This is a genomic window from Streptomyces sp. 3211.6 (assembly GCF_003634815.1).
GTDB lineage: Bacteria > Actinomycetota > Actinomycetes > Streptomycetales > Streptomycetaceae > Streptomyces > Streptomyces katrae_A.
In genome coordinates, this window is the sequence record NZ_RBXC01000001.1 from 6,693,943 (window position 1) to 6,808,287 (window position 114,345).

The following is a 114,345-nucleotide window of genomic DNA, read 5'->3' on the forward strand; positions in this document are numbered from 1 at the left end:
CCCGACGCCAGGGTGAAGTGGGAGGACGTGCCCGGCGACGGCTACAACGAGAAGCTCGTCGCCGACGCCCAGGCCGGGGCCCTCCCCGACGTCGTCAACCTCTCCACCGACTCCTTCCAGCTCCTCGCCGGCCGCGGCATGCTCGCCGACGTGGCCGCGCTCGACGCAGGGGTGGCCAAGGAGTACGTCCCGGGCGCCTGGGAGCAGTTCAAACTCCCCGGCAAGGGCGACGGGGTGTACGCCTACCCCTGGTACGTCACCCCCGAGATCCTCACCTACAACCAGGACCTGTTCACCAGATCCGGACTCGACCCCGCCCGCCCGCCCACCACCGTCGAGCAGTTCTTCGACTACGCCGACCAGATCGCCGCCCGCTCCGGCGGCCGGTACGCGGCCTTCATGGCCGACCCCAAGGGACGGCTGCCCGGGGACTGGCAGAAGATGGGCGTGCCCCTCCTGAACCAGGCCGGGGACCGCTTCACCTTCGCCACCGACCAGGCCGTCGCCTGGGCCGACCGGATGAAGGACCTGTACGCCAAGGGCGCCATGCCCAAGGAGTCCCTCCTGAAGGCCGACGACATCAACCAGCTCTACGGCAGCGGCCGGCTCGTCTTCGGCCCCGGCTCGCCCGGCTTCGTCAAGGACATCAAGGCCAACGCCCCGCAGGTCTACGCCCAGACCCGGGTCGCGGGCGCCGTCACCGGAACCCTCGGCCACATCGGCATCTACGCCCAGTCCCTCGGCATCCGCAAGGACACCGCCCACCCGGACGCGGCGGCCGAGTTCGCCAAATGGGTCACCAACGGCCCCAACCAGGTCGAGTTCTCGCGGCGGGCCACCATCTACCCCTCCAACGCCCAGGGCCTGGCGGACCCGCGCTTCGCCGACCGCGGCGACGGCAAGGACGCCGAGACGCTGGCCCGCGCGATCGGCGCCGAACAGCTGAAGACCGCCGCCCTCGACGCCAACACCCCCGTCCAGTGGACCAGTCAGGTCGGCGACGCGGTGGCGCGCGAGATGCAGAAGGCCATCAAGGGCGAGGAGGACTCCCGCACGGCCGTGCGCAAGGCCGAGGAGGAGGCCAACCGGCTGCTGGCGGCGGCGGGCCGCAGGTGACGGCGGCGCAGGGCGGGGGAGGGCTGCCGCACCGCAGGTGGTGGAGCCCGTACCTGTTCCTCGCACCCGGCCTGGCCGCCGTCCTGCTGTTCAGCCTCTGGCCGTTCGTCAACACCGTCGTGCTGTCGTTCACCGACGCCCGGGTGCTGGAGGGCGGGAGCTTCGTGGGCCTGGCCAACTACCGGCGGGCCCTGGCCGACCCCGACTTCTGGGCGGCGGCCGCCAACAGCGTGCTGTACCTGCTGGTCGTCGTGCCCTGCCTGGTCGTGCTGCCGCTGGGACTGGCCGTCCTGGTCCGGCGGGAGCTCCCCGGCATCGGCCTCTTCCGGTCCGCCTTCTACACCCCGGTGATCGCCTCCGCCGTGGTCGTCGGCCTGGTCTGGCAGTGGCTGCTGCGCAGCGACGGCGCGGTCAACGCGGTCCTGGTCCGGCTGCGGGTGGTCGCGGAGCCCGTGCCGTTCCTGACGGACAGCACGCTGCTGCTCCTGTCCGCGATGATCGTCACGGTCTGGAAGGGCCTGGGCTACTACATGGTGTTCTACCTGGCCGCCCTCGGGAACGTACCGGGCGCGCTCTACGAGGCCGCCGCGCTCGACGGGGCGGGCGCGCTGCGCCGGTTCACCAGCATCACCGTCCCCTCCGTCAAACCGATGATGCTGCTGGTCGGGACGCTGTCGGCGATCTCCGCCCTGCGGGTGTTCACCGAGATCTACATCCTGGGCGGGGAGAGCGGCGGTCCCGGCGGCGGCGCCCGCACCCTGCCGTTCCTGATCCGGCAGGTCGGCCTCGGCTTCGCCGGCGAGACCGGCTACGCCTCCGCCCTCTCCCTGCTGCTGTTCCTGCTGACCCTGGCCTTCAGCCTGCTGGGGCGCCGGCTGTCGAAGGGGGACGAGGCGTGAGCGCGCCCCGGGCCGCCGACGGGCGTGCGGGCACGGGCAGGCGCCGGGCCGGTCTCCTGGCCCGCTACCTGACGCTGTGCGTGGCCCTGGTGGTGACGACCGGTCCCCTCGTCTGGCAGTTCCTGACCTCCCTGCGCGGGCGCGGCGAGAACGTCTACGAGGGGGTGCTGCCGGCCCGCCCCACCCTCGGCAACTACGTCCGGGTCGCCGAGTCCTTCCCGCTGCTCCCGTACACGGCGAACACCCTCGTCGTGGCGGCCCTCGCCGTCACCTCGAACCTGCTGTTCGCCGCGATGGGCGGCTACGCCCTGTCCCGGGAGGGCTGGAAGGGCCGCAGGGCGGTCTTCACCGTGCTGACGGCCACCCTGATGTTCCCGTTCGAGTCCGTGATGATCTCGATGTTCCTCACCGTCCGCGGGATGGGCCTGGTCGACACCCTCGTCGGCGTGTGGCTGCCCGGAGCGGTCTCCGTCCTCAACATCATGATCATGCGGGCGGCGTTCCTCGCCGTCCCCCGGGAACTGGAGGAGGCCGCGGTGCTCGACGGGGCTGACGAGTGGACCCGCTTCACCCGCGTCTTCGTCCCCTCGGCCCGCGGCGCCCTGGCCGTGGTGTGCATCACCAGCTTCATGGGGGCCTGGGACGACTTCCTGTGGCCCCTGATCGTCCTGACCGACAGCGGGCACTACACCCTCCAGCTCGGCCTGAAGAGCCTGGCCGGCGCCACCACCGTCAACGACCAGCGGCTCATCGCGGCCGGGGCGATGGCCGCCCTGCTGCCGATGCTGCTGCTCTTCCTCGCCCTCCAGCGGTTCTTCTTCCGCGGTGTGGGCGAGGGAGCCGTCAAGGTCTGACCCGCTCCGACCCCGCCGTGCCCCCGCACCGACCCTCCCCTTGGAGCCGCCGTCATGCACGACGACCGCAGCATCACCGAGCAACGCCTCCGCCGGGTCCTGGGCGAACGCATCAGGCCCGCCGTCCGCTCCCGTCCCCTCGCGCTCACCGTCGAACGCTGGGACGCCCCCGGGGAGCCCGTCCCCGTCGCCGAGGCACTGGCCGCCCGTTACGAGCCGTGCGCCCCCGGCGACGCCTGGGGGCCGGCCTGGGGCACCACCTGGTTCCGGGTCACCGGCACCGTCCCCGCCGACTGGGCGGGACGCACGGTCGAGGCCGTCCTCGACCTCGGCTTCGACCGGATGATGCCCGGGTTCCAGTGCGAGGGCCTGGTCCACCGGGCCGACGGCTCCGAGGTCAAGGCCCTCAACCCGTACAACGACTGGGTGCGGGTCGCCGACCGGGCGGCCGGCGGGGAGCGGATCGAGTGGTACGTCGAGGCCGCCGCCAACCCCGTCCTGGTCGAACACCGCCCCACCACCGAGGGGGACCGGCTCACCAGCGGCGACCGGCCCCTGTACCGGCTCGCCCGGATGGACCTGGCCCTCTTCGAGACGGAGGTCTGGGAACTCGTCCAGGACCTCGACGTCCTCGAAGGGCTGATGGGCCAGCTCGCCGAGGACGACGCCCGCCGCCACACGGTGCTGCGCGCCGTCGCCTCCGCCCTCGACGAGATCGACCTCGACGACGTCCCCGGCACGGCCGCCGCCGCCCGCGCCCGGCTCGCCGGGGTGCTCGCCGCCCCCGCCCACGCCACCGCGCACCGCATCAGCGCCGTCGGGCACGCCCACATCGACTCGGCCTGGCTGTGGCCGCTGCGCGAGACGGTCCGCAAGGTGTCCAGGACCGCCTCCAACATGGTCGCCCTGATGGACGAGCACCCCGAGTTCGTCTTCGCCATGTCCCAGGCGCAGCAGCTCGACTGGATCAAGACCCACCGGCCCGAGCTCTTCGAACGGGTCAAGAAGAAGATCGCGGACGGGCAGTTCGTCCCCGTCGGCGGCATGTGGGTGGAGTCGGACACCAACATGGTCGGCGGCGAGGCCATGGTCCGCCAGTTCCTCTACGGCAAGAGGTTCTTCCTGGAGGAGTTCGGCATCGACACCAAGGGGGTCTGGCTGCCCGACTCCTTCGGCTACACCGCCGCGCTGCCGCAGATCGTCCGGCTGGCCGGCAACCAGTGGTTCCTCACCCAGAAGATCTGCTGGTCCCAGACCAACCGGTTCCCCCACCACACCTTCTGGTGGGAGGGCATCGACGGCTCCCGCGTCTTCACCCACTTCCCGCCCGTCGACACCTACAACAGCGACCTCGGCGGCGCCCAGCTGGCGCACGCCGCCCGCAACTACCGTGAGAAGGGCCGTGGTTCGCGCTCGCTGGTGCCCTTCGGCTGGGGCGACGGCGGCGGCGGCCCCACCCGCGAGCAGCTGGCCCGGGCCCGCCGCCAGCGGGACCTCGAAGGCTCCCCGCGCGTGGAGATCGAGCGCCCGGACGCCTTCTTCGACAAGGCCCGCGCCGAGTACGCGGACGCCCCCGTCTGGGCCGGCGAGCTCTACCTGGAACTGCACCGCGGCACCTACACCTCCCAGGCCGGCACCAAGCAGGGCAACCGCCGGGGCGAGTCCCTGCTGCGGGAGGCCGAGCTGTGGGCGGCGACGGCCGCCGTGCGGGTCCCCGGGTTCGCCTACCCGTACGAGGACCTGGAACGGCTCTGGAAGACCGTCCTGCTCCACCAGTTCCACGACATCCTCCCCGGCTCCTCCATCGCCTGGGTGCACCGGGAGGCCCGTGAGACCTACGCCCGCGTGGCGCGGGAGCTGAGCGCCCTCACCCTGGCCGCGCAGACCGCCCTCGCCGGCGAGGGCACGCGGGAGCTCGTCTTCAACTGCGCCCCGCACACCCGCCGCGGGATCCCGGCCGGCGGCGCGGGCCTCCCCGCCCCGGCCCCGCAGCCCGCCACCGTGGAGGAGCGGCACGGCGGCGGCCACGTCCTGGCCAACGGGCGGCTGCTGGTGGAGGTCGACGGCCGCGGCCTGATCGTCTCCGCGTACGACCTGGAACACGGCCGGGAGGCCCTTGCCCCGGGCGCCGCCGCCAACCTGCTCCAGATCCACCCGGACTTCCCGAACATGTGGGACGCCTGGGACGTCGAGGCCTTCTACCGCAACAAGGTCACCGACCTCGACATGCTCGACGCCCTGGAGGTCACCGAGCACGGCCCCGGCGCCTGCACCGTCACCGCCACCCGCTCCTTCGGCTCCTCCACCGTCACCCAGACGATCACCCTGCGCGCCGGGGCCAAGACCGTGGACCTGGTCACCGAAGTGGACTGGCACGAGACGGAGAAGTTCCTCAAGGCCGCCTTCCCCCTGGACGTGAAGGCCGAACGGACCTCCTCCGAGACCCAGTTCGGCCACGTCCAGCGCGCCACGCACACCAACACCTCCTGGGAGGCCGCCCGGTTCGAGATCTGCGCCCACCGCTGGATCCACGCGGAGGAGCCCGGCTGGGGCACGGCCCTGCTCAACGACTCCACCTACGGCCACGACGTCACCCGCGACGTCCGCCCCGACGGCGGCCAGACCACCACCGTCCGCCTCTCCCTGCTGCGCGCGCCGCGCTACCCCGACCCGGAGACCGACCAGGGCCGCCACACCCTGCGCTTCGCCCTCGCGCCGGGCGCGGACATCGGGGACGCGGTCCGCGAGGGCCACGCCCTCAACCTGCCCGAGCGGGTCCTGCGCGGCGCGGGCCCGGTCGCACCGCTGCTGTCCGTCGACAACGACGCGGTGGTGGTGGAGGCGGTCAAGCTCGCCGAGGACCGCGGCGGCGACGTGATCGTCCGGCTCTACGAATCCCGGGGCGGCCGCGCCCGGGCCATCCTCACCCCGGGCTTCCCCGTCGGCGCGGCGACCGAGACCGACCTCCTGGAGCGCCCCCTGCCGCCCACGGCCGTCGGAGCTCCCACCCCGTCGGGGGTGGTCCCGCTGAACCTGCGCCCGTTCCAGATCGTCACGGTCCGCCTCCGCCCCGCCTGACGGCCCGCGGCCGGGGCCGGGCCCGGCCCCGGCCCGCCGCCCTCCCTCCAGCCGGCCCTCCGGGCGCCGGCCGGAGGGGAGGGCGGGCCGTGAGAGTCGCCACAGCTGTTTTGCACCTAGTTGCAAAACCGTCTCCCGCTCCCTTACAACAGGGTCAGGACACCGCGCGAGGAGACACACACCCATGAGCCCGTACCCGCACCTGCTGAGCCCCCTGGACCTCGGCTTCACCACCCTGCCGAACCGCGTGATCATGGGCTCCATGCACACCGGCCTGGAGGAGCACCAGGGCGGCTTCGAGCGGCTCGCCGCCTTCTACGCCGAGCGCGCCAAGGGCGGCGCCGGGCTGATCGTCACCGGCGGCATCGCCCCCAACGACGCCGGGCGCCCCTTCGAGGGCGGCTCCCGCCTCACCACCGAGGAGGAGGCCGCCGAGCACCGCGTGATCACCGACGCGGTGCACGCCGAGGGCGGGAAGATCGCGATGCAGATCCTCCACTTCGGCCGCTACGCCTACCACAAGGACCTCGTCGCCCCCAGCGCGGTCCAGGCCCCCATCAGCCCCTTCGTCCCCAACGAGCTCAGCGACGCCGAGGTCGAGCGCACCGTCGAGGACTTCGTCCGCGCCGCCCGCCTCGCCAAGCTCGCCGGCTACGACGGCGTCGAGATCATGGGCTCCGAGGGCTACCTGATCAACGAGTTCATCGCCGCCGCCACCAACCGGCGCACCGACCGCTGGGGCGGCGCCTACGAGAACCGCGTGCGCTTCCCGCTGGAGATCGTCCGCCGCACCCGCGCCGCCGTCGGCGAGGACTTCATCCTGATCTACCGCCTGTCCATGCTGGACCTGGTCCCCGGCGGCTCCACCCTCGACGAGGTCGTCCACCTCGCCAAGGAGATCGAGGCCGCGGGCGCGACCATCATCAACACCGGCATCGGCTGGCACGAGGCCCGCATCCCCACCATCGCCACCTCTGTCCCGCGCGGCGCCTACACCTGGGTCACGCAGAAGCTGATGGGCGCGGTCTCGGTCCCGCTCGTCACCAGCAACCGCATCAACACCCCCGAGAAGGCCGAGGAGATCCTCGCCGACGGCCGCGCCGACCTGGTCTCCCTCGCCCGGCCCTTCCTCGCGGACGCCGAGTTCGTCGCCAAGGCCGCCGCCGGCCGGCCGGAGACCGTCAACACCTGCATCGGGTGCAACCAGGCCTGCCTCGACCACACCTTCAGCGGCAAGATCACCAGCTGCCTGGTCAACCCGCGTGCCTGCCACGAGACCGAGCTCGTCCTGTCCCCGACCCGGACGAAGAAGACGGTCGCCGTCGTCGGCGCCGGCCCCGCCGGACTCGCCTGCGCCGTCTCCGCCGCCGAACGCGGCCACGCCGTCACCCTCTTCGAGGCCTCCGGCCACATCGGCGGCCAGCTCGACATCGCCCGCCGCATCCCCGGCAAGGAGGAGTTCGAGGAGACCATCCGCTACTTCGGCACCCAGCTGGAGGCCCGCGGCGTCGACGTCCGCCTGAACACCCCCGCCGACGTCGCCGCCCTGCGCGGCTACGACGAGGTCGTCGTCGCCACCGGCGTCACCCCCCGCACCCCCGCCATCGAGGGCGTGGACCGCGAGAACGTCGTCAGCTACCTCGACGTGCTGCGCGACGGCGCCCCCGTCGGCGAGCGCGTCGCCGTCGTCGGCGCCGGCGGCATCGGCTTCGACGTCGCCGAGTTCCTCACCGACAGCGGCGAAGGCGCCTCCCAGGACCCCGCCGTCTACTTCCGGCACTGGGGCGTCGACACCGCCTACGCCGGCCCCGGCGGCCTCACCGCCCCCGAGCGCCCCGCCACCCCGCGCCGGGTCACCCTGCTCCAGCGCAAGACCACCAAGGTCGGCGCCGGCCTCGGCACCACCACCGGCTGGATCCACCGCGCCGAGCTCAAGCACCGCGGGGTCGTCTCCGTCGCCGGCGCCACCTACGAACGGATCGACGACGAGGGCCTGCACATCACCGTCGACGGCGAACCGCGCCTGGTCCCCGCCGACACGGTCGTCCTGTGCACCGGCCAGGAACCGCGCCGCGACCTGTACGAGGCGCTGCGCGCCGAGGGCATCGCGGCGCACCTGATCGGCGGCGCCGACGTGGCCGCCGAACTCGACGCCAAGCGCGCCATCCGCCAGGGCACCGAGCTGGCCGCGGCCCTCTGATCCCGTCGGCGCAAAGGGAGTTGTGGCGGCCCGGCCGGGCCGCCACAATCTCCGGGTGACGCTGACACCCGCAGACGCCGACAAGATCCTCGCCGACCACTTCGCCCCCTGGGTGCTCGCCCTCGGCCTCACCGTCGAGGAGACCGGGGAGCGGCACGCCGTCCTGCGGCTGCCCTGGTCCGACTCCCTGGCCCGCGACGGCGGCGGCCTGTCCGGCCAGGCCCTGATGGCCGCCGCCGACACCGCCACCGTCATCGCGGTCTCCGCAGCGCGCGGGGCCTACGGCCCGATGACCACCGTCCAGCAGTCCACGAGCTTCCAGCGGCCGGTCGTCGGCGCCGACGTACTGATCACCGTCCGGGTCACCAAGCTCGGCAAGCGCATGGCCTTCGCCGACGCCACCCTGACCCCCGACGGCGCCCAGGACCCCGCCGCCACCGCCTCCACCGTGTACGCCCTCCTCGGCTGACGGGGTGCCGGCCCCCGCCTCGCTCTGGCGCAACCGCGACTTCACCGTCTTCTGGCTCGGCCAGGCCCTGTCCGTCCTCGGCGGCTCGCTCTCGCTGGTGGCGCTGCCCATGCTGGTCCTCGCCGCCACCGGGTCCCTCGTCCAGATGGGCCTGATCACCGTCGTCACCGGGGTGAGCGGGATCCTCACCGGGCTCTTCGCCGGCCATGTGGCCGACCGCTGCGACCGCCGCCGCCTGATGGTCGCCTGCGACCTGCTGCGGGCCGTCCTGCTCGGCGCGGTGCCCCTGCTCTGGCTGACGGCCGGGCCGCTGATGTGGCCCTTGTACGTGCTGACCGCGCTGGTCACCGCCCTCAAGACGGTGTTCGACGTGGCGTACGTGAGCGCCGTTCCCCAGCTGGTGGGCGCCGGGGAGCTCACCGCCGCCAACTCCCGGCTCATGGGCACCTTCGCCCTCGGAACGCTGGCAGGCCCGGTCGTCGCGGGGTTCATCACCGCCGGGGCGGGTGGTGAATGGGCCCTGGGGATCGACGGGGCGACCTTCCTGGTCTCGGCGGTGAGCCTGCGCTGGGTGACCTTCGGACGCCACGCGCCGCCCGCCGGCGAGACCGCGGCACGGGCGGCCGCCGCCCCGGCCGGAGGGCTGCGCGAGGTCTTCACCGTGGGCTTCCGCTTCCTGTGGGGGCACGTGCTGCTGCGCCCCCTGACCGTTCTGCTCACCCTGCTGACCTTCGTCACCATGGGCACCACCGACCTGCTGGTCTACCGGGTCCGGGAGGACCTCGGGCGGGACGCCGCCACCCTCGGCTACGTGATCGCCCTGAGCGGGCTCGGCGTCGTCGCCGCGGCCCTGGCGGCCGGGCGGCTGCGGCGGGTCCTCGGGTTCGGGCCGTGCTGGCTGGGTACCGTCGGGCTGATCGCGGTGTCGGTCGCGGGCATCGGCCTCAGCCGCAGCGTGCCCGTGATCGCCGTGCTGGCCGCCGTGTTCATGTTCGGCATGACCCTCGGCGGGATCACCTCGATGACCCTGCGGCAGGAGGTCACCCCGGACGAGCTGCTCGGCCGGGTCACCTCCGCCTTCTGGACGGTGCACAACGCCGCGGGCCCCGTGGGCGCCGCCGTCCTGACGGGACTGGGCGCCCGGTACGGGGTTCCGGCGGTCAGCGTCGCGGGCGGCGTGCTGTGCCTGCTGATCCTCGGGGCGGGACTGGCCACCCCGCTGCGGGGCGCCCGCCGCGGGCCCGCGCCGCGGGGGCAGGCGGCGGATGCGCGGATCCCGGGCGGCCGCCGGGGCCGGCGGGCCGGGAAGACGGCGCCGGGGGCGTGACGGGCGCCCCCGGCGGCGGGCTCAGAACCGCTGGGGTCCGGCCGGGAAGGGCAGCGGCGACTGACCCGGCACGGCCTCGCGCCGCTGGGCCGGGGCCGGGACGGTCGTGCAGGTCACGTCGCGGCCGGGCAGCCGGCCGGTGGCCAGATAGGTGTTCACCGGGCCGTTCACACAGGAGCCGGGCTCGGACAGGTACACCGTGTGCCCCTCACCGCCCAGGGCCGTGACCATCCGCGAACCCCGCAGGACGGCGTGCATCCCCTGCCCGCTGACGAGCGGGGTCTGCGAGTCCCACTCGTTCTGCACGAGCAGCACGTCCGCCGGGATCCGCATCGGCGTGGCCGGCTCGGCCGGCCGCTGCCAGAACGCGCACGGCTTGATGTTCGAGGCCATGTCTCCGTACAGCGGGTAACGGGCCTTGTCCCGCTCCGCGTCACGCCGGTACTGCTCCGGGTCGCGCGGCCAGGAGTCGGTGTCCCCGCACAGCACCGAGAAGGCCACGGCCATGCCGTTGTCCGAGGCGGGCTCGGCCGCGTCCCGCAGGGTCCCGCGCAGCTCCTCCGGCACGGCCACGCCACGGGGCGGCGGCGTGCCCTCGGCCGCCGCCTTGAGGGCGCCGACGAACGGGGCCGCCTGGGCGGGGGAGAAGAACAGGGGCCGGGCCCTGCGGATGTCGTCCCCGGTGAGCTTCCGGCCCTCGAGCTCGATCGGGTCGCGGTCCGCCCGCGCCACCAGGCTCCAGAAGGCGGTCGACACCGCCTCGGGGGTGGCCCCGAGGTGGTACTCGGCGTCGCGCTCCGCCGTCCACCGCGTCCAGCGCGCGAACGCCGGCTCGGCCTCCGTGGCCCACACCTGGATCATGCCGCGCCAGATCCGCTGCGGGTCGATCGAGCTGTCCAGGACGAAACGGTCGGTCCGGGACGGGAACAGCTGGGTGTACACCGCGCCGAGGTAGGTGCCGTACGAGTAGCCCAGGTACGAGATCTTCCGTTCGCCCAGGGCCACGCGGATCGCGTCCATGTCACGGGCCGTGTTGCGCGTGGTGATGTACGGGAGCACCGCATCGGCCTTCTCCCGGCACTTGTCCGCGACCGTGCGCGCCCATGCCACGTCCGCGGCGAAGGTCTCGGGCCGGTAGGCCCGCTGGAACTGCTGCTCCGCGTCGGTCAGTCCGCAGCTGACCGGGCTGCTCGCGCCGACACCGCGCGGGTCGAAGCCGATCAGGTCGTACTTCTCGCGGACCTCGGCGGGCAGCGCCCCGTCCGCCATCAGCGGCAGGTCGAGCCCCGGTCCGCCCGGTCCGCCGGGGTTCATCAGCAGGACGCCGCGTCGCTTGGCGGGGTCCGGGCTCTTCATCCGGGATATCGCGAGGTCGAGGGTGCGCCCCCGCGGCTGCCGGTAGTCGAGCGGCACCTTGAGCGTGGCACATTCGTACGCGGCCGGCTGCTCGGCGGCGCACCGGTGCCAGGCGGGCTTTGGCGGGGCGTACTCCTGGGCGGGGTCGGCTGCGGCCTGAGTGGCCGTCAGGAGGGGCAGGGAGGTGGCCAGTAGCCCGGCGGCGGCGAGCAGGGGTGCGAAGCGTTTCATCTGCGGCACGGAAGGCCGTTCCTTTCGGAGAGGGGCGGTCCCATTCCCTGCCCACCTTGGAGTACCGGGCGGCGGGGCGAATCATCCCTCATGACGGCTCTCGTCCTCTTCGCGGACGAGGTGATTTCGGACAACGAGCCACATTCCCTTAGGGGTTGGGCTCAGTGGCCGGTGTGTGCGGCGCCGTTCTCCACCCTTCCGCCGAATCGCTCGCGCAGCTCTGCCAGGGCGTCCTCGGTCGGGGCGGTGACCACCCAGCGGTCACCGACGAGATAGACGCCGCCGTAGGGTTCGGCCTCGGCCAGCCAGGAGCGCAGGCCCTGCGCGGCGGCGAAGGTGGTCATGCGGTAGGCGCCCTGCCCGGTCTCGCAGGAGCCCTGGCGCAACTCATCGGCCTGGATGCCCAGTTCGGCGGTGCAGCCGAGGGCGGAGGCGAGCTGTTCGACCGTCGCCGCGGCGGCGGGGGCGGTGCTCGCCGCATGGGCGGCGTGGGCCGCGTGCGCGGACCCCGGGCGGGCCGGCGCGGTGGCGCAGGCACCGGCCGCCAGTGCGGCGCACAGGACGGCGCCCAGCGCGCACGCGCGGCGGATCCGGCGCTTGTCGGACGGGGGCATGGCAACCTCACGGGCTGGTCGGGGAAGGGCCGTGGTGCCCGGCGGGGAGGGGGGCCGGGCACCACGGGGTCTGGGGGTGGGGGCGGGGCGGCCTAGCCGGCGGCCTTCGCCTTCTTGCCCTTGTCGGTGACGGCGAACCAGAGGCCCTGCTTGCCCTGCCCGTTGACGTCGCCCGGCTGCTTGTCACCGGTGAAGGTGTAGACGGGCCAGCAGTCGATCGTCAGCTGCTCCGAGCCGTCCGGCCGTTTCACCGAGCCGACCAGTTCCGAGGGAATTCCGGAGACCTCCGTCTTGTCCACCGGTTTGGCCGGCTTCCAGGTGTCCAGGCAGGCGTCGAGGCAGCCGAATTTCATCGGCCAGGCGCTGTCCTTGTCGAAGCGGTAGAGGGTCCAGCCCTCCGCGTTCTGCAGGATTCCGCCCAGTTGTGCGTTCTGCCGGACCGAGAGCGAGACCTTCTTCCCGTCCGCCGGGGAATTCGCCCCGGCCCCCATGTTCATTCCCATTCCCATTCCCGATGCCATTCCCGAGCCCGAGCCGGAGCCGGAGCCCGTTCCCGCGCCGGCGGCCTTGGCTGCGGCGGCCGGCTTCCCGTCGGGGCCCACGGCGTGCCAGGTGCCGCCGACGCCCTCGCCGAGCGCGTCCCCGGCCTTGGTGTCCTTCGCGTAGCGGTACACCGGCCAGCCGCCGAGCGTCAGCTGCTTCGTCCCGTCGGCCCGGGTGACCGAACCCAGCATCGCGGCGTCGACACCCGCCCCGGCCTGTGCGTCGTCCGCCAGGACCACCGGCCAGGCCTGGGCGCAGTCGCCCTCGCAGTTGGACTTCGGGGGCTTGGCGGTGTCCTTGTCGAACCGGTAGAGGGTGAAGCCCTCCCCGTCGGTGACCGCCGAGCCCACCCCCGCCACCTCCTGCGCCTTCAGCTGCCCGGCCGGACCGCTCTTCGCGCCCCCGCCCGCCGGGGCGTCGCCCGAACCGGATCCGTAGCCCGACCCGTAGAGGTCGAGCTGCTTGCTGTCGCCCACCGGCTTCACCGAATCCTGCTTCGCGGCGGAATTCCCGCCGGAACCGCACCCGGCCGTCAGCAGAAGTACCGCGACCGCCGCCGACCCGGCGAATATCTCACGGCGCATTGTCCTGGTCTTCACGATCTCTCCTCGAGGTTCTGGTCCGATCCCGCGGGCTCACTGCCTTCGCCCATTGATACGGGGCCCGGGCCGGTCGGAGCCGTATTCCCCGGGAATTTGTCAGATCGCGACAGGAATGAACTCGGGTACCCGTCGGGACCGTGCGCGGCTCATTCCCGGAAGCGCAGCGCGAGCGCCGGACAACGCCGCACCGCGCGCAGTGCCTTGGGCCGCAGCCGCGCCGGGACCGGCATGGAGGCCTGGGCCGGGTAGCCGTCCGCGTCCAGCCGCACGACGTCGGGCAGGACGTCCACGCACAGCCCGTGCCCCTTGCACAGCGTCCAGTCCACGACCAGCCGCTCCGCGCCCCCGGCCGGCTCCTCGTCCGGCGGCAGGGGCAGCGCCCCGGTCACCGGGCGGCCGCAGCCGCTGCCGAGGGCGTGGTCGCGGAACTCCTCGGGGAACGAGGCGAGCGCCGAGGCCACGAAGTACGAGGTGCCGTCCGGATGGCTGCACGCACCCCGGCGCCGGACCCCTCTCAGCCGGGCCTCCACCGCCTCCAGCGCGGCGCGGCCCCCGCCCCGTACGGCGTCCTCCAGGACGTCGGCCAGCGCGGGCAGCCCCCGTACGCAGGGCCCGCACTGGCCCGCGGACTCCTTGGCCATCCAGCGCGTCACCGCCGCCACCTCCCCGGCCGGGCAGGTCTCCTCCGGCAGCGGCAGCACCGCCCCGGCGCCCAGCACCGCGCCGAAGGCGGACAGGGACTGCCGTGACAGGTCGGCGGAGCGGGCCGCCCCGGGATCCAGCCAGCGGCCGTGGTAGCCGCCGACCAGCACCCCTTGGCCGACGCCGCTCCCGCACAGGTCCAGGACGTACGCCAGGGAGGTCCCGGACGGGGTCTCCACGACCGTGGACCCGGCGACGGTCAGCAGGACCGTCCCCGGCTCGGAGGGCAGGCCGACCGAGCGGTAGGCCGGGGCCCCGAGCCGGGCGGCCACGGCGAGCTGCGCGTAGGTCTCGGTGTTCGACAGCAGGGTCGGAACCCCGCCCAGGCCCCGTTCGCTGGTCCGCACCCGCTGCCCGGACGGCAGCGCCGGCCCGCCGTTGAGCCCGTTGACGAGGGCGGTGCCCTCGCCGGTGACGAAGCGTTCGGGCAGCCGGGCCACGCGCACCCGCCTGCCGCCGGGGCCGCGTTCGTCGACGGCGTCCCGTACGGAACGCTCCACGTCCGCCCGGGTGACGGCCACGACCACCTCCTCGGCGGACACGGCGGCCGCGGCCAGCAGGGCTCCGTCCAGCACCAGGTGCGGGGCGTGCAGCAGCAGCGCCGTGTCCTTGAGGCAACTCGGCTCGCCCTCGCTGCCGTTGACCACGACGGCGGTGGCGGACTGCTTCTCCCGGGCCGAACGCATGACGGCCTGGAGCTTGCGGGCGAAGGGGAACCCCGCGCCGCCGCGGCCCCGCAGGCCGATGTCCGAGGCCAGGTCGGTGAGTTCGTCGGGGTGGAGCCGGGGGAGGGGGCCGTGCGCCGCCAGATGGGCCTCGCGGTCGAGCCACCCGGTGCGGTCCAGCCCGGTCAGCAGCCGGGGGGCTCCCACGCAGCCGAGCCCCGGGCGTTCCGCCGGGCCGCTCACAGCCACCCCTCTCGGCCGGCGGACCGCCCGCCGCCCTCGCCGCCGCCCGGGCCCGCCGGGGCCGTGGCGGCGGCCGCGTACGGCTGGGCCCCCGGCCCGGGCGGCGGCCCGGCCGGGCGGGCGGCGGCGGACGTACCGGCGGCGGTGCGCTGCCCGGGAACCGAGGGCATCCCGGTGAGGGGGACGTCCTGCACGAAACCGGGCCGCCCGCGCGAGGGCCGGGAGCCCTGCGGGGGGGCGGGGGCGGGGCCGGGCTGCGGGGCTGCGGCGGGCCGCGGGGGTGCGCCGAGTCTCCTGGAGCGCAGGCGCAGCACGATGACAGCGGCGACCCCGGCCAGGCACAGGGCGTACGAGGCCGTCACCCAGGGGTCCGCGGCGCGGCCGGCCTTCAGCCCGTGCACGAGGGAAGCCCCCCACGCCGGGTAGGCGCCGATGTGCAGCGCCCGCCACCACACGGAGCGGTTCTTGACCGCGAACACACTACGCACGGCTCCGGAGACCGCGACGGCGACGAAGAGATATCCGGCCAGGGTCCCGAGGCCGATCAGGACGGGCCGGTCCGCGTCGGCGAACGGCAGGAACGCGCCCGCCGCGGTGGTGTGCCCCTGGGCCACCTTGACCCAGACGTGCAGGGCCAGGAATCCCAGTCCGGCCACGGCCAGCCCGCGGTGCACGCCCTGGGCCAGCAGCCGGTGCCCGGAGCCGAGAACGGCCCGGTCGGTGGCGGCCAGGCCCCACAGGACGGTGGCGGTGAGGCTGACGAGCGAGAGCACGCCCACGCCGAAGTCGAGGAACTCCCACAGGCGGGACAGGGCGCCCGCGCGGACCGCCACGAGGAGCGAGACGAGTGCGGCACCGGCGCCGCAGAGCGCGCTCGGGCGCAGCCGGCCGGAGGCGGGCAGGAGCGGGGGCCGCCGGACGGCCCGCCGTCCCGCGGCCGGAGCCGCCGCCGCGTGGCGGCTCCTGCGTCGCGACCGGTGGGAGCGGGGTATGTGCGGCTGGGGCAGGGGCATCCAGTTCTCCTGTGCACCGGGGCTCCGAGCACAGTCCACCTGGCGCTCGGCACCCGGGATCGTGGTGGTGGCGGCCGGCAGCGCTGTGGAATTCCCGCGCCGGCCGAAGGGGCTCGGGGCCGGAGTGCAGCAGCATCGTGGAGCTGCGCAGCATCTCCACAGGATTTATCGAAACGTGATAATTTCTCGCACCGCGTCTCCGGCGCATCGAACAACGCCGGAAGATTCCCCTCCAGTGGAGGTCGTGACAGGCCGCCGCGTCGCGCGCCATCCATGCGTCCCCGGGGGCAAAAACAAGGCAAACCCGCAGGGCGCAAAAGTGGCCGGATCCCTCCAGAAGGGCGCGTGGGGGCTGCAACTCTCTTGACAGGCAGGGTCGTTGGCGAGGCAGACAACCCTGACGGGCTTGTCGCTCCTCCACCGGACAGGCCTCACCCCGGCAAGAACGAGGAAACGATGTGCGAACTTCTGAACCGCATCTGGTCCCGCCCGCGAGGAGAGTGGACGCGTGTCGTGCGCAGGGAACTCCCCGCACTGGCCGCGGAGATAGTGGAGGAGCTTCTGCAGGGAATTCCCGGATTCTCCACACTTGTCGACGGTAATGACGCCATCGGCGACGAACTGATCCGGCAGCGGGTGGAAGAGGCCCTCCTCACCGCCCTCGGCTACCGCGACGAACCGGCCCGCGACGAACCGGCCCGCGACGAACCGGCCCGCGACGAACCGGCCCGCGACGAACCCGCCCGGGACGAACCGGCCCGCGACGAGACCGCCCACGACCCGGCCGGGGACGACGCCGGACACGAGGTCCGGCACGACGGCCGCCGGGAGGACCCCCGCGGGGGCGCCCCCGAAACGGTGCGCGGGGCCGGCCACGACCACGGCAACGGCCATGGCCACGGGATCCGGCACGAGACCCCCACCGCCGCTCCCGACCGGCTGCGCCAGGAACTCTTCAAGGCCCTCACCGACGACCGGGCCGCCTCCCAGGACTCCCTCGACGACCTCGCCCGGGCGGCCGGCTGGCCGCTGCCCGCCGCCGTCCGGGCCATCGCGCTCGCCACCCCCGGCGAGGCCCAGCAACTGGCGGCCGTCCTCGACGACGCCCTCGCCGGCATGTTCGCCGGCCGCCCCTGCCTGCTGCTCCCGAGCCCCGACGCCGACGCCCGCGCGGCCCTCGAACCCCCGCTGCGCGGCCGGGTCGCCGCCGTCGGACACGCCGTACCCCTGCGCGACACCGCCTCCTCCCTGCGCTGGGCCCTGCGCCTGCTCACCCTCACCCCCGCCCGCGGCGGCCTCGACGCCCGGGCCGTCTTCGTGGACGACCACCTCTCCACCCTCCTGCTCCTCCAGGACGAGCCCCTGGCCCACGCCCTGGCCGCCCGCTGGCTGCGCCCGCTGGCCGACCTCACCCCGCGCCAGAGCGAACGCCTGGAGGTGACCCTGCTCGCCTGGCTGGAGGGCGGCGGCGCCCCCGAGGCCGCCAAGGCCCTCAACGTGCACCCGCAGACCGTCCGTTACCGGATGCGCCAGCTGGAGAAGCTCTTCGGCCCCGGACTGCGCGACCCCCGCACCCGCTTCGAACTGGAGATGGCCCTGCGCAGCCGCCGCCTGATGGCGCAGGTGCGCCGCCAGCACTCCCGGGTGGCCCGCCGCGCCGCCCGCGTGGTCGGCGCCGAGTTCCCGCCCCTGGTCGTCGGACGGATGGCCCGCGTCAACGGCCTGTGACCGCGGGCCGCACGGCCCGCGCCAAGCGGCCGGCCCGGAGCCGAGGGGCTCCGGGCCGGCCGCACACGCGTTCCGGGCGGGTCAGCGGCAGGACCGCCCGCCGTTGATGCAGCCCACCGCCCGGGCCATCAGACCGTCCGACATCACGTTGATGAAGTCGCCGTGGTCGGTCACCGGCTTGTGCAGCTGCTCGGGGAAGCTGTCCACCGCGAACCGCGCCCCGGGCGCCACCCCGTACGTGACCCGCTCCACCAGCTGCGGGATGGCGGTGAAGCCCTTCTTGCAGCGCCCGCTCCGGTCGGGGAAGTCCACGTGCGTCCGGTGGTTGGCACTGTCGGTGTTGCGGCCGTCCCAGCAGCTCTGGAAGGTGAAGGTGCGCACCACGTCACTGCCCTTGGGGCAGACCGGGTACTTGTCCTTCAGCTGCCGGTCCTCGAAGCCGGTGCAGCTCCAGGAGGCGTTGGCATTGGCGGTGCCGTTGCTGAAGGCCTTCGCGTCGCCCGTGATGATCCGCAGGAACCGGGGCATAGCCTTCACCGGGCCGGCCGGGCTGCCCTTGAAGCTGATGCTCGCCTGCTTGGGCCGCAGGATCGTCCCCACGTTGGCGTCCTGCCCGCCGCCCGGGGCCTTCGCGTCGCGCTCGGCCCTGCCGTCGCGCAGCCGCAGCACCGGCCAGTAGTAGGTGGACTGGTCGCCGTTGGCGCAGGTGGTACCCGAAGCGGCCAGGCTGTTGTTGGTGGAGAAGGCACTGGTCGTCTTGTTGCCCACGTAGTCGTGCATGTGGTGCGCACCGTTGGAGACGCCCGGCGCGACGATCACGTTGTCCGGGTTGAAGTGCCCGTTCTCGTTGCGCCCGCACTCCGAGGTGAAGGTGCCCTTCGAGGCGGCGGCCGAGGGCGACGGGGCCTTCGCGTTGGGCCGGACCCTGGTGATGTCCACGAAGTCGCTCTTCGCCGGACCGGCCTTCTGCCCGATGCTCCGGGCCCCGTCGGCGGCCGCGTCGTCCTGCGCCGGAGCCTCCTTCATCGAGCACCCGCTCAGCGCTCCCAGCCCCTCCGGGCGGCTTCCCGAGCGGCCTATCGCGTCGGACATCCGGGAGATGGCCGTCCCGCGCTGGTCGCGCAGCCGGCCCAGCAGCGCGTCCTGCTGCGCCTTGCCCTTGACCTGTCCCCCGGCGAGCTGCCGGTAGGCGTCGGCCACCTGGACGTCCAGCCGGGCCAGGTTCTCGTCCACCTCCGCCCTGGCGCCGTCGGGGACGGCCGTGAGCTTGTCACCCACGTCCGGGCAGTCGATCGTGGCCGTCACCTGTCCGGTGCGGGAGGCGTCCTGGCCGGCGTTCGCGTTCCCGGCGACGATCGCCACCCCGCCGCCGCCCAGCACCAGGGCGCTGACCACGGCCAGGAGCTTCTTCGACAACCGGGGGCGCCTGTGGCCCTGTTGACTCATGCGATCACTTCACTTCGTATCGTCGGTCGGACATCGGAGGGGCCGAGGCCCCCTGGGGGCGTGCCGGACCGGGCGAGGAGGGCGCGGGGGCCGCGTCGGAGAGGGAGTCGAAGTCGACGAGCCCGGTCTCCTCCAGCACCGTGATGTGGTCCAGGACGGTGGTGTTGGCCGAGGTCGCGAGGGCGCGCACCATGGAGTTGCGGGTCTGCGCCCGTACCTGCGCCAGCAGGGCGAACACCTTCCCGTGCGCCCGGCGCAGCAGCTGGACGAACAGGCGCTCGTACTCCGGACCCTGAGCGGCCGTCAGCTGGTCCAGCCAGCCCTGCTGCTGCGCGGAGGGCCGGTCGGGCAGGTCCACGCCGAGGGCCTGGCCGACCTGGATCACCTGCCGGTCCAGCTCGGTGTGGCCCTCCACCAGGTGCGCTCCGGCGGTGCGGACCGCCGGGCGGGTGCCGCGCTGCTGGGCCTGCCGCCCGGCGGGCAGCTCCCACAGGCCGGCGAGCCGCACCTTGCGCACGAAGTCCCGGTCCACGGGGCTGAGCGGCCCGTACGCCGTGCTCATGGTCCCGGCGCCGTCGTCCTGGACCCCGGCGGGCAGGCCCGAGGCCCCCGCGGGCGCCGCGGCGGCCCGGTCGCCGAACTTCGACACCGGGACCAGCAGCGCGACCAGCGTGGCCACCAGCGCGGTGATGACCAGGCCGCTCCCGATCGTGTGTCTCGTGGCCACGGACAGGCCGCCGGTGGATCGCCGCCGCAATGACAGCACGCTGCCTCCTCGCTCGGTGGGCTGGGGGTGGCACGGGACGCTAGTGCCCGCCGCGCCGTCGCCGGGGAGGACCCTCACCATCGGACAAACATCGGCGCGGCCCCGCAGAAGGCTGCTACCTTGCCCGCGTCCCGGAAGCGGACCCGAGTCCCCCGCCGCACGGCGAAGGGGCCCGGTCCGTGCTGCGGACCGGGCCCCTGGGGCGGTGGAGGGACGAAGAGGAGCGGAGCGGGAGGTCAGGAGGCGGCGGGCGCGCCGTCCCCGGGCTCCTCCAGCCCTTCCAGGCTGTCCATGAACGAGCTGACGGAGAACACCGCGCGCCCCGGACCGGCCGGCCCGTACCCGGGCGGGGAGCTCAGGCCGAACTCCTCCAGCGTCGCCCGGTAGGTCTCCAGCAGCCGGATGTGGTACTCCAGCGGGGCGCCGAGCGGGTTGGCCTTGCCCAGCGGGGTCGTCGGCTCCGGGCACCAGGTGGTGAAGCGCGGCACGACGCCGTGCGACATGAAGAAGCGCAGGCCCTCGGCGGTCGAGTCGATGGCCTCGCCCACCTTGGTGAACCCGAAGGGCTCGGCCATCTCGATGCCCGCCACGAAGTTGGGGATCACGTGGCGCGGGCCGAACACCTCGGTGGAGTCCAGGATCCTGCGGTGCCACTCGTCACGGCCCACGTACCGCTCCTTGCCCGGGCAGTGGAGCTGGAACAGCCGGCGGTCCCACACCTCGAAGTTGGGGTGGTAGATCCGGATGCCGTGGTCGTGGAAGCGCTGGACCGCGTCGCGCGGCAGGGCCTGGGCGACGACCTTGCCGATCCAGCGGCCGGGGAAGCGCTCCTCGATGGCCTGTGCGTAGTGGCCGTAGAAGTCGGCCTCGTCCCGGCCGCCGACCTGCGAGGTGATGGAGCCGCCGGTGAGGGTGTAGGCGCGCGAGGTCCCGGCCGTGTCGTACCGGTCGATGATCTCCAGGGCCTCCAGCACCTCTTCCACCGGCTTCACCCCGGTGTACGGGCGGCCCGCCGCCTTGTGCTGGCGCCAGTTGTGGTTGATGTCGCAGAACTGGCACTCCTCCTTGGCGCCGAAGTACTGGCACACCCGGAAGACGGTCAGGTAGATCAGGTAGCCCCACTGGATGGTCGGCGCGACCTCCATCACCGACTTGCCGTTCGAGAGCTTGTGCCGGTAGTACTCCGGCATCGGCGGCAGCCCCACGTCGGAGATCCGCGCCCCGTCCAGGTACAGGCCCAGCGTGCCGTCCTCGCCGCCGCGCACCACGTACGGGGAGTCCGGGTTGACCCGTACCGACACCACGGTGCGGCGCAGCCCGTACGGGCCGCCGGTGAGCACGATCTCCTCCGGCGGGCGGTTGAGCGCGGCGGCGCCCAGCTCCGGCAGGGTGCGGTGGTCGAAGGAGAAGATGAAGTAGGACTTCGGCTTGACGTCCCCGCCGCCCGGCCCGTCGGCGCCGCCGCCGCTGAGCGCGGACTCGTGGAAGGCCATGCCGCCCCGCAGCAGGTCCTCCTTGATCACGGCCTCCCGGGGCACGTGGGGGAAGCGCTCCATCAGGTCCTCGACCAGCGCGGTACGGGTCTGGCTTGCCATGCGAACTCCTCGGACAGACGGATGCCCGGGGGCTGCGCACTCCGGGCACATCCAGGGGACCCACGGTATCCGCTCGTTTGAACAGGTTCAGCCCGGGGTGGCGGTGATCGTGGTCCGGTAGCGGCCCGGCGTGGTGCCGAACTCCCGCACGAAGGCGTGGGACAGGGCGTACGGACTGCCGTAGCCGACCCGGGCCGCGATGGCGGCCAGCGAGTCCGGAGTGTCGCGCAGGCGGGTGGCGGCCAGCGTCAGCCGCCACCAGGTCAGGTACGCCATCGGGGGACGGCCCACCAGCGGGGTGAACCGGCGCACCAGGGTCGGCCGGGAGACGCCCGCCTCGGCGGCCAGGCGGTCGGCGCTCCAGGGGGCGGCCGGATCGGCGTGGATCGCCTGGAGGGCGGCGGCCGTCACCGGGTCGCCGAGGGCGGCCGACCAGGACCCCGGCGCCGCCCCGGCCACCGAGGCGCGGACCATGTACACCAGGAGCAGGTCCAGCAGGCTCGGCAGGGCGATCGAGGAGCCCGGCTGCCGTTCGTCCACCTCCACGCCCAACAGGGTGATGGCCGACTGGAGTTCGGTGTGTGCGCCAGCCGACAGGCGCACCACGCCGGGCAGTTCCGCCAGCAGCGGGTGCACCCGGCTGCGGTCGAGCCGATACTTGCCGCACAGCATCTCCACCGCCGCGCCGCCCGGCTGCGGGGAGCGGGCGCCCCGCGCCTCGCGGTACCGCTCCAGCGGCAGGGCCCGCGCCGCGGCCGCCGCGTCGACGGGGGAGTCGGCGAGCACGTGGCCCGCCCCGTGCGGCAGCAGTACCGCGTCCCCCGCGGCCAGGGGCACCGGCTCGCCGCCGTCGGCCAGCAGCCAGCAGCTGCCCGTCAGGACGACGTGGAAGCCCGCCCCCTCGTACGGGTCCAGCCGTACGCGCCACGTACCGCCGACCCGCACCCGGTCCGAGGAGGGCCGCCCCAGGCGGACGGCGGAGATCGCGTCGCTCACCACGTCCATGCGCGCAGGGTACCGCCGACGCCGGACGCCCGTGAGCGGGACGCGTATCCGCTTGAGCAGAACGCGCATTGGGCGGCTCACTCCCGCTTCCTAGGGTGGTGTACATGACCAACGAGAACACGCAGACCCTCCTCCTGGGGGACGTCGAGATCACCCGCGTCGTCGAGGCGCGGGCCCCCTTCGCGGCCGCCCGGGACCTCGTCCCGGACTCCGGCACCGACGTGTGGAAGGAGAACGGGGACTGGCTGGCACCGGACCACTGGCAGCCCGACGCCGACCTGGCCGTGCTCGCCCTGCAGACCTGGGTGCTGCGCAGCGGCGGCCGCACCGTCCTGGTGGACACCGGGGTGGGCAACGGGCGCGAGCGCCCCGGCTCGCCCCTCTTCCACCGGCGGCAGGGCACCTTCATGGCGGACCTCGAGGCGGCCGGGGTCCGTCCCGAGGAGGTGGACGTCGTCGTCAACACCCACCTGCACGCCGACCACGTCGGCTGGAACACCCTGGACGCCGGCGGGGAGTGGGTCCCGGCCTTTCCCAACGCCCAGTACCTCATTCCGGCTGCCGACGACGCGTACTTCGGGCCGCGCGGCGGATACGGCGGGGGCGTGCGGGAGGTCGACCGGCTGGTCTACGAGGACAGCGTCGCCCCCGTGCACCGGACGGGGCAGGCAATCCTCTGGGAGGGCTCCCACCGCATCGACGGCCACCTCACCCTGGAGGCGGCCCCCGGCCACACCCCCGGCTCGTCGGTGCTGCGCCTGGCCTCCGGAACCGACCGGGCGGTCTTCGTCGGGGACATGCTGCACAGCCCGGTGCAGGTCCTGCGGCCCTCCTGCAACAGCTGCTTCTGCATGGACGCCGCCCAGGCGGCGGACACCCGCCGCCGGACCCTGGCGCGGGCGGCGGAGCTCGGGGAGCTGGTGGTTCCCGCCCACTTCGGGGGGACGGGTGCTTTTGAAGTCCGCGAGGAAAAAGGCCGGTTCGTTATCGGGGCGTGGGCGTCCGGCATCTGACCACCCTGGCCCATTGGTTCAACTCTGTTCCGAATATGCCTGTTTCTGATGTGGCTATGCTCAAGTCCTGTGTGATCAAAACCCCCTGTCGATCACTCAGGACCCCGTGGGGTGGCCGACCATCTCCCCACGCCAGAGCAGGACCGGAGAACAGATGGACAGCAACCTCGTCATGCACACCCCCGCCGGAAGACACCGGGCATTCGACGAGACCCAAATCCCGCTTTACTACAGCCGCAAGACGGCAGACATCCTGCACAAATACGGGCCCGGGCCCCGGGTCCACTTCCACATGGGTATCTTCGACCCGGGTGCGGCGCCGAACACCACGGTCCCGCAGCGGGTCCTCAAGAGCCGCATCGTGGAATCCCAGGAGGCGATAGTCGACCACGCCGCCCGGACCTGGGGTGCCTATGCCAGCCCGCCCGCCAGCCTCCTCGACATCGGCTGCGGAGTGGGGGGCGGGTCCCTCTACTGGGCGCAGCAGCACGGTTCGCAGGTCACCGGACTCACCGTGACCCCCGAACACGTGCCGATCATCGCGGAGTTCGCCCGTCAGGGCGGGGTGGCCGACCGGGTCGCCCCGCTCCTCGCGGACGTCCACGACTTCGTCCCGAGCCGCGAGTACGACGCCGCCTACGCCAACGAGAGCTCCGGCTACATGGACCGCGAGCGGCTCTTCCAGGTCGTGGCCCGAGCGCTGAAGCCGGGCGGCTGGTTCGGCATCCAGGAGCACTTCATCTGCCGGCCCGAGTGGACCGACTTCATCGACGGCTACTACAAGACCCGCCTCGGCACGCTCACCGAGTACATCACCGCCGCCGCGGCCGCCGGCTTCGAGCTGGAGCAGTGCGAGGACGTGACCGACCGGGTCGCCGAGTTCTGGGTCCAGTCGATGGCCTGGAACACCGCCGAACTGGACCGGATCGAAGCCGCCGGCCGGCCCTCCGCCTGGACGCGGGAGCGGCTCCTGGAGTCCACGATCACCCACGGCAAGCTCTTCCGGATCTGGCGCGACCACGCGATGGAGACCCGGCTGCTGCTGTTCCGTCTGGGCGGGGGGAACTGACCGTGGCACCCGTCCACGCCGAGCTGGACCGGCCCTCCCGGATCGGCTGGGAACTCCCACCGTTCTACTGCCCCTTCGAGCGGGAGCTGATCCACCCGAAGACGGCCGCGATCGAGGAGCGCTGCGTCGAGTGGATCGACGCCTTCGGCGTCTACCCCGACGCCACCGAGCGCGCCTGGGGCCTGGCCACGCGCTCGGCCGAACTCGCGGGCCGCACGATCCCGTCCGGCGACGTCGAGGCGATGGTCCTGTACGCCGAATGGCTCTACTGGGCGTTCGCGGCCGACGACTGGCACGACTCGGGTTCCGCCACGGCCGGCGCCACGGCGGTGGCGGAACAGGGTGCCCGGCTGGCCCGCACCGTCGAGGCGCCCGGCTCGGGCCTGCTGCCGCCGGGACCGCACACCGCGGCCCTGGAGGACCTTGCGGCCCGTACCCGTGCCCTCCTCAGGCCGGGCCAGCTGCGCCGCTTCACCCACGGCATCCGCGAATGGATGTCCGGCGCGACCTGGCAGACGGCCAACGCCGAACGCGGCGTCATGCCGTCCCTGGAGGAGTTCACCGCCGCACGGATCTGCAGCAGCGGCACCCGGTTCCTGCTCTCCTGGTGTGACGTGGCGAACGGGATCGACGTACCGGCCGACGTGATGTACTCCGCCCCCGTCCAGGCGCTGACCGAGGCCGCGGGGTTCGTCGTCAGCTGCGACAACGACGTCTTCTCGTACAACAAGGAAGACCACCACGTGCCGTGGGAGCAGAACGTGGTCAACGTGCTGGCCCAGCAGCACGGCTGTACCCCCGCCGAGGCGCTGCCCGCGGCGTTCGCCCTGCGGGACCGGACGATGAGCCTCTTCGTCGGGCTGCGCGAACGGCTGGCCGGGCACGCCGACGAGGAGCTCGGGCGCTACCTCGTCTCCGTGGAGCACTGGATCGCGGGCAACATCGCCTACCAGAGCCGGGCACCCCGCTACGCCAGCCCGCGCAACCGCAACGCCCTGCCCGTGGACGGCGCCGCGTACGACATCACGTACGCGGACGCGCCCTGTGACCCCAGCGCCGAGCCGCTGCCCTTCCCCGCTCTCGCGTGGTGGTGGCAGCAGCTCGACGGCTGACGGGCCGGACCCTCAGGCCCGGCGGCCGAGCAGGCGCTGCCACCAGGCCGGCCGGGCCTCGGGCCCGGCCGCGCCGGCCGGCCGCGTCTGAACGGCCGGCCGGCTGAGCGGCAGGGCCGTGGACCCCGTCACGGTCGCGCCCCGCGGCGTGAACCGTACGGGCAGGGCCGTCACGTGGCGGAGCATGAGGGAGGACGTCCACTCCAGCTCCTCCTCGGGGACCGCCAGCTCCAGGTCGGGGAGCCGCGACAGCAGCGTGTCGATGCCGGTGTCGGCGATCGCCCGGCCGATGTCCTGGCCGGGGCACTCGTGGGGCCCGCTGCTGAACGCCAGGTGGGAACGGTTGCCGTGGATGGCCTGTGCGGCGTCGGGGCGCACCTCCGGGTCACGGTTCCCCGCGCCCGGGCTGATCAGCAGCATGTCACCGGCCTTGATCCGGGCCCCGGCCAGCTCGGTGTCACCGGTGGCCCAGCGGCCGATGACCGTGTTGAGCGGCGGCTCGTCCCAGAGGACCTGCTCCAGGGCGTCGGGCAGGGTCATGTGGCCGCCCGAGAGGTTCGCCCGGAAGCGCTGGTCCGTGAACACCAGGCGCAGGGTGCTCGTGATCAGGTTGGCGGTGGTCTCGAACCCCGCGATCAGTACGAGCCTGAGGTGCTCCAGGGTCTCGTCGTCACTGAGTCCCGAGTGGTGCTCCAACAGCCAGCTGGTGAAGTCGCGGCCGGGCTGCCGGCGCTTGCGGGCCACGAGTTCCCGCAGCGTCTCCGTCATGAAGTCGTTGCTGGCGAGGGCCGTCTCGGTACCGCGGAGCACGTCGCGGGCGGCCTCGACCAGGCGCGGGCCGTAGGACTCCGGGGCGCCGACGAGCTGCGTCATCACCAGCATGGGCAGCGGCTCCGCGAAGTCCGCGACGAGGTCCCCCGTCCCGGACTCGACGAAGGCGTCGATCAGCTGGTCGGCGAAGCGCTTGACGTAACGCCGGATGCCGCGCCGGTCGAACCGCTCCACCGAGTCGGTGATGGCGCCGCGCAGCCGCTCGTGGTCGGCGCCGTCCACCATGTGGCACACCGGCTGCCAGGCGGTCATCGGGGAGAGCGGGTGGTCCGGGGGAACATTGCCCTCCTGCCGCTCCCGCCACCGTCGCGGGTCCCGGGAGAACCGGGACGGCGTGCGCGCCACGTCCAGGTTCTCCCGGTGCCCCAGCACCAGCCAGGCCGGCAGGTCGCCGTGGACCAGGACCGGGGCCACGGCCCCGTGCTCGGCGCGCAGCTTCTCGTACAGGGCCATCGGGTCGGCCTCCGCCTCCGGCCCGTAGAGCCGGTGCGCGGGGCAGCCCGGCGGCGGGGCGGAAGGGGGCTGGGGGGTGCTCACGAGGCCTCCGGGGTCACGGCGAGGGAGTGCAGGTAGTGCATCAGCGTCATCAGGACGTCGCGGCTGGAGTCGCGCCGGCGGGCGTCGCAGGCGACGAGGGGGACGGACGGCGGCAGGTCGAGGGCGCTCCGCAGCTCGTCGAGGGGGTACACGGGCGCATCGGGGAAGCTGTTCACGGCGACGACGAACGGCACCCCGCGCTCCTCCAGCCGGCCGATCACGTCGAAGCTGACCTCCAGCCGGCGGGTGTCGACGAGGACCACCGCACCCAGGGCGCCCTCGAACAGGCCGTTCCAGAGGAACCAGAACCGCTGCTGGCCCGGGGTCCCGAACAGGTACAGCACCAGCTCCTCGTTGATGCTGATCCGGCCGAAGTCCATGGCCACGGTGGTCGAGCTCTTGCGTTCGATCCCCGCCGTGTCGTCGACCCCGACCCCGGCCTGGGTCATGGTCTCCTCGGTGGTCAGTGGCCGGATCTCGCTCACGGCGCCGACCAGGGTCGTCTTGCCGACCCCGAAGCCGCCCACGATCACCACCTTGACCGCGGCCGCCGCCGTCGCCGGCAGGATGTCCTCGCGCCGCGGCCCCGCGGGGTGCTCAGAGCTTTCGAAGTCCATCGATCACTGCCTCAATCAATGCCAGGTCGGGGAGTCGGGCGGGGGCCACGGGCGCGCGCGAGATCACGTGCTTCGCGGTGAGGAGATCGGCCAGGAGCACGGTGACCACGCTCACCGGCAGGCCGAGGTAGGCCGAGATCTCGGCCACCGAGAGCGGCGACTGGCACAACCGCACGATGGCCGAGTGTTCCGGCTGCATGCCGGGCCGGGGCCCCGCCGTGGCGACGATCAGCGTCACCAGGTCGAGGCCGGTGGGGCCCAGCGGTTCGGTGCGGCCGCCCGTGATGACGTAGAGACGTTCCGGGCTGCCGTCTTCCCAGCTCTTGCCGGGGTCGCTCACGCGGTCAGCCTGGCGTCGCTGCGCGGCGGGCTGCTGAGGTGCTCTCCGATCCGCGCCACGAGGTCCCGCATCCGCTGGCCCATCAGCCCGGCGTCGACGCCCTCGTCGGCCAGCACCGCGAGGTACGCCCCGGCGCCGGCGGCCATCAGGTAGAAGAACCCGCCGTCCATCTCGATGACGACCAGCCGCATCCGCCCGCTGCCGTGCGGGAGTTCGGAGGCGACCGCGCCGGCCAGGCTCTGCAGTCCGGCGCAGGCGGCGGCCAGCCGGTCGGCGGTGTCGGTCTCCGCCCCGTGCTGGGCCATCCGCAGGCCGTCGGCCGACAGCACGATCACGTGCCGGGTCTGCGGGACGCTCTCGGCCAGGTCCTTGAGCATCCAGTCCATGTTGCTCTGCTGCTGACTCACGGCTGTTCCCCCTTGCTCGCCGAGGCCGGCGAGGTGTGCGTGTGCTGGTCGTCCGCCGAGTGGCTCTCGGCGGGCCGGGTGTCCCCGGAGAGGCCGCTCTGGAAGGCGGCGAGCCACATCCCGGGCTGGGCCTCGGCCCGCTCCGGTGCCGCGGCGGCGGTGCTCGTCCGCTCCGCGGCGGCCGGTGCGGCCGCAGCGGAGACCCGGCTCCTGCGCCGGCGCTGCGGCAGGCCGTTCGGGGTCCGCTCGGTCACGACGGGCCCCTCGTCGTCCGCCGGGGGCGCCTGCGGCCCCGTGATCCGGCGCTGCTGCTCCAGCGGGGCGGACCCGCCGGCCTTCGCCGGGAGGGCCGCGCGCGGGCCGGAGGACGTACCGATGCCGTGCGCGACGCCGGTCGCCGTCGAGACGGTGGTGATCAGGTCCTGCGGGACGACGAGGACGGCGCGCACGCCGCCGTACGCCGAGGAGCGCAGCGAGACCCGGAAGCCGTACGCCTGCGCCAGCCGGCCGACCACGGCCAGGCCCAGTCGCGGGGTCTCGCCCAGGTCGGTGAGGTCGATGCCCTCCTGTGCCTGGCGCAGCATCCGCTCGGCCCGCTTGCGGGCCTCCTCGCTCATGCTCAGGCCGCCGTCCTCGATCTCGATGGCGATGCCCGAGTTCACCTCGACCGCGGTCAGGTGGACCCGGGTCTGCGGCGGGGAGTAGCGGGTGGCGTTGTCCAGCAGCTCGGCCAGTGCGTGGATGAGCGGCTCGACGGCGGGCCCGACGACGGCCACCTGGGTCACCGAGTGCAGTTCGACGCGCTGGTAGTCGATGATCCGGGACATGGCGCCGCGCAGCACGCTGTACAGCGGGACGGCCTTGCCCCACTGGCGGCCGGGCCGCGCGCCGCCGAGCACGGCGATGGAGTCGGCGAGCCGGCCGATCAGCGCGGTGCCGTGGTCGAGGCGCAGCAGGTCTCCGAAGACGGCCGGGTCCTGCCCGTGCCGGTCCTCCATCTCGCGCAGCTCCTGGGCCTGCTGGTGCACGATCGCCTGGACGCGGCGGGCGATGTTCACGAAGGCCCGCTGGGCGGAGTCGCGCAGGTCCTCCTCGGCGACCACGGCGTCGAGCACCGAGCGCAGCACCGCCTGGTGCGCCGCTCTGAACTCCTGGGTCAGGCCCGGCCGGTGGACGTCGTCGTCCTCCAGGGAGGTGAGCACGTCCTCGGGGAACTCGCCCTTGCGCAGCCGCCCCACGATGTCGGGCAGCAGCACCTCGGCCAGCCAGACGGTCTCCGCCTGCTGGACCGCCAGGGCCTCCTCGCGCGCCGCCACCACGGCCCGCATCGAGGCCACCGCCCGGCCGCGCCGGGCGGCCTCGGCGCAGGACAGCGCGACGGCCACGCAGGCCGCGGCGCCGATCCAGGCGACGGAGGCGCGGGCGGACGCGGGTACCAGTGCCGCGGCCGCCGCGGATATCGCGGCGGTCACCAGGGCGGGCAGCGCCCATGCGACGGGTGAGGCGGGCCCTGGACTGCCGGGCGATCCCTCTCGAACCATCAGAACCCTCAAACGATCGGTTGTGGAAGATCTTGGACAACAGCCCGGGATCCTAGCGGCTCCGTGCACGGGTATTGACAGGAGGTCATGATGTGGACGTGCCAATGGAGTTGGCTTGGCCGAAACTCGTCGGACGACACCGCTGCACTGCCGCCGGACCCACCGGCCGGGTGATGGTGCCGCCCACCGCGCTCCGCGCGACAATGGGGGAATGCCGTACGTAGCGGTGACCGCACTCAGCCACGCCGGTCTGGTCCGCGAGCACAACGAGGACAGCCTCGTCGTCGGACCGTGGACCCTGTGCGCCACCGTGACCGACAGCCCCCAGACCCTCGTCTTCCCGCTCGGCCGCCCCCTGGTCGTCGCCGTCGCGGACGGACTCGGCGGACACCCGGCCGGGGAGGTGGCCAGCGCTCTCGTCGCCCGCCGGCTCTCCGCCCTCGGCCCCACCCTGAACGGACCGGACCCCCTCCGTCACGCTCTGGAGGTGTGCGACTACGAGGTGAACGCGGCCGCCGAGGGCCACCCGGAGATGTTCACCATGGCCACCACCGTCGCCGGCGTCCTCGTGCTCGGCCAGTCACTGCTCGTGTTCAACGTGGGCGACAGCCGGGTCTACTCCGCCGGACCCGACGGCCTGCGCCGGGTCAGCGTCGACGACAGCCCGCTCCCGCCACCCGGACGGCGCACCACCTCCGCCGTCACCCAGACCCTCGGCGGCAGCCGCGCCTCCGGCACCCCCGTGCCCCACGTGACGTCCCTGGCGCTCGCCCCGGGCGACCGCTACCTGGTGTGCAGCGACGGACTCACCGACCCGCTGCCCGACGAGGAGATCGACGCCGTCCTGCGGGTCCACGACGACGGCCGGGCCGCCTTCGAACTGTGGAAGGCCGCCATCGAGGCCGGCGGCCCCGACAACATCACGCTCGCACTGGTCCGCGTCGGAGCGTAGGACCGGAGGGGAGCCGGGCATGCCCCTGCACGTGGGAACCTCGGGCTGGCAGTACAAGGACTGGCGCGGCCCCCTCTATCCGGACGGCCTGCCCCAGCGGCTCTGGCTGGAGGAGTACGCCCGGGGCTTCGCCACCGTGGAGAACAACAACGCCTTCTACCGGCTCCCGGAGACCGGGACCTTCGCCTCCTGGCGCGAGCGCACCCCCGAGGACTTCGTGATGGCGGTCAAGGCCAGCCGCTACCTGACCCACGTCAAACGCCTGCGCGACCCGGAGGAGCCGGTGCACCGGCTGCTGGAGCACGCCGCCGGCCTCGGCCCCCGCCTCGGCCCCGTCCTGCTCCAGCTCCCGCCGACCCTCCGGGCCGACCCCGCCGCGCTCGACGCCTGCCTCGACTGCTTCCCCGGGACCGTACGGGTGGCCGTCGAACCGCGCCACCCGTCCTGGTGGGCCCCCGAAGCCCGGCTGAGGGCCGTCCTCGAAGCCCACGGCAGCGCCCTGTGCTGGGCCGACCGGTGGTCGCGGCCGGTGACCCCGCTGTGGCGCACCGCGTCCTGGGGGTACGTACGCCTCCACGCGGGCGCCGCGAACCCGCCGCCCCGCTACGGCCGGCAGGCGCTGCACTCCTGGGCCCGGCGGATCGCCGACGGCTGGCCCGACCGGGACGACGTCTACGTGTACTTCAACAACGACCCGGGCGGCGCGGCCGTCGCCGACGCCTCCCGCTTCGCCCGGGCCGCCGCCGCGGACGGCCGCACCGTCACCCGTACCCCGCCACCCCTTAAGGACTCCGGGTAGCGCGGCACCGCTCGCGCGGGGTCAGCCGGGCCGGCTGGTCCCCGTGCGCCGGCCGGGTGGGCGCCGGAGCGCCGCCCGCTAACCCGCCGCCGACTCCTCGGCCACCCACCGCAGGTACGCCTCGGCCCCGCCCGTCACCGGCAGGGTGATCCACTCGTGCACCTCGTACGGATGCTCCCGCCCGACCCAGGCGGCGAGCTCCGGCAGCCGGCCGGCGGTCGTCTTGTACGAGATCCGCCACTCCCGGGCCGTCTCGACGCTCCCCCTCCACCGGTAGACGGAGGTGAACGGCGGGTCGACCTGCGCGCAGGCCGCCAGCCGGGCCTCCACCGCCCCCCGCGCCAGCGCCTGCGCCCGCCCCTCGTCGTCGACGGTGGTCTGCGCGATCACGATCCCGGTGCTCTCCACGGCCCCGACCCTACCCAGCCGCCGCGGCCTAGGATCGGCGCACGCCGCCGGGGCGGGTCCGAGCCAGGGTCAGGAGAACGCCGTGCTGAAGGAATTCGCCGAACTGTCCACACCGCTGATCGCCGACGCCTGCGTCCGCACCGGCGTACCGCTGCGCACCGCACCGCCCGGCATCGCCTCCGTCCCGGCCGCGGGCCGCCTCGCGGGCCGCGCCCTGCCCGTGCGGCACTACGGCAGCGTGGACGTCTTCCTCGAGGCCTTCGCCGCGGCCGAGCCGGGCGACGTCCTCGTGATCGACAACGGCGGCCGCACCGACGAGGCCTGCGTCGGCGACCTGGCCGTCCTGGAGGCACGGGCGGCGGGCATCTCGGGGCTGGTGGTGTGGGGCCTGCACCGGGACACCCCCGAACTGGCAGAGATCGGCCTCCCGGTCTTCAGCTACGGCAGCTGCCCGGCCGGCCCCGTACGGCTGGACGGGCGCGGGCCCGAAGCCCTGACCAGCGCACGTTGCGGGGAGCACCTGGTGCGGGGCGGGGACCTGGTCTTCGGCGACGAGGACGGCGTGCTGTTCGTCCCCTCCGCCCGCGCCGGGGAGGTCCTGGCGACGGCGCACCGCATCCACGACACCGAACGCGAACAGGCCCGCAGGATCCGGGCCGGTGAGACCCTGCGCGAACAGACCGCGTTCGCCGACTACCTCACCCGCCGCGCCGCCGACCCCTCCTACACCTTCCGGGCGCACCTGCGCCGCATCGGCGGGGCGATCGAGGAATGACCCGCCCCGCCCCGCCCCGCCCCGCGCCGGGTCCGCGGTCAGTCGAGGACGTCGGGGACCGGCTCGGCGCTGCTGCGCCGCAGTGCCGTCCTCGACCCGGTGGCCGGGCCGAGTGCCCAGTCCGAGAGGGCCATGGAGTCCATGTAGCGCTCCTCGTCGCCCAGCAGGACGCCGATGACGGTCTTGCCGTTGCGGGTCACGGAGAAGACCAGGCACTTGCCCGCGGCCGTGGTGGTGCCGGTCTTGACCCCGATGGCGCCGGGGTAGCCGTAGCCGGCGGGCCGCGGCTGGACCAGCAGGTTGGTGTTGGACCAGGTGGCCAGGGACGACGTGCCGCCGGTGCTGTACGCGGCGGTCTTCACGAGCGCCTGCAGCAGCGGGACGGTCATCGCGTGCCGGGTGAGCTTGGCGAGGTCGCGCGGGGTGGTGAGGTTCCTGCCGGTCGGGGAGATGCCGTCGAAGCTGTCGTAGACGGTCCCGGTCAGGCCCAGCGCCTTCGCCGTGGCGTTCATCCTCGCGATGAAGTCCGCGGTGCGCCCGGCGGTGGTCGAGCCGGCCCCGAAGGTGTCCGCGAGCGCGTACGCGGCGTCGCAGCCCGAGGGCAGCAGCATGGCGTAGAGCAGCTGACGGACCGTCGGGGTGGCCCCGGCCTTCAGCTGGGCGGAGCTCGCACCCTTGCGGTAGACGTAGTCGAGGTACTCCTGCTTGACCGTGACCCTCCGGTCGAGGTCCAGGCCGGGCTGGGACGCGACCACGAGAGCCGTCATGATCTTGGTCGTACTGGCCATCTGGCGTGGGGTGTCGGGGGCCTTGGAGGTGAGCACGGCCCCCGTGGCTCCGTCGACGAGCACCGCGCCGGCCGCGCTCAGAGCGGGCGCGGCGGCGGCACGGGCGGGGACTGCGGCGGTGAACAGGGCACCGGCGGCGAGGGCGACGGCGAGCGCGCCCTGGGCGCGCCGCATCAGACTGGCGATCATGCGACCTCACATGAGAGGGGGGAAGAAAGCCCGGAGGAGACAGGTGTTGGTCTCCCCGCCCTCGCGCCCTCCGACACCGTGCCGCGCCTCCGCCTCGTGCGCGCGCCGCAAGAGCCGGCCGACCCTGCCCTGGGAGAACTCCTGGAAGAACTGGGGAGGGCTGACCGGGCAGCGAATCGTTGTAGTCTCCGGAGACCGGGGAGCAGACACACCGGGAGCATTCGCATGCTTCGCACCATGTTCAGGTCCTACATCTGACATTCGGACGTTTCCGCAGGTCAGCGGCGCGGCGACGGGGCTTTGGTCAGTAAACGGTCAGTATCAGCCCCTTGGGTTGCTCACGCAGGCGCACCCGTCGGCGGTCGCGCATGCTGCTGGCGCAGGGGGCGTGTCGGTGCGCCGTGACGGCCTCTGTCACGTGGAGCCCGACGTCGTTGAGGCCGCGCCGGCCGTCCTCGCCAGCGACACGGGTGCAGTCATCCACCGGATGACGAGGGTGCAGAGTGGGGCGGCGGTAGCTGCGTCTCCCTCGTTCAGGCGAAGCGATCGCTATTTCGGCAGCAGTTCGATCTCAGGGTTCCTAAGCCACGGGAAGCCATGGGCGGTTTCGTGTTCGGGCCGTTCTCGCACGTCGCTGCTGACCCAAGCTCGCTCGGTCGATCCACCTCTCGCGCAGCGCGAACGGGCCACCCATGGGTGTCCGGCCACCTCACGACAGCTCACCGATAGGGACGCACGATCGCCCTGCGTCCAACTCAGCTGGCCTGCCTCCTCTTGCAGTCAGCAGCTGTCTTGCCAGTCGGCTCTGGCAACCTCTCGACCAGAGGCACATACAGAAATTTTTGGTAGGTGGTTAAGAATCCGGCCCCGCTGGACGTTAGCTCTCCGACGGACCTTTCTGTGTCTGTTGCTCGGTCTGGCTGCTGGTCACCCGGCGCAAACGGTTGAAGTCCCAGCAGCCAGGCCAACTCCTTCGGTGCACCGCTCAGGCAGGGGGACGCCTACCAGGCTTAGCCGGTAGGCGTGATCGGAATGCCCAAAATCGCTCGCATGAGTGATCCCCCACTTGACCGCCACTCTACGCATCCATTGAAATGCATCTCGTAACCAAAGGTGACTCATTGCGCCGGGTGACCGACGGTTGCGCTTCAGAGCAACAGGCACACAAATGATGAGAAAGGTTCCATTTGCGACATGTATCTACCCAAGTACCACATCGCTGGCGTCATCGCGCTGATCGCCTGCAAGACGGTGGAAGCCTTCAGTAACACCTGGGACCCGGCCGCTGAAGCGGTCGAACTTGGGGTGATCGCCGCTGCTGGCGTAAACCTGGCTCACCGGGCCATCGACTACTGCCGGCGCGTGAACCGAGCGGTGATGATCACAGAAGGCGAGGCCCGGTCCCACAGCGAGTGGCGTCGCCCGTGACGCCTACTGGCGACACGGAATGGGAGGCTGGCTGCGGTGAAGACACCGCATCAGCCTCCCAGGCGCGCTTGCAGCAGCTCTACCAAGAGATGCATCCCCGCCTGACCCGCTACGTCCAGCTCCAGTTCCCGTCGCTCGGCCAGGCCGCTGCTGAGGACGTAGTCGCCGAAGTGTTCGTCAGGGCGTTCAGCGACTGGGACCGCATCGGCTCAATGGAAGACCCTGTCCGCTACCTGCGCGTGGCAGCGCGAAATCGAGCCATCGATACCTGCCGCCGCCTCCAGCGGGCATCGCCGACAGAAGACGGTGCGATCGGCCGCCTGGCAGAGCGTGCCAATCGCCTCAACGTGACCCAGGCACTTAGCCACGACTACTCACAATCCGACCCTGGAGATGTCGCCGCAGAGCTACTGCAGCAGGGGCTCCAGGCCATGCGGCCCACACAACGACACAAGGTCGCCAGCCTCCAAGCCAGCGGTTTGACGGATGTCGAGATCTCTGCCGCTTTGGCCATTCCTCTCGCCCAGGTGCATGTTCAGCGACACCGCGCAGTACGGGAGCTAAGGCAAGCCCTGAAGAGGTACATCAGGAGCCCCTCTATCGACCCACCTGGGGAGACAACAGCCGAGGGCCACCGGAACGCTTCCAATGCCGGGCGAGAGCAACGTTCATGGTCGACGGGATGAGGACCGAGGCGCTCTCGCGGCTTCCCCAGGTAGGGCGGCTGGCGTCGGCAAGCGAGGGACGGACCGTGCCAGCATCGGCTCCAGCGGCGGGGACAAAGTCACACCGGGCCCATACCCGCACAGATTTGCCACAACGCGAACGGGTCGACTCGACTTGCACACGAAATCGAACAGATGACCTAATGTCGGTATGGCGCGACCGACCTTCCCATCCGATCTTGTACAGGCCCAGGTCCGGGTGATCCTGGCCTACGAGGCCCTCGCGCAGCAGCCTCCGGCCGCTCCTACCGCCTTGTTGCGGCGCGAGCTCGTGGAGGCCCTCCGCTGTCTTTACGGCCACCCGTTTTGGATCACGCCCGGTGCATCCCCGACAGGCATAGTGGAACTTCGCCGCCAGGCCCGCACCCGCCTGTGGGTGCCGGCCGCGTAAGGAGGCGCGCCCCGTGGCAGCCCCACGCCCGGGAACCGCGACGCCAGCCCCGCGAAACGACCACCCGGCTGACTTCGTCCCGCCCCCGGTGCAGATCCTGCTCCCCCAGGGCGAGGTCACAGGGCTGCTGTGGGAACGGCGGCAGTTGCCGGGCGGATGGTTCTACCTCGTCTCCTTCGACCTGTGGGTCTGCGACGAGGACGGCGTCATGAGTACGGCGTCCGCCCGCATGTGGGTGGACGCCCCCGGCCGCGCACGGCCTATCGAGGGCGTGGACCCGGCCGCGTACGCGGCCGTCCCCGTCTACCCCCTGCCGCTGCCGGACTCCAAAGAGCGGCAGCTGGGTCCCCGGCGGCCTCCCGGCTGGGTCGTGGAACCACTGCGTGGTCGCGGCCCCGACCATGCCGTCATCCACACAGTCGACTGCCCCGATGCCCCGACCGGCCGACCGGCTCTAACTTGGCGGCAGGCACTCGATCACGCCGAGCGGGCAGGCACACGTCTGTGCGCACTGTGTGGTGCCGCCCACGAGCTGGAGCCGCTGCTCCGTGGCTTCGACAGCATCGGCGAGGCGTAAGTCCTGGCCGGCGCGGAGGGGCGGACCGCCACCCTGATCACGCACCACCCCGGCTCCATCCCGGCCCCGGCCGCCGAGCGGATTCTCGTCCTTGGCTGCGGCAGCCGCCCGGCTGATAGGGGGTCAGGGGCAAACGTGTCGCTGATCGTCGCAACCTCTCGTGTTGCGATGTTGATACTCTGCGTGCGACCGTCAGTACAGGGGATCTTGGCAAATATCTGCGCCACGAGAGGTAAGCCGGTCACGCAAGGAGCAGAATATGGCGAACTTTGCGAACGACCCCACCATTAGCGTTGAACCGAGCGGGAGTAACTTTCTGTTCACCGTTAAATACACGGCGAACTTCACCCCGGATGACCTGGCCTTCCCGGATGGATTCGCCGAAAGCATGGCCCTCTTCGAATCCGATAAAGACGAGCCGTTCGGCGGCGATGACGACCGCCTCCTCAATATGCCAATAAGAACCTACAGGCCAACAAGCAGTACGCAAACACGAACGTTCGTCTTCGAGCTTGGGAGCAAGGTGCTCGATACGGAGCTGGGCGGCGAGGAGCTGTACGCACAGGTCCACTTTCGCCGGAACATAAGCGGGATTCCGAGCATGATCAGGAACAGCGCCGTGCTACCGCTCGCGGTCTGAGCAGTTGTCCAGGATAGCTGTACGACACCACATCAGGGCCCCAGTCTCCCAACGCTTCGGGGAAGTGGGGCCCGGGCGCGCCAGCATCGGCTCCCCGGCACCCAACGGGCCGTCGTCGTATCCCTTAATCAACACCCCGTAAGCCTGTCACCAGCCACTGGCATGGCTCGCCCGGGGACCAGCACGGAGGTCCTGGCAGTTACGGGACGACCCTTAGCCTTGCGCTTTCATGAAGCGGGCTGTCCGACCGGTGGAGGCAAGCGAAAAGTGCCTCTGACTAGCAGGAATGAGGATTTTCGAAGTCCTTGGTCCTGCCACTTTCGGAGGCACTTCCCGGGTGCGGTCGCTTTTGATCTGGCCACCATCACCGGCATCAGCGATGCGAAGGTCTGGACCCCGACCGGCTACAAGGCTGAGACCGAACCGGCCAACGCCTAATGAGACGCCGGGCCGCACACCTCAACGGGCGGACCATGCGGCATCCAGCGGATGTCGATCAACTGCGCTGCCACATGGTCGCAGTGAACTCGACCTGCGTCGGAGGATCGGTAACTGAGTTCCGATTTCCCCCAACGAAGCGAGTGATCTCGGCGCTGACGATGTTCCCCTTGTCTGTGGCGAAGCAGAACTTTTGATGGAGCTTGATCGGCCACTCCGACATCCTCGCTTCGGTGAACCCACCAAGGTTGGCGCTACGAGCACAACCTTCGGCATCCTTCGGTGTCTCGTCGATCTGCGCCGCGTTCCGCCCCTCCCGAACCATCAGATAGCCCCAGAGGTCGTTGCTGTAGATCAAATCCTGCTCAAGCGGCTGCCCTTGCGACTCTGCATCCTTCTTCAGCTGTTTCCACTGGCCCTCGGACAACGTCCGAGAGGCTGGCTCATCGAAGTCAAGCACCCCAACACTCGGGAAGTTAGGCAGTCCGAGCTGCATCTTCTGATCTGTGTAGACGGCCGTGTACGTCGCCTTCGGCCGTGACGCGGATGGAGAAGGCAATGCCGCGCCAGACGGCTTGGCCTCAACCCCGGCGCCACTGTCGCCGGATGGAGCACGTGATTGTGACGCTGAAGGTGTGCCATTCCCGTCACCCTCTGACTTCCCGCCGTCAGAGGTGGCGATGGTCGTTACTGAGGTGATGATGACGCCAATCAGGGCGCCAACTGCCGGAATTAACGCCACAACGACGCCAACCTTCCCGACCTCACTCAAGCCCCCAAACCAGTCACGCATCCGCCTCCAGGCCGACTTCCCGCCCGAAGGTCCTGGTGGAGGTCCTGGTGGAGGTGCTGGCGGAGTTCCGGCGTTCGGACTCCCGGATGCTGTGGTCATTCTGAGTCTTCCTCCTGCACCACTGAACAGGCCACCCCCTACGTGGCCTGATGGGCCGACAGCCTAGTGGACGGCCAACTCTCCGCAGTGACAGTCGACTTGATGGGCGCACGACAGGAGAGGAGCGGCTTTGCCCTACGTAACCCTCGACGAGCTGAAGGGCCCTCGACGGCCGTCGGCTCACCGCGTTCGCCGCCAACACCACCGGCATCCCTATCGGCGCGCGACGACCGAGGAGGCATCCGTGCCGCCCGCGCCACCGGCCTGCACCACCCGACCGGAGCCGTGGAACCCGGCGTCCACCGGACGCAACAGTCGGGCCATCAGCCTGACCATCCCGAGCCCGAACAAGCGAAACGGCCCGCCGAGGAATCCGACGGACCGTCACGAAATATCGAAGCTAGCGGGCGAGGGTCCAGTTCGTGAGGCGGTCCACGATGTCGAGGACTGACCTGCGTGCGCTGGCCGAGATGAATGCGAATATGACGAACGAGGGGATGAGCGCCACGATCACAACCAGCGCGGGCAGCAGGCGGACCACGATGGTGCAGAAGTCAAGCAGGGCGTGGAGGGTCCGGGTCTGAGACAGGAGGTCGATCAAACGGTCCAGCAAGGTGTACTCCTCGGATGCGCGAGCGGGGTCACCTGGTTTCCGCCTGAGGGCATACGTCTCCTCGGACGGTGCCCTGGTAGGGCAGCCAAGCGAATGAAGAACCCCGCTGGCCCGCGTTTCGCGAGTCAGCGGCAGGCTCGGGACCTGCTGCGCATCTGTCTTCCCTTGCATATCGACCTGCGGCACCGGACGGAAGTCCAGCGGCTACGTGAATTTACCGGCCGCCGGACTGCCGTTCAAGGGTGAATTTTGGTCACTGTCTAAGGGCTGTCCCGTAATCCCCGGCGGGCGCACGACGCCAGCTACGGCACCTCGCTGCGTTGTCGGGACGCCCGAATACGCCCAGTATGCGGGCGCCCCTCCGCCTTGCGATGCACCGCATCTGACGCCGTGCGCTGATCCACCGGGGATTACGGGACAGCCCTTAGCGTCGGCAGGAGTGTTTCGCTGGGGGAGAGGACTCGAACGTGGACGATCCTGCCGCAGCTGTGCGCCCACCAGCTGTGGCGCGTCGGCTTCCCGGCCGGGCAAAGCCGCGCACGGCCGTCCTGCGCGAGTACGACTCCGGTGCTGTGGCCGTTCTTCGCGCCGGACCCGGACCGTTACTACCGATGGCGGGTTCAGCTGGATTGCGCATGCATCAAGGAGCTGCTGACACCGGACGACTGCACCCCGCCGAGCGAGAGGCAGTGGCGTGGCCTCGGGGATGGTGAAGCATTGCCGCCGGGACAGGTGTACTGCCGGCACGATGATTCCTCTGATGCCCCCTACCGCGACATCGTTGAGTGGGGAGACCGGCGAGAGGTGAGCTTTCCTGCGGACCCGGTGGAGCCACCCGAATGGGCTGATGACGACGTGTGGGCCGTGATGCGCCACGATGAAGCACACACGTCGGCCTTCTGGATGGTGACGCTGGCCTGCGGACACGTCGAAGAGGTCGTAGCGCCAGCCCTCGACTGGAAACCCGATGATGGGCCTCGCTTGGCCGAGGCCACGAGGGTGAAACAGATGATCGAGGAATTCGAGCAGGTCTGGGATTCAGACCCGATGCTTCAATCTGAACACCAATGTGAGCACACCCGCCGGATGCTGGAGGCAGGCTGGCCGCGTCCGAGGCCGGAACGGTCTTGCCATACGTGTCCCCACGCTCGCGCGATTGTCGCGTATCAGCGCGTGGGCTGGCTCATTCCCCGGAATGAGGCGCCGAAGCCCGAAACTCCGCCGCCGACTCGCGCTGTCTTGGAGCGCCGACTGCGCCGGGCCGAGGCCGAGGCGGAACGGCTACGAGTGCAGCTCGCCGGGCACGAGGAGCGACAGGACGACTGACAGCCGGGCCTCATAAGCTCCAGCACTGTTACGGATCGGAGCCCTTCCGCTCCCACTCACACGGGCGGCGTTGGATGGTCGGGCGAGAGGCAGGGCGAAGCCGGTGCCGAGTTCGCCGGACTGGATCGCCTTGTAGTAGTCCGCGGTCTCCCGGCCCTCTGCCGAGGGCGTCATGAAGGACTCGGCGACGCAGGTCAGAGCCTGGCTGTACTTCAGGCATCCCCAGCGTTCCGCGAGCCCGCGGCCGGCTCCTCGCCGGGACAGGGCGATGGCTTGGCCGAGGGTGTGCAAGACATCCCAGGGCGTGAGCTGGACGGTCCGGTCCAGCTCCTTCGCGGGTATGGGGCGCAGGCCCGACTTGCGCCGGAGCTCGTCGAGCTCCTCCTCCTCGCGGGCCTTGTCGTCCTCGGCAGCGGCTTCATCGACCTTGCCGACCAGCCCGGTGCTGGAATGAGCGGAGATGTTGGAGGGCTGGACGAGCTCCTTCAGTACGTCAGCGGCTGGCTTCAACCTGTTTCCCTTACGGCTCGCTCGGGTGTGACAGACCAACATCGCAAGCTATGCAGTGGGACAGGGGCATGCACAGGGCGTACGCGGGCACGTCGCTGCCTCGGGGCCCTGCTGAGAGAACGAGCCATGACCCAACAGGCGCTTTTACGCCTGCGGCGTTCCTCACCCACACTGACGGTCAGGGACAAGGGGAGGGAACGGGTGGCAGCCCGCAAGGCGAAGTGCCAGTCGTCCTGACGTATGCGCCGGGACAACCGGCTCGCCGTGGGAGCCGTCGACGGTATCGTCGTCCTGGGCGTTTTCAAGTCGTTATGGGCCGAAATCTGGCCCCACCTCGTCGGGAGTCTGGTCATCGGGGCTCTAGTTGGTGGAAGTGCTGACTGTGGAAACTGCTTGTCACGGCTTTCTGGAGTCCAGTGTCCGGACGTCGTAGGAGCCGAAGAAGTCCTGGCAGTCACGGGCGAGTCGGTCGTAAAGGGCTGCTGCTCCTCGGGTGTCGCCTGACTCTGCGCCTCACCTGCGCCGACGAACTGCACGGACCTCGTCGGCGGTCTCGGTCGGCTTCAGCGCCCCGACCCCGATGCCCTGAGGCAGACGACCCGGGAAGCCGTACGGCACTTCGCCCCTTCGCCCCCCAGACCCTGTTCCGCTGCCGGAACTGGCCGACTGCCAGGAGAGACCTTCCCGCACGCCTCGAGCGCAGGGTGACGGCTCACAGGACGGCTGGGACGCCATCCTCGTCATCGCGCCCGGGCTCGGCGAGGTTGTGGCGGGGGTGACCGTGGCGTGCCAGTGACGTTCTCCGACCCCGATGTCGCCTGACCGCGATCGGCGCCCGTCACACGCCCAACTCCCTTATTCAGGCACGAACATGCGCAGCGAGAGACAGAATTGCGAGCATGTTGAATCAAGGTGATCTGGAACAGGGCATCCGCACCCTCGCCGACGACGAGGCCGTCCGCGCGCTCACGGCGCTGGCGGAGGAGCGCGGGCTGCTCCCCGCCGCGCGGCAGCTGTCCGAGGGCGGCGATGAGCTGCGGGCGGAGGTGGCCGCCGTGGAGCTGGAGCGGTACGTGGGGGCGGACCAACCTGAGTTTTCCGACGGTGAGTTGGCGCGCCGCTTACTGGAGTATGCGGCGGCGCTGCGCGAGGACCTGGCGGACACGGTCGGCGAGGCCGTCGCCTACGCATGCTCGCCCATGGAACGGCTCGACCCCGTCACGCTGCCGGTCGCGGCGCTCGCCGTCACGCTCCTGCAGACCGAGGTGGTCCTGAAGCGGGATCCGCGCGGGAGGTGGAGCCTGACCATCCACAAGCGGGCCCTGCGGGACTCCTCCCTCGGCCGGGTCCTGACGGCCCTGCTCTCGCAGATCACCAGCGGCAAGTAGCCGGCGGACCGGGAGGGGGTTCGCGATGACGGTCTCGGTGAGGGCGCCCTACGCGTGGCACTGCGAGCAATGTGTCCAGGAGCGGGGGGCTCCTGTCTGGCGCGTCATCGACGCGCGGGAGCGGGCCGACGTGCTGGCGGCACCCGTCCCCGGCGTCCCGGGTGTCTCCTGGGTGGACTGCCCCGTCTGCGGGACCAGGACGCACATCGAGGCGCCGCTGCTGGTCCTGCGCCCGGGCGCGGCAGCGCCCCTGCTGCTGGCGGTCTCCGTCGCGGAGCTCGGGGGCGGTCCGCCGCCCTCCGGGGAGCCCCTGCTGGCGGAGGCCGCGCTGGCCGGGGCCTTCCTCGGCGGCGTCTTCCCCGGGGAGGCGATCCCGCTGCCGCGCAGGCTGCTCCCCCACGTCCTGGCCCGCGACCTCGAACGGGACCTGGCGGACCCCGAGTCGGCATGCCGGGAGCTGGAGCCCGAGGGGGCGCCGACGGTCGCGAACTACCGGATCTTCCTGGAGTACCTGGGGGAGGCACGCGCCGACTCCCTGGTCGGGGAGCTGCTGACCGCGGTGCTGCTCGGCCTGCCGGACGCCCTCGCGGAACTCGTCCGTACGCACCCGGAGCTGACGGACGGCACCCGGGTGCGCGACGCGGGCCGCGAGGAGCTGCGCAGGGCGGCCGAGACCCCCCTCAAAGAGGTGCTGCGCATACGGCAGCGGCTCCTGGACGAACTGTGCGACGGCCGGACCACTCCGGACACCGCCATGCGCCGCTACTTCGAGTCCCTGGGGCGCTTCGACGCCGGTCTGCGGACCCGGCTGCACGCGATGTACCTGGAGGCCCGCGACACCGACGGGCCCGAAGGCATCCCGCTCGCCCGCGAGGCGCTGGAGCTCGCCGCCGGCCTGGGCGAGGAGGGCATGGAGACCGAGCTGGCCGCGCGGCTCGGCGAACGCCTGGTGCTCGCTGTGCACGCCGGGCTCGACGCCGATCCGTCCGAGGCCGTCCGGGTCCTCGAACGCGCCCTGAGCCGACTGCGCGAGGGGACTCTCCAGTGGGTGGAGGTGGCGAACAACCTGGCCAGCGCCCACCACCTGCGGGACGACGGCGACCGGTTGGAGATCTGGGAAGCCGCCCGCGACCTGCTGGCGCGCGCGACCGCGCTGGACCGGGGCGAGTATCCCGAGTACTGGGCGCGGGTCCAGACCAACTACGGCCTGCTCCTCTCGGAGCGGCCCGGCGGGGGCCCCGAGGACCTCACCCTCGGCATCGAGCACATCAGGGCGGGACTGGAGGAGCGGGCCCCCGAGCGGGACAGGGTCGCCTGGGCCTACTCGATGGTCAACCTCGGCCTGCTGCTGTATCGGCGCGCCGGGGTGGAGGACCTCAGGGAGGCGGAGCAGTGCTACCGGGACGCCCTGAGCCACCTCGGCGCCGGTGACGACCCGGCTCTGTGGTCCCGGATCCAGTGCAATCTGGGCGACCTGCTGCTGTCCCGGGATCCCGTCGACGCGCGCGGCGCCCGGGAGGCGGCGACGGCAGCGCTCGCCCTGTCCACCGCGCGCCCCGGCCTCCTGGACACGGGCCGCATCGCCTGGCTGCTGGCCCGGGCCATGGACCACATCGACGGCCCGGGCAGCGCAGACGGCCTCCGGCTGCGCCACGCGGCCCTGGGGGCCACACCGGCCACGGTGTCGCCATCCCTGCACCTCACCATCGGCCGGGAACTCCTCAGCGCGCACGCCTCGGCGGAACGCTGGAGCGAGGCGGCCGATGTCGCGTCCGGCATGCTGACCGCTGTGACCGCGCTCTACGACGCCCAGGTCACCGGGACCGGCCGCCAGAGCGTCCTCGCCCAGGTGAACCGGATCGCCCGCTGGGCCGCCTTCCTGCTGGCCCGGGCGGGGCGTCCGGAGCGTGCAGTCGAGGCGATCGAGGGCGGAGTGGCCTGTGAGCTCTCGGTGGTGGCCGGGCGAGGGGCGGCCGACCTGGAGGCCCTGGGACGGATCGACCCCGCCGCCGCCCACCGCTACCGGCTGGCACAGGCCCGGTACCGGTCCTCGGTCGGCGAGGCGTTCGCGGCGGCGTCCGGCGGCCCCACCGTCGCCGGCTCCACGGCGAGCAGGGAGGCCGCCGCCGAACGCGGCGTGCGTGCGGCGATCGCGGAGATCCGTGCCATCCCGGGCTTCGAGCGCTTCCTGCGCACCGACGGGCTGGCGGACATCGTCCGCGCGGCGGGCGGGCGTCCGCTCGTCTACCTGGTGAACGCGCCCTGGGGCAGCTACGCCCTCGTGCTCCCCCGCAGCTCGGGTGAGTCGCCCGTGGTACGGGCCGTTCCCGTTCCGGGGGTGAGCAGCGAGACCGTCACAGGCCTCTTGGTGCTGGACCCGGCCGACGGCACCCTGGGCCTGCTCCTCGCCCAGGAGGCCGGAGCGCTCCGGCGCAGGCGTCTGCTCCCGCAGGCCCTGGACCGGCTCGCCGCCCTTGGACCGCTCCTGCACCCGGTCGCGAGAGTCCTCGCGGAGGACCCGGAGCAGGAGGCCGTCGTCGTCCCGACCGGTCTGCTGGGCCTGGTCCCCCTGCACGCCGTGCCGCTCGGGCCGGGGGCGGGAGAAGTGCTCGACGACATCGGCACCGTGATCGTCTCCCCCTCCGCGGCCGTGTACGCGGCCTCCCGCGTCGCGGCCGCCCGGCCGCCGGAGCCGGTGCCACGCCTGGTGGGGGTCACCGACCCTGACGGTTCGCTCCCCGGTGGACGCGGTGAACTCGCCCATATCCGCGAGCTGTTCGAGCCGCACGGCGAGGCCCGCTGCGCGGTGGGGCCCGAAGCCACCGTGGACTGGCTGCTCGGCCAGCTCGCCGACACCTCGTACCTCCACATCATCTGCCACGGCAGCGGCGAGTTCGACGGTCGGGGCGGCTCCCTGGCCCTGGCCGACGGCCGCCTCGACATGGACACCCTGGTCCAACACCGGCTCCCCGCCTGCCGGCTCGCGGTGGCCAGCGCCTGCCAGTCCGGCCACTACGAGGTCGTCCGGGCTCCGGACGAGTTCCGCGGGCTCGCGGCGGGATTCCTCCAGGCCGGGGCGGCGTGCGCGGTGGCCGGGCTGTGGCTGGTGGACGACATGGCGACCGCGGTGCTGATGGCGCGGTTCTACGAGCTGCTCGCTCCCGCTCACGGGTCCGGCGGGCTGCCCCCGGTGGCCGCCCTGCGCCGGGCCCGCATCTGGTTGCGCCGGCTCACCTGGGAGGAGCTCGCCCGGTATACCGCCTCCAGGCCCCACGTGGCGGCCCTGACCGAGCGATACACCTCCCGGGCGATGACCGGCGAGCGTCCCTTCGCCTCGCCGGTCCACTGGGCCGCGTTCACCGCATGGGGAGTGTGAGCGCCCGCCCGGCTCCGGGCCCCGTCAGTCCGTCTGCGTCGGCCCGTTCGAGTCGAGCCTGTAGCGGGAGACGGGGCCGTAGGGCGATTGCGGGGTTCTGATCTGCATCGTCGTGTAACGCCCGCCGACCAGACCCGTGAGGGTCACGGTGGCCGGGTAGTGGACCTCGCTGCCATTCGCGCAGTTGGGGCGGCAGATCACCATCCACTCCTGCTCGCTGGCGTGGGCGGTGGACAGACCCCAGTCCGACCAGGTCAGGCCCCTGAGCATGCCGTTCCCGTCTCCGCAGTGGAGCAGGACCGATTCGGGTTCCTCCAGGTAGTCCCCGAAGCAGCTCACGATCGAGGCGGGCCGCGTGCTCGACCGTGTGGTGACCGTCGTCGGAGCCTGCTCCGAGGGTTCTGGTGCCGCTGAGGGCTCGGGCGCGGGCGGGGTCGGCTCCACGGTCGGCGTGCGGGGTGCCTCGGTGCCGGGGTCGCGGGTCGGCTGCGCGGACCCCAGAGCGGTCGGGTCTCCGGCCGGCTGTCCGGACGCCGTCACGGTCGCCTCGGGGACGGCGACGGTGCCGGTGCCTCCGTCGCGGCCGGGCACCAGGGCGAGCACGGTCGCGGCGATCGCGAGGCCGGCGGCGATGCCCGCGCCGACGGCGAAGCCGCGCCGGGCCGAAGCGGGCGGGGGCGCTGGGTACGGCGGTGCGGGCTTGTCGAGGACCGGCGCCACGGACTCCGGGACGGCAGGCCGCTTCCCCAGCTCGACCCGGAGCCGCTCGATCTCGGCCTGCTGCTCCGCGATCAACTCGTGAATCTCCTGCGGCCAGGGACGCGGCGAGGGCGCCAGGCTCCCGAGGGACTCTCGCAGTTGGGCCGCGCTGGGCCGGGCGGCGGGGTCCTTGGCGAGGCAGCGGGCCACAATCGGGCGGATCCTCGCCGGCAGCCCGCTGAGGTCGGGTTCGGTGTGCACGACGTTGTACAGGGTCTGCGGCAGGGAGGGCCCGGTGAACGGGCACGCGCCGGTGCACGCCATGACCAGCACCGTCCCGAGGGAGAAGATGTCACTGGCCGAGTCGAGCGGCGCGCCCTGGGCCTGCTCCGGGGACATGAACCCGGGTGAGCCGACCAGCCAGCCCGTGGTCGTCAGCTCGCTGCCCTCCTCGCTGTCGGCGGCCCGGGCGATGCCGAAGTCGATCACGCGGGGCCCGTCGTCGGTGAGGAGCACGTTGGACGGTTTGAGGTCCCGGTGCACCAGGCCGACCCGGTGGATGTCGCTCAGGGCCGAGGCCAGGCCCGCGGTCATGCGCAGTACCGACTCCTCGGGCAGCGCCCCGACGGTCGCCACGGCGTGCTGGAGCGACGGTCCGGGGACGAACTCCGAAGTCAGCCATGGTTCGGGGGCATCGGCGTCCGCGTCGATGATCGCGGACGTATACGCTCCGGAGACCTTGCGGGAGGCTTCCACCTCCCGGCGGAACCGGGCCCGGAACCCGTCGTCCTCGACGAACTGCGAGCGCACCTGCTTCAGTGCGACCAACCGGCCGTCCGGGGCGCTGCTCAGCAGGACTCGGCCCATCCCACCCCGGCCAAGTTCCGCGATGGTCCGGTACTTGCCGACCGCCACCGGGTCGGCGCCTTCTAACTGTTTCATCCTGTCCCCCTACAGCGGACGATCCGTCAGGGACCGAGTCTCCGCGCCCGACTGGCCCCGGACAAGACGATCGGGCCTCCTGCACGGATCGCCCGCCGCGGAGTCCGGGGTTCGCCCAACGGGCCTGCCCGCATACCGGATACTCCCGCCGGGCGGAAAGTTGGCCACAAGCGTTTCCGCAGCGCTCGTGCGTCATACCGGTAGTGGCCATGAACGGACTGCGCCGGCGTGCTTTCCTGACTGCGACGGGGGCCGTCGGCGTGCGCGCCGTCAACGGCACCGCGGCCATGCAGGCGGCGCGCAGGGCCGCCCGTACGACGGGGAGCGGCGCACCAACTCCTCCTCCGACCCGCGGGGACTGCGCTTCCGCGGTGCCGACTTCCGCTGCTACCGCGCCAGGGTCACGCCCAGATCAATGGCCAACCCAAAGAAGTCCATTGCTCCCCAGGCTGCTCCCATCCTGCAGCCGACACCCGGGCCGGCCGGCATCGCGCCAGTTTGCATCGGTGGAGCCTCCTGCTGTCCCGTGCCTCCGGATATGACCAGGCCCTTTCTTCACCTTGGAGGGGAACCACGAGTCCGGCAGGGAGTCAGAGGACGCGAAATAGCCGGCGCAGCGGCCTGGCGGTGCGTCGGAAAAGTCAGCAGTCGGTCAGCATGAGTCCTGGAAAATCCTGGGGAAGCTGACCGAACACGCGAATCGTTGTAGGGTGCCGAGACCGCCCTTGACCTGCGCGAAGCAGGCAGGGAGCAGACACACCGGGAGTATTCGCATGCTTCGCACCATGTTCAAGTCCAAGATCCACCGGGCCACCGTCACCCAGGCCGACCTGCACTACGTCGGGTCCGTGACCGTCGACGCCGACCTGCTCGACGCCGCCGATCTGCTGCCGGGGGAGCTCGTCCACATCGTGGACATCACCAACGGCGCGCGGCTGGAGACGTACGTCATCGAGGGGGAGCGGGGGTCCGGGGTCATCGGGATCAACGGGGCCGCGGCGCACCTCGTGCACCCGGGGGACCTGGTCATCCTGATCAGCTACGCGCAGGTCGAGGACGCCGAGGCGCGGGCGCTCAAGCCGCGCGTCGTGCACGTGGACGGGGACAACAGGATCATCGAGCTGGGGGCGGACCCGTCCGCCCCCGTGCCGGGAACGGACCAGGAGCGCAGCCCCCACGCGGTGGCTGGCTGAGGGGAGTCGGGGACCATGGCGATCGAGTTGCTGGACGAGCGCAAGGCGGGGCGGCTGCTGGCCGTCGAGGACGACGCGGTGGTGGGCTTCATCGCCTACTTCGTGCTGGAGGCGCAGCCGCACGCGCTGGTGGCCGTGCACACGGTCGTCGAGCCGGGGCACGAGGGGCGGGGGATCGCCGGGGACCTGGTGAGCCGGTTCTACGAGATCGCCGCGGAGGAGGGGGTGGCTGTCGTGCCGCTCTGCCCCTACGCCGCCCGGTGGGCCGCCAAGCACCCCGAGCGGGCGCCCGTGGCGCCGGGCGAGGTCGTCGACGCCGCCATCGCGCAGCTGGACCGGGACTCGGCCCTCTGGTGACCGGGCTGACCCTCCTGCACACCTCGCCGGTGCACGTCCCCGTCTTCGACGCGTTGCGGGACCAGACGCATCCGGGGGCCGTGCTGCGGCACCTGGTGGTTCCCGAGCTGCTCGACCGCGCCCGGGAGCTCGGGCCGGAGGCGGTGGCGGGGCAGGCGCGCGAGGTGCTGGAGGGGGTCCGCGGGCCCGTGCTCGTCACCTGTTCGACGGTGGGGGCGGTCGCGGAGTCGCTGGGGCCCCTGCTCGGCGTGCCCGTGTCGCGCGTGGACCGGCCCATGGCGGCCGAGGCCGTACGGCTCGGCCCGCGGATCGTCGTGCTGGCCGCGGTGGAGTCGACGCTCGGACCGACCGGGGAGCTGATCGCGCAGGAGGCCGCCGGGCGGCCGGTGAGGGTGCGCGGCCGGCTGGTGGACGGGGCCTGGGAGCGGTTCGAGGCCGGAGACGGCGACGGCTACCTGGAGGTGGTGGCGCGGGCGGCGGAGGCGGTCGAGGACGCCGACGTCATCGTGCTGGCGCAGGCTTCCATGGCCGGGGCCGCCCGCCTCGCGCGGACGCGGGTACCCGTGCTGTCCAGCCCGGCCGCCGGGCTGGCGGCCGCGCTGCTCGGCGGGCATACGGGCTGAGATCGGGGGAAGGTGGGGGCTATGGTGCGAAACGCAGAGCAGACACAGCCCCCGGTCCCCGAGCCGGAGCCCGTCCCCTCGCCGGACCCGCCGCTTCCGGGACCCGGGCCGGTGCCGCGGCCGGTGCCGCCCGTACCGCCGCCGTTCCCCGAGCCCGACCCCGTACCCCCGCCGCCGGGACCCGCTCCGATCCCGCAGCCGGGTCCGTTGAGCTGAGCCCGGCGCGCGGTCAACTGCGGTGGCACAACGGCTGGTTGTGGCCCTTGTCAGGACATCGGGGCGCCGTTAGGTTGTGCGGTTCCTGATGTCTTCCAGGGGGGCTCTCCCATGGGTGTACGGGGCCGGCACCGCCGGTATCAGCCGAGCAGCATCAACCGGGCCTCGCTCGTCGTCACCGCAGGTGGCGCCGGTATCGCCCTCCCCCTCATCGGCGCCGGGGACGCCCAGGCGGCCGCCGTCGACACCTGGAACAAGGTCGCCGCCTGCGAGTCGACCAACAACTGGCAGACCAACACCGGCAACGGCTACTACGGCGGGCTCCAGTTCAGTCAGAGCACCTGGCGCGAGTTCGGCGGCACCGCCTACGCCCCGCGTGCCGACCTGGCCACCAAGGACCAGCAGATCGCCGTCGCGGAGAAGGTGCTCAAGGGGCAGGGGCCCAGGGCCTGGCCCGCCTGCGGGCCCCAGGCCGGGCTCAGCCGCAGCGCGGCCGCCCCGGGCGGGCAGACCGGGCCCGCCGCCAAGCCGGCCGCCAAACCCGCCGCGCAGCCGCAGCAGCAGGCGCCCAAGGACCGGATCCAGCCGACGAAGGCCACCACCGGCACCCCCGTCAGCATGCCCCACCCGACCGGCACCACCGTGCTGCCGAACCCGTACGTGGTCGCCCCCGGGGACTCGCTGTCGAGCATCGCCTCCCAGCAGCACGTCGAGGGCGGCTGGCAGGCCCTGTACGAGACCAACCGGCAGACTGTCGGCGGCAACCCGGACATGATCTTCCCGGGCCAGCGGCTCACCCTCCGGATCACCGCCGCGCCCCCCGCGCAGAACCCCGAGAAGCCGCCGCGCACCGCCGAGCCGGTCAAGCCCGTGGAGCCGGCCGGGCAGCAGGACAAGCCCGAGACCAAGCCCGAGACCAAGCCCGAGACCAAGCCCGACGGCAAGCCCCAGGCCAAACCCGAGGCCAAACCCGGGCCCGAGCAGGCCGCCAAGCCCGCGCAGCCGCCCGCCGAGCCCGCCGAGAAGCCCGCCTCAACGGAGCAGAAGCCCGCCTCGGGAGGGTTCACCGCCCCCGTCGACGCCGGCCTCGGCACCGCCTACCACGTCGCGGGCTCCTCCTGGTCGAGCGGCTACCACACGGGCGTCGACTTCCCCGTGCCGACCGGGACCGCCATCAAGGCCGTCGGCCCCGGCACCGTCGAGTCGGCCGGCTGGGCCGGTGCCTACGGCTACCAGGTCGTCATCAAGCACGCCGACGGCCGCTACTCCCAGTACGCCCACCTCTCCGCGCTCGGCGTCAAGGCCGGCCAGCAGGTCTCCGGAGGCCAGCGGATCGGCCGCTCCGGCTCGACGGGCAACACCACCGGACCCCACCTGCACTTCGAGATGCGCACCAGCCCCGCCTACGGCTCCGACATCGACCCGCTGAAGTACCTCCGCGGCAAGGGCGTCGGCATCTGAGGCGTACGCGGGATCTGACCCCCGCACGTGCGGCGGCACGGCCGTGAGCAGGATCAGGCCGGCCGCCGCCAGCACGCCGCTCGCCAGCGCCGCCACCGCCCCGGCGGTCCCGTACCGGAAGCCCTCCTCGAACAGGGTGACCCCCACGGCCGCCGCCACCACCGGGTTCACCACCGTCACCGTGGCCAGCGGCGCCGTCAGCCCCGCGCCCCGGTAGGCGGCCTGCGACAGCAGCAGCCCGAACGCCGCCAGCACGGCGATCGCCGCCAGGTCCGGCCACGTCCCCAGCAGCCCGCCGGGCGCGAGGCTCTCCGCCACCGACTTCGTGAACACCGAGGCCATCCCGAAGGCCGTCCCGGCCGCCGCCGCCAGCAGCACGCTGCGCAGCACCGCCCGCCGCATCCGCCCCGAGGCGAGCACCAGCACGGACACCGCCACCGCCGTCACCGTCAGCAGCAGGCCCCGCTCCCCGCCGGCCAGGGCCTGACGCCCCCGGCCCTCCCCGCCCGTCAGGGCCAGCAGCCCGGCCAGCCCCACCGTCGCGAGCACCGCCCCGCGCCAGGCCGCCGCACCCGCCCGGCGCCCCACGAACGCGGCCGCCATCGGCAGCGCGAAGACGATGGTCAGCGCACCGAGCGGCTGGACCAGGCTCAGCGGCCCGTACGCCAGCGCCACCACGTGCAGCAGGGCGCCCAGGCAGTTCAGGGTGACCGCCGCCCACCAGCCCGGGCGGCGCAGCGCGGCCACGGCGCGGCGCTGCGCGGAGCTCGCCGCGACGTGTTCCTGGAGGATCGCGCCGCCCGCGTACGCGACGGCCGACACCAGGCAGAGCAGAACCGACAGGGCCAGGGCACTCATGGGATCCACCATGCCGCAACCGGGCCCCTGGTTCATCCGTCCACGGGCCCCTTGATCGAAGCCCGAGTCATCCTCCTGGCATACACCAGAGGGAGTACGCGCAAGCCGCGCCCGCGGGGACGAAGGACCTGATCCCCTTCCATACCGTGACAGGACGCTCGCGGTCGGTGAGGGTACCGCGAACGGGTTTGGTCCCGGGCGTGTCGGATCCGTACAGTTTCCGTTTCGGGACTTCCGCAGCAGGCGGACGCGGACGAGCGAGCAAGGAACGGCAGCGGCCATGACGGTGACCGATACCGAAACCGACACCGGAGACAACCAGGCATACGGGCCGGGCATCGACCCCGAGCGCCTCGCCGTCTGCCTCAGCGTGCTCGACGAGCTCGACAAGATCGACGTCGACCACCCCGACGCCATCACCGTACGCCGCGCCACCGCCGGCATCTACCGTACGGTCAAGCAGCGCCGCCGCCAGGAGCGCCGCGCCGCCAAGACCGCCAACGACAAGGCCGTCACGGAGGCCACCGCCACGGGCTCCGCCGAGCGCATCGACGACGAGACCGAGGGTCTCCTGCCCACCTCGGTCACCGAGTCCGGCCGGATCGCCGGGATACTCCAGCGCCCGCGCTCCTGCTACGTCTGCAAGACGCGCTACGTCGAGGTCGACTACTTCTACCACCAGCTCTGCCCGGACTGCGCCGCCCAGAACCGGGCCAAGCGCGAGGCCCGCGCCGACCTCTCCGGCAAGCGCGCGCTCCTCACCGGCGGCCGGGCCAAGATCGGCATGTACATCGCGCTGCGGCTGCTGCGTGACGGCGCCCACACCACGATCACCACCCGCTTCCCCAAGGACGCCATCCGCCGCTTCAAGGCGATGGAGGACTCGGCGGACTGGATGCACCGCCTGGAGGTCGTCGGCATCGACCTGCGCGACCCCGCCCAGGCCGTCGCCCTCGCCGAGCAGGTCGCCGAGGCCGGCCCGCTGGACATCCTGATCAACAACGCGACGCAGACCGTGCGCCGCCTGCCCACCGCCTACGCCGCGCTGGTCGAGGGCGAGAGCGCCCCGCTGCCGGCCGGCGAGCTCCCCGCCCACCACGTCATCGGCGCCTTCAACTCGGGTGCGGTCGACGGCCTGGCGGCGCTGCCCGTCGGGGTCAGCGGGCTGGAGGCGCAGAAGGTCGCCGACCTCGCCCTCGTCGCGGGCAACGCCAGCCTGGAGCGCCACCTCGCCGGCACCGCCATCGACGCGGGCGGCCTGCTGCCCGACGTCGTGGAGAGCAACACCTGGGTGCAGACCATCGACCAGATCTCCCCGGTGGAGCTGCTCGAGACCCAGCTGTGCAACTACACCTCCCCCTTCATCCTGATCAGCGCGCTGCGCGCGTCGATGGCCGACGCCGCCCGCAAGGCCTCCAGCGGCCGGGCCTACGTGGTCAACGTCTCCGCGATGGAGGGCGTGTTCAGCCGCGGCTACAAGGGCGCGGGGCACCCGAACACCAACGCCGCCAAGGCCGCGATGAACATGGTGACGCGGACCAGCGGCCAGGAGATGTTCCAGACCGACCGCATCCTGATGACCTCGGTCGACACCGGCTGGATCACCGACGAGCGCCCGCACTTCGACAAGCTGCGCCTGGCCGAGGAGGGCTTCCACGCGCCCCTCGACCTGGTCGACGGCGCGGCCAGGGTCTACGACCCGGTCGTCCGGGGCGAGGCCGGCGAGGACCTGTACGGCGTCTTCCTCAAGGACTACGCGCCCGCCAACTGGTAGCCGTACCACGGGCCGGCCCCTTCCCCGCCTCCGCGCGGGACGGGGCCGGCCCGTCATCCGTTCGGGTCAATCCCGGCGTCAGAGTTGGTAGGCCCCCGCCGCGACGAGTTCGAGCACCGGACGCCAGTCATCGACGACCCCGGCGTCCAGCCCCGCCGCCCGCCCCGCCTCCGCGGCCCGGTGCAGGGCCTCCGCGTCCTCGCCCGCGGCCGTGGGCCCTCGCAGCAGCCGGGCCACCCGGTCGCCCAGCAGCGGGCGGACCGCCTCGGCCGCCTCCGCCCCGGGGAGCCCGCCCAGGCCGTGGACCAGCCCGGCCACCTGGAGCTCCTTGTCGTACGGGTGCGAGCGGCGCAGCAGGGCCGCGGTCCGCAGCCCCAGGTCCCGGTCGGGCGCGTCCGGCCCGCCGTGGCGGGCGTGCAGCAGTTCCATAAGCTCGTCGACACTGCCGATCGCGGGCACCCCTGACCTGGCCATCGCCGCTTCCCTCCGTCGTCCGCGCTCGCACGCCGCCGCCCCCGCCGAGCAGATCAGCCCTGGTGGACACGCCGGAGGGCGACTTCCTGAACTCGCGGCGAAAACAAGCGGTCCAGCGTGGATTTTACCGTTCCATCGAGCGGCACCCCGCTCATATGTGTACTCTGAGGCGCAAGGATCCCCACCCGGGATCCGCTCCACCAAGGCGCCACCGCGTCCGGAAGACCTTTTAATTTCCCTATCCGGCATGCGGTCGAGCCTGCCGGGTTACGCGACACAAGGGAGTTCGCGGTGACTGAGACGACGAAGCCGAACCCGACCATGGAGCTGACGGGACGGGCGCCCACCCGCTCCGACGAACTCGGCAGCCTCGAGGTCTGGGCCCGATCCGCCCCCATCCGGCTGGCGGGCTACGAGGACGACCTCGCCGAGCCGCACATCCTGCCCGGCATCGACTAGGGCCCGCACGCGCCCGGGCCGGACCCCGCCAGAGCCACCGGCCCACGGCGCGCCCCACGCCCCCGCCCCGCCCCCCATGGTGGCGGGGCGCGGCGCGACCGGCCGGACCCGGCCGGAGGTTCCCGTTCCCGATCAGCCCTCAGCGTCATCGCTGACGGCGATCACGGCTTTTCCCGCCCCGCCCGCCCGGGCAGGCTGACCGGCATGAAGAAGCTGCTGATGCTGGGCGGAACCGAGTTCGTCGGCCGCGCGATCACCGAGGACGCCCTGGACCGGGGCTGGGAGGTCACCGCCTTCCACCGGGGCCACCACGCCCCGCCCGCCGGCGTCCGCGCCGTCCACGGCGACCGCACCGCCCCCGGGGGCCTGGACGCCCTCGCCGACGGCGCCGGCTGGGACCTCGTCGTCGACACCTGGAGCGGCGCCCCCACCGCCGTGCGCGACACCGCCCGCCTGCTCGCCGGCCGCGCCGGACACTACACCTACGTCTCCACCCGCTCCGTCTACACCTACCCGGCACCGGCCGGCCTGACGGAGGACGGCCCCGTGGTGGAGGGCTCGCCCGACGCCGGAGCCACCGCCTACCCCGAGGACAAGCGCGGCGGCGAGCTCGCCGCCACCGCCGCCTTCGGCGACCGCGCCCTCCTGGTGCGCGCCGGCCTGATCCTCGGCCCCTACGAGAACGTCGGCCGGCTGCCGTGGTGGCTGGGCCGCACCGCGCGCGGCGGCCCCACCCTCGCCCCCGGCCCCCGCGACCTGCCGATGCAGTACATCGACGTACGCGACCTCGCGCACTGGACCCTCGACGCCGCGGAAGCCGGCCTCGGCGGCCCGTACGACACGGTCTCCGCCCCCGGGCACACCACCATGGGCGCTTTCCTCGAAGCGTGCGCCGCCGTCACGGGAGGCACCGCCGAGCTCCGCTGGACCGACCCGGAACGCATCGCCGAGGCGGGCATCGAGCCCTGGACCGAGCTGCCCTGCTGGCTTCCCCCGGGCGAACTCCACGACCACATGTTCCGCAGCGACGTCACCAAGGCCCTCGCCGCCGGCCTGAAGTGCCGCCCGGTCGAGGAGACCGTCGCCGACACCTGGGCCTGGCTCCGGTCGATCGGCGGTACCGCACCCATGCGGCCCGACCGCTCGGCCAAGGGCATCGATCCCGAGCGGGAGGCGGCGCTACTCGGGCTCGGCCGATGAGGCCTCCGCGAGCCGGGTCGGCGGCATGTACTCCCGCAGCAGCCTGCGGTGCCACCAGGCGCCCGTCTCGCGGAGCTCCCGCCAGGTGGTGAACCGGTAGCGGTACAGCCTGGCCCGCACGAAGCGCGGCGGGGCGTCCGGGAAGGGGTTGTGGCGCAGCAGCCGCAGCGTGTCCCGGTCGCCCGCCAGCAGCCGCTCCACGAACGGCCCGAACCAGTCCCGCGCGTAGCCGGGGGAGAGGGCCGCGAACCACATCAGCCAGTCGAGCCGCAGATGGTAAGGGGCGAACTGGCGCGGGATCCGGTGCAGTTCACCGGGCTTGCCCTTGAAGCCGTACTCCCGCCAGTCGCCGTCCTCGCGGGGGATGCGGTCAGCGGTCCCCTCGACCACCACCTCGTCGCGGATCCGGCCCACCGTGCCGAAGGCCCCGTAGGTGTTGACCAGGTGCAGGGAGTCGAAGGAGCGGTTCATCACCTGCCGCCGGGAGACCATGTTCAGCACCGGGTGCCGGCTCAGCACCAGCACCAGCACGGTCACGGCGCACACCAGGACCACGTACCAGAGGGGCGCCCCGCGCGAGGCCGCCGCGGGGGGCGGGCCGGCGAGCCCGGTGAAGTCCACGGCCGACAGGGCCACCGTGATCGTCAGCCAGTTCAGCCAGGCGAAGTTCCCCGAGAGCACCAGCCACAGCTGGGTGGCGATCATGATCCCGGCCGCGTACGAGGCCACCGGCTGCGGGGTGAACAGCAGCACCGGGACCGCCAGTTGCGTGACGTGGTTCGCGGCGCACTCCACCCGGTGCAGCGGCTTGGGCAGATGGTGGAAGAACCAGCTCAGCGGCCCCGGCATCGGCTGGGTCTCGTGGTGGTGGTAGAGGCAGGTCAGCTGCCGCCAGCAGACGTCCCCGCGCATCTTGATCAGCCCGGCGCCGAACTCCACCCGGAACAGCACCCACCGCAGCAGCCACAGCACCAGCACCGGCGGCCCCGCCCGGGCGTTCCCCAGGAACACCGCGAGGAAGCCCACCTCCAGCAGGAGCGACTCCCAGCCGAAGGAGTACCAGGTCTGGCCCACGTTGACGATCGACAGGTAGAGCAGCCACAGCACCGCCCACATCCCCATCGCCGCGCCCAGCGGCACCAGGTCCCCGGCCCCCGCCGCGAGGGCCGCCGACAGGGCCGCGCCGGTCCAGGCGCAGCCGGCGAAGAGCCCGTCGGAGTAGCGCAGTTGGAACAGGCTCGGAGCGTGCCGGAACGGCACGTACCGCACGTAGCGCGGGACGGGCAGCATGCCGTGCGCGCCGATCAGGGCCCGGAACTGCAGGGCGGCCCCGGCGAAGGCGAAGAGGTACACCCCGGCCAGGGCCCGCTGGAAGACCAGCCGGCCCAGCCAGTACCCGGGGGCGGTGAACCAGTCCATCGACTCCAGTATCAGACGGCGGCGGCCAGCGCGCGCAGGCGGCGGCCGAGGAGGCGGGCGTAGGCCCGCTGGAGGACGGGGACGAGCGGTCCCGCCAGGCGCGTGTACCAGACGGCGGGGCGGCTGAAGGCGGTCACCTCGAACCACACGGTGCCGTCGGCGGCCAGCTCCACGAGGAAGGACTCCTCCCCGCTCTCCGGATGCCCGGCCAGGGTCCCGTAGGCGAAGCCGGCCAGGCGGCCGGGGGAGTCCGGGGTCCAGATCACCTCGCAGGGCACGGTGATCCGCAGCGGGCCGACGCCGAGGCCGATCTCCACCCGGGCCCCCGGGACGGCCGGGCCGTCGGCCCGGACGCTCGCGCCGGTCGCCCGGTGCATCCGGAAGGAGGAGACGGCCGCGCCGGCCGCCTCGAAGGCCGCCCGGCCGTGCCCGACGCGGGCGCGGTAGTGCAGGTGGTGGTAGCCCTCGGGCAGCGGCCGGAAGCGGGTGGCGCCCCGGTCGGGGTAACTGAGGACGCTGCGGCCGGTGCTGGTGAGGCGGGTCACGGGGGTCTCCGTTCGGGGTGCGGTCGGGGTCAGGCGGGGACGGGCGCCGGGCGGCTGCCGGAGTCCCGGTCGGCGGCCAGCCGCCGCCACGCCAGCAGCGAGCACAGGGCGAAGCCCAGCGCGTTGCCGAGGCCGTGGGTGGCGGCCATCCAGGTCAGGGTCGGGTGGACGACGCCGGTGGCCTCGCCGGCGGCCCACCACAGGGCGAGCAGCATCGTCGCCGCCAGTACCGAGGACGAGACCGTGAGCAGCGCGCCCGTCACCCGGTCCCGGGCGGCGGGCCGCAGCTCGCGCCAGGTCACCAGCGCCACCGTCCACATGCCCCCCGTCAGCACGACCGCACCCAGCAGCTCGGCCCAGTCGTCCACGAAGTACCCGAGCAGCACGAGCAGCGTCCCCGCCGGCACGCTGTACGCCGCCCAGCGCGCCCGGTGTGCCGCAGCCGCCGACCGGCACACCAGCCCGGCGACGAGGGCGGCCGTGAACCCGGCGAAGTGGAAGTGCGGGACGGTCAGGGCCAGGACGCCCAGGTCGAAGCCGAAGAGCCGGTACCCCGCCCGCTCGGCGACCAGGGCGGTCGCGGCGACCGAGGGCGAGGCCAGGGCGGTCAGCACCGCCACCTCGGCCGGGGCGGGGAAGCGGGCGCCCCCGGACCGCGCCCGGGCGGCCCCGCGGCGCAGCCGGGCCCCGGCCGCGCACAGGAGGGCCAGGGCGGCGGCCGCGTACAGGGCGGCGAGCGCGGTGGCGGCGCCCCCGCGCGGCAGCCACAGCGACAGCGCACCCGGGGCGGCCGCCCACGGCCACAGCCGGACGGCCCGGCGCAGCCCGGCCGGATCGATCAGCCGCAGGCCGACGGGGACGGCGTAGAGCATCCCCAGGGCGACGATCAGGTTCACGAGTACGGTCACGACCACTCCTTTGAACGTGTTCAAGGATGCTGAGCGCCACCCTAGGGCTTTTCTTGAACGCGTTCAATGCGCGGGAGGCGTGCATCTGCCGGAACTCCGGTTGCGGCCCCGGGGCTGATGCGGCAGACAAGAGAGGAGCAACCGGGGCGAAAAGGGAGATCCAGCGTGAACGACGAGAACGACGTGCCCGCACCGACATCCCGTCAGGCGCCGCGCCGTCATGTACCGGCCGGCGCCGCCGTCTTGGCGCTCCTCGGCCTGATCGCCGCCGGGTGCGGCGCGCAGGAGCCGGAGCAGACCAAGGGCGCCGCGGCCGAGAGCCAGGAGCTCACCCTCCAGCCGGTGGGCGCCGCCGGACCCGACCCCTTCACCGCCTCCACCTCAACGGCCGAGTCGGCCCCCGTACAGCCCCCCGTGCCGAACAAGTCCGGCCAGGGCATCCGCACGGTCGGGGCCGCCACCCCCGGCCTGTACGGCGGAACGAACCGGCTCGGCAGCTGCGACGTCGAACGCCAGGCGGCCTACCTCACCGCCGACGACGCCAAGGCCCGGGCCTTCGCCCAGGCCACCGGCATCGAACAGGAGAAGATCCCCGAGTTCCTGCGCGGCCTCACCCCCGTGGTGCTGCGCGCCGACACCCGCATCACCAACCACGGCTTCCGCGACGGCCACGCCGACGGCTACCAGTCCGTCCTCCAGGCCGGCACGGCCGTCCTCGTGGACGACCACGGCATGCCGAGGGTCCGCTGCGGCTGCGGCAACCCGCTGGCCGCCCCCCGCTCCGCCAAGGGGAACCCGGTGCTCAAGGGGGAGCAGTGGAACGGCTACCGGCCCAACCAGGTCGTCGTCATCGAACCCACCATCCAGCCGATCAAGAGGCTGGTCATCGTCAACCTCGCCGACAACACCTGGATCGAGCGGAAGGCCGGTGACGACGGCGCCCAGGACAAGGCGCCGAAGGTACCGCCCCCCTACGACCCGGCCGAGGGCATCCCCAACAGCCCCCCGACCCCGCCGGACGACCCCTCCGACCCCTGCGCCACGGCAGGCACCTCCGGCCCGCCCCGGACCGCCCCGCCGACGGCACCTCCCGCCCCGCCGTCCGGCCCGCCCTCGGACCAGCCCCCACCGACCGGCCCGCAGCCCCTGCCGGAGACGGCCCCGCCGCTGGACGCCCCCTCCACCGGCGGGCAGCACCTGCCGGAGACGGCCCCGCCCCTGGACGCCCCCTCCGCCGGCGCGCAGCACCTTCCCGAGACCGCCCCGCCGCTGGACGTCCCCTCCGCCGGCGCGCAGCACCTTCCCGAGACCGCCCCGCCGCTGGACCTGCCCGGGCAGGCCGGACCCCTGGGCGCGCCCGCCGAGACCGCACCCCTGGACGCCCCGCCCGCCGCCGGCCCGCCGGGAGCCCCGGCCCAGGCCGGGCCCCTGGACGAGCAGCTGCCCGTCCCCGCCGAACCCGGCGTCCCGGGCGAGGCCGGCGTGCCCGGACCGCCCTCCGCCACCGGCCCCACGCCCACCACCCCCTGCCCGTCCGACTCCGCCCCCACCGCCCCCGGCGGGCAGACCCCTCCGCAGGCGCCCGCCACCCCGCCCCCCGGCGACCTCCCCAGCGGCACCACCACCCCCGCCGACCCCTTCTCGGACGTTCCCACCGCCCCCACCGCCCCCCTCGCCCCCGTCCCCGCCGAACCCGGCCTGACCCCGGACCCCCAGGACGTACCGACCACCGGGCCGGCCGCGCCCGCCGACCCGTTCGGCTTCCCTGACCAGCAGCCTGGCACCGACCAGGGCGCCGACCAGAGCCCCAACCTGGAGAGCGCCTGACCCCGCGCTGTGTCATGGTGGACCGGTGCCGAGCACCGTATCGCTGCCGGAGGACTGGCCCGCACACCCGGACCGGTCCCTGTCACTGAACCGGATGGGCAGTTTCGACTGGGACCTGGTCACCGGGCTCATGCACCTGGACACGGCCGCGCTCGACGTCTTCGACACGCCGCCCGACGACTACGACGGGCGGCCGGAGACGCTGAACCGGCGCGTCCCGCCCGCCGAGGCGGCCCGGCTGGACGCGCTGGTCTCCAGCGCGCTCAAGAACGGTTCCGACAGCTACGGCGCCTACTTCCGCATCCGCTGCCGTGACGGCCGGCTCCGCTGGACCCACACCCAGGGCCGCGTCATGCGCGACCGCGACGGCCGCCCGTTCCGCATCATCGGCATCGTCCGCGACGCCACCGAGGAGCTGAGCCATTCTGCCGAACGCCTCGGCCTGGACGAGGAACGCCGCCGCCAGACCTCCGTCGTGGAATCCACCACCGCGGCGCTCGCGCACGCCCGTACCGTCAAGGACGTCATCGACGTCATCGGCGACGCCCACGGGCTGGAGCGGCTCGGCTCGATGGGCATGGTGATGGGCCTGGTCGAGGCGGGCCGGATCCACCTCGTGGCGGAAGGCCCGGAGGGAAGCTTCGTCCCCGGCACGCGCTACACGCGCATCGACGAGGAGTACCCGATGAGCGAGGTGGTCCGCTCGCTCCAGCCGAGGTTCCTGGAGTCCGCCGAGGAGTTCGCCGAGGGGTACCCCGCTCTCTGGGAGAAGATCTCGTACATGCGGATCTCGGCCGCCGCCTACCTGCCGCTGATCGCCCAGGCCCGCCCGATCGGCGCCCTCGGCCTGCTGTACGAGGACAAGGAGGGCTTCACCCAGGAGGAACGCAACCTGCTGGTCGCCCTGGGCAGCAGCATCGCCCAGAGCCTCCAGCGGGCCATGCTCCTGGAGCAGGAGCACGACCTGGCCGAAGGGCTCCAGCAGGCCATGCTGCCCCGCCGTATACCGGACGTCCCGGGCGCCCGGATCGCGGTCCGCTACCGGTCCGCGAGGATGGGCCAGGACATCGGCGGCGACTGGTACGACGTCATCCCGCTGCCGGGCGGCCGCGTCGGGGCCGTCATCGGCGACGTCCAGGGCCACGACACGCACGCGGCCGCGGTCATGGGGCAGCTGCGCATCGTGCTGCGCGCCTACGCCGCCGAGGGGCACTCGCCGGGCACGGTGATGGCCCGCGCCTCGGTCTTCCTGCACGAACTGGACACCGACCGCTTCGCCACCTGCACCTACGCCGAGGCCGACCTCTCCACCGGGGTGCTCCAGGTGGTCCGCGCCGGCCATATCGACCCGCTGCTGCGGACCCGGGACGGGGAGTGCCGGCGGCTGCCGGTGGAGGGAGGGATGCCGCTGGGGCTGTCGGCGGAGTTCGGCCGGCTCGAGTACCCGGTGACGACGGTCGAACTGGACTACGGGGAAACGCTCCTGCTGTGCACCGACGGCCTGGTGGAACAGCCCGGAGCCGACCTGGACGACGGCATCCGGCTGCTGACCGGCATGGTCCGCGAGGGACCGGACGACCTCCAGCTCCTCGCCGACCGGCTGTGCGAGGTGGCCGACGAGCGGGGCGGGGACGACGACATGGCCCTCCTGCTGCTGCGCCGCGAGGGCGACGACACGGGACGCGCCGGCGGCGGCCGGCTCCAGCAGCACGTCGCCCAGGGGGACCCCGAGGCCCTTGTGGCGGCCCGCCACATGATCGGGACGGCGGTACGGGCGTGGGGTGCGCGCAGCCGGGCCGACGAGATCGAACTGGTCGCGGACGAACTGATCGTCAACGCCCTGATGCACACCGACGGCCCGGCGATCGTGACCCTCCGCGTCCTGAGCGGACCGCAGCGGCGGCTGCGGGTGGAGGTGGAGGACCGCTCCAGCGCCCTTCCGCGCCGACGGGAGGCGGGCGAGGCGGGGGTGTCGGGGCGGGGCCTGATGCTGGTGGACCGGCTGGCGGACGTGTGGGGGGTGGAGCCGAGGGGGAGCGGCAAGTGCGTGTGGTGCGAGTTCACGGTGTAGCCGCCCCGGCCCCGCGCGGCGCCGCCCGCCGTCCCCGGCCCGGGTCGCGCGGTCCCCGCGGGGGCGGCACCCTGGGAGGATGCCGGAGCTACCGGAGGTCGAGGCGCTCAGGGAGTTCCTCGACGCACACCTCGCCGGGCGGGTGGTCGAACGCGTCCTCCCGCTCGCCGTCAGCGTGCTCAAGACCTACGACCCCCCGCTCACCGCCCTGGAGGGGCAGCCCGCCGGCCCCGTGGCCCGCCACGGCAAGTTCCTCGACCTCCGCATCGGCGCCCTCCACCTCGTCACCCACCTCGCCCGCGCCGGCTGGCTCCGCTGGCAGGACTCCCTCCCCGCGCAGCCCCCCCGCCCCGGCAAGGGCCCGCTGGCCCTGCGCGTGGTCCTGGACGGCGGCTCCGGCTTCGACCTCACCGAGGCGGGCACGCAAAAACGCCTCGCGGTGTACGTGGTCCGCGACCCCCAGGAGGTCCCCGGCATCGCCCGCCTCGGCCCCGACCCCCTCGCCGACGGCTTCGACCGGGACGCCTTCGCCGCCCTCCTCACCGGTGAGCGCCGCCAGATCAAGGGGATCCTGCGGGACCAGTCCGTGATCGCCGGCATCGGCAACGCCTACAGCGACGAGATCCTGCACGCCGCCCGCGTCTCCCCCTTCAAGCAGGCCGCCTCCTTCGACGAGGAGCAGGTCACCCAGCTCTACGGGGCGGTGCGCGAGACCCTGCGGGCCGCCGTCGAACGGGCCCACGGCCTGGCCGCCGGGCAGCTGAAGGCCGAGAAGAAGAGCGGGCTGCGCGTGCACGGCCGGGACGGGGAGCGCTGCCCGGTCTGCGGGGACACCGTCCGCTCGGTCTCGTTCGCGGACTCCTCGCTCCAGTACTGCCCCACCTGCCAGACGGGCGGCAAGCCGCTCGCCGACCGCAGGCTCTCCCGCCTCCTCAAGTAGCGGGCCCGCTGCGTAGACTCCGGCACCATGGCCGAGCAGCAGCAGCCACCGCCCCGGCGGGAGGTCGTCACCGGAGTCCCGCGCGCCGCCCGCCGCAGGCCGCCCGCCCACGCCCCGGCCCGCTCGGAGATCTCCGAGCAGACCACCCTCGGCGCCACCTACGTACGCGCCCTGATGCGCAGCCAGCTGCGGGCGGCGCTGGGCGCGGTGGCGGTTCTGGTCCTGGTGCTCGGGCTGCTCCCGCTGGGCTCCCTGCTGCCCCGGGCGGCCGCGGGCCCGCTGGTGTGGGTGGCGCTCGGGCTGGTCGCGTACCCGGTGATGTGGCTGATCGCCCGCTGGTACGTGGCCCGGGCCGAGCGCAACGAGGCGGACTTCACCGGTCTGGTGACCGACCCCGCCGACCCCACCGGTTAGCCCACGCGGAGGCCGGGCCGCCCCGCCCCTCAGAACAGGTGCATCGCCAGGTGGCCCAGCGGCAGCCCCAGCTGCCAGGCGGGGGTCCAGACGCGGGCGTTCTCGTCCAGCCCGGGCGGGGGGCCGGCCTGCGCGGGGTGGTCCGGGTCGAGGTGGGTGGCGAACAGCTCGGTGTGCTCCAGCCAGCGCCAGGCCGCCCGGGCCAGTTCCAGGTCGGGGTCCTCGGCGCCGCCGCGCTCGCGGGCCTCCTCGCCCAGGGTGAGGAACCGGGTCTGGACCCAGTCGCGCCAGGGGTGCCCGTACGCCGTCAGGGACAGCCACTCGTCGAGCTGTGAGACGACCCGGATCCCGGAGAGCTCGCCGGCCGCGTCCGAGAGGTAGATCGTCAGCGCGAGCGTGTCCCGTCCGGCACGGAACTCCAGGGTGCTGACCGGGATCAGCCGGCCCGTGCGCAGCAGCTCGCCCGCGATGTACTCCGCGTAGAGCCAGGCCATGGGCACTGCCAGCCCGCCGTCACTGGTGCCGTTCGAACCCTCGGGCTGCACCGTTCCACCTTCTCCCGCGCGTCGAGCCTGCCGCCGTCATCCCCGAGCCTTCACCGGCGGGCTCGCGCAACGGGGGATGTTTACTCAACTTGAACGGACTGATGCCGATTTCGGCGTGGTTTGTGTCCGGTTCGTGCGCGTGGAGGGCGTTCCTTGAGTGTTCCTCCACCGGTGCGGGGGCGGACCGCGCGCCCGCGCGCCCGGTTCAGGCCCCCAGCCCGTACCCCTGGAGCCCCTTGCGCAACGCGCGCAGGGCGTAGTGCGTACGGGATTTGACGGTGCCGGCCGGGATGCCCAGCTCCGCCGCGGCCTCGGCCACGGAGCGGTCCTGGAAGTAGACCTGCACCAGTACGTCGCGGTGCTCCTGCCCCAGGCTGCCGACCGCCCGCCGCACGTCGATGGCGGTGACCGAGCCGGCCACCGCGTCCTCCGGCGCGGGCGCCTGCTCCAGGCCGTCGGGCTCGACCTCCTGGGGCCGTGACAGCCGGGCGCGCCGGGCGTCGATCGCGAGGCGCCGGGCCACGGTGAACAGCCAGGGGCGCAGGGACTCGTGCCCGGTCGCCAGCACCTCGGGGTGCTGCCAGACCCGGACGAGGGTTTCCTGCACCAGGTCCTCGGCGCGCTGCGCGTCCCCCGCCGTGAGCCCGAGCAGGAAGTAGAACAGGGCCCGCCCGTGCTCGCGCTGCAGTGCCGCGAGCGCCTCGGGTTCCGTGCGCTGGAGAGTGGGGGAGGGCGGCACGTCGGTGGCTCCTTCCGGATCCGCGGGGCGGGCGAGGGGGCGGGGAGGTCTGCGGGGACCGGCCGGCGGGTCCTGGTCGTCCGGCTCCACCCACCCTCACCTGCGCGGAGCCGCCCGGGAACCGTCCGGCGCCGCCGTTGCGCCCAAGCACCCGGGTGGTCCGGTGGGCGGCCGCGCCGGACGACGAACGGTTGAACGGCACGGCGAACGGCCGCGGCCGCCGTCGGAGTGAGGCCGGGACGGGCGGACGGCGCCGTTCCTTGACTTGGGGCACCCCCTCCTATGGATTCATAGGGATTGCAGACAATCTGATAATCCCTTCAAGGAGAGCCGGGGCAGATGACCAAGCGCACCCGTCGGACCCTCGCCCTGCTGTCGGCCGGCCTGCTGTCCGCCGCGGCCGCCGGCTGCTCCACCGGCGGCCACCCCGCACCCGCGCGCCTCGGCTCCAGCGCCGCCGGCGCCCCCGCCGCGGCGGCCGGATCCGCCTCCCCCGCCGCCCCCGCCGGCGCCCGCGGCTTCACCCTGGTCGCGAGCGGCGACGTCCTCCCGCACACCTCGGTCATCCAGCGGGCGAACGCCGACGCGGGCGGGGACGGGTACGACTTCCGGCCCATGTTCTCCGCGGTCAAACCGGTGGTCTCGGCCGCCGGCCTGGCCCTGTGCCACATGGAGACCATCTACGGGGACGAGGACGGCCCCTTCAGCGGCTACCCCGCCTTCGTCTCCCCGCCCGCCGTCGCCGACGCCCTCAAGGACGCCGGGTACGACGGCTGCTCCACCGCCTCCAACCACACCCTGGACGACGGCGCCGAAGGCGTGAAACGCACCCTCGACCGCTTCGACAAGGTCGGACTCGGCCACGCCGGCTCCGCCCGCACCGCGGCGGAGGCGGCCCGCACCACCCTCTACACGGCCGGCACCGCCAAGGTCGCCCACCTCGCCTACACCTACGACACCAACGGCTACCCCATGCCCGAAGGCCAGCCGTGGGCGGTCAACCTGATGCTCCAGGACAAGATCCTCGCGGACGCGCGGGCGGCCCGGAAGGCGGGCGCGGACGTGGTCCTCGTCAGCCTCCACTGGGGCACCGAATGGCAGACCGAACCCGACGAGACCCAGCTCTCGCTCGGCAAGGCCCTCACCGCCTCGCAGACCGGCGGCCGCCCCGACATCGACATGATCCTGGGCACCCACGCCCACATCCCGCAGGCCTACGAGAAGGTCAACGGGACCTGGATCGTCTACGGCATGGGCGACCAGGTCGCGGGCGAGATGTTCAACTACACCGGCGCCCGCGACATGCGGGGCAACTACGGCTCCATCGCCCGCTTCACCTTCGCCCCGCCCGCCGCCCCCGGACAGCGCTGGCAGGTCACCAAGGCCGAGTTCGTCCCGCAGATGATGGACCTGTCCACCGGCCGCGTCGTCAACCTCCCCGCCGCCCTCGCCCAGGACCCCGGCAACTCCGCGTACGAGAGCGCCCAGGACGAGATCACCGAGGCCGTCCTCAGCCACGGCGCCGCCAAGGACGGCCTCCGCCGCGCCGGATAGGGCCCCCGGCTGCGCCCCCCGCGCCCCCTCCGACGCGCTCGGCCCCGCCGGCGGCGCCCACCGGACCCGCCGCCACCCCGCCGCGACCCTCCCCGTTCGGCGCGCGCCGCGGCGCGGCCCTCCCTACAGTGCATGGCATGAGTGCCACGCCGGAGCAGACCCGCGGTACCCGCAACAGGTTCCTCAACCGCGTCCCGGACGCCTTCGGGGCGTTCTTCGGAACGCTCGGCCTGCTGTGCGCGCTGCTGGCGCTCTCCCCGGTGCTGCGGGGGCTGCTGCGGCCCGTGGTGCGCTTCCTCGACGACTTCGTGGTGCCGGTCAGCGCGAACCTCGCGTACGCCGTCTTCCTCTTCCTGCTCGCCGCCGCGCTCGGCATCCGCAAGAAGATCGCCTGGTGGATCGTCGTCACCTATCTGGCCCTGCTGATCCTCGTCGACGTACTGATCATCGCGGACGGGGACCTCTGGGTCGGCGGCCTGTCCCTGGCCCTCGCGGTGGCCGCCCTCGTCGTGCTGACCGCCGCCCGCAAGGAGTTCTACGCCGCCTCCCGCCCCGGCGCCGTCTGGCGCGCCCTTCTCGTCCTGGGGCTCGGGCTGCTCGCCGCCGTCTTCCTCGGCTGGGCCCTCGTCGCCCTGTTCCCCGGCACCCTGCCCAGGGGGCAGTGGCTGGACTGGGCCGCCAAGCAGGTCTTCGGCGGCCTCTTCTCCGCCCGCCAGTTCGACGGCCGCCCGCCCAGGGTGCTCTACTTCCTGCTCGGCCTCTTCGGCGCCCTCGCCCTGCTGAACGCCGCCTCCACCCTCTTCCGCTCCCAGCGGCTGACCGCCGCCCTGCACGGGGACGAGGAGCTCCGCATCCGCGCCCTGCTCGGCGCCTACGGCCGCGCCGACTCCCTCGGCTACTTCGCCACCCGGCGCGACAAGGCCGTGGTCTTCGCCCCCAACGGCAAGGCGGGCGTCACCTACCGGGTCGAGGCCGGCGTCTGCCTGGCCAGCGGCGACCCGGTGGGCGACCCGGCCGCCTGGACCCCCGCCATCGACGCCTGGCTGGCCGTCGCCCGCCGCTACGGCTGGCAGCCCGCCGTCATGGGCGCCTCCGAGAACGGCGCGACCGCGTACGCCCGCTCCGGGCTCAGCGCCCTCCAGCTCGGCGACGAGGCCATCCTGCACGTCGCCCACTTCGACCTCGACGGCCGCGACATGCGCGTCACCCGGCAGGCCGTCAACCGCGTCAAACGGGCCGGCGCCACCACCCTGATCCGCCGCCACTCGGCCCTGACCGAGGAGGAGATGCGCACGATCGTCGACCGGGCCGACCGCTGGCGCGACACCGAGACCGAACGCGGCTTCTCCATGGCCCTCGACCGGCTCGGCGACCCCGCCGACGGGGACTGCCTGCTCGTGGAGGCCTTCGACGCCCAGGGCGAGCTGATCGCCCTGCTCTCCTTCGTCCCCTGGGGCAAGGACGGCATCTCCCTCGACCTGATGCGCCGCGACCGCACCGCCCCCAACGGGGTCATGGAGTTCATGGTCGCCCAGCTGTGCGCGGCCGCCCCGGGCCTCGGCGTGCGCCGGATCTCCCTCAACTTCGCCGTGTTCCGCTCCGCCTTCGAGGAGGGCGGCCGGATCGGCGCGGGCCCCGTGCTCAAGCTGTGGCGCAGGCTGCTGCTGTTCTTCTCCCGCTGGTGGCAGCTGGAAGCCCTCTACCGGTCCAACGTCAAGTACGGGCCCGAGTGGTACCCCCGGTTCCTCTGCTACCAGGACGCCGGCTCGCTCGCCCGGGTCAGCCTCGCCTCCGGGATCGCCGAGGGCTTCGTCTCCGTGCCCAGCCTGCGCAAACTGTGGGGCAAGGGCCACCAGCCCAGGGGACTCACCGCCCCCGTCAACACCGCCGGCCTGCCCCCCCTCGAGTCCCTGGGCCTGGACCTCGTGGGGGAGGAGGGGGAACGGGCGCCCGCCGAGCGGCTGCCCGAGCAGGTCCGCGTCCGCCACGCCAAACTGGAACGCATCCGCGCCTCCGGAACCGACCCCTACCCGGTCGGGATCCGCCAGCGCACCCACACCGCCGCCCAGCTCAAGGCCGCCCACCCCGGCCGGCTCCCCGCCGGCGCCCGCACCGGAGAGCCGGTCGTCCTCGCCGGCCGGGTGATGGTCGTCCGCGACCTCGGCGGCGTGGTCTTCGCCGTCCTGCGCGACTGGACCGGCGACATCCAGCTGATGTTCACCCGCGACGAGTCCGGACCCGGAGCGCTGGACTCCTTCACCTCCCAGGTCGACTTCGGCGACCACGTGGTCGCCGGCGGAACCGCCGCCGCCGGCCGCAGCGGCGACCTGTCCGTCCTGGTCGACTCCTGGCAGCTCACCGGAAAGTGCCTGCGCCCCCTGCCCGACAAGCGCAAGGGCCTGGCCGACCCCGAGGCCCGGGTACGGCGCCGCTACCTCGACCTCGTCGCCAGCCCCGACGCCCGGGAGGTCGTACGGGCCCGCTCCAGCGCCGTGCAGGCCCTGCGCCAGGGCCTCCTGGACCGCGGCTACCTGGAGGTCGAGACCCCGATGCTCCAGCAGATCCACGGCGGCGCCAACGCCCGTCCCTTCCGCACCCACATCAACGCCTACGACCTCGACCTGTACCTGCGCATCGCACCCGAGCTCTACCTCAAGCGGCTGTGCGTCGGCGGCCTGGAGAAGGTCTTCGAGATGGGCCGCACCTTCCGCAACGAGGGCGTCTCCTACAAGCACAACCCCGAGTTCACGATGCTGGAGGCCTACCAGGCCTTCGCCGACTACGACGTGATGCTCGACCTCACCCGCGAGCTCATCCAGGGCGCCGCCACCGCCGCCTTCGGCTCGCCCATCGCCCACAAGGCGGGCCCCGACGGCAAGCTCGTCGTCCACGACATCTCCGGGCCGTGGCCCGTCAAGACGATGTACGGGGCGATCAGCGAGGCCCTGGGCGAGGAGGTCGACGCCGACACCGAGGAGCACGTCCTGCGCGTGCACTGCGACCGGGCGGGCGTCCCCCACGGGCCCGAGGACACCCGCGGCGACGTGGTCCTGGAGATGTACGAAAGGCTGGTGGAGGAGCGCACGCAACTCCCCACCTTCTACAAGGACTTCCCCACCGACGTCTCCCCGCTCACCCGCCAGCACCGAGTGGACCCCCGGCTCGCCGAACGCTGGGACCTCGTGGCCTTCGGCACCGAACTGGGCACCGCCTACTCCGAGCTCACCGACCCCGTGGAGCAGCGCCGCAGGCTCACCGCGCAATCCCTGCTCGCGGCGGGCGGGGACCCGGAGGCGATGGAACTTGACAACGACTTCCTCGACGCCCTGGAGTACGCCATGCCGCCCACCGGCGGACTGGGCATCGGCGTCGACCGGCTGGTCATGTTCCTCACCGGTCTGACGATCCGCGAGACGCTTCCGTTCCCGCTGGTACGCCAGAACTGACCGGACCGGCCGCCGCCCGCCCCCGCGGGGCGGCTGGTCCGAGCGGGTGAGGCGGACGCGGTGCCTCCGCGCCCCTCGACCTCTGCGGCGATGTCGTTGATACGTAGTAATAATGACAAATGACGAGCCGACAGTAGGGCGAAGGGTGCTCCTGCGCACCGCCGTCTTCCTCGGAATCGCGGCCGCCGCCTCCTCCGGACTGCTCAGGGTGGGAGAGGACGGATCCCCGGCCGGTCCGCCCGGGACGTCCCCGGGCGCCACCCCCGAGCCCGCCCGCGGCCCCGGGGCCGGCGGAGCCCCCGGCGGCCACCCGGAAGGGCTCCCCGACGCCTCCCACCGGCTGCAGCCCATGACCGCCGAGGCCCCCGCCAAGCCGCCCGCCGTGAAGCCCGCCGTCCGCACCCGGCCCATCCTGGAACTGCCCCAGGGCCCGGCCGCGGGCGGCAAGGCCATGCTGCTCACCTTCGACGACGGCCCCGACCCCCGCTACACCCCGGCCATCCTCGACACCCTCCGCCGGTACGGGGTCCGCGCGATGTTCTTCGTCTGCGGGGAGATGGCCACCGACAACCGCGACCTGCTGCGCCGGATGGCCGCCGAGGGGCACGTCATCGGCAACCACACCTGGACGCACCCGCAGATCCCCCAGCTCAGCCGGTCCGCACTGGAATCGGAGATCGGGCGCACCAGCGAGGTGGTCGAGCAGGCGGTCGGGCAGCCCCCGCTGTGGTTCCGGGCCCCGTACGGGGCGTGGAACCGGGCCGCCTTCGAGATCGGGGCGGACCTGGGCATGGAACCCCTCGCCTGGACCGTGGACAGCCTCGACTGGACCGAACCCGGCACCACCACCATCGTTTCCCGGGTCCTGGACGGGGCCGCGCCGGGCGTGATCGTGCTGGGCCACGACGCCGGCGGCGACCGCTCGCAGAGCGTCCGGGCGCTGGAGACCTACCTTCCCCAGCTGCTGGGGCGCGGCTACCGCATGACCCTTCCGGTGCTGCCGCCCCGTTGAGGGCGCCCGCTGCCGCGCCGGGCCGCCGCGGGGGAGCGGCGGCCCGGCGCGATGAAACGTTTGCTCAGCGGGCCTCGACCATCCGCGCGAAGACCACCACGTTGCCGTCGTAGCCCTTGGCCTTCGAGTAGCCGCCTCCGCAGGTGATCACCCGCAGCTCCGGGTGCCCGGTGTCCCCGTACACCCGCGCGCCGGGGAAGGAGTCCTTCGCGAACACCTCGACCCCGTACACCTCGAAGACCGCCGTGCGGCCGTCGTAGCGCTGCACCTCGATGTGGTTGCCCGGCTTGAGCGAGCCCAGCCCGTAGAAGACGGCCGGGCCCTGCGCGTTGTCCACGTGGCCCACGATCACCGCCGACCCCTGCTGGCCCGGCGAGATGCCGTTGAGGTACCAGCCCGCCAGGTTGCGGTCCTGCGGCGGCGGGGCGTCGATCCAGCCCTGCGCGTCCAGGCCGACCGTCATCACCGGCGCGTCCACGTTGATCGTCGGAATCCGGATGCGCTGCACCGACGAGTGGTCCAGCACCTCCATGTCCGCGGGCGGTGTGGGTGCGTTGGCCGGCTGCTGGTCGGCCCGGGTGGCGACGGCCGCCGCCGCGGTGGGCTGCGGCGGCCCGTCCGCCACGTTCGCCCCGTTCCGCATCATGGCGAGGCCGCTGAGCAGTGCCAGTGCGAGCACGCCCCATGGGGAACGTCTCCTCGGCCGCTGCCCGGTCTCGTCCTCGAGCATGGCTCTCCCTTCCCGACGCGGGGGTCCCGACCCGCGTTCCAGTCCCTCCCCTGTACGCCCTTCTTCCCGCACGCTAAGGCTGGAAGGGCGGGACGGCGATCGGGGAGCGGCGAACGGGTGGTGCGTCCGGTCGGGGTGCGGCCATCCAGGTAATCATCACATAAATGCCTGACGGCTCGTGACCTGCGGATCCGTCAGATGCCCCGGGCGCGCCTCGGCGTGTCGCTCAACCGGGCGGCCCAAGGGCGGAAATGCGCTGGTTGCGCCCCGCCGGGAGGGTTCGTGATGGGAGGCGTTCTCGTCGATCTGCCCGGGCCACCGCTCCGGGGCGCTCTCCCGCTGGAGGTTCCACCATGCGTGCTTTCCGCGCTCTCACCGTGACCGCGGCCGCCTGCGCCGCGCTCGGGATCAGTGCCCCGTTCGCCGCCGCGAACAACCCGAACGGCAGCGGCAACGGGCCGAGCAACGTCACGGTCAACCCGTACTCCGTGCACCAGGGCGCCTCGATGCAGGTCAGCGCGGCCGGCTGCGGCCACGGTGGCACGGTCTGGTCGCACGGCAACTTTCCGCAGACCAATCTGTCGGCCGGCTCCATCGGCTTCGCCACCGTCCGGATCTTCAACCACGCCTCGCCCGGCCACCACACCCTGTCGGTCAAGTGCCACGACAACAGCCTGGTCGCCACGCACCGCTTCACGATCCTGGCCGGCAACGGGGCCCAGGGCGGTCTCGGCGGCTCCTTCGGCCCGTCCACCGCCGAGACGGCCATCGGGGCGGGCCTGGTCGGCGCCGCGGCGCTCGGTGCGGGCGTGCACGTGGTGCGCCGCCGCCGTCCGGCCGCCGCCGCCCGCTCCTGACGCCCCTCCCCGGAGGTCGCCCCGGGCCGCCCGCGTGCGCGGGGGCCCGGGGCGGGGTCAGTGGCCGCGGGCCGCGCGGCGCCGGCGCAGGGCGTACGCCGAACCGCCCGCGGCGGCGGCGAAGAGGACGGCTCCCGCGGCGAGTTCGAGCGGGTCGGCTCCGGCCACGCTGCCGCCGAGCCCGCCGCGGACGCCCAGCGCGGCGGTGGTCGCGCTGGCCCGGGGGACCGGGTTCGTGCGGGCCGGCGGTGTGGTCCGGGCGGGCGCGGCGGTGCGCGCCGGGGGTGTGATGCGCGCCGGAGGTGTGGTGCGGGCCGGCGGTGTGGTGAGCGGCGGCGGCCGCAGGCCCGTGCCGGAGGTGGCGGCCGGGGAGGGGGTGCGCCGGGTGGCGGCGGTGGAGCTGGTGGTGGGCTGGCTCGTCCCGCCGGTGATGGTGAGATCGGTGGACCCGTTCTCCCCGTCGCAGGTGAAGGTGACCGAGTACAGGGCGCCGGGCCGGGCGTCGCGGTCGACCGTGACCTTGACGGCCTTGTCCCGCTCGATGGTGACGGTGTCGAAGACCCCGGACGAGGCGGTGGCGTAGGCGGCGCCGCAGTTGCTGACGGAGAGGGTGACCGTACCGCCGGGCGCCACCGTCGACGGGGTGACGGCGAAGGCGAAGGAGGTGGCGGGCGCCGCCTCGGCCGCGAGGACGACGGGCGCGCCAAAGGCGCCGAGCGCGAGGGCGAGGCCCGTTGCGCCGGCGCTCAGCAGAGCGGTGGCGGAGCTGCGTATCGCACCCATGATCGGGTTCCTCCGGATCTCCGGGGCGCAGTCGCGCGGCGATTACCGCACGTGGGGGGTCGTGCGCCTCGATGCCCGCCACGCTAGGTCCCGGCCCGCGGGCCCGCGATCAGGAACGGGCGAATGGGGCACGGCCCTGGGCCGAACCGGGGACGGACCCCCCGTCCGCGGTTTACCGGGCCCGGCCGTGCCCCGGCCGCTCAGCTCTTCAGGCCGAGGTGGGGGAACTGCGCGAGGAAGGGTTCGGCGGTGGCCGCGATCCCGCGTCCGAAGGGCGCGTCGAAGTCCCAGATCAGGAACAGCAGGAAGGCGATCAGCGCGCTGAACAGGCCGGCGAGCAGCAGTTCGCGGAAGGACCGGCGGATCTGCAGCATGAAGATCATCCCGACCGTCACCAGGGCTCCGGCGATCAGTCCGAACCACACCACCCCGGGCATGGTGGCCCCGGCGCTCTGGCCGCGGGCGTTGCGGGCGTCGTCCACCAGCGCGACCTGGTCGACGAGGGGCTGGTAGGCCTGCCCCTCGTGGTCGGTCTGCGGCGCGTAGTCGGTCACGTCGCGGCGGATCTTCTCCAGCAGCTGCCCGCTCTCGTCGGTCAGCTCGTTCTTCTCCGACATGTGCTTCCACTCCGTGTCGACCACGTAGGTCACGTACGCGTCGACGTCGGAGCGGATCTTCGCCCGCACCTCGGCCGGGTAGACCTGGGAGCGGACGCTGATCTCGTGCAGGGCCTGGGACTCCTGGCGCACGTACTCCTGGGCGGCCCCGCGGCCCTCCCAGACGCCCGCGATCGCCAGGCCCAGCACGATCGCGTAGATCACCCCGATCATCATCGTCATGTACTCGATGACGTCCGGGGTCTCGTCCGGATCGTCGTCCTCGGTGATCCTGCGGTGGTTGAAGAAGGCGATGGACAGCACCACGGCACAGGCCGCGGCCATCGCGAGGGTCAGGACGAGCCATTCCGACAAGACGGGCTCCCAATCGGTGGGCGTGGGACGTTCGGTGGGCGGTGCGTGGCGGTGCGTGGCGGTCGTGGGCCGGCGCGGGTCTAGCGCGGGCGCAGCGCGACGATCGCGAGCACGGCGGGGGCGGCGGTCATGAGGGTGAACGTGACCGGCGAGATGTGGTGTTCGACCGGTTTGCGCGCGGCCGTGTGATACGCGGGCCGCGGCACCTTGGGCTTGGGCGCGGGCGGCTTGGGTGCCGGGGTGGGCGGCGCGGGCGCGGGCTGCGGAGGAGGCGGCGCGGGCGCCCGGTACACCTGGGGCGCGGGCGGCTTGGGCGCGGGGGGCTCCGGCGCGGGGGGAGCGGGCCTCGGCGGCGCGGGGGCCGGCGGCGGAGGAGGCGGCGGAGGCGGCGGGGTGGGCTTGGGCGGCGGGGTCGGTTTGGGTGGCGGAGGGGTGGGCGTCGGCGTGGGTGTGGGCGTGGGTTTCGGCGGGCACGGCGGGGGAGGGGGCGGCGGGCAGTGGTGCTCGTGCCCGTGGCCGCGGCCCTTGTCGTGGCCACGGCCCTTGCCGGGCCGGCCATCGTGATGTCCGCCACCCCCGGCGGCCGCGCCGGCGCCGCTGCCGGCGTACGCGTAGACCTCGACGGAGGCTCCGCCCTCCCCGCTGCCGACCGTCGCGTAGGCACAGCTATCGGCCACCGCCGGAGTGGTCGACAGGGTCGCCCACAGCAGGACCGGGACCGCCAGCAGACGTCTGGCTAAAGCTCTGTTCACCCGGGGAGCATGGGCTCGCGCGCGCCCGCGCACGCGGGACCCGGGAGGGGTTCGCCCGAACGGGCGGATCCTGGACCGGTGAGGTTTGAGACAGGTTCTGATCGCTTGTGATTGAACGTTGGTCAATTCCCAAAAGGTATTTGTCGGTTTCCGTGACGCCCGGGCCGGCCCCCGGAGCCTTTGGTGTGTGACCAAGAACGGATCGGCAATTTCCGCTTTTGCTCGCCCTGTTGGGCAATGATCAGTACATTCGGCTCGGACAAGAGTCCGGCCCCCGCCCGATCCCCGGACGGACCAGGTACGACCACGACACTGACGACGGCTTGGAGACCCCGATGGAACGCCCCGCCTGGGCCCCGCCAGGCATCGACATATCGGTGCCGAGCGTGTCCCGAATCTACGATTACTACCTGGGCGGCTCCCACAATTTCGAGGTCGACCGCCAGGCCGCCCGCCGGGCCATGGAATTCATGCCGGGCCTGCCCAAGATCATGCAGGCCAACCGGGCCTTCATGCGCCGCGCCGTCCGCCACGCCGTCGCCGAGGGCATCACCCAGTTCCTCGACATCGGCTCCGGCATCCCCACCTTCGGCAACGTCCACGAGATAGCCCGCGCCGCCACCCCCGAGGCCCACGTCGTCTACGTCGATCACGACCCGGTCGCCGTCGCGCACAGCCGGGCCGTCCTCGCCGGCGACGACCAGACCGGCATCATCGCCGCCGACCTGCGCAAACCCCAGGACATCCTGGCCGCCCCCGAGACCGGCCGGCTGCTCGACCTCGACCGGCCCGTCGCCCTGATGCTCGTCGCAGTCCTGCACTTCCTGGAGGACACCGACCAGCCCTACGCCGCCGTCGCGCAGCTGCGCGACGCCCTGGCCCCGGGCAGCATGCTCATCCTCACCCACGCCTCCTACGAGGGCATCCCGCTCAGCGAGGAGGTCGCGGCCGGCACCGTCGGCGTCTACCGCGACATCCGCAACCCGCTCGTCATGCGCGGCCACGAGGAGATCGCCGGCTTCTTCGACGGGTTCGAGCTGCTGGAGCCGGGCCTGGTCTCCATGCCCGACTGGCGCCCCGACCGCACCGGGCCGCTCGCGGAGGGGGAGACCCCGGAAGACCCGTACGCCTTCTCGGGCTTCGGCGGCGTGGGACGCAAGGCGTGAGACTCCCCGCACCGACGCCCCCGCCCGCGACCCCCGGCCAGGACCGCCCGGCCGGGGGCGGCCCCGCCATGTCCGCCCCCGCCCCCGCACCCGCGGCCGGCGCAGAACCCCCCGCCCCGCATCCCGTGCGGGCGCCGCTGCACGACCCGCACAGCGACCTCGAGGACCGGATCGCCCGCTTCGCGACCATCTGGGGACGGGCCATCTTCCCCGTCACGGCCACCTCCCTGACCCGCCCCGAGTTCGAACAGCACCTCGTCCCGCTCGCCCGGACCCTCACCGAGGCCCTGCACGCCCGCCCCTTCGACGCGAGCGCCGCCCAGGGCGTGGGCGCCGAACTCGTCGCCGTGCACTGCACCGACCCCGAGGCGCTCGCCGGCACCCTCGGCGTCGTCGAGTCCTACCTGGTCCTCTACTGCGGCCCGGACAGCACCGCCGCCGACGGCAGTGACGGCACCGAGGAGTACCGCTCCCGCTGCGCCCGGCTCCAGCACGGCATCGCCGCCGGGTTCGCCCGTGCGCTGCGCGAGCGGACCCTCAGGGAACAGGAGGCCATCGCCCGCTCCGCCCTCACCGCCCGCATCGACGCCCAGCAGGCCCTGCACGCCAGCGAGGAACGCTTCCGGGCCGTCTTCGAGGGCGCGGCCGTCGGCATCGGCATCGCCGACCTCGACGGCAACATCCTGGAGGTCAACGACACCCTCCTCAAGATGTTCGGCGGCCTGGAAGGACACGTCCGCAGCCGCAACGTCAGCGAGTGGGGACACCCCGACGACACCCCGCACGTCTGGAAGATGTACGGGGAACTCGTACGCGGCGAGCGCGAGCACTACCGCGTCGAGAAGCCCTACTACCGGCACGACGGCACCGTCCTGTGGACCAACCTCACGGTCTCCCTCCTGCGCGACGCCGACGGGCTCCCCCAGTACCAGCTCGCCCTGATGGAGGACACCACCGAACGCCGGCTGCTCAACCTGCGCCTGCGCTACGAGGCCACCCACGACGCACTGACCGGGCTGCCCAACCGCACGCTGTTCTTCGAACGGCTGGAGAAGGCCCTGAACGCCGCCCCCGGCAGCCGCTTCGGCCTGTGCTACCTCGACCTCGACGGGTTCAAGGCCGTCAACGACAGCCTCGGCCACTCGGCGGGCGACCGGCTCCTCGTGGAGGTGGCCGACCGGCTCCAGAGCTGCGCCACCGGGCCCGGCGAGGTCGTCGCACGGCTCGGCGGCGACGAGTTCGTCGCCCTCACCACCGGCCCCGGTGCCCAGACCGAGGAGCAGGTCACCGACCTCGCCGTCCGCATCCTGACCGCCCTGTCCACGCCCATCCGGCTGGAGGGCAGGGAGCTGTCCGTGCGCGGCAGCATCGGCATCGTCGAGGGCGCGTCGGGCGAGCGCACCCCCGCCGAAGTGCTGCGCAGCGCCGACATCACCATGTACCGGGCCAAGGCGGCCGGCGGCAACCGCTTCGAGTTCGCCGACGCCGAGGCCGACGCCCGCGCCATCACCCGGCACGGCCTGACCAACGCCCTGCCGGCGGCGCTGGAACGCGGCGAGTTCTTCATCGAGTACCAGCCCCTGGTACACCTGCACGACGGCAGCGTGCACGGCGCGGAGGCCCTGGTGCGCTGGTCGCACCCCCAGTACGGAGTGCTCGGCCCGGACCGCTTCATCCCGCTCGCCGAACGCACCGGCCTGATCGTGCCGCTCGGCCGCTGGGTCCTGGAGGAGTCCGTCCGCCAGGCCCGCACCTGGCAGCGCGAGCACGGCGGTGCGCCCCTGCGCGTCAACGTCAACCTCTCGCCCACCCAGCTGACCCATCCCGGGCTGGTCGCCGACACCCTGCGCGTCCTGGAGTCCTCCGGCCTGGCCCCCGGCGCGCTGTGCCTGGAGGTCACCGAGTCGGCGCTGATCGGAGCCGACGACGAACTCCTCGAACCGCTGCGCCGCCTCGCCGCCCTCGGCGTGGACATCGCCCTCGACGACTTCGGCACCGGCTACTCGAACCTCGCCAACCTGCGCCGGCTGCCGGTCAGCGTCCTGAAACTGGACCGCTCCTTCACCCAGGGCATGCAGCAGGAGCCGGCCGACCCCGTCGACGTCAAGATCGTGGAGGGCATCGTCGCCCTGGCCCACAGCCTGGAGCTGGCGGTGACGGTCGAAGGAGTGGAGACCGGGGCCCAGGCGGCCCAGCTCCGCGCCCTCGGCTGCGACACGGCCCAGGGCTGGTACTACGCCCGCCCGGGCGCCCCGGACCGCATCCACACCCTCTCCCTCTGCGACGCCGTACCCACCCGGTGAGGCGGCGGCCGGGACCCCGGCCGGGGCGGCCCCCTGCGCGAAGTCAGCGCATCCCGGCCTCCGTTCCCCGGCCGGGCTCGCGGACCGCGGCGAGGACCCGCCGGTGCCGTGCGGCGGTGTCGGCCAGCAGCCGCTCGGCCACCGGGAGCCGCTCGGCCTCGTAGCCGTCGAGGGCGTCGGCCGGGGCCGGGCCCGGGAGAGCGGCGGCCAGGGTCCGGGCGAGGGCGGCCGCGTCCTGGGTACCGGTGTTCATGCCCAGTCCGCCGGCGATCGGGTGGACGTGCGCGGCGTCCCCGGCGAGCAGGATCCGGCCCTCGCGCATCCGGGCGGCCCGGCGGACGTTGACCCGCCAGCTGGAGAGCCAGCCCGCATCGGTCAGCCGTATCCCCGGTATCCCGGCGTACCGGTCGAAGAGCCGTTGGAAGCCCTCGATCGTGGGCGGCAGCGGCTCGCCGTCCGCGTCGGTCTCCGGCGCCGCCTGGAGCTGGAAGGTGTCCGTCCCCGGCATCGGACAGAGCAGGATCCCGCCGCCTTCCGAGGTGAACCACTGGTGCCAGTGGTCCCGGCTCAGCCCGGGCGCCCGCACGTCCCCGACGACCATCGTCGGCTTCTCCTCCGTGTACCCCTCGAAGGGGATGCCGAGGAGCTCGCGGGTCGTGCTCCGGCCGCCGTCGCACCCGGCCGCGTACTCCGCCCGGACCGCACGTCCGTCCGCCAGACGAGCGGTGACCCCGGCCGGATCCTGGGCGAGCCCGGTGACCCGGGCCCCGTACTCGACGCGGACGCCGAGACCGGCCAGCCGCTCGCGCAGGACCTCCTCGACCTGCCACTGGCCGATCAGGAGGCCGCCGCCGTCCGCCGGGGTGTCCGCGACGTGGGCGCCGTCGAAGTACTTGCGCAGCACCAGGCCGCGGGACCCCACGGCGGCCAGCCGCTCCCCGACCCCGAGCCGGGCCAGCACCTCCAGGCCGTCCGGAGTGAGCCCCTTGGCCCGGGACTCGCGGTGGGGGCCGGAGCGCTGCTCCAGGACGCGGACGGACACGCCGCGCAGGGCCAGGTCGCAGGCCAGGGTGAGCCCGGTGGGCCCGGAGCCCGCGATCAGCACCTGGGTCGTCGGTCCGGTCGTCGTGCCCGCCGCTGCCGTCTCGGCCGTTGCCGCCTCGGCCGTCGTCGTGCCGACCGTCGTCGTGTCGCTCATCGGAGGTCCTCTCTCGTCGTCGCCGATCCCTCGTCGCTGAACCAAGGAAAGCGCGCCGCGAGAAAAAATGCAACCCGGTCACGAAATTGACTTGGTTGTATTTCGGCCGTACGGTGGTGCCATGGAGAACACGACGGGTCTGCGCGAGAGCAAGAAGCTGCGTACGCGTCGCCAGCTGGCGGCCACGGCGCTGGAACTCTTCCTGGAACGGGGCTTCGACGCCGTGTCCGTGGCCGATGTGGCCGCGGCGGCCGAGGTGTCGAAACCCACCCTGTTCCGGTACTTCCCCAGCAAGGAGGACCTGGTCCTCGACCGTTTCGCCGACCATCAGGACGAAGCGGCGCGGATCGTGCGCGGCCGGCCTGCGGGACTCGGCCCGGTGGGCGCGCTGCACGAGCACTTCCGTACGGCCCTCGCCGAGCGCGATCCCATCACCGGGCTCTGCGACCACCCCGGCGTGCTGGCGTTCCAGCGCCTGCTGTACTCCACGCCCAGCCTGGAGAGCCGGATCGCCCACTACACGGCCCGCGAGGTGGAGCTGCTCGCCGCCGCCCTGGAAGCCGAGCGGGTCGAGCCCCTGACCGCCCGCCTCGCCGCGACGCACCTGGTGGCGGTCCGTCATGAACTGGGCCGGGAGAACTGGCGCCGCATCGACGCGGGCAGCACGGCGGAGGAGGCCTACCCGGCGGCCGTCACCGACGCCGACGGGGCCTTCGGCATGCTGGCCGACGGACTCGACCGGACGCTGGGCCCCCTGATATCCCGGCCCTGAGGCGGGTGGGACCGCCGGGCCGGGCATGATGCCCGGTGCGGGCCCGCCGGGCGGCGGGCCGGAGAGGCGGGTGTGCGGATGGCCGCGCGGTACGTGACCGAGCTGGTCGGGGCGTTGGAGCAGTACGGGGAACAGCCCGCGATCGGAGCCGGACCCCGGGTCCTGGGCTTCACCGAGGTGCTGGACGCCGCCCACCGGCTGGCCGGGGCCCTCGCGGATGCGGGGGTCGGGCGGGGGACGGGCCTGGCGTGCGTGACGGGCGGCAACCGGCCGGAAGCGCTGCTGGTACGGATCGCCGCGCATCTGCTGGGGGCCCGGCTGACCCAGGTGGTGACCGGACCCGCGGTCCACGGCCTGGAGTTCATCCTCCGGGACTGCCTTCCGGGCCTGGTGGTGCACGACGTTCAGGTGCCGGCCACGGGCGTGCGGCTGCTCGGCCTGGACGACCTGATCGCGCGGGCCGCGGGGCGGGAGCCCGCCGAAGTGCCGGTGCGGGCGCGGGAGGAGGACGTGGCCCGGGTGACGTACACCGGCGGGACCACGGGCCGGCCCAAGGGCGTGGCCTCCACCTTCGGGGCGATGGCCGCGCGGGACGTCCGGCGCGGGGCCGAGTGGACCGGGGCGGTGCACCTCTCGGTCACCAGCCTCGCCCAGCGGGCCGGCGGCCGGTGCCTGGAGCAGCTGCGGGCCGGGGGCAGGGTGGAGATCCTGGACCCCTTCACGCCGGGGGAGTTCGCGGCGGCCTGCCGGCGGCTCGGGCCGGTGTCCACGTACCTGACGCCCCCGATGGTGTACCGGCTGCTGGACGATCCCGCGACCGCAGGGGGCATCCCGGGCCTGGAGGCGGTCTCCTACGGGGCCTCACCGATCCTTCCCGACCGGCTGCGCGAGGCGGTGACCCGCTGGGGCGGACGCTGGCGGCAGGGCTACGGGATGAACGAAGCAGCCGTGATCTCCCGCCTCACCCCGGCCGACCACGACGCGGCGGTGTCCGGCCGGCCCGGACTACTGGCTTCGGCGGGGCGCCCGGCCGCGGGCGTCGAGGTCCAGGTGCGCGACGAGCGGGACGCGGTACTGGCCGCCGGGCGCACCGGGGAGCTGTGGATCCGGTCGGCGGCGATGATGACCGGCTACTGGAACCAGCCCGAACTGACCGCCGAGGTACTGCGGGACGGATGGCTGCGGACCGGCGACCTCGGCCACACCGATGCCGACGGGTACCTCTACCTGGACGACCGGAGCAAGGACGTCGTGATCGTCGACGGCGTCAACATCTACAGCCTGCCGGTCGAGGCGGCACTGGCCCGCCACCCGGCCGTGGCCCGGGCCGTCGTCGTCGGACGGCCCGGCGCGGCCACCGGCGAGGAGGTCTGCGCCTTCCTCGTGCCGGCCCCGGGCCACACTCCGAGCGCGGCGGCCGCCGCCGAGGCGTGCGAGCTGGTGGCCCGTGAACTGGCCCCGGCGCACCGCCCGACGGCGGTCTTCTGGGAACGGGACATCCCCCTCACGGACCGCGGCAAGCCCGACAAGCGCCTCCTCCGCTCCCGCGCACAAACCAAGCCACTCCGCCCCGCCCCGCGCCCCCACCCCGACCACTAACCGGACCCGGCTACCGGCCCCGGCCCCGGACGGGCCCCGGCCCCGGTCCCCACCCCGGCCCCGGTTCCGGTCCCGGCCCGGGTCCCCACCCCGGCCCCGGTTCCGGTCCCGGCCCGGGTCCCCACCCCGGCCCCGGACGGGCCCCGGCCCGGGTCCTGGCCCGGCCCGGGCCGCGGACAAGGACGGGGTTGGGGGGTCGCGTAGGCCGGTTGTGCGGGTTCTCGTCGGGGCCCGGGGTTGCCCGGGGGCAGGGGCGGCCGTCGGCCGGTGGCGGGCGCCGCCTCGGCCCCATGCCGGGGGCTCGGGGCGTCTCAGCCGGTCAGGATGCGTTTCAGTTCGCGGGCCGCGCGGGGTGGGGCCACGTCCGTGCGGTGGGCCAGGGCGATCGTGCGGCGCAGGGGCGAGCCCGCGAGAGGGGTGGCGCGCAGGCCGGGGCCGCCGTGTTCCACGACCATCTCCGGGACCACCGCCACGCCCAGCCCCGCCCGGACGAAACCCAGGACGGCGTCCATCTCGCCGCCCTCCACCGTGAACACCGGCTCGAACCCCGCCGCCCGGCAGGCGCCGACCGTCAGGTCCCGCAGGTCGTAGCCGTGCCGGAACATCACCATGGGCTCCTCGCGCAGGTCCGCGACGCTCAGCTCACCGCCCCCGCCCGGCGGTGGCAGATCGCGGGACGAGACCACCACCAGGTCCTCCGTCAGCAGCTCCACGGTGGTCAGTGCGGGCGCCGACGGCGGCAGCGGCAGGACGATCAGCGCCAGGTCCAGGACCCCGCGTGCCAGTTCCCGTACCAGGTCCAGCGACCCGCCCTCCTCGATCAGCAGCTCGATGCCCGGGTGCGCCGCGTGGAAGGTGCGCAGCACCTCCGGCAGCATCCCCGTGCACACGCTCGGCGTGGCTCCCAGCCGCACCCGGCCGCGCCGCAGCTGGAGCAGCTCCTGCACCTCCAGCCGCGCCGTGTCCGCGTCGGCCAGGATCCGCCGGGCCAGCGGCAGCAGCGCCTCCCCCGCGTCGGTCAACGCGATGTTCCCCCGCGCCCGGCTGAACAGCTCGGCGCCCAGCTCCCGTTCGAGCGCCTTGATCTGCTGCGACAGCGATGGCTGGGCCACGTGCTCCCGCTCGGCGGCACGCGTGAAGTGCCGGGTCTCGGCCACGGCCACGAAGTACACGAGCTGCTGGAACTGCATCACCCCAGGCTAGCGGTAATCGGGCACCTCCATAGGGGATGCCTATCGCGATCAGCTCCACCATGTCTTGGACCTTTCGGGACCTTGGTCCCTACGGTCTCCTTATGGCTCTGGCAACGCGGACGGATCGACGGCCGTCCACCACGCGCACGCTCTGGGACTCCACCGTCGGCAAGAAGTCCGTGATGGCCGTTTCCGGCCTGATCATGCTCGGCTACCTCGTCGCGCACATGTTCGGCAACCTGAAGATCTTCTTCGGCGCCGGCGAGTTCAACGGCTACGCCCACGCCCTGCGCACCCTCGGCGAACCGTTCCTGCACTACGAGTGGGCCCTGTGGACCGTCCGCGTGGTCCTGGTCGCCGCCGTCGTCGCGCACGCCGTCTGCGCCTACCAGCTCAGCCGCCGCGACCTGAAGGCCCGCCCGGTGCGGTACGCCCACAAGCGGCGCCGCGCGAGCTACGCCACCCGCACCATGCGCTGGGGCGGGATCATCCTCGCCCTCTTCATCATCTGGCACCTCCTCGACCTCACCACGCTCACCGTCAACCAGCGCGCCTGGGCCGGCCACCCGTACGAGAACGTCCTCGCGACCTTCTCCACCTGGTACGGCAACACCATCTACATCGTGGCCATGGCGGCCCTCGGCCTCCACGTCCGCCACGGCTTCTGGAGCGCCGCCCAGACCCTCGGCGCGGGCAACGCCCGCCGCGAGCGCGCCCTGAAGTTCCTGGCCAACGCCCTGGCCCTCGTCCTCTTCGCGGGCTTCGTGTCCGTCCCCGTCGCCGTCATGACCGGAGTGGTGAGCTGACCATGAGCACCGAGTACGCCGCCTACACCACCGGCGACCCCATCGCCGACACCAAGGCCCCCGCCGGCCCCATCGCCGAGCGCTGGGACCGCCGCCGCTTCGAGGCGAAGCTGGTCAACCCGGCCAACCGCCGCAAGCACACCGTGATCGTCGTCGGCACCGGCCTGGCGGGCGGTGCCGCCGGCGCGACCCTCGCCGAGCAGGGCTACCACGTGGTCCAGTTCTGCTACAGCGACTCCCCGCGCCGCGCCCACTCCATCGCCGCCCAGGGCGGCATCAACGCCGCCAAGAACTACCGCAACGACGGGGACTCCGTACACCGGCTCTTCTACGACACCGTCAAGGGCGGCGACTTCCGGGCCCGCGAGTCCAACGTCCACCGCCTCGCCCAGATCTCCGTCGAGATCATCGACCAGTGCGTGGCCCAGGGCGTCCCCTTCGCCCGCGAGTACGGCGGCCTCCTCGACACCCGCTCCTTCGGCGGCGTCCAGGTCTCCCGCACCTTCTACGCCCGCGGCCAGACCGGGCAGCAGCTGCTCCTCGGCGCCTACCAGGCGCTGTCCCGCCAGATAGCGGCCGGCAACGTCGAACTGCACGCCCGCACCGAGATGCTGGACCTGATCACCGTCGACGGGGTCGCCCGCGGCATCGTCGCCCGCGACCTCGTCACCGGCCGCATCGACACCTACTACGCCGACGCCGTGGTCCTGGCCAGCGGCGGCTACGGCAACGTCTTCTACCTCTCCACCAACGCCATGAACTCCAACGCGACCGCCGTCTGGCGGGCGCACCGGCGCGGCGCGTACTTCGCCAACCCCTGCTTCACCCAGATCCACCCCACCTGCATCCCGCGCACCGGCGACCACCAGTCCAAGCTCACCCTGATGAGCGAGTCCCTGCGCAACGACGGCCGCATCTGGGTCCCCAAGGCCAAGGGCGACACCCGCCCCGCCGCCGAGATCCCCGAGGACGAGCGCGACTACTACCTGGAGCGGATCTACCCCTCCTTCGGCAACCTCGTCCCCCGCGACATCGCCTCCCGCGCCGCCAAGAACGTCTGCGACGAGGGCCGCGGCGTCGGCCCCGGCGGCCAGGGCGTCTACCTGGACTTCGCCGACGCCATCCGCCGCATGGGCCGCGACAAGGTCGCCGAGAAGTACGGCAACCTCTTCGAGATGTACGAACGGATCACGGCGGAGAACCCGTACGAGGTCCCCATGCGGATCTACCCGGCCGTCCACTACACGATGGGCGGACTGTGGGTCGACTACGACCTCCAGACCACCATCCCCGGCCTGTTCGCGATCGGCGAGGCCAACTTCTCCGACCACGGGGCCAACCGCCTCGGCGCGTCCGCGCTGATGCAGGGCCTCGGCGACGGCTACTTCGTCCTCCCCTCCACCATCAACGACTACCTCGCCCGCCACCCGCACCACGAGGCGGTCGACGACAGCCACCCCGAGGCGGCCGCCGCCGTCCGCGAGACCCGCGACTGCCTCGCCAAGCTGCTGGCCGTCGACGGCGACCGCACCCCCGACTCCTTCCACCGCGAGATCGGCGAACTCATGTGGGAGTACTGCGGGATGGCCCGCACCGAGGAGGGCCTGCGCAAGGCGCTGGCCCGCATCCCCGAGATCCGCGAGGAGTTCTGGCGGCGCATCAAGGTCCCCGGCAGCGGCGAGGAGTTCAACCAGTCGCTGGAGAAGGCCAACCGCATCGTCGACTACCTCGAACTCGCCGAGCTGATGTGCCTCGACGCCCTCCACCGCGCCGAGTCCTGCGGCGGCCACTTCCGCGAGGAGTCCCAGACCCCGGACGGCGAAGCGGCCCGCCGCGACGAGGAGTTCGGCTACGCGGCCGCCTGGGAGTACCGCGGCACCGGCGCCGCACCCGTCCTGCACAAGGAAGACCTGGTCTTCGAGTACGTCCACCCCACCCAGCGGAGCTACGCATGAAGCTCACCCTGCGCGTCTGGCGCCAGCGAAGCGCCGACGCCCCCGGCGCCATGGCCTCCTACGAGGTCGACGGCATCTCGAAGGACATGTCCTTCCTGGAGATGCTCGACACCCTCAACGAGGACCTCATCCTGCGCGGCGAGGACCCGGTCGCCTTCGACCACGACTGCCGCGAGGGCATCTGCGGCGCGTGCAGCCTCGTCATCAACGGCGACGCCCACGGCCCCGAACGCACCACCACCTGCCAGCTCCACATGAGGTCCTTCACCGACGGCGACACCATCGACGTCGAACCCTGGCGGGCCTCGGCCTTCCCCGTGGTCAAGGACCTCGTGGTGGACCGCAGCGCCTTCGACCGGATCATCCAGGCCGGCGGCTACATCACCGCGCCCACCGGCTCCGCGCCCGAGGCCCACGCCACCGCCGTGCCCAAGCCGGCCGCCGACTCGGCGTTCGAGCACGCCGAGTGCATAGGCTGCGGCGCCTGCGTGGCGGCCTGCCCCAACGGCTCCGCGATGCTGTTCACCTCCGCCAAGGTCAACCACCTGAACGTGCTCCCGCAGGGTTCGCCCGAGCGCGAGACGCGCGTGCTGGACATGGTGGCGCAGATGGACGACGAGGGTTTCGGCGGCTGCACCCTGACCGGCGAGTGCGCCACCGCCTGCCCGAAGGGAATCCCGCTGCCGTCGATCGCCGCGATGAACAAGGAATGGCTGAGGGCGCTGCGCAAGCGCTGACCCGCTCCGGCGGCCCTCCGCGTGCGCCCGAACGGCCGACCCGGCCTGACGACCCGATCCGCCGACCGGGCGCACGTGGGCGCCGTCCGCCGCGCCGCGCCCCCGCCGCGTCCGCACGGCGGGGCACAGTGGGCGCATGCCAGCAGCCTCCGGCGGCCCCGGACCGCACCGCCGCACCGTGCTCGCAGCCCTGGCCGCCCTGGCGCCCCTCGCGGCGGCCGGGTGTACGGAGCAGGAGCGCCGCCCGCCCGCGCCCGGACCGCAGCCGCCCGCCAAGGACGCCCTCGTCATGGTGATCCCGCACGCGGAGAAGCCCTATGCCGGAGCCACCGGTGAGGACGACGAGGGCAACGAGGACCCCGGCTTCCTCGCCGGACGGGGCCGCCGCCGCGCCGAGGAACTGCACCGCCTCTTCGGCCCCGCCCACGGCGCCCCGCTGCCCCGGCCCGCCGCGCTCTTCGCCACCGGGGGACCGCAGTCCGCCCCCGCCCGGTGCCGGCAGACCCTGGCGCCCCTGGCCACCGCCCTGCGGGTCCCCGTGCAGGACCGGTTCGCCCTCGGCGCCGAGACGGACCTCGCCCCGGCCGTCCTGGCCGCCCCGGCGCCGGTCCTGCTGTGCTGGGAGCCCGCCGGCATCCCCCGCCTGGTCCAGGCCCTCGGCGCCCACGGCGTCCTGGGCCTCCCCGCGGCCTGGCCCGACCGCAGCGACCTCGTCTGGACCCTCACCCGCAGCCGCGGCACCTGGTCCTTCCGCGAACTCCCGCAGCACCTCCTGCCCGGGGACGCGTAAGGCCCGGGAGCGCGCAGGCCCGGGGCCGTCCGGCAGGCCCCGGGCCCTCCGGCGCGCCCTACCGGCCCAGCGCCCGCGCCAGGTAGGGGCCCGTGCGGCCGGCCGCCGACGCGGCCACCTCCGCCGGCGGGCCGCAGGCCGTGATGCGGCCGCCCTCCGTGCCGCCGCCCGGACCCAGGTCGATCACCCAGTCGGCCCCCGCCACCACCTCCATGTCGTGCTCCACGACCACCACCGAGTGGCCCGCATCCACCAGCCCGTGCAACTGCCGCAGCAGCACCCGCACATCGGCCGGATGCAGCCCCGTCGTCGGCTCGTCCAGCAGGTACAGGGTGTGGTCGCGGCGCGACCGCTGGAGCTCCGTCGCCAGTTTGATCCGCTGGGCCTCGCCGCCCGACAGCTCCGTGGCCGGCTGCCCCAGCCGCAGGTAGCCCAGGCCGATCTCCTGCAGCGCCCGCAGGCTGCGCGCCGCCGCCGGGACCTCCGCGAAGAAACCGGCCGCCGCCTCCACCGTCAGCCCCAGCACCTGCGCGATGTCCAGCCCCTCGTAACGGACCTCCAGCGTCTCGGCGTTGTACCGGGCGCCGGCGCACTGCGGGCAGGGGGCGTACGTACTGGGCAGGAACAGCAGCTCCACCGAGACGAAGCCCTCGCCCTGACAGGTCTCGCAGCGGCCGCCCGGCACGTTGAAGGAGAACCGGCCCGCCTTCCAGCCGCGCTCCCGTGCCTGCGCGGACGCCGTGAACAGCTTGCGCACGACGTCGAACAGCCCCGTGTACGTCGCCAGGTTGGAGCGCGGCGTCCGGCCGATCGGCTTCTGGTCCACCTCCACCAGCCGGCGCACCGGGAAGTCCGGGCCGCCCAGCCGCGCGGCCACCTCCTCCGCGAGCACCCGGCCGACCAGGGTGGACTTCCCCGAACCCGACACCCCGGTCACGGCGGTGAAGACCCCGAGCGGGAACTCGGCCGTCAGGTCACGGAGGTTGTGCCGCCGGACCCCCTCGAGCCGGACCGAGCCGGTGGCGGTGCGCACCGGCCGGGCGGCCCCGGAGGCGGCGGCCGGCGCGAACAGGTGCCGGGCCGTCGCCGACTCCGCGACCCCCGCCAGGCCGCCGGGCGGCCCGCTGTACAGCACCCGGCCGCCGTGCTCGCCGGCCAGCGGGCCGACGTCCACCAGCCAGTCCGCGCGCCGCACTACGTCCAGGTTGTGCTCCACCACGAACACCGTGTTCCCCGCCGCCTTGAGCCGTTCCAGCACGCCCAGCAGCGCCTCGGTGTCGGCCGGGTGCAGCCCCGCCGACGGCTCGTCCAGCACGTAGACCACCCCGAACAGCCCCGACCGCAGCTGGGTCGCCAGCCGCAGCCGCTGGAGCTCCCCCGCCGACAGGCTCGGCGCCGTCCGGTCCAGGCTCAGATAGCCCAGCCCCAGCTCCGTGACCGGCGCGATCCGCGCCCGCAGGTCAGCCACCAGCACCCGCGCCGCCTCGGTGTCCGGTGCGGACCCGGCCAGTACGGAGTCCAGCTCGCCCAGCGCCAGCGCCGCCAGCTCCGCGATCGTCCGCCCCGCGAAGGTCACCGCCAGGGCCTCCGGCCGCAGCCGCCGCCCCTCGCACACCGGGCAGGGCGCGTCGGTGAGGAACTTCTCGGCGCGCGCCCGCAGGGTGGCGCTCTTGGTGTCGGAGAAGGTCCGCATCACATAGCGGTGGGCGCTCATGTACGTGCCCTGATAGGGGCGTTGGATGCGGTCCGCCTCGCGCACCGGGTGCACCGTCACCACGGGCTGTTCCTCGGTGAACAGGATCCACTCCCGGTCCTCGGCTGGCAGCTCCCGCCAGGGCCGGTCCACGTCGTGGCCGAGCACCTCCAGGATGTCCCTCAGGTTCTTGCCCTGCCAGGCCCCCGGCCAGGCGGCGATCGCGCCCTCACGGATCGACAGGTCCGGGTCGGGGACGAGCAGTTCCTCGCTGGTGCGGTGGATCCGGCCCAGGCCGTGGCAGGAAGGGCAGGCGCCGGAGGCGGTGTTGGGGGAGAAGGAGTCGGAGTCGAGCCGCTCGGCGCCGGGCGGGTAGTCGCCGGCCCGGGAGAACAGCATCCGCAGGGAGTTGGAGAGCAGGGTCACCGTTCCCACCGAGGAACGCGAGCCGGGGGAGGAGCGGCGCTGCTCCAGGGAGACGGCGGGCGGCAGCCCGGTCACCGAGTCCACCTTCGGCGCGCCGATCTGGTGGATCAGACGCCGGGCGTACGGGGCCACGGACTCGAAGTAGCGCCGCTGGGCCTCGGCGTAGAGCGTGCCGAAGGCCAGGGAGCTCTTCCCGGACCCCGACACCCCGGTGAAGACGGTCAGGGTGTCGCGCGGGATGTTCACGTCCACCCCGCGCAGGTTGTGCTCCCTGGCGCCGCGGACCCGTACGCAGGGATCGAGGGCGTCGCGGGGGACGGCGGGGGCATCGGGGGAAGGCTGGTGCATTCGCCCCAGTTTAGAGCGACCGGCAAATGGATCATTTGAGGCGCCGGGTCGTGGGGCGAGTGTCCCAGCGGCAACGTGGTCGCGCGGCGGATGAGCATACGGAGCGTGACGAGTGTGGCGGCAAGGTAGAGGTCAGCGGTCACCCACCGCCTCCCACTCTGGCCTCTCCGCAGATGGACGTCTTACCGATTGGTAGGTTGACGTCCGCAGCGAGGCAGTCTGGGGGAACTGGTGGGGATGCGAAGCGGGCGCCGAGGCGCCGGGGTGCTGTGGACGTGGGGCGCGGCCGCTCTGGCGGTCCTGGGCGGAGTGAGCTGGCTGCTGGCATGGGGCATGGCCCCGCCGGAGGGGTCTGTGACGGCGTTGACGGGGCGGGGGCCTAGGGGTTTCGCCACTTCGGTGCTGGGCGCGGTTGCTGCCGGGGCCTGGATGGCCGCGTCCGGTGCGCTCGCGATTGCGCTGGTCATTGGGGCGGTGGATACAGTGCGGGGCTGTTGGCGTGCTGGTCGCCGGTCGGGTATGAGCGCCGGGGCTCTGCTGGCAGTAGGCGTGGCCGGTGGGGCAGTCCTGGCCTGGGTGCACCGGATGCTGGCGGAGATCGTCCCGGAAGGCTCCATCGAGGTGCGGCCACACCCGGGCGCCATGGGGTCCATGGAGGTTTCGTACGGGCCCGATCTGGTCGGGATCGTGCTGATGGTCGTGGCGGTGGGCCTTGTCCGGGGATGCCGCCGTGCTGGTCGTCAGCCGAGGGGCCATGGGCCAGGCGCCCGCGCGTAAACCGGCGCATGGTGCTGGCTGCCGCGGGATGTCATCCCGGCCGTGAGGGCAGGCACGCGCGTGGAGTTCTCTTCGCTCAGTGATCACCGGAGGGCCCGTGCCCCCCAGTGCCGTCTTGCCTGCTCGAACCCCTGTGGAATCAGTTCGCCGCCCTACTGCCGACGCGGGGTGAGTTCGCGGCGACCCATCCGCTGGGCTGCCACGCCGTCGGATCCCGGACCGGGTGGTCTTCGAGCACATCGTGCAGGCTCTGGTGCACGGTTCCGGGTACGAACGGATCTCCAGTCCTGGCTGCTCGGACCGCACGATCCGGCGCCGCATCAAATCATGGGCCCAGATGGGGATATCGGAGCAGGTCCATGCGCTGGCTCTCGAGGCACACGACCGCATGATCGGCCTTGGACTGGCCGAGATCGCCGTGGACGGCTGCATCACCGAGGCACCCTCGGGTGGCCAGCGGGCCGGCCGCTCCCCAGTCGACCGGGGCAAGCGGGGCCTGAGGCGATCGGTGTCCTCGGACGAGGCCGGGGTGCCGCTGGGCATCGTCTCCACCGGTGCCAACCGACACGACTCACCTCTGCTCCGTCCCACTCTGGAAGCGATGAAAGCTCAGGTCGGGCCCCTGCCAGTGGAGGTGAACGTCAACCTTGACCGCGGCTACGACAGTGCCCAGCCCCGTTTCTTGCTGGACGAGTTCGGCTTCACCGGCGAGATCGCCCGCAAAGGGGTCCCCGCCCCGATCCAGGCCGGGAAGCGGTGGGTAATCGAGCGGACCCACTCCTGGATGAACGGCTACGGCAAGCTGCGACGTTGCACCGAGAAGGCCGGTCAGGCCGTGGACTTCTACCTCGACCTTGCCGCCGCACTCGTCACGCTCCGTATGCTCATCCGCCGCGCGACCAGCCGCTACCGCTGGGACACCCGCCCCACGACCCGACGCCTCAAGTGATCCATCTGCCGGTCGGTCTTTGTGGCGTACGAGGTCCGGTGGTGCGGCCGGAGCCATGGCAGCAGGGCCCACGGCGCGCGGAGCCCCGGCGGCCGTGGGCCCTGGCAGCCGTGACCCCGGCAGCCGGGGCCACGGCATCCGGAGCTACCGCAGCCCGGCGATCCGCGACAGCCGGCGGAAGGAGTCGAGCAGGGCCGCCCGGTCGTACGTGGAAGTGGTGACCAGCAGCTCGTCCGCCCCGGTGGCCTCCGCCAGGGCGGCCAGGCCGGCCGCGACCCGTTCCTCCGTACCCGCGAGGTGCCCGGCGAGGGCGCCCTCGTACAGCTCCCGCTCCTTCGGGCCGAGCTCCATCGCCTCGACCTCTTCGGCCGGCCGCAGGGGCGGGAAGCTGCCCCGCGTCCGCGAGTGCGCCAGGGACCAGGCCTCCGGCACCAGGATCCGCCGCGCGGCCTCCTCGCTCTCCGCGACCGCCACCGTCCCCGAGACCACCACGTACGGCTCGGCGCCCCACGCCGACGGCCGGAACTCCCTGCGGTACGCCGCGACGGCCTCCGCCACCCGGGCGCGGGCCCGCAGGTCGCCCACCACCACCGGCAGCCCGGCCCGGGCGGCGATGGACGCACCCGCGCCGGTGGCCAGCACGAACGGCGGGATCCGCAGCCCCTCCGCCGGACGGGCGTGCACCTCGGGGTGGACGCGCTGGGTGCCGTCGATCCAGCCCAGCAGCTCCGCCAGCTGCTCCTCGAACCGGTCGGCGTCGCCCGTGTCACGGCCCAGGGCGCGCCGGATGCCGCCGGTGAAGCCGACCGAGCGGCCGAGGCCCATGTCGATCCGGCCGGGGAACAGCGCCTCCAGCACCCCGAACTGCTCGGCGACCACCAGCGGCTGGTGGTTGGGCAGCATCACGCCGCCCGTGCCGACCCGGATCCGCCGGGTGGCGGCCGCCACGGCCGCGGCCAGGACGGTGGGGGCGGAACCGGCGACCCCGGGCACGCTGTGGTGCTCCGACACCCAGAAGCGGTGGTAGCCCAGTTCCTCGGTGGCGCGGGCGAGTTCCACCGTGTCGCGCAGGGCCTGTGCCGCCGGGTGTCCCTCGCGGACGCGGGACCGGTCGAGGACCGAGATTCTTGGGATCACACCCCTCTTCAACGCCCGGCGCCGCCGGGGATTCCCGGCAGCCGGGGTCCCCTCGTCAGGTACGGCTCCCCCTCCTCAGGTACGGCTCCCGCCCTCGCTCTCCTGCGCGCTCTTGAGCTCCGCCGACTGCGCCGCCCAGTCCGCCGCCAGCACCGTGAAGCCTGCGGCGCGGGCGGCCTGGCAGACGAGCTGGTCGTCGTCGACCAGCACCCGCACCTCGCGGCCCCGCGCGATCCGCTGGAGAACCTCCAGCTTGGTCACGCGGGCCGGCCGCCGGTCCCGGTCGCCGCGCATCCACACCCGGCCCTCGGGCAGCCCGTGCCGGGCCAGCCAGTCGGCGGTGTCCGCCCGGCAGCGCTCCGGCCGGCCGGTCAGGTACACCACTTCGCAGTCGGCCGCGCTCTGCACCGCCAGTTCCACCCCGCGCGCGAGCGGCGGGTCGGCAGGCGCCGCGCCGAAGAACCCGTCCCAGTCGCGGGGCCGGCGCTCCAGGAAGTGCTGGCGGTGGCCGGTGTCGGCGAGCGTGTTGTCGATGTCGAAGACGGCCAGCGGACGGCGCGGTGCGGTGGTCTCGGTCATGCCCGCAGCCTAGGCGCAGCGCTGCGCGACCCGGCCGCCGGGGCGCCGGGCCGCCGGGCCGCCCGGGAGCGCGGCAGGGGTCCCCGCGGGCGGGCTCGCGGACGGCCCGTCGGTCCGTCAGTCCTCGCCGTCGAGGCGGAAGCCCACCTTCAGTCCGACCTGGTAGTGCGCGATCTGCCCGTTCTCGATGTGCCCGCGCACCTGTGTGACCTCGAACCAGTCCAGGTTGCGCAGGGTCTGCCCGGCGCGCGTGATCCCGTTCCGGATGGCCTGATCGATGCCCTCGTGGGAGGTGCCGACGATCTCGGTCACCCGGTAGGTGTGGTTGGACATGGGGCCTCCCGCCAGTTGTCGCTTTTGCCTTGTTCCACGGTGCCCCAGTAAGGCCGTGTCCGCGAACTTTGCGTGAACAGTCCCGGCGGGAAGCCCCTTGACCGGCCCATTGGTCTATGCCAATTTCAAGCCATCTGAGATCCAGCCCAGAAGGTGACCCTCGTGAAGAAGCGCTTCCTCGCCGTGTGCACGGCCCTCGCGGCAGCCACCGCCCTGACCGCCGGCTGCGGCGTTCTGGCCGGATCGGACGGCGGGCCCCGGACGGTGACGCTCTGGCTGATGAAGGGCAGCGCCTCGGAGGGGTTCATCGAGAAGTTCACCGCCGACTTCGAGAAGGAGCACCCCGGCATCCACCTGGACGTGAAGATCCAGGAGTGGAAGGGCATCGGCGACAAGGTCAACGCCGTCCTCGCCGGCAAGGGCAAGGAGCACGCCGACGTCATCGAGGTCGGCAACACCCAGGTGGCCCAGTACGTCGAGACCGGCGGGCTCTCCGAGCTCACCCTGGAGGGCCTGCGCACCTGGGGCAGCAAGGACTGGCTCAAGGGCCTCTCCGACCCGGGAAGCGTCAACGGGGCCCAGTACGGCGTCCCCTGGTACGCCGCCAACCGGGTGGTCATCTACAACAAGGACCTCTTCGCGAACGCCGGGATCAAGACCCCGCCCAAGAACCGCCAGGAGTGGATTTCGGCCACCCAGAAGCTCGACAAGGGCGATCAGCAGGGCATCTACCTCCCCGGCCAGAACTGGTACGTCCTCGCCGGCTTCGTCTGGGACGAGGGCGGCGAGCTCGCCGTCGAGACGGGCGGCCAGTGGGTGGGCGCCCTCGACGACGAGAAGGCCCTCGCCGGGATGGACTTCTACAAGCAGCTCCAGGCCCTCGGCAAGGGCCCGAAGAACGCCGACGAGGAGACGCCCCCGCAGGCCGAGGTCTTCGCGCGCGGCCAGGTCGCCCAGATCATCGCCCCGCCCGGGCAGGCGGCCGCGATCGAGGCGGCCGACCCCGCGCTCAAGGGCAAGCTCGGCTACTTCCCCATCCCCGGCAAGACCTCGGAGAAGGCCGGCTCCGTCCTCACCGGCGGCTCCGACCTGATCATCCCGGCGAAGACGGCGAACCGGACCGACGCCGTCGACCTGATCACCGCCCTGGTCAGCGAGAAATGGCAGACGGAGCTCGCCCGCACCATGAGCTACGTCCCCAACAAGACCACCCTCGCCCGGGTGGTCGAGGGCAACGAGGGCGCCGCCGCGATGGCCGCCGGAGCCGCCCAGGGCCGGGCCACGCCGAAGTCCGGGCGCTGGGCCGCAGTCGAGGCCAAGAACCCGCTCAAGCCCTACATGACGGCCGTGCTCAGCGGCCAGGACCCCCGCCAGGCGGCGAAAACGGCCTCGGAGACCATGGCCCAGGTCCTGAACTCCGACCGCTGAGCCCCGAACGCTGCCCCCGGCCCCTGGGCCCAGACCCCTGAGCCCAGACCCCTGGGCCCAGGCCCCTGAGCCCAGGCCCCTGAGGTCCGAACGCCGAGGCCGTCCGCCGGGCGCCTGATCCGTGCGGCGGACGGGCGCCTGATCCGTGTGGCGGGCGGGCTCATGATCTGCTGATCCGACGGGCCGCTGAGCCGCTGAGCTGCGCGCCCGGCCCGTCGCCGCCCGCCGAGTTCAGCCTCCGCACATCCGGGGGCCGCTGGGCGGTCATGTCGAATCCAGCCGGTCACGGAAGAAGTAAAGGAGCCGGGTCCGCCACCCGCGGCCCGGCTCCCCGTGCCCGGATCAGGAGCAGCCATGACCATCGCCCCCCTGTCCCCGTCCCCCCTCGCACCCGCAGCCCCGGCCGTCCCCGCCCCGGCCCCCGCCGCACCCGCCGCCCCCTCCGCCGCCCCCCGGTACGCCGTCCGCCTCGCCCGTGACGAGGACGAGGTCCGCGCCGCCCAGCGGCTGCGCCACCAGGTCTTCGCCGGAGAGCTCGGTGCCCGCCTCGACGGCCCCGAGCCGGGCCTGGACTCCGACGCCTTCGACGCCTACTGCGACCACCTCCTGGTCCTCGACGAGGAGACCGGCCAGGTCGTCGGCACCTACCGGCTGCTGCCCCCGGAGCGCGCCGCGGTCGCCGGACGGCTCTACTCCGAGGGCGAGTTCGACCTCTCCGCCCTCGCCCCGATCCGTTCCGACCTGGTCGAGGTCGGCCGCTCCTGCGTCCACCCCGACCACCGCAACGGCGCCGTCATCGCGCTCATCTGGGCCGGCCTCGCCCGCTACATGGAGCGCACCGGCCACAACTGGCTCGCCGGGTGCTGCTCGATACCGCTCGCCGACGGCGGGGTGCTGGCCGCGGCCACCCGCGAGACCGTCCTGGCCCGCAACCTCGCCCCGCAGGAGTACCGGGTCACCCCGCACCTGCCGTGGAGCCCCGAGGGCGTCACCCTCCCCGGCACCCGCCTGGAGCTGCCGCCGCTGCTGCGCGGCTACATCCGCCTCGGCGCCTGGGTCTGCGGGGAGCCCGCCCTCGACGCCGAGTTCGGCTGCGCCGACCTGTACGTGCTGCTCTCGCTGCGCCGGACCAACCCGCGCTACCTGAGCCACTTCCTCTCGCTCGCCCCGGCCGCATGAGCAACTGGCTGCTCCCCACCGCGCCCTGCACCCCGCAGGCCTGCGCCGGCCACCCGGGCCGGGCCGCGAGCGTCCCGCACGCGGTGCTCCGGCTGGCCGGCACCCTCGCGCTGGTCCTGCTGGCGGTCCCGGCCGCCCCGCCGGTGCGGCTGCTGCCCGCCCGGCCCCGGCGCGCGCTGATCCGGGCCTGGTGCACCGTGCTCCTGCGGTCCCTGGGGATACGGATCACCGTGCACGGCACCCCGGGACCGGACGGGGGCCGCCTCATCGTCGCCAACCACATCTCCTGGACGGACATCCCGCTCGTCGCAGCCGCCCTGCCCAGCCGGATGCTGGCCAAGAGCGAGATCGGCGCCTGGCCGGTGCTGGGGCGGCTCGCCGCCCGGGCGGGCACCCTGTTCATCGAACGCGACCGGATCCGGGCCCTGCCCCGGACCGTGGCGACGATCGCCCGGGCGCTGAGCGCCGGGGACCGGGTCACCGTCTTCCCCGAGGGCTGCACCTGGTGCGGGCGCGCCCAGGGGCCGTTCCGGCGGGCCGCGTTCCAGGCGGCGCTGGACGCGGGGGTGCCCGTACAGCCCGTGCGGATCGCCTACCGGCTGGGGGACGGGGAGTTCGCCGGGGCGCCCGCCTTCGTCGGGGACGACACGCTGACCGCCTCCCTGTGGCGGATCGCCCGCGCCCGGGGCGTACGCGCCGAGGTGCGGCTGCTGCCCCGGATCCCCGAGGGCCGTCACGCCGACCGGCGCGCGCTCGCGGCGGCCGCGCAGCGGGCGGTCCTCGGGACCCGGGAGCCGCAGCGGACCCCGCTGGCCGGCGTACCGGCCCAGCAGCGCCCACAGCACACCCCGGCCGCACACGCACCGTCCGCGCACGGAGCGGCCGCAAACGCACCGGCCGCACACGCACCGTCCGCGCACGGAGCGGCCGCAAACACACCGGCGGCGCACGCACCGGCCCCGCACACGGCCCTGCACACCCCGGCCGCGCACACCCCGGCCGCGCACGGAGCGGCCCCGCACACCCCGGCCCCGCGCGCGCCCGTACGCCGGTCCTCGGCTCAGTCCACGGCCACCGAGTCCACCGAGCCGTCCGCCACCGACAGCGACAGCGCGAACCGGCCCTCGGAGTCCGTCCACCAGTGGGACAACTCCAGCCCCGCCTCCGCGAGTTCCTTCCGCACCCCCTCCTGACGGAACTTCGCCGAGATCTCCGTGAGGATCTCCTCACCCTCGGCGAAGGGCACCACCAGATCCAGCGCCCGGATCTTCACCGTCACCGCCGACCGGGCCCGCAGCCGCATCTCGATCCATTCGTGCTCCCGGTTCCACACCGCCACGTGGTCGAAGTCGGCGGTGTGGAAGTCCGCGCCCAGCTCCCGGTCGATCACGGCCAGCACGTTCTTGTCGAACTCCGACGTCACCCCCTGCGCGTCGTCGTACGCCGCCACCAGCACGGCCTCGTCCTTCACCAGGTCCGTGCCCATCAGCAACGCGTCCCCCGGCGAGAGCATCGCCCGTACGGACGCCAGGAACACCGCCCGCTCCGGCGGCAGCAGGTTCCCGATCGTGCCGCCCAGGAACACCACCAGCCGCGGCCCGGGAGAGTCGGGCAGGTGCAGCGGCCCCGTGAAGTCCGCCAGCAGCGCGTGCACCTTCAGCCCCGGATGCGCCGCCAGCAGCGCCTCCGCCGCCCCCGTCAGGGCGCTCTCGCTGACGTCCACCGGGACGTACGTCTCCAGCGCCGGCAGCGCCTCGATCAGGTGCCGGGTCTTCTCCGAGGAGCCGGAGCCCAGCTCCACCAGCGTGCGCGCCCCGCTGACCGCCGCGATCTCCCGGGCCCGCTCCAGCAGGATCTCCCGCTCGGCGCGCGTCGGGTAGTACTCCGGCAACCGGGTGATCTCCTCGAAGAGTTCACTGCCCCGGGCGTCGTAGAACCACTTCGGCGGCAGCTCCTTGGGGAAGCGGGTCATCCCGCTCAGGACGTCCTTGCGCAGCGCCCTGTCGGCGGCGTGCTCGTCGAGGGTCCGGGTCATCTGGAAGTCGCTCACGGGGTGCTCTCCTTCAGGGGGATCAGGGCGACCCGCGTGCGGGTAGCGGTCAGCAGGCTCCGGTCGGGCACCTCGCACCAGCCGGTGTCGTCGTCGTACGGCTCGGACGCCACGACCACCCGCCCCGACGGGCTGCCGGGCAGGTACCAGAGGGAATCGCCCCAGGCGGTGGCGGCGATCGAGACGCCGTCGGTGAGCAGCAGGTTCAGCCGGGAGCCCGGGGCCGCGGCGGCCAGTTCGCGGACCGCCTCCGCCAGGGCCGTGCCCGGGTCGTCGCCCTGCCGCAGCCGGTGCAGGACCAGGGCCCACACCAGCGCGGAATCGGTGCGCGCGGCCAGCTCCAGCAGGGCGTGGGCCGGCAGGGCCGCCGCGAGCGGCGCCGCCGTGTCCGGCCAGCCGCGTACCGCACCGTTGTGGCTGAACAGCCAGGGCCCCGAGGCGAACGGGGCCGCCGCGGCCTCCCCGTCCGTGCCCGCGAAGGTGGCGTCGCGCACGGCGGCCAGCAGGGCCCCGCTGCGCACCACCCGGCCCAGGTCGGCGAAGCCCTCGTCCCCCCACACGGGCCCGGCGCGCCGGTAGCGGGCCGGAACCGGGTCGCCGGCCGCGTACCAGCCGACGCCGAAGCCGTCGGCGTTGACGGTGCCGTACCGCTGCCGGCGCGGCGCCCAGGACTGCCGCACGAGCGAGTGCTGCGGATCGCCCAGTACGGCGCTCAGGGGTATCTCCGGTCCCAGATAGGCAAGGTGACGGCACATCAGACGCCCCTCGCGGTACGGAAGCCGGAGAAGATCTGCCGGCGCACCGGCAGGTCCCAGTTGCGGAACGTGCCCCGGCAGGCCACCGGGTCGACCGCGAACGAACCGCCGCGCAGCACCTTGTGCTCCGGCCCGAAGAACACCTCCGAGTACTCCCGGTACGGGAAGGCGCGGAACCCCGGGTAGGGCAGGAAGTCCGAGGCGGTCCACTCCCACACGTCGCCGATGAGCTGGCGCACCCCCAGCGGGGAGGCCCCGGCCGGGTAGCAGCCGGCGCGGGCCGGGCGCAGGTGGCGCTGGCCCAGGTTGGCGTGGAGGGGGGTCGGATCGGCGTCGCCCCAGGGGTAGCGGCGGGAGCGGCCGGCGGCCGGGTCGTGGCGGGCCGCCTTCTCCCACTCCGCCTCGGTGGGCAGCCGGCGGCCCGCCCAGCGGGCGTAGGCGTCGGCCTCGTACCAGCTCACGTGCAGGACCGGTTCGTCGTCGGGCACCGGCTCGGTCACCCCGAACCGGCGGCGCAGCCACTGGCCGGCCTCGCGCTGCCAGAACAGCGGGGCCCCGATGTCATGCCTACGGATCTGCTCCCAGCCCTCGGCCGCCCACCAGCGGGGGTCCGTGTAGCCGCCGTCCGCGATGAAGGCCTGGTAGGCGCCGTTGGTCACCGGCACGGTGTCGATCCAGAAGGAGCCCACCTCCCGCACGTGCGCGGGCCGTTCGTTGTCCAGTGCCCACGGCTCGGCCGAGGTGCCCATGATGAACGGGCCTCCCGGCACCAGTACTTCGGCCGCGGCCGGGGCCGGACCCTGCGGCGGCTGCGGATCCTCTGCGGTCAGTACGGGTTCGCCCGCCCGTAGCTGATGGGTGATCAGCATGGTCTCGTCGTGCTGCTGCTCGTGCTGGGCGATCATCCCGAAGGCGAACCCCCGGTCGAGCAGGGCCGTTCCCTCCAGCGGGGTGCGGTCCAGCAGGTCGAACACCCGCCCGCGGACCTCGGCCGCGTACCGGCGGGCCTCCTCCGGGCCCAGCAGTGGCAGCTTCGGCCGCTCCGCGCGCGGGTGCTGGAAGGCGTCGTACAGGGAGTTGATCTCGGGACGCAGGAACTCGCGGCCGGCCACGTTGCGCAGCAGCCACAGCTCCTCCTGGTTCCCGATGTGCGCCAGGTCCCACACCAGCGGGGACATCAGGGGGGAGTGCTGCGCGGTCAGGTCCGGGTCGCTGACGACGTCGGTCAGCCCGGCCGTACGGGCCCGGGCGGCGGTCAGGGCGGCCGCGGCACGCTCGCGCAGCACGTCGGGACGGATCTCGGGGTGGGTCTCGGTGGTCACGGGCGCGGTCCCTTCGCGGCGGGCGGCCGCCGGCGGTGTGCCGCCGGGCCGGTGTCTTCCATGGCTGCCGGAGCGGTGCTCGCGGCGGCCCGGGTGCGTCCGGCGACCAGGGCGTGGTCCACGTCGTCGGCCGGGCAGCGCCCGCGCCTCACGTAGCGCCCGGCGAAGGCCTCCACCGCGTCCTGGACGCAGCGGTCCGCTCCGAGCCGGGGCAGGGCCTCCGCGGCCGCCGCGAAGCAGGCCGTGGCGGCCGCCCGCAGGTCCGGGTCCGCCAGCGCGCCGCGTGCGGCGGTCCGCCACAGCGGGTTGCGGGGCGCGCTCCGGGTCCCGTAGGCGTCGGCCAGGGCCTTCACCGCCCGGTAGGCCGTCTCGGCGGCCTCCGGGTCGTCGAAGAGTGCGTGCACCACGGCCACCGGGACCGTCCAGCCGTCCTCCCCGGGCTGCGCGTCGATCATCCGCAGCTCCAGGTGGCCGCGCGGGCGCACGGGCGGGAAGAGGGTGGTGAGGTGGTACTCCAGGTCCGCGGCCGTGGGCCGCCGGGCGGGGCCCGGTCCGTGGCCGTCCGTGCGCAGCCAGTCGCGGAAGGTCAGACCGTGCGGCACCGTCCAGGATCCGTCGCCGGCCCCCCGTACGCACATCACCTCGGTGTCCAGCGCGTGCGCGGCCCAGGCCGCACGGGGTTCGGCGTCCAGGGGCGGGGCCAGTGCGCGCCGCGGGTCGATGTCGCTCCAGATCCCCTGCCGCGCGCACCGCCAGCCCTCGTACGGGCCCTCGCGGCCGGGGGAGTTGGCGAAGGCGGCCACGAGTACGGCGCCCAGGAGGTGGGCGAGCCGCCAGCGCCTCCCGTACCCGAGCGGGCCCGGCTCCTCGTGCCCGGCGTCCACGCAGACCTGCACGGAGGCGGAGGAGCGCATCATGGCCCGGCCGGCGGGGCCGGTGCGGTCGAAGTAGGTCTCCATCGCGTCGTAGCGCGGGCTGGCCAGGAGGCGGCGCAGGGGCTTTCGGGGGTCCTCGCCGAGGCCGTGGAGGACGAGGCCGCGCTCGCGCAGGGCGCCCCGTACGGCGGCGAGGTCGGCGCGGAGCCCGTCGAGGCAGGCGGTGAGGGAGGCGGCGGGGGCGGAGCTGAGCTCCAGCTGGCCGCCGGGTTCGACGGTGACCCGGGACCCCAGGGGCAGGGCCCGGGCGGCCGCGTGGGCGTCGGTGAGGCGGTCGGGGGGAAGCGGCAGCCAGGGGCGCTCGGCGTCCAGGACGAGCCATTCGAGCTCGGCGCCGAGGGTGCGGGGCGGACCGGTCTTGAAGCAGATGCCGTGGATCAGGTCCTCGGCGGCCGCCTCGCCGAGGTGGGCGTCCGCGGAATCCGCGGGATCGTGGACGTGTGGAGCGGGTGAGTTCTCGGACATGACCGGAACCTCGTCTCCTGTAGTCGGCCGTGATGTCACCCGTGCCTACCCGTCCTCGGGGTGCTAATTCCTTTGCCGCTCCCGTGCCCGCGCCGCAGGATTGCCGCGTGAGCAGCAGATTGCGCGAGATCGCGCGGGAGAACGCACTGGTCGTGGCGGCCGGCGGGTACCGGACGCGGTCGGGGCGGTGGGTCTCCCTCGCCGCCGGCCTGGCGGAAGCCAAGGCCGGAACCAGGATATATGGGCCAAACTCGGTCATTCCAGACGATGGGTCCGTCAGGGGGAGCCTGCGGACGGTCTTCGAGGTCACGGGGGAGAGCAGCACGGCCGCGGCGCGTCGCCTCGCGCAGCCGCCCGGCCAGGGCCCGGTCGCGGTGCTGAACTTCGCCTCGGCCCGCAATCCCGGCGGCGGCTACGTCCGCGGCGCCAAGGCGCAGGAGGAGGCGCTCTGCCGGGCCTCGGCGCTGTACGAGACCCTGCTGGAGGCCCCGGAGTACTACGAGGTCCACCGAGCGGGCAGGAGCACCTTCTACACCGACCGGGTGATCCACTCACCCGGGGTGCCGGTGTTCCGCGACGACCGGGGCGACCTGCTGGAGACCCCGTTCCGGGCCGGGTTCCTCACCTCCCCGGCCCCGAACGCGGGCACGATCCGCCGCCAGGAGCCGGAACGAGCCCCGGAGATCCCGGCGGCCCTGGCCCGTCGGGCGGAGCGCGTCCTGGAGGTGGCCGCACTGCACGGCTACCGGGCGCTGGTGCTCGGCGCCTGGGGCTGCGGGGTGTTCCGCAACGACCCGGCGGAGGTGGCGGAGGCCTTCCGCCACCTGCTGACGGGCCGCTTCACGGGAACCTTCGACCGGGTCGTCTTCGCCGTCCTGGACCGCAACCCGGCCCCGCGCGAAGCCTTCACCCGGGCCTTCGCCGACGCCTGAGTCCGAGAGCGGGTCCGGGCCCGTCCGGCTACCGCCAGCCGTAGCGCTCGCGCAGGCGGTCGACCACCCGCTGGAAGCGGGGCCGGTCCAGGGCGCAGGCCTCGCGGCGCATGCCCGCCTCGTGGACCCGCAGCACCCGGTCGACGTCCACCCAGGACTCCCGCCCGGCGGCGTCCCAGGGGCCGGAGCCGATCGGGACCCACTCCCGGTCGGCGTCGTGCCGCTTGCTGGACAGCTGGACCGCCAGCACGGTCGACCCGCCCGCCTCGCGCGCGACCACCAGCACCGGCCGGTCCTTGCCCCGCCCGTCGTTCTCCTCGAACGGGACCCAGGTCCACACGATCTCCCCGGGGTCGGGGTCCCCGTCCGGGTCGGGGGCGTACTCGGTGCGGACCGGGCCGATCGCGAGGGGGTCGGCCTCGACGGTGGCGGCGAAGCCGTCCCGCCCGGGCTGCTCGACGTATCCGTTGCCGTGATGTGAAAGTGCCGTCATCCGGGCGAGGTTAGCGGGTGCGCGGGCCCGGGAGGGGGAGGAGGGCGGCGCCGGTCCCGTCCGGCCCGGCGGCGCCTCGGCCCTCGCGGGCGCCCGCCCTGGCAGGATGGCGGCATGGAACGAGTGCTGGGAATCGGCGGCTATTTCATCCGGGCGAGCGACCCGGCGGCCCTGACCGCGTGGTACCGCGACTGCCTGGGCCTGGACCTCGACGAACACGGCCTGTGGCGGCCGGAGTCCGGGCCTACCGTGTTCGCTGCCTTCGAAGCCGGTACGGAGTACTTCGGCTCCCGCGCCCAGGGGACCATGCTCAACTTCCGCGTCCGCGACCTGGACGCGATGCTCGTGCAGCTGCGGGCGAAGGGCGCCGATGTGGCCGGGGAGGTCCAGGAGATGCAGGGCGTGGGCCGCTTCGCCTGGGTCACCGACCCGGAGGGAAACCGCGTGGAACTGTGGCAGCCCGCCTGAGCGGCCCGCCTGATCCACCCTGATGGCCCCCTTACCGCCGCCTTAAGCGGAGCTTAGGGTTCCCACATCGCACCCCGAAACGAACGATTGTCCGTTTCGGGGCCGCTAGCGTGCTGCCGCATCCCCAACTCCCCAGTAATAGAGGCAGGCACGCCATGGGCAGCACCACCCGTCACCGTCGCAGGGCCGGCGGCAGGGCGAAGGCCGCGGGCGCGATCGTGGTGGCGGCGGTGATCGGCGGCGCGGCCCTCGCGTTCACCGGTACCGCGCAGGCCACCGCCGTCGGCGCCGTGTACACCACCTCCAGCGCCTGGAGCGGTGGTTACACCGGCCAGTACGTCATCACCAACGGCACCGGCCGCACCCAGTCGGACTGGACCCTGCGGTTCGACCTGCCGGCCGGCACGAGGATCGACTCCCTGTGGAACGGCACCCACACCGTCGACGGGCAGCACGTCACCGTGAAGCCCGCGAGCTGGAACCGGGAGCTCGCGCCCGGGGCCTCCGTCACCGTCGGCTTCGTCGCGAGCGGCGCCGGTGCCCCCGGCGCCCCCAAGGGGTGCCTGATCAACGGGGTCAAGTGCTCCGTCGACCAGAGCGCGACCCCGCAGCCCAGCGGCCGCCCCACCACCCCGCCCGCCCCGGCCCCGACCGCCACGAAGGGACCGGTGGCGACGGCCTCCGCGACGTCCGCCCCCACCGCCAAGCCCACCGCGACCGCGCCGGCCCCCGGGCCCGGCGGGGGCGGGGCGCGCTTCGCGCCGTACGTCGACACCTCCCTCTACCCGGCCTACGACCTCCTCGACACCGCGACGAGCACCGGGGTGCGGGAGTTCCACCTCGCCTTCGTCACCGCCGGCGCCGGGTGCACCCCGCTGTGGGGCGGGGTCACCGATCTGGCGAGCGACAAGGTGGCGGGCCAGATCGGCGCGCTGCGCGCCCGGGGCGGCGACGTGCGGGTGTCCTTCGGCGGGGCCGCCGGCCGCGAGCTGGCGCTGAACTGCGCGAGCGCCGACGAGCTGGCGGCGGCCTACGGGAAGGTGGTCGACCAGTACCGGCTGACCAAAGTCGACTTCGACATCGAGGGCGCGGCCCTGCCCGACACCGCCGCCAACTCCCGCCGCGCCCAGGCCATAGCCCGGCTGCAGCAGTCCCACCCGGGCCTGGACGTGGCGTTCACCCTGCCGGTGATGCCCGAAGGGCTGACCCAGCCGGGCGTGGCCCTGCTCGCCGACGCCCGCCGGGGCGGGGTGCGGATCGACTCCGTCAACATCATGGCGATGGACTACGGGCAGGCGTACGGCGGGGACATGGGGCAGTACGCCATCCAGGCCGCGACGGCCACCCAGGCCCAGCTGAAGGGGGTCCTCGGACTGTCCGACCAGGCGGCCTGGAAGGCCCTGGCCGTCACCCCGATGATCGGCGTCAACGACGTCGCGTCGGAGGTCTTCTCCGTCTCCGACGCGACGCAGCTCGTGGAGTTCGCCTCGGCGAAGGGCATCGGACGGCTGGCCATGTGGTCCGCGGCCCGCGACGCCCAGTGCCCCGCGGGCGCGCTGAACCACGCGGAGCCCACCTGCAGTTCGGTCCTCCAGCAGCCGCTGGCCTTCACCAGGGCCTTCGGCGCACTGCGTTAGGGCGTGGCGGGGCCCCCGGAGGAGGCGCGGAGCAGCTCCAGCACCTGCGCGGTGATCGCGGCCTCGTTCCGCTCGAACTCCGGCCCGGTCAGCCGGTCCGGCTCGGCGGGCAGGCCCGTCAGGACGGGGGTGTGCAGGTGCCCGCCGGGCAGGGCGGGGCGCAGTTCCAGCCGGAGCCGGTTGGAGCGGTAGGCGACCTCGTTGGAGAGGTAGCCGCCGCCCCCGCCCGCGACGGCGCGGGAGCCGGGGGTGGGCCCGTCCTCGCGGTCCACCGGAGCCGTCTCCCCGGCCGGTATCTCGGTGACGGCGGTGTTGAGCCGTACGGGGTAGGGCGCCTGGACGGCGGTCATGGCGTCCGTGGGCAGGCTGGTGCGCAGGAACTCCGCGCCGGGACCGAGGCCCGGCGCGGTGGCCGGGTGCTCGGGCGTACCGCCCGCCAGGGCGCCGGCGTTGTCGGGGTACGGGTCGGCCGAGCGGTTGCGGCCGGCCCAGGCCTCCAGGGTGAACAGGCCGGGGTAGCCCTGGCTGATGCTGGTGATCATGTCGGCGGAGCGGGGGCCCGCCGCCAGCCGGGGCGCGTAGGCCCGTTCGACGATCCCGGCGTCGAAGTCGGCGTAGCGGACCGGCAGGACGACGGCCCGGATCTCGGCGGTGGTGCCGTCGGCCAGGGTGATGCGGCGGCCGTTGAGCTGGAGGGCCGCCAAGCCGGAGGGGTTGGCCCGCCGCAGCTCGGTGTCCAGGCCGAAGGGGTCGAACCCGCTGACGAAGATCCGCCGGACGCCCCGGGTGCCGCGGAACTCGTTGGCGCTCAGACCCCGCGAGGCGTCCTCGAACCGGGACTTCAGCGCGGCCCGGTCCACCGTGAACCCGGGCTGCCAGGCGTCGAGTTGCACGGTCATCGCGAGCCGGGTCCAGTACAGCGGCCGGTCGTCCCGGTCCGGCAGGTCACCGCCCGGCCGGCGCCCCTGGGCCCGGTTCACCGCGGCCTGCCACAGGGCCTCGCCCCACGCGTCGAGCAGCCGCTCCGCCCCGGCGGCGTCGCGTACGCCGCACAGCGCGGCCGGGAAGCGGCGTACGAAGCCGTCGAGGCCGGCCCGCCCGGGGAAAGCGGTCGCCCGGGGATCGGAGAGCCGGCCCTGTTCGGCGTCGGGCGCGGCGGGCGCCTGCGCTCCGGCGGTGCAGGCGGGCGCGGGGTCCGCGTGGGCGGTGGCGGCCGGGAGCAGGGCGGTGATCCCGAGGAGGGCGGCGGCGAGGGCCGTACGGCGTAAGAGCATCATGCCGTGTGACATTACATAGAGGGTGCCGGGTCCGGGAGGCGACTTCCGGGCGGCGGTACGGGCGCCGGGGCCACGGCCACGGAGGCCGTGGCCCGGGAGCGCGGCCCGGATCAGTCGGTCCGGGGCCAGTCCCAGCCCAGCTGGAGGAACAGGCCCAGCCGGTCGCTGACCGCGCGGATCTGCGAGATCCGGCCTCCGGTCAGGGTGAACAGCCAGATCGCCTCGTTCTCGAAGGAACGGCCCGTCGGCTCCGGCATACGCGGATGTGTGCCGCCGTGCGTACCGGACATGACCACGCGGGCGACGACCCGCTCGTCCTCCGCGACCAGCTCCTCCACCCGGACGGTCAGCGGATCGAACGCCGCCAGCTGCCGGCGCAGCCCCTCGAAGGCCGCACCCGGCTCGTCGGGCTCGCCGTGGATGATCTGGTTGTGGTCGATCACGTCCTCGGTCATGTACTGCGGCAGGTCCGCGGTGCGCCGTTCGCTGACGGCGGTGAAGAAACCGAGCACGGCCTGCTTGTTGTCGTCCTGCACGCCCATGGCGTGCACCCCCTGTCGATCATGGTGTGGATCAAGTCGCGGTGAGCTTAGGCGCGTCGGGTATGCGGGTGGTCAAGCACGTGTCAACTGCCGTCAAATTCCAGCCTGATCGGCCAGTTCCGATCGGCCGACCCCCGGTGGCCAGTGCGCCGCCCAGCCCTCCGCCGCCTCCAGCTGCGCCGCCAGCGACAGCAGCCGGGGCTCGGAGTGCGCCGGGCCAAGCCAGCAACGGCAGCCGCTCGCCGCGGGCCAGCCGCCGGTCGGCGGCCTCCGCCTCGGCCAGTGCGGCCTCGGCGCGGACGATCCGGAAGGCGTTGAGGGAGGGCTGCGCGGCTGCGATCCGCGCCAGCGAACGCTCCGTCAACTCCTGTGCATTCACCCGCCCTTCGACCAGTGCCGTGGCCATCTCCGCGAGCCCTGAAACGGTGTCCGTCATCGGCTGCCTCCCCCCTACCGGTCGGTAATAGCGACGGTAAGCGCAAACGGTCCGGCCCGCACCCTCCCGCAGCGCCCCGCAGGGCGCTCCGGGACGGCCGGGAAAAAAATCTTCGGCGGAGATGTCGAGAACCCGGCGCCGGCTCCGTCCCAGGGGTGAACGCGGCCAGAATGGACGCGTCGGAACGGATCGAGGAGAACCGTCATGGCCAAGTACCTGCTGCTGAAGCACTACCGCGGCGCCCCGGCCCCCAGCAACGACGTCCCCATGGACCGCTGGACCCCGCAGGAGGTCTCCGACCACATCCGGTACATGCGCGACTTCGCGGCGAAGCTGGAGCAGACCGGCGAATTCGTGGACGCCCAGGCCCTGGCACCGGAGGGCACGTGGGTCCGCTACGACGGCGAGGGCCGCCCCGCCGTCACCGACGGTCCGTTCGCCGAGACCAAGGACCTGATCGCCGGCTGGATGGTGATCGACGTGGACAGCCACGACCGGGCCCTGGAGCTCGCCGCCGAGCTGTCGGCCGCCCCGGGCGCCGGCGGCCGCCCGATCCACGAGTGGCTGGAGCTGCGCCCCTTCATGTCCGAGCCGCCCACGATCACGGAGTGAACGGCGCCCCCATGACCCGCCCCGGCCCCACCGGCCCCGCCCCCGACGCCGCCCCCGCCCCCGGCTCCCGCCCCGCCCAGGACCCCGCGGTCCCGGGCGGGGCCCCGCCGCCCGCGACCGCCGCGGCGGGTGCCCGTCCGCACCCCGCGGCCGAGGCCGGTGTGTCGCCGCAACCCCCGGCCGCGGCCGGGGCGCCGCACCCCGCCGCCGAGGGCGGGGCCGCTCCGGCCGCCGTCGACGAGGCGCTGCTGCGCGAGCTCACGCCGGCCGTCCTCGGCATCCTCGTGCGGCGCGGCGCCGACTTCGCGGCCGCCGAGGACGCGGTACAGGAAGCCCTCCTCGACGCCCTCCGCACCTGCCCGGCCGACCCGCCCCGCGACCCCCGGGGATGGCTCGTCACCGCCGCCTGGCGCCGCTTCCTCGACGCCACCCGCGCCGACGCGGCCCGCCGGCGCCGTGAGGACCTGGCCGACCGCGAACCGGAGCCGGGCCCCGCGCCCGCCGCCGACGACACCCTCAGCCTCTACTTCCTGTGCGCGCACCCCGCCCTCTCCCCGTCCTCGGCCGTCGCCCTCACCCTGCGCGCCGTCGGCGGCCTCACCACCCGCCAGATCGCCCGCGCCTACCTCGTGCCCGAGGCGACCATGGCCCAGCGCATCAGCCGTGCCAAGCGCACCGTCTCGGGCGTCCGCCTCGACCGGCCCGGCGACGTGGCCACCGTGCTGCGCGTCCTCTATCTCGTCTTCAACGAGGGCTACTCGGGCGACGTCGACCTCGCCGCCGAAGCCATCCGCCTCACCCGCCGGCTCGCCGCCGCCGTCGACCACCCCGAACCGGCCGGGCTGCTCGCCCTGATGCTCCTCCACCACGCCCGCCGCGCCGCCCGGACCGCCCCCGACGGCAGCCTCGTCCCGCTCGCCGAACAGGACCGCGGCCGCTGGGACACGTCGGCCATCGCCGAGGGCATCGGGATCCTGCAGGCCGCACTGGCCCGCGACCGCCTCGGGGAGTACCAGGCCCAGGCCGCCATCGCCGCCCTGCACGCCGACGCCCCCAGCGCCGCGGAGACCGACTGGCCCCAGATCGTGGAGTGGTACGACGAACTCGTCCGGCTCACCGGCAGCCCCGTCGCCCGCCTCAACCGGGCGGTGGCCGTCGGCGAGGCCGACGGGCCCCGGGCCGGCCTCGCCGCGCTGGCCGATCTCGACCCGGACCTGCCCCGGTACACCGCCGTCGCCGCGTGGCTGCACGAACGCACGGGCGACCGGGCCGCCGCCGCCCGGCTGTACGCGGAGGCCGCCCACCGGGCCCCGACCCTGGCCGAGCGCACCCACCTCACCCGGCAGGCGGCCCGTCTCAACGCCGGCCCTCCCGTCCACGACGACCGCCCGGACCCGGGAACCGCCGGCTCTTGATCGACTGGCCGGGGCAGGGCCGCCGGAGCACCCTCGGGGGTAGGGAAGAAGGTGGTCCAGGTGCGTCGGACGGTGTCGTTGTGCGCGGCCGGGAGCGCCGTGATCATGGGCGTCCTGTCCGGTTTCGCGAGCCCGCAGGCGCACGCGGCGGCCGGCGACGGCGACCGCGACCGGCGCAGTGCGGCGGTCCTCGAACAACTGGTGCCCGCCACCGACGCCCCGGGCTGCGCGGCCGCGGTCGGGCGGCGCGGCGACGTCGTCTGGGAGGAGGGGAGGGGGAAGGCCGATCTGGCCACCGGACGCGACATCACCCCGAAGACCGTCTTCGACATGGCGTCCAACTCCAAGCAGTTCACCGCGGACGCCGTCCTCCTACTGGCCGGACGGGGTCAGCTCACCCTGAACGCACCCCTGTCCGACTTCCTCGACCACCCGCCGGCCTGGACCCGGGACGTCACACTGGGCGACCTCATGCGTCATACCAGCGGCATTCCCGACTACCAGGACCTGCTGGAGGCCAAGGGCGTCAAGCTGACGGATCCGGCGGGCCAGCAGGAGGCGATCGCGGCCATCCTCGCCTCCCGGCCGCAGGAGCCGCCGGGCAAGCACTTCGCCTACTCCAACTCCAACTACGTCCTCCTGGCGCACGTCGTCGAAAGGGTCACGGGCAAGCCGTTCGCGGCCTTCCTCCAGCAGGAGTTCTTCACCCCGCTGCACCTGAGCATGTCGGTCTCCCCGGCCGCGGACCTCCCCGGCAAGGCGAAGTCGTACGACGAGAAGGACGGCGCGTACACCCCCAACGCCTCCCCCTGGAAGCAGTACGGGGACGGGGCCGTGCAGACGACGCCCGGGGAGCTCGTCCGCTGGGCCGACAACTACCGCACCGGGCGCATCGGCGGACAGCAGCTCCTCGACGCAGTCACCCGAGGTGCGGTCGACGTGGGCGACGCCCTGAGCCGGCGGGGCGTCGAGGCGGGCCGGTACGGAGCCGGGATCCTCGTCCTCCCCGACAAGGGCCTGGTGCACCGCGGCGACTGGGAGCAGTTCCACAGCACCTTCGAGGTGAGCCCGGACCGGAACACCGCCGTCACGGTGGTGTGCAACACGGAAGCCCCCGACAGCTTCCGCGCCGCGAAGCAGCTCATGGACATCTGGGCCGGCTGACGCCCCCCCCCGCAACCGGGCGGGCGGCCCAGCCCCCCCGCAAACCGCCCGGCCAGGGCCCCGGCCGCCCCTGGACCCCGTTGACACGCAGTGACACCGCGGCGGAGACTGCGGGCGCGCCCCACCGGGCGTGCCCGGTGGTGTGCTCCGGTGCCCACATCGGCGCCGGCGCGCCGCCGATCGTACGGAGTCGCCCAGGAGAGCCCCCATGAGCATCCGCACCGTCCGCGACGTCTACGTCGTCGACGCCGTCCGCACCCCCATCGGCAAGTTCGGCGGCGCCCTCGCCGGAGTCCGCCCCGACGACCTCGCCGCGCACGTCGTGCGCGCCCTCGTCGACCGGACCCCCGACCTCGACCCCGCCCGCATCGACGACGTCGTCTTCGGCGACGCCAACGGCGCGGGCGAGGACAACCGCGACGTGGCCCGCATGGCCGTGCTCCTCGCCGGGCTGCCCGTCACCGTCCCCGGCGCCACCGTCAACCGCCTCTGCGGCTCCGGCCTCGAAGCCGTGATCCAGGCGGCCCGTGCCATCGCCCTGGGCGACGCCTCCGTCGCCATCGCCGGCGGCGTCGAGTCGATGACCCGGGCCCCCTGGGTGGTGCAGAAGCCCGAGCGCGCGCACCCCGCCGGGCACCAGCAGATGTGGTCCACCACCCTCGGCTGGCGGATGACCAACCCCCGCATGCCGGCGGAGTGGACCGGCTCGCTCGGCGAGGGCGCCGAGCTCATCGCGGAGAAGCACGGCATCACCCGCGAGGCCCAGGACGCCTTCGCCCTCGACAGCCACCGCAAGGCCGCCGCGGCCTGGAACGCCGGGCTGTACGACGGCGAGGTCGTCCCGTACCCCGGCGTGGAACTCCTGCGCGACGAGTGCATCCGCGAGGGCTCGACCCCCGAGGCCCTCGCCCGCCTCAAGCCGGCCTTCCGGACGGACGGCTCCGGCACCGTGACCGCCGGCAACGCCTCGCCCCTCAACGACGGGGCCGCAGCCCTCCTCCTCACCGACGAGGCGGGCCTGGCCGCCACGGGCCGTGAGCCGCTCGCACGGATCAGCGCCTCCGCCGTCACCGGCATCGAGCCCCAGTTCTTCGGCCTCGGCCCGGTGGACGCCGTCCAGCGCGCCCTCACCAAGGCCGGCCGTAGCCTCTCCGGCCTGGCCGCCTTCGAACTGAACGAGGCCTTCGCGGCGCAGGCGCTGGGCTGCCTGGCGGCCTGGCCGGAGCTGGACCCCGCCGTGGTCAACCCGCGCGGCGGCGCCATCGCGATCGGACACCCCCTCGGCGCCTCGGGCGCACGGCTGGCGGGCTCGGTCGCCCACCAGCTGGCGGCCGCGGGCTCGGGCACGGGCATGGCGGCCCTGTGCATCGGCGTCGGCCAGGGCATCGCCCTGGTCCTGGAACGCTGAACGACACCCCCACCACGCCCCACCCACCCGGGCCGGGCCCTGCCAGGGCCCGGCCCGGCCCCCCCGGCGTAGCGATCGTTTCCGGACAGCCCGCCGCACCAACTGCCCAATAACTGAACAGAATCCGGAGCCCCGGGTCTGGCACGATGGCGCCTGCCACCGCCGCCCCCCGCCCCGCCCACCCCTCCGGAGGCCCCGCGTCATGCCGCTGCTCGATCCGACACTCTGGCAGGACGGACCCACCCTCACCGGCGGTACGGCCCCGGTCGTCGAACCCGCCACCGGGCGGACCCTCGCCACCCTCGACCTCGCCGCCCCCGCCGACGTCGCGGAGGCGGCCGTACGGGCGGCGGCCGCGCAGCGGGACTGGGCGGGGGCCGGTCACATCGGACGGGCCGCCGTGCTGCGCCGGGCCGGGGACCTGTTCACGGCGCACGCCGACGAGCTGCGGGAGTGGCTCGTACGGGAGTCGGGTTCGGTCCCCGGCAAGGCGGACTTCGAACTGCACGTCGCCGCCCAGGAGTGCTACGAGGCCGCCGCGCTGGCCTCCCGCCCGGCCGGGCAGGTGCTGCCCAGCGAGGCGCCCCGGCTCTCCTACACCCGCCGCGTCCCGGCCGGGGTGGTCGGGGTGGTGGCCCCGTTCAACGCGCCGCTGATCCTCTCCATACGCTCCGTCGCGCCCGCCCTCGCCCTCGGCAACGCGGTGCTGCTCAAGCCGGACCGCCGGACCGCCGTCTGCGGCGGACTCGCCCTGGCCGCCGTGTTCGCCGCCGCAGGGCTCCCGGCCGGGCTGCTGCACGTCCTGCCCGGCGGGGCCGAGACGGGCGCCGCAGTGGTGGCCGACCCGCGCGTGCGCGTCGTCTCCTTCACCGGGTCCACCGCCGCCGGCCGCTCCGTCGGCGAACTGGCGGGCCGTCACCTCAAGCGCGCGCACCTGGAGTTGGGCGGGAACTCGGCGCTCGTCGTGCTCGCCGACGCCGATGTCGAGGCCGCCGTCGCACAGGCCTCCTGGGGCTCCTTCTTCCACCAGGGCCAGATCTGCATGACCGCCGGACGCCACCTCGTCCACGCCTCGCTCTACGACGAGTACGTGGAGCGGCTGTCCGCGCGTGCCGAGGCGCTCACCGTCGGCGACCCCCACCGCGAGCGCGTCCACCTCGGGC

98 protein-coding genes and 3 pseudogenes (2 of these 101 cut by a window edge) are annotated in these 114,345 nt (G+C 73.4%); 56 read left to right on the plus strand and 45 right to left on the minus strand.

The window, feature by feature from the left end:
- The 7 genes from BX286_RS30780 to BX286_RS30810 all read left to right on the plus strand — a co-directional run.
- On the plus strand, window positions 1-1,116 hold the 3' portion of the coding sequence (locus tag BX286_RS30780; RefSeq protein WP_079430754.1) for a sugar ABC transporter substrate-binding protein. It extends 219 nt beyond the left edge of the window; the window shows 1,116 of its 1,335 coding nt (coding positions 220-1,335); its start codon lies off the left edge, out of view; its stop codon occupies window positions 1,114-1,116.
- Entirely contained in the window at window positions 1,113-2,015 is a 903-nt protein-coding gene (locus BX286_RS30785; RefSeq protein ID WP_237293170.1) for a carbohydrate ABC transporter permease, read from the plus strand. Before BX286_RS30780 ends, BX286_RS30785 begins: the two co-directional genes overlap by 4 nt.
- The gene (locus tag BX286_RS30790; protein ID WP_079430755.1) at window positions 2,012-2,869 is read left to right on the plus strand and encodes a carbohydrate ABC transporter permease; all 858 of its coding nucleotides are present in this window, start codon (window positions 2,012-2,014) and stop codon (window positions 2,867-2,869) included. The genes BX286_RS30785 and BX286_RS30790 overlap by 4 nt, the downstream gene beginning before the upstream one ends.
- A gap of 54 nt (window positions 2,870-2,923) precedes the next feature.
- Window positions 2,924-5,947 carry a glycoside hydrolase family 38 C-terminal domain-containing protein gene (locus BX286_RS30795; protein ID WP_121016955.1) on the plus strand — a complete coding sequence of 1,008 codons (3,024 nt, stop codon included), beginning with the start codon at window positions 2,924-2,926 and terminating at the stop codon, window positions 5,945-5,947.
- Window positions 5,948-6,131: 184 nt separating this feature from the next.
- Entirely contained in the window at window positions 6,132-8,147 is a 2,016-nt protein-coding gene (locus tag BX286_RS30800) for an NADPH-dependent 2,4-dienoyl-CoA reductase (protein WP_079430757.1), read from the plus strand.
- Window positions 8,148-8,202: 55 nt separating this feature from the next.
- The gene (locus tag BX286_RS30805) at window positions 8,203-8,616 is read left to right on the plus strand and encodes a PaaI family thioesterase (RefSeq protein WP_100864032.1); all 414 of its coding nucleotides are present in this window, start codon (window positions 8,203-8,205) and stop codon (window positions 8,614-8,616) included.
- A 4-nt stretch (window positions 8,617-8,620) separates the two neighbouring features.
- Complete coding sequence (locus tag BX286_RS30810) at window positions 8,621-9,943, plus strand: MFS transporter (protein ID WP_121016957.1); 1,323 nt, start codon at window positions 8,621-8,623, stop codon at window positions 9,941-9,943.
- 21 nt (window positions 9,944-9,964) lie between these two features.
- On the opposite strand, the gene BX286_RS30815 is transcribed toward BX286_RS30810, so the two are convergent.
- The 5 genes from BX286_RS30815 to BX286_RS36795 form a co-directional block, all read right to left on the minus strand.
- Complete coding sequence (locus BX286_RS30815) at window positions 9,965-11,530, minus strand: alpha/beta hydrolase (RefSeq protein ID WP_121017777.1); 1,566 nt, start codon at window positions 11,528-11,530, stop codon at window positions 9,965-9,967.
- A 161-nt stretch (window positions 11,531-11,691) separates the two neighbouring features.
- Window positions 11,692-12,144 (minus strand): hypothetical protein, encoded by a 453-nt coding sequence (locus tag BX286_RS30820; RefSeq protein WP_079430758.1) that lies wholly within the window; start codon window positions 12,142-12,144, stop codon window positions 11,692-11,694.
- Window positions 12,145-12,236: 92 nt separating this feature from the next.
- The gene (locus BX286_RS30825; protein ID WP_237293171.1) at window positions 12,237-13,286 is read right to left on the minus strand and encodes an SCO0930 family lipoprotein; all 1,050 of its coding nucleotides are present in this window, start codon (window positions 13,284-13,286) and stop codon (window positions 12,237-12,239) included.
- A gap of 149 nt (window positions 13,287-13,435) precedes the next feature.
- Window positions 13,436-14,899 (minus strand): NADH-quinone oxidoreductase subunit NuoF family protein, encoded by a 1,464-nt coding sequence (locus tag BX286_RS30830; RefSeq protein WP_121016958.1) that lies wholly within the window; start codon window positions 14,897-14,899, stop codon window positions 13,436-13,438.
- Window positions 14,896-15,912: a hypothetical protein gene (locus tag BX286_RS36795; RefSeq protein WP_187344220.1), complete on the minus strand. Its 1,017-nt coding sequence runs from the start codon at window positions 15,910-15,912 to the stop codon at window positions 14,896-14,898. Before BX286_RS36795 ends, BX286_RS30830 begins: the two co-directional genes overlap by 4 nt.
- 513 nt (window positions 15,913-16,425) lie before the next feature.
- Here BX286_RS36795 and BX286_RS30840 point away from each other — a divergent pair.
- A complete protein-coding gene (locus BX286_RS30840; protein ID WP_261993555.1) occupies window positions 16,426-17,640 on the plus strand; it encodes a CdaR family transcriptional regulator in 1,215 nt (404 codons plus the stop codon).
- 81 nt (window positions 17,641-17,721) lie between these two features.
- On the opposite strand, the gene BX286_RS30845 is transcribed toward BX286_RS30840, so the two are convergent.
- From BX286_RS30845 to BX286_RS30860, 4 genes are all read right to left on the minus strand, one after another.
- Entirely contained in the window at window positions 17,722-19,086 is a 1,365-nt protein-coding gene (locus BX286_RS30845) for a DUF1996 domain-containing protein (protein WP_100862375.1), read from the minus strand.
- 4 nt (window positions 19,087-19,090) lie between these two features.
- The gene (locus BX286_RS30850; RefSeq protein ID WP_398898838.1) at window positions 19,091-19,813 is read right to left on the minus strand and encodes a DUF4142 domain-containing protein; all 723 of its coding nucleotides are present in this window, start codon (window positions 19,811-19,813) and stop codon (window positions 19,091-19,093) included.
- Window positions 19,814-20,088: 275 nt separating this feature from the next.
- On the minus strand, window positions 20,089-21,447 hold the full coding sequence (locus BX286_RS30855) for a radical SAM protein (protein WP_079430764.1): 1,359 nt from the start codon (window positions 21,445-21,447) through the stop codon (window positions 20,089-20,091).
- Window positions 21,448-21,534: 87 nt separating this feature from the next.
- Window positions 21,535-22,452 (minus strand): AraC family transcriptional regulator, encoded by a 918-nt coding sequence (locus tag BX286_RS30860; protein ID WP_079432083.1) that lies wholly within the window; start codon window positions 22,450-22,452, stop codon window positions 21,535-21,537.
- A 104-nt stretch (window positions 22,453-22,556) separates the two neighbouring features.
- On the opposite strand from BX286_RS30860, the gene BX286_RS30865 reads away from it, so the two are divergent.
- The 3 genes from BX286_RS30865 to BX286_RS30875 all read left to right on the plus strand — a co-directional run bounded on the left by BX286_RS30865 (window position 22,557) and on the right by BX286_RS30875 (window position 25,646).
- Window positions 22,557-23,465, plus strand: coding sequence for an MBL fold metallo-hydrolase (locus BX286_RS30865; protein WP_187344221.1), 909 nt, complete (start codon window positions 22,557-22,559; stop codon window positions 23,463-23,465).
- A gap of 154 nt (window positions 23,466-23,619) precedes the next feature.
- Window positions 23,620-24,534, plus strand: coding sequence for a cyclopropane-fatty-acyl-phospholipid synthase family protein (locus BX286_RS30870; protein ID WP_079430766.1), 915 nt, complete (start codon window positions 23,620-23,622; stop codon window positions 24,532-24,534).
- 2 nt (window positions 24,535-24,536) lie between these two features.
- Window positions 24,537-25,646 (plus strand): terpene synthase family protein, encoded by a 1,110-nt coding sequence (locus BX286_RS30875; protein WP_079430767.1) that lies wholly within the window; start codon window positions 24,537-24,539, stop codon window positions 25,644-25,646.
- A 12-nt stretch (window positions 25,647-25,658) separates the two neighbouring features.
- On the opposite strand, the gene BX286_RS30880 is transcribed toward BX286_RS30875, so the two are convergent.
- Genes BX286_RS30880 through BX286_RS30900 form a run of 5 tightly spaced genes read right to left on the minus strand, consistent with a single transcriptional unit; the run spans window position 25,659 to window position 29,919 of the window.
- A complete protein-coding gene (locus BX286_RS30880; protein ID WP_079430768.1) occupies window positions 25,659-27,014 on the minus strand; it encodes a cytochrome P450 in 1,356 nt (451 codons plus the stop codon).
- A complete protein-coding gene (locus BX286_RS30885) occupies window positions 27,011-27,631 on the minus strand; it encodes an ATP/GTP-binding protein (protein WP_079430769.1) in 621 nt (206 codons plus the stop codon). The genes BX286_RS30880 and BX286_RS30885 overlap by 4 nt, the downstream gene beginning before the upstream one ends.
- On the minus strand, window positions 27,612-27,971 hold the full coding sequence (locus tag BX286_RS30890) for a DUF742 domain-containing protein (RefSeq protein ID WP_079430770.1): 360 nt from the start codon (window positions 27,969-27,971) through the stop codon (window positions 27,612-27,614). The genes BX286_RS30885 and BX286_RS30890 overlap by 20 nt, the downstream gene beginning before the upstream one ends.
- Window positions 27,968-28,357, minus strand: a complete 390-nt coding sequence (locus BX286_RS30895; RefSeq protein WP_185117225.1) for a roadblock/LC7 domain-containing protein — start codon at window positions 28,355-28,357, stop codon at window positions 27,968-27,970. The genes BX286_RS30890 and BX286_RS30895 overlap by 4 nt, the downstream gene beginning before the upstream one ends.
- Window positions 28,358-28,374: 17 nt before the next feature.
- Window positions 28,375-29,919, minus strand: a complete 1,545-nt coding sequence (locus BX286_RS30900) for a sensor histidine kinase KdpD (RefSeq protein WP_121016962.1) — start codon at window positions 29,917-29,919, stop codon at window positions 28,375-28,377.
- A 211-nt stretch (window positions 29,920-30,130) separates the two neighbouring features.
- On the opposite strand from BX286_RS30900, the gene BX286_RS30905 reads away from it, so the two are divergent.
- Both BX286_RS30905 and BX286_RS30910 read left to right on the plus strand, forming a co-directional pair.
- Window positions 30,131-30,871 (plus strand): PP2C family serine/threonine-protein phosphatase, encoded by a 741-nt coding sequence (locus tag BX286_RS30905; RefSeq protein ID WP_079430773.1) that lies wholly within the window; start codon window positions 30,131-30,133, stop codon window positions 30,869-30,871.
- Between the two features lie 19 nt (window positions 30,872-30,890).
- Window positions 30,891-31,670 (plus strand): DUF72 domain-containing protein, encoded by a 780-nt coding sequence (locus BX286_RS30910; protein ID WP_079430774.1) that lies wholly within the window; start codon window positions 30,891-30,893, stop codon window positions 31,668-31,670.
- A gap of 78 nt (window positions 31,671-31,748) precedes the next feature.
- Here BX286_RS30910 and cutA read toward each other — a convergent pair whose 3' ends face one another.
- Complete coding sequence (gene cutA / locus BX286_RS30915; protein ID WP_237293173.1) at window positions 31,749-32,078, minus strand: divalent-cation tolerance protein CutA; 330 nt, start codon at window positions 32,076-32,078, stop codon at window positions 31,749-31,751.
- Between the two features lie 82 nt (window positions 32,079-32,160).
- On the opposite strand from cutA, the gene BX286_RS30920 reads away from it, so the two are divergent.
- Complete coding sequence (locus BX286_RS30920; protein ID WP_079430775.1) at window positions 32,161-32,853, plus strand: RraA family protein; 693 nt, start codon at window positions 32,161-32,163, stop codon at window positions 32,851-32,853.
- A gap of 38 nt (window positions 32,854-32,891) precedes the next feature.
- Here BX286_RS30920 and BX286_RS30925 read toward each other — a convergent pair whose 3' ends face one another.
- Complete coding sequence (locus tag BX286_RS30925) at window positions 32,892-33,830, minus strand: D-alanyl-D-alanine carboxypeptidase family protein (RefSeq protein WP_261993556.1); 939 nt, start codon at window positions 33,828-33,830, stop codon at window positions 32,892-32,894.
- 1,194 nt (window positions 33,831-35,024) lie between these two features.
- Here BX286_RS30925 and BX286_RS30930 point away from each other — a divergent pair.
- From BX286_RS30930 to BX286_RS30950, 4 genes are all read left to right on the plus strand, one after another.
- A complete protein-coding gene (locus BX286_RS30930; RefSeq protein WP_121016963.1) occupies window positions 35,025-35,258 on the plus strand; it encodes a hypothetical protein in 234 nt (77 codons plus the stop codon).
- A 68-nt stretch (window positions 35,259-35,326) separates the two neighbouring features.
- Complete coding sequence (locus tag BX286_RS30935) at window positions 35,327-35,944, plus strand: RNA polymerase sigma factor (RefSeq protein WP_123995211.1); 618 nt, start codon at window positions 35,327-35,329, stop codon at window positions 35,942-35,944.
- Between the two features lie 443 nt (window positions 35,945-36,387).
- Window positions 36,388-36,951, plus strand: a complete 564-nt coding sequence (locus tag BX286_RS30945) for a DUF6233 domain-containing protein (protein WP_221265244.1) — start codon at window positions 36,388-36,390, stop codon at window positions 36,949-36,951.
- Between the two features lie 259 nt (window positions 36,952-37,210).
- Window positions 37,211-37,591 carry a hypothetical protein gene (locus BX286_RS30950; protein ID WP_079430792.1) on the plus strand — a complete coding sequence of 127 codons (381 nt, stop codon included), beginning with the start codon at window positions 37,211-37,213 and terminating at the stop codon, window positions 37,589-37,591.
- Between the two features lie 496 nt (window positions 37,592-38,087).
- On the opposite strand, the gene BX286_RS36160 is transcribed toward BX286_RS30950, so the two are convergent.
- Entirely contained in the window at window positions 38,088-38,822 is a 735-nt protein-coding gene (locus BX286_RS36160; protein WP_148710302.1) for a hypothetical protein, read from the minus strand.
- A 499-nt stretch (window positions 38,823-39,321) separates the two neighbouring features.
- The gene (locus BX286_RS30960; protein ID WP_121016967.1) at window positions 39,322-39,534 is read right to left on the minus strand and encodes a hypothetical protein; all 213 of its coding nucleotides are present in this window, start codon (window positions 39,532-39,534) and stop codon (window positions 39,322-39,324) included.
- 567 nt (window positions 39,535-40,101) lie between these two features.
- On the opposite strand from BX286_RS30960, the gene BX286_RS36165 reads away from it, so the two are divergent.
- Window positions 40,102-40,860: a hypothetical protein gene (locus BX286_RS36165; RefSeq protein ID WP_148710303.1), complete on the plus strand. Its 759-nt coding sequence runs from the start codon at window positions 40,102-40,104 to the stop codon at window positions 40,858-40,860.
- Here BX286_RS36165 and BX286_RS30965 read toward each other — a convergent pair.
- Window positions 40,816-41,370: a hypothetical protein gene (locus tag BX286_RS30965; protein ID WP_121016968.1), complete on the minus strand. Its 555-nt coding sequence runs from the start codon at window positions 41,368-41,370 to the stop codon at window positions 40,816-40,818. The two genes, BX286_RS36165 and BX286_RS30965, sit on opposite strands and share 45 nt — an antisense overlap.
- A gap of 899 nt (window positions 41,371-42,269) precedes the next feature.
- On the opposite strand from BX286_RS30965, the gene BX286_RS30970 reads away from it, so the two are divergent.
- Together BX286_RS30970 and BX286_RS30975 are read left to right on the plus strand one after the other, a co-directional pair.
- Window positions 42,270-42,758 carry a hypothetical protein gene (locus BX286_RS30970; protein WP_121016970.1) on the plus strand — a complete coding sequence of 163 codons (489 nt, stop codon included), beginning with the start codon at window positions 42,270-42,272 and terminating at the stop codon, window positions 42,756-42,758.
- Window positions 42,759-42,783: 25 nt separating this feature from the next.
- The gene (locus BX286_RS30975) at window positions 42,784-46,134 is read left to right on the plus strand and encodes a CHAT domain-containing protein (RefSeq protein ID WP_121016971.1); all 3,351 of its coding nucleotides are present in this window, start codon (window positions 42,784-42,786) and stop codon (window positions 46,132-46,134) included.
- A 24-nt stretch (window positions 46,135-46,158) separates the two neighbouring features.
- On the opposite strand, the gene BX286_RS30980 is transcribed toward BX286_RS30975, so the two are convergent.
- Window positions 46,159-47,775 carry a serine/threonine-protein kinase gene (locus tag BX286_RS30980; RefSeq protein WP_121016973.1) on the minus strand — a complete coding sequence of 539 codons (1,617 nt, stop codon included), beginning with the start codon at window positions 47,773-47,775 and terminating at the stop codon, window positions 46,159-46,161.
- A 773-nt stretch (window positions 47,776-48,548) separates the two neighbouring features.
- On the opposite strand from BX286_RS30980, the gene panD reads away from it, so the two are divergent.
- From panD to BX286_RS31005, 4 genes are all read left to right on the plus strand, one after another.
- Window positions 48,549-48,968, plus strand: coding sequence for an aspartate 1-decarboxylase (gene panD / locus BX286_RS30985; protein ID WP_079430798.1), 420 nt, complete (start codon window positions 48,549-48,551; stop codon window positions 48,966-48,968).
- Between the two features lie 15 nt (window positions 48,969-48,983).
- A complete protein-coding gene (locus BX286_RS30990; protein ID WP_079430799.1) occupies window positions 48,984-49,325 on the plus strand; it encodes a GNAT family N-acetyltransferase in 342 nt (113 codons plus the stop codon).
- On the plus strand, window positions 49,319-49,948 hold the full coding sequence (locus BX286_RS30995) for an aspartate/glutamate racemase family protein (protein WP_121017779.1): 630 nt from the start codon (window positions 49,319-49,321) through the stop codon (window positions 49,946-49,948). Before BX286_RS30990 ends, BX286_RS30995 begins: the two co-directional genes overlap by 7 nt.
- Before the next feature lie 327 nt (window positions 49,949-50,275).
- Entirely contained in the window at window positions 50,276-51,625 is a 1,350-nt protein-coding gene (locus tag BX286_RS31005) for a transglycosylase family protein (RefSeq protein ID WP_121016975.1), read from the plus strand.
- A gap of 120 nt (window positions 51,626-51,745) precedes the next feature.
- Here the strand turns inward: BX286_RS31005 and BX286_RS31010 are convergent.
- A pseudogene (locus BX286_RS31010) lies at window positions 51,746-52,822 on the minus strand (DMT family transporter); the annotation flags it as partial.
- Here BX286_RS31010 and BX286_RS31015 point away from each other — a divergent pair.
- Window positions 52,764-54,257 (plus strand): SDR family NAD(P)-dependent oxidoreductase, encoded by a 1,494-nt coding sequence (locus tag BX286_RS31015; RefSeq protein WP_079430801.1) that lies wholly within the window; start codon window positions 52,764-52,766, stop codon window positions 54,255-54,257. The pseudogene BX286_RS31010 and the gene BX286_RS31015 overlap by 59 nt on opposite strands.
- 78 nt (window positions 54,258-54,335) lie before the next feature.
- Here the strand turns inward: BX286_RS31015 and BX286_RS31020 are convergent, their stop codons facing one another.
- Entirely contained in the window at window positions 54,336-54,731 is a 396-nt protein-coding gene (locus BX286_RS31020) for a hypothetical protein (RefSeq protein ID WP_079430802.1), read from the minus strand.
- A 291-nt stretch (window positions 54,732-55,022) separates the two neighbouring features.
- On the opposite strand from BX286_RS31020, the gene BX286_RS31025 reads away from it, so the two are divergent.
- Window positions 55,023-55,190: a hypothetical protein gene (locus BX286_RS31025; protein ID WP_187344317.1), complete on the plus strand. Its 168-nt coding sequence runs from the start codon at window positions 55,023-55,025 to the stop codon at window positions 55,188-55,190.
- 204 nt (window positions 55,191-55,394) lie between these two features.
- Window positions 55,395-56,390, plus strand: a complete 996-nt coding sequence (locus BX286_RS31030; RefSeq protein WP_121016977.1) for an NAD-dependent epimerase/dehydratase family protein — start codon at window positions 55,395-55,397, stop codon at window positions 56,388-56,390.
- Here BX286_RS31030 and BX286_RS31035 read toward each other — a convergent pair.
- From BX286_RS31035 to BX286_RS31045, 3 genes are read right to left on the minus strand one after another with little or no spacing between them, the layout of a single operon-like run.
- Window positions 56,370-57,809 (minus strand): lipase maturation factor family protein, encoded by a 1,440-nt coding sequence (locus BX286_RS31035; protein WP_121016978.1) that lies wholly within the window; start codon window positions 57,807-57,809, stop codon window positions 56,370-56,372. The genes BX286_RS31030 and BX286_RS31035 overlap by 21 nt on opposite strands.
- A gap of 11 nt (window positions 57,810-57,820) precedes the next feature.
- Complete coding sequence (locus BX286_RS31040; RefSeq protein WP_079430805.1) at window positions 57,821-58,354, minus strand: DUF1990 family protein; 534 nt, start codon at window positions 58,352-58,354, stop codon at window positions 57,821-57,823.
- Window positions 58,355-58,383: 29 nt separating this feature from the next.
- Window positions 58,384-59,262 carry a YndJ family protein gene (locus BX286_RS31045; protein WP_079430806.1) on the minus strand — a complete coding sequence of 293 codons (879 nt, stop codon included), beginning with the start codon at window positions 59,260-59,262 and terminating at the stop codon, window positions 58,384-58,386.
- A gap of 165 nt (window positions 59,263-59,427) precedes the next feature.
- Between BX286_RS31045 and BX286_RS31050 the strand changes: the two genes are divergently transcribed.
- From BX286_RS31050 to BX286_RS31065, 4 genes are all read left to right on the plus strand, one after another.
- Complete coding sequence (locus BX286_RS31050; protein WP_121016980.1) at window positions 59,428-61,089, plus strand: DUF6777 domain-containing protein; 1,662 nt, start codon at window positions 59,428-59,430, stop codon at window positions 61,087-61,089.
- A 94-nt stretch (window positions 61,090-61,183) separates the two neighbouring features.
- Entirely contained in the window at window positions 61,184-63,160 is a 1,977-nt protein-coding gene (locus BX286_RS31055; RefSeq protein ID WP_079432086.1) for a SpoIIE family protein phosphatase, read from the plus strand.
- 79 nt (window positions 63,161-63,239) lie between these two features.
- Complete coding sequence (locus BX286_RS31060; protein ID WP_121016982.1) at window positions 63,240-64,100, plus strand: Fpg/Nei family DNA glycosylase; 861 nt, start codon at window positions 63,240-63,242, stop codon at window positions 64,098-64,100.
- Between the two features lie 27 nt (window positions 64,101-64,127).
- Entirely contained in the window at window positions 64,128-64,514 is a 387-nt protein-coding gene (locus BX286_RS31065) for a hypothetical protein (protein ID WP_100862354.1), read from the plus strand.
- Between the two features lie 29 nt (window positions 64,515-64,543).
- Here the strand turns inward: BX286_RS31065 and BX286_RS31070 are convergent, their stop codons facing one another.
- Together BX286_RS31070 and BX286_RS31075 are read right to left on the minus strand one after the other, a co-directional pair.
- A complete protein-coding gene (locus tag BX286_RS31070) occupies window positions 64,544-65,008 on the minus strand; it encodes a hypothetical protein (RefSeq protein ID WP_121017780.1) in 465 nt (154 codons plus the stop codon).
- Window positions 65,009-65,264: 256 nt separating this feature from the next.
- Window positions 65,265-65,798, minus strand: a complete 534-nt coding sequence (locus BX286_RS31075) for a sigma-70 family RNA polymerase sigma factor (protein ID WP_079430810.1) — start codon at window positions 65,796-65,798, stop codon at window positions 65,265-65,267.
- 339 nt (window positions 65,799-66,137) lie between these two features.
- On the opposite strand from BX286_RS31075, the gene BX286_RS31080 reads away from it, so the two are divergent.
- From BX286_RS31080 to BX286_RS31090, 3 genes are all read left to right on the plus strand, one after another.
- Window positions 66,138-67,352, plus strand: a complete 1,215-nt coding sequence (locus BX286_RS31080; protein WP_121016984.1) for a CapA family protein — start codon at window positions 66,138-66,140, stop codon at window positions 67,350-67,352.
- A gap of 137 nt (window positions 67,353-67,489) precedes the next feature.
- Window positions 67,490-70,798, plus strand: coding sequence for a bifunctional lysylphosphatidylglycerol synthetase/lysine--tRNA ligase LysX (gene lysX / locus BX286_RS31085; RefSeq protein ID WP_121016986.1), 3,309 nt, complete (start codon window positions 67,490-67,492; stop codon window positions 70,796-70,798).
- A 112-nt stretch (window positions 70,799-70,910) separates the two neighbouring features.
- Window positions 70,911-71,810, plus strand: a complete 900-nt coding sequence (locus BX286_RS31090) for a polysaccharide deacetylase family protein (RefSeq protein WP_079430813.1) — start codon at window positions 70,911-70,913, stop codon at window positions 71,808-71,810.
- Window positions 71,811-71,874: 64 nt separating this feature from the next.
- Here the strand turns inward: BX286_RS31090 and BX286_RS31095 are convergent, their stop codons facing one another.
- Complete coding sequence (locus BX286_RS31095) at window positions 71,875-72,540, minus strand: class F sortase (protein WP_079430814.1); 666 nt, start codon at window positions 72,538-72,540, stop codon at window positions 71,875-71,877.
- 353 nt (window positions 72,541-72,893) lie between these two features.
- Here BX286_RS31095 and BX286_RS31100 point away from each other — a divergent pair, with 353 nt between their 5' ends.
- Window positions 72,894-73,397 carry a hypothetical protein gene (locus BX286_RS31100; protein ID WP_079430815.1) on the plus strand — a complete coding sequence of 168 codons (504 nt, stop codon included), beginning with the start codon at window positions 72,894-72,896 and terminating at the stop codon, window positions 73,395-73,397.
- A gap of 57 nt (window positions 73,398-73,454) precedes the next feature.
- On the opposite strand, the gene BX286_RS31105 is transcribed toward BX286_RS31100, so the two are convergent.
- From BX286_RS31105 to BX286_RS36800, 3 genes are all read right to left on the minus strand, one after another.
- The gene (locus tag BX286_RS31105) at window positions 73,455-74,180 is read right to left on the minus strand and encodes a hypothetical protein (protein ID WP_100862351.1); all 726 of its coding nucleotides are present in this window, start codon (window positions 74,178-74,180) and stop codon (window positions 73,455-73,457) included.
- A 200-nt stretch (window positions 74,181-74,380) separates the two neighbouring features.
- Window positions 74,381-75,151 (minus strand): DUF4239 domain-containing protein, encoded by a 771-nt coding sequence (locus BX286_RS31110; RefSeq protein WP_100862350.1) that lies wholly within the window; start codon window positions 75,149-75,151, stop codon window positions 74,381-74,383.
- Between the two features lie 80 nt (window positions 75,152-75,231).
- Window positions 75,232-75,903: a hypothetical protein gene (locus BX286_RS36800; protein WP_079430818.1), complete on the minus strand. Its 672-nt coding sequence runs from the start codon at window positions 75,901-75,903 to the stop codon at window positions 75,232-75,234.
- 335 nt (window positions 75,904-76,238) lie between these two features.
- Here BX286_RS36800 and BX286_RS31120 point away from each other — a divergent pair, with 335 nt between their 5' ends.
- Entirely contained in the window at window positions 76,239-77,069 is an 831-nt protein-coding gene (locus tag BX286_RS31120; protein WP_079430819.1) for an SAM-dependent methyltransferase, read from the plus strand.
- A 68-nt stretch (window positions 77,070-77,137) separates the two neighbouring features.
- Entirely contained in the window at window positions 77,138-79,372 is a 2,235-nt protein-coding gene (locus BX286_RS31125; protein ID WP_398898908.1) for a bifunctional diguanylate cyclase/phosphodiesterase, read from the plus strand.
- Between the two features lie 43 nt (window positions 79,373-79,415).
- Here the strand turns inward: BX286_RS31125 and BX286_RS31130 are convergent, their stop codons facing one another.
- Window positions 79,416-80,570: an FAD-dependent monooxygenase gene (locus BX286_RS31130; protein WP_121016988.1), complete on the minus strand. Its 1,155-nt coding sequence runs from the start codon at window positions 80,568-80,570 to the stop codon at window positions 79,416-79,418.
- 121 nt (window positions 80,571-80,691) lie between these two features.
- On the opposite strand from BX286_RS31130, the gene BX286_RS31135 reads away from it, so the two are divergent.
- Window positions 80,692-81,342, plus strand: a complete 651-nt coding sequence (locus tag BX286_RS31135; protein ID WP_079430822.1) for a TetR/AcrR family transcriptional regulator — start codon at window positions 80,692-80,694, stop codon at window positions 81,340-81,342.
- A 78-nt stretch (window positions 81,343-81,420) separates the two neighbouring features.
- Entirely contained in the window at window positions 81,421-82,941 is a 1,521-nt protein-coding gene (locus BX286_RS31140) for an AMP-binding protein (protein WP_148710304.1), read from the plus strand.
- Window positions 82,942-83,252: 311 nt separating this feature from the next.
- Here BX286_RS31140 and BX286_RS31150 read toward each other — a convergent pair whose 3' ends face one another.
- Window positions 83,253-84,131: a LysR family transcriptional regulator gene (locus tag BX286_RS31150; RefSeq protein ID WP_079430824.1), complete on the minus strand. Its 879-nt coding sequence runs from the start codon at window positions 84,129-84,131 to the stop codon at window positions 83,253-83,255.
- Window positions 84,132-84,235: 104 nt separating this feature from the next.
- Between BX286_RS31150 and BX286_RS31155 the strand changes: the two genes are divergently transcribed.
- The 4 genes from BX286_RS31155 to BX286_RS31170 all read left to right on the plus strand — a co-directional run bounded on the left by BX286_RS31155 (window position 84,236) and on the right by BX286_RS31170 (window position 88,422).
- Complete coding sequence (locus BX286_RS31155) at window positions 84,236-84,940, plus strand: succinate dehydrogenase cytochrome b subunit (RefSeq protein WP_121016992.1); 705 nt, start codon at window positions 84,236-84,238, stop codon at window positions 84,938-84,940.
- A 2-nt stretch (window positions 84,941-84,942) separates the two neighbouring features.
- Complete coding sequence (locus tag BX286_RS31160; protein ID WP_100862346.1) at window positions 84,943-86,895, plus strand: fumarate reductase/succinate dehydrogenase flavoprotein subunit; 1,953 nt, start codon at window positions 84,943-84,945, stop codon at window positions 86,893-86,895.
- Window positions 86,892-87,632, plus strand: a complete 741-nt coding sequence (locus tag BX286_RS31165) for a succinate dehydrogenase/fumarate reductase iron-sulfur subunit (protein ID WP_079430827.1) — start codon at window positions 86,892-86,894, stop codon at window positions 87,630-87,632. The genes BX286_RS31160 and BX286_RS31165 overlap by 4 nt, the downstream gene beginning before the upstream one ends.
- 136 nt (window positions 87,633-87,768) lie before the next feature.
- On the plus strand, window positions 87,769-88,422 hold the full coding sequence (locus tag BX286_RS31170) for a hypothetical protein (protein WP_261340949.1): 654 nt from the start codon (window positions 87,769-87,771) through the stop codon (window positions 88,420-88,422).
- A 58-nt stretch (window positions 88,423-88,480) separates the two neighbouring features.
- On the opposite strand, the gene BX286_RS31175 is transcribed toward BX286_RS31170, so the two are convergent.
- A complete protein-coding gene (locus BX286_RS31175; protein WP_121016994.1) occupies window positions 88,481-90,889 on the minus strand; it encodes an excinuclease ABC subunit UvrA in 2,409 nt (802 codons plus the stop codon).
- An 884-nt stretch (window positions 90,890-91,773) separates the two neighbouring features.
- On the opposite strand from BX286_RS31175, the pseudogene BX286_RS31185 reads away from it, so the two are divergent.
- Window positions 91,774-92,615: pseudogene (locus BX286_RS31185) on the plus strand (IS5 family transposase).
- Window positions 92,616-92,759: 144 nt separating this feature from the next.
- On the opposite strand, the gene BX286_RS31190 reads toward BX286_RS31185, so the two are convergent.
- From BX286_RS31190 to BX286_RS31200, 3 genes are all read right to left on the minus strand, one after another.
- Window positions 92,760-93,752 carry an MsnO8 family LLM class oxidoreductase gene (locus BX286_RS31190; protein ID WP_079430830.1) on the minus strand — a complete coding sequence of 331 codons (993 nt, stop codon included), beginning with the start codon at window positions 93,750-93,752 and terminating at the stop codon, window positions 92,760-92,762.
- Between the two features lie 75 nt (window positions 93,753-93,827).
- Window positions 93,828-94,331: a hypothetical protein gene (locus BX286_RS31195; RefSeq protein ID WP_079430831.1), complete on the minus strand. Its 504-nt coding sequence runs from the start codon at window positions 94,329-94,331 to the stop codon at window positions 93,828-93,830.
- 117 nt (window positions 94,332-94,448) lie between these two features.
- The gene (locus tag BX286_RS31200) at window positions 94,449-94,664 is read right to left on the minus strand and encodes a dodecin (RefSeq protein WP_045951223.1); all 216 of its coding nucleotides are present in this window, start codon (window positions 94,662-94,664) and stop codon (window positions 94,449-94,451) included.
- Window positions 94,665-94,826: 162 nt separating this feature from the next.
- Here BX286_RS31200 and BX286_RS31205 point away from each other — a divergent pair, with 162 nt between their 5' ends.
- The 3 genes and pseudogenes from BX286_RS31205 to BX286_RS31215 all read left to right on the plus strand — a co-directional run.
- Complete coding sequence (locus BX286_RS31205; RefSeq protein ID WP_121016998.1) at window positions 94,827-96,092, plus strand: extracellular solute-binding protein; 1,266 nt, start codon at window positions 94,827-94,829, stop codon at window positions 96,090-96,092.
- A 354-nt stretch (window positions 96,093-96,446) separates the two neighbouring features.
- Window positions 96,447-97,271 (plus strand): GNAT family N-acetyltransferase, encoded by an 825-nt coding sequence (locus tag BX286_RS31210; RefSeq protein WP_100862344.1) that lies wholly within the window; start codon window positions 96,447-96,449, stop codon window positions 97,269-97,271.
- Window positions 97,268-98,110, plus strand: a pseudogene (locus BX286_RS31215) (lysophospholipid acyltransferase family protein); the annotation flags it as partial. The gene BX286_RS31210 and the pseudogene BX286_RS31215, both read left to right, overlap by 4 nt.
- A 221-nt stretch (window positions 98,111-98,331) precedes the next feature.
- On the opposite strand, the gene egtD reads toward BX286_RS31215, so the two are convergent.
- Genes egtD through egtA form a run of 4 tightly spaced genes read right to left on the minus strand, consistent with a single transcriptional unit; the run spans window position 98,332 to window position 102,798 of the window.
- Entirely contained in the window at window positions 98,332-99,321 is a 990-nt protein-coding gene (gene egtD, locus BX286_RS31220; RefSeq protein ID WP_121017000.1) for an L-histidine N(alpha)-methyltransferase, read from the minus strand.
- On the minus strand, window positions 99,318-100,076 hold the full coding sequence (gene egtC / locus BX286_RS31225; RefSeq protein WP_121017002.1) for an ergothioneine biosynthesis protein EgtC: 759 nt from the start codon (window positions 100,074-100,076) through the stop codon (window positions 99,318-99,320). Before egtC ends, egtD begins: the two co-directional genes overlap by 4 nt.
- The gene (gene egtB / locus BX286_RS31230) at window positions 100,076-101,398 is read right to left on the minus strand and encodes an ergothioneine biosynthesis protein EgtB (protein WP_187344222.1); all 1,323 of its coding nucleotides are present in this window, start codon (window positions 101,396-101,398) and stop codon (window positions 100,076-100,078) included. The genes egtC and egtB overlap by 1 nt, the downstream gene beginning before the upstream one ends.
- A complete protein-coding gene (gene egtA / locus BX286_RS31235; protein WP_121017004.1) occupies window positions 101,395-102,798 on the minus strand; it encodes an ergothioneine biosynthesis glutamate--cysteine ligase EgtA in 1,404 nt (467 codons plus the stop codon). The genes egtB and egtA overlap by 4 nt, the downstream gene beginning before the upstream one ends.
- A 107-nt stretch (window positions 102,799-102,905) precedes the next feature.
- Here egtA and BX286_RS31240 point away from each other — a divergent pair, with 107 nt between their 5' ends.
- Window positions 102,906-103,730 (plus strand): TIGR02452 family protein, encoded by an 825-nt coding sequence (locus BX286_RS31240; protein WP_100862341.1) that lies wholly within the window; start codon window positions 102,906-102,908, stop codon window positions 103,728-103,730.
- A 28-nt stretch (window positions 103,731-103,758) separates the two neighbouring features.
- Here BX286_RS31240 and BX286_RS31245 read toward each other — a convergent pair whose 3' ends face one another.
- Window positions 103,759-104,223 (minus strand): type II toxin-antitoxin system PemK/MazF family toxin, encoded by a 465-nt coding sequence (locus tag BX286_RS31245; protein ID WP_079430839.1) that lies wholly within the window; start codon window positions 104,221-104,223, stop codon window positions 103,759-103,761.
- A gap of 114 nt (window positions 104,224-104,337) precedes the next feature.
- On the opposite strand from BX286_RS31245, the gene BX286_RS31250 reads away from it, so the two are divergent.
- Both BX286_RS31250 and BX286_RS31255 read left to right on the plus strand, forming a co-directional pair.
- A complete protein-coding gene (locus BX286_RS31250; protein ID WP_079430840.1) occupies window positions 104,338-104,691 on the plus strand; it encodes a VOC family protein in 354 nt (117 codons plus the stop codon).
- Window positions 104,692-104,846: 155 nt separating this feature from the next.
- Complete coding sequence (locus BX286_RS31255; RefSeq protein ID WP_079430841.1) at window positions 104,847-106,328, plus strand: cellulose binding domain-containing protein; 1,482 nt, start codon at window positions 104,847-104,849, stop codon at window positions 106,326-106,328.
- Here the strand turns inward: BX286_RS31255 and BX286_RS31260 are convergent.
- The 3 genes from BX286_RS31260 to BX286_RS38110 form a co-directional block, all read right to left on the minus strand.
- Window positions 106,325-107,617, minus strand: a complete 1,293-nt coding sequence (locus BX286_RS31260; protein ID WP_121017006.1) for a pyroglutamyl peptidase — start codon at window positions 107,615-107,617, stop codon at window positions 106,325-106,327. The two genes, BX286_RS31255 and BX286_RS31260, sit on opposite strands and share 4 nt — an antisense overlap.
- A gap of 98 nt (window positions 107,618-107,715) precedes the next feature.
- Entirely contained in the window at window positions 107,716-108,147 is a 432-nt protein-coding gene (locus BX286_RS31265; RefSeq protein WP_079432088.1) for an ester cyclase, read from the minus strand.
- A 31-nt stretch (window positions 108,148-108,178) separates the two neighbouring features.
- A complete protein-coding gene (locus BX286_RS38110; RefSeq protein WP_187344223.1) occupies window positions 108,179-108,583 on the minus strand; it encodes an amidase family protein in 405 nt (134 codons plus the stop codon).
- 204 nt (window positions 108,584-108,787) lie between these two features.
- Here BX286_RS38110 and BX286_RS31280 point away from each other — a divergent pair, with 204 nt between their 5' ends.
- The 5 genes from BX286_RS31280 to BX286_RS31300 form a co-directional block, all read left to right on the plus strand.
- On the plus strand, window positions 108,788-109,195 hold the full coding sequence (locus BX286_RS31280; protein ID WP_121017008.1) for a YciI family protein: 408 nt from the start codon (window positions 108,788-108,790) through the stop codon (window positions 109,193-109,195).
- Window positions 109,192-110,610, plus strand: a complete 1,419-nt coding sequence (locus BX286_RS31285) for an RNA polymerase sigma factor (protein ID WP_261993558.1) — start codon at window positions 109,192-109,194, stop codon at window positions 110,608-110,610. Before BX286_RS31280 ends, BX286_RS31285 begins: the two co-directional genes overlap by 4 nt.
- Before the next feature lie 60 nt (window positions 110,611-110,670).
- Complete coding sequence (locus BX286_RS31290; RefSeq protein ID WP_148710305.1) at window positions 110,671-111,774, plus strand: serine hydrolase; 1,104 nt, start codon at window positions 110,671-110,673, stop codon at window positions 111,772-111,774.
- A gap of 208 nt (window positions 111,775-111,982) precedes the next feature.
- Window positions 111,983-113,182: a thiolase family protein gene (locus tag BX286_RS31295; RefSeq protein WP_100862338.1), complete on the plus strand. Its 1,200-nt coding sequence runs from the start codon at window positions 111,983-111,985 to the stop codon at window positions 113,180-113,182.
- Between the two features lie 202 nt (window positions 113,183-113,384).
- Window positions 113,385-114,345: the 5' portion of an aldehyde dehydrogenase family protein gene (locus BX286_RS31300; protein ID WP_100862337.1), read on the plus strand. Its footprint extends 479 nt past the window's final position; only the first 961 of its 1,440 coding nucleotides appear in the window; the start codon lies at window positions 113,385-113,387; its stop codon lies beyond the right edge, outside the window.

Coding starts and splice junctions, on each gene's coding strand:
- BX286_RS31095 (WP_079430814.1), bottom strand. CDS start 72,540: ATGCTCGAGGACGAGACCGGGCAGCGGCCGAGGAGACGTTCCCCATGG.
- BX286_RS31295 (WP_100862338.1), top strand. CDS start 111,983: ATGAGCATCCGCACCGTCCGCGACGTCTACGTCGTCGACGCCGTCCGC.
- BX286_RS31195 (WP_079430831.1), bottom strand. CDS start 94,331: ATGACCGAGACCACCGCACCGCGCCGTCCGCTGGCCGTCTTCGACATC.
- egtC (WP_121017002.1), bottom strand. CDS start 100,076: ATGTGCCGTCACCTTGCCTATCTGGGACCGGAGATACCCCTGAGCGCC.
- BX286_RS31135 (WP_079430822.1), top strand. CDS start 80,692: ATGGAGAACACGACGGGTCTGCGCGAGAGCAAGAAGCTGCGTACGCGT.
- BX286_RS30950 (WP_079430792.1), top strand. CDS start 37,211: ATGGCGAACTTTGCGAACGACCCCACCATTAGCGTTGAACCGAGCGGG.
- BX286_RS30885 (WP_079430769.1), bottom strand. CDS start 27,631: ATGGACTTCGAAAGCTCTGAGCACCCCGCGGGGCCGCGGCGCGAGGAC.
- BX286_RS31160 (WP_100862346.1), top strand. CDS start 84,943: ATGAGCACCGAGTACGCCGCCTACACCACCGGCGACCCCATCGCCGAC.
- BX286_RS31130 (WP_121016988.1), bottom strand. CDS start 80,570: ATGAGCGACACGACGACGGTCGGCACGACGACGGCCGAGGCGGCAACG.
- BX286_RS31020 (WP_079430802.1), bottom strand. CDS start 54,731: ATGGCCAGGTCAGGGGTGCCCGCGATCGGCAGTGTCGACGAGCTTATG.
- BX286_RS30970 (WP_121016970.1), top strand. CDS start 42,270: ATGTTGAATCAAGGTGATCTGGAACAGGGCATCCGCACCCTCGCCGAC.
- BX286_RS31260 (WP_121017006.1), bottom strand. CDS start 107,617: ATGTCACACGGCATGATGCTCTTACGCCGTACGGCCCTCGCCGCCGCC.
- BX286_RS30990 (WP_079430799.1), top strand. CDS start 48,984: ATGGCGATCGAGTTGCTGGACGAGCGCAAGGCGGGGCGGCTGCTGGCC.
- BX286_RS31280 (WP_121017008.1), top strand. CDS start 108,788: ATGGCCAAGTACCTGCTGCTGAAGCACTACCGCGGCGCCCCGGCCCCC.
- BX286_RS30860 (WP_079432083.1), bottom strand. CDS start 22,452: ATGGACGTGGTGAGCGACGCGATCTCCGCCGTCCGCCTGGGGCGGCCC.
- BX286_RS31250 (WP_079430840.1), top strand. CDS start 104,338: ATGGAACGAGTGCTGGGAATCGGCGGCTATTTCATCCGGGCGAGCGAC.
- BX286_RS31065 (WP_100862354.1), top strand. CDS start 64,128: ATGGCCGAGCAGCAGCAGCCACCGCCCCGGCGGGAGGTCGTCACCGGA.
- BX286_RS30910 (WP_079430774.1), top strand. CDS start 30,891: ATGCCCCTGCACGTGGGAACCTCGGGCTGGCAGTACAAGGACTGGCGC.
- BX286_RS30800 (WP_079430757.1), top strand. CDS start 6,132: ATGAGCCCGTACCCGCACCTGCTGAGCCCCCTGGACCTCGGCTTCACC.
- egtA (WP_121017004.1), bottom strand. CDS start 102,798: ATGTCCGAGAACTCACCCGCTCCACACGTCCACGATCCCGCGGATTCC.
- BX286_RS38110 (WP_187344223.1), bottom strand. CDS start 108,583: ATGACGGACACCGTTTCAGGGCTCGCGGAGATGGCCACGGCACTGGTC.
- BX286_RS31090 (WP_079430813.1), top strand. CDS start 70,911: ATGACAAATGACGAGCCGACAGTAGGGCGAAGGGTGCTCCTGCGCACC.
- BX286_RS36795 (WP_187344220.1), bottom strand. CDS start 15,912: ATGCCCCTGCCCCAGCCGCACATACCCCGCTCCCACCGGTCGCGACGC.
- BX286_RS31015 (WP_079430801.1), top strand. CDS start 52,764: ATGACGGTGACCGATACCGAAACCGACACCGGAGACAACCAGGCATAC.
- BX286_RS31170 (WP_261340949.1), top strand. CDS start 87,769: ATGCCAGCAGCCTCCGGCGGCCCCGGACCGCACCGCCGCACCGTGCTC.
- BX286_RS31055 (WP_079432086.1), top strand. CDS start 61,184: ATGGGCAGTTTCGACTGGGACCTGGTCACCGGGCTCATGCACCTGGAC.
- BX286_RS31060 (WP_121016982.1), top strand. CDS start 63,240: ATGCCGGAGCTACCGGAGGTCGAGGCGCTCAGGGAGTTCCTCGACGCA.
- BX286_RS30905 (WP_079430773.1), top strand. CDS start 30,131: ATGCCGTACGTAGCGGTGACCGCACTCAGCCACGCCGGTCTGGTCCGC.
- lysX (WP_121016986.1), top strand. CDS start 67,490: ATGAGTGCCACGCCGGAGCAGACCCGCGGTACCCGCAACAGGTTCCTC.
- BX286_RS30870 (WP_079430766.1), top strand. CDS start 23,620: ATGGACAGCAACCTCGTCATGCACACCCCCGCCGGAAGACACCGGGCA.
- BX286_RS30855 (WP_079430764.1), bottom strand. CDS start 21,447: ATGGCAAGCCAGACCCGTACCGCGCTGGTCGAGGACCTGATGGAGCGC.
- BX286_RS31035 (WP_121016978.1), bottom strand. CDS start 57,809: ATGGACTGGTTCACCGCCCCCGGGTACTGGCTGGGCCGGCTGGTCTTC.
- BX286_RS31210 (WP_100862344.1), top strand. CDS start 96,447: ATGACCATCGCCCCCCTGTCCCCGTCCCCCCTCGCACCCGCAGCCCCG.
- BX286_RS31070 (WP_121017780.1), bottom strand. CDS start 65,008: ATGGCCTGGCTCTACGCGGAGTACATCGCGGGCGAGCTGCTGCGCACG.
- BX286_RS30820 (WP_079430758.1), bottom strand. CDS start 12,144: ATGCCCCCGTCCGACAAGCGCCGGATCCGCCGCGCGTGCGCGCTGGGC.
- BX286_RS31100 (WP_079430815.1), top strand. CDS start 72,894: ATGCGTGCTTTCCGCGCTCTCACCGTGACCGCGGCCGCCTGCGCCGCG.
- BX286_RS30900 (WP_121016962.1), bottom strand. CDS start 29,919: ATGGTTCGAGAGGGATCGCCCGGCAGTCCAGGGCCCGCCTCACCCGTC.
- BX286_RS30845 (WP_100862375.1), bottom strand. CDS start 19,086: ATGAGTCAACAGGGCCACAGGCGCCCCCGGTTGTCGAAGAAGCTCCTG.
- panD (WP_079430798.1), top strand. CDS start 48,549: ATGCTTCGCACCATGTTCAAGTCCAAGATCCACCGGGCCACCGTCACC.
- BX286_RS31255 (WP_079430841.1), top strand. CDS start 104,847: ATGGGCAGCACCACCCGTCACCGTCGCAGGGCCGGCGGCAGGGCGAAG.
- BX286_RS31165 (WP_079430827.1), top strand. CDS start 86,892: ATGAAGCTCACCCTGCGCGTCTGGCGCCAGCGAAGCGCCGACGCCCCC.
- BX286_RS31125 (WP_398898908.1), top strand. CDS start 77,138: ATGTCCGCCCCCGCCCCCGCACCCGCGGCCGGCGCAGAACCCCCCGCC.
- BX286_RS31140 (WP_148710304.1), top strand. CDS start 81,421: ATGGCCGCGCGGTACGTGACCGAGCTGGTCGGGGCGTTGGAGCAGTAC.
- BX286_RS31200 (WP_045951223.1), bottom strand. CDS start 94,664: ATGTCCAACCACACCTACCGGGTGACCGAGATCGTCGGCACCTCCCAC.
- BX286_RS30980 (WP_121016973.1), bottom strand. CDS start 47,775: ATGAAACAGTTAGAAGGCGCCGACCCGGTGGCGGTCGGCAAGTACCGG.
- BX286_RS31030 (WP_121016977.1), top strand. CDS start 55,395: ATGAAGAAGCTGCTGATGCTGGGCGGAACCGAGTTCGTCGGCCGCGCG.
- BX286_RS31245 (WP_079430839.1), bottom strand. CDS start 104,223: ATGACGGCACTTTCACATCACGGCAACGGATACGTCGAGCAGCCCGGG.
- BX286_RS30815 (WP_121017777.1), bottom strand. CDS start 11,530: ATGAAACGCTTCGCACCCCTGCTCGCCGCCGCCGGGCTACTGGCCACC.
- BX286_RS30925 (WP_261993556.1), bottom strand. CDS start 33,830: ATGATCGCCAGTCTGATGCGGCGCGCCCAGGGCGCGCTCGCCGTCGCC.
- BX286_RS31265 (WP_079432088.1), bottom strand. CDS start 108,147: ATGGGCGTGCAGGACGACAACAAGCAGGCCGTGCTCGGTTTCTTCACC.
- BX286_RS31120 (WP_079430819.1), top strand. CDS start 76,239: ATGGAACGCCCCGCCTGGGCCCCGCCAGGCATCGACATATCGGTGCCG.
- BX286_RS31005 (WP_121016975.1), top strand. CDS start 50,276: ATGGGTGTACGGGGCCGGCACCGCCGGTATCAGCCGAGCAGCATCAAC.
- BX286_RS31150 (WP_079430824.1), bottom strand. CDS start 84,131: ATGCAGTTCCAGCAGCTCGTGTACTTCGTGGCCGTGGCCGAGACCCGG.
- BX286_RS30865 (WP_187344221.1), top strand. CDS start 22,557: ATGACCAACGAGAACACGCAGACCCTCCTCCTGGGGGACGTCGAGATC.
- BX286_RS31175 (WP_121016994.1), bottom strand. CDS start 90,889: ATGCACCAGCCTTCCCCCGATGCCCCCGCCGTCCCCCGCGACGCCCTC.
- BX286_RS31080 (WP_121016984.1), top strand. CDS start 66,138: ATGACCAAGCGCACCCGTCGGACCCTCGCCCTGCTGTCGGCCGGCCTG.
- BX286_RS30975 (WP_121016971.1), top strand. CDS start 42,784: ATGACGGTCTCGGTGAGGGCGCCCTACGCGTGGCACTGCGAGCAATGT.
- BX286_RS31155 (WP_121016992.1), top strand. CDS start 84,236: ATGGCTCTGGCAACGCGGACGGATCGACGGCCGTCCACCACGCGCACG.
- BX286_RS36160 (WP_148710302.1), bottom strand. CDS start 38,822: ATGCGTGACTGGTTTGGGGGCTTGAGTGAGGTCGGGAAGGTTGGCGTC.
- BX286_RS30795 (WP_121016955.1), top strand. CDS start 2,924: ATGCACGACGACCGCAGCATCACCGAGCAACGCCTCCGCCGGGTCCTG.
- BX286_RS30895 (WP_185117225.1), bottom strand. CDS start 28,357: ATGGACTGGATGCTCAAGGACCTGGCCGAGAGCGTCCCGCAGACCCGG.
- BX286_RS30930 (WP_121016963.1), top strand. CDS start 35,025: ATGTATCTACCCAAGTACCACATCGCTGGCGTCATCGCGCTGATCGCC.
- BX286_RS31105 (WP_100862351.1), bottom strand. CDS start 74,180: ATGGGTGCGATACGCAGCTCCGCCACCGCTCTGCTGAGCGCCGGCGCA.